At 43.0% G+C, this 86250-nt stretch carries 70 protein-coding genes and 2 pseudogenes; 37 read left to right on the top strand and 35 right to left on the bottom strand.

Annotation, left to right across the window (positions count from 1 at the left end):
* Positions 1 to 186 precede the first annotated feature (186 nt).
* The 3 genes from ACED48_RS15220 to ACED48_RS15230 all read right to left on the bottom strand — a co-directional run bounded on the left by ACED48_RS15220 (position 187) and on the right by ACED48_RS15230 (position 3168).
* Positions 187 to 663, bottom strand: coding sequence for a hypothetical protein (locus ACED48_RS15220; protein ID WP_017057151.1), 477 nt, complete (start codon positions 661 to 663; stop codon positions 187 to 189).
* Positions 664 to 850: 187 nt separating this feature from the next.
* A complete protein-coding gene (locus tag ACED48_RS15225) occupies positions 851 to 1693 on the bottom strand; it encodes a hypothetical protein (protein WP_017057150.1) in 843 nt (280 codons plus the stop codon).
* Positions 1694 to 2346: 653 nt separating this feature from the next.
* Positions 2347 to 3168 (bottom strand): hypothetical protein, encoded by an 822-nt coding sequence (locus ACED48_RS15230; protein ID WP_017057148.1) that lies wholly within the window; start codon positions 3166 to 3168, stop codon positions 2347 to 2349.
* A 249-nt stretch (positions 3169 to 3417) separates the two neighbouring features.
* Here ACED48_RS15230 and ACED48_RS15235 point away from each other — a divergent pair, with 249 nt between their 5' ends.
* The 3 genes and pseudogenes from ACED48_RS15235 (at position 3418) to ACED48_RS15245 (ending at position 5492) form a co-directional block, all read left to right on the top strand.
* On the top strand, positions 3418 to 4392 hold the full coding sequence (locus ACED48_RS15235) for an integron integrase (RefSeq protein ID WP_017057147.1): 975 nt from the start codon (positions 3418 to 3420) through the stop codon (positions 4390 to 4392).
* 408 nt (positions 4393 to 4800) lie between these two features.
* Positions 4801 to 5141: pseudogene (locus ACED48_RS15240) on the top strand (nuclease); the annotation flags it as partial.
* A gap of 159 nt (positions 5142 to 5300) precedes the next feature.
* Positions 5301 to 5492, top strand: a complete 192-nt coding sequence (locus ACED48_RS15245; protein ID WP_017057145.1) for a hypothetical protein — start codon at positions 5301 to 5303, stop codon at positions 5490 to 5492.
* Positions 5493 to 5697: 205 nt separating this feature from the next.
* Here the strand turns inward: ACED48_RS15245 and ACED48_RS15250 are convergent, their stop codons facing one another.
* The 3 genes from ACED48_RS15250 to ACED48_RS15260 are packed head-to-tail and all read right to left on the bottom strand — an operon-like array spanning position 5698 to position 7218.
* Positions 5698 to 6168: a hypothetical protein gene (locus tag ACED48_RS15250; protein WP_017057144.1), complete on the bottom strand. Its 471-nt coding sequence runs from the start codon at positions 6166 to 6168 to the stop codon at positions 5698 to 5700.
* Entirely contained in the window at positions 6159 to 6608 is a 450-nt protein-coding gene (locus ACED48_RS15255; RefSeq protein WP_017057143.1) for a hypothetical protein, read from the bottom strand. The genes ACED48_RS15250 and ACED48_RS15255 overlap by 10 nt, the downstream gene beginning before the upstream one ends.
* On the bottom strand, positions 6601 to 7218 hold the full coding sequence (locus tag ACED48_RS15260; RefSeq protein ID WP_017057142.1) for a winged helix-turn-helix domain-containing protein: 618 nt from the start codon (positions 7216 to 7218) through the stop codon (positions 6601 to 6603). The genes ACED48_RS15255 and ACED48_RS15260 overlap by 8 nt, the downstream gene beginning before the upstream one ends.
* A 254-nt stretch (positions 7219 to 7472) precedes the next feature.
* Here ACED48_RS15260 and ACED48_RS15265 point away from each other — a divergent pair, with 254 nt between their 5' ends.
* Genes ACED48_RS15265 through ACED48_RS15300 form a run of 8 tightly spaced genes read left to right on the top strand, consistent with a single transcriptional unit; the run spans position 7473 to position 14825 of the window.
* Positions 7473 to 7988 carry a hypothetical protein gene (locus tag ACED48_RS15265; protein ID WP_017057141.1) on the top strand — a complete coding sequence of 172 codons (516 nt, stop codon included), beginning with the start codon at positions 7473 to 7475 and terminating at the stop codon, positions 7986 to 7988.
* Positions 7989 to 8005: 17 nt separating this feature from the next.
* Entirely contained in the window at positions 8006 to 8524 is a 519-nt protein-coding gene (locus ACED48_RS15270) for a hypothetical protein (protein WP_017057140.1), read from the top strand.
* Positions 8521 to 11304: a TcfC E-set like domain-containing protein gene (locus tag ACED48_RS15275; protein ID WP_017057139.1), complete on the top strand. Its 2784-nt coding sequence runs from the start codon at positions 8521 to 8523 to the stop codon at positions 11302 to 11304. The genes ACED48_RS15270 and ACED48_RS15275 overlap by 4 nt, the downstream gene beginning before the upstream one ends.
* Before the next feature lie 2 nt (positions 11305 to 11306).
* Entirely contained in the window at positions 11307 to 12011 is a 705-nt protein-coding gene (locus ACED48_RS15280; RefSeq protein ID WP_017057138.1) for a hypothetical protein, read from the top strand.
* On the top strand, positions 12011 to 13051 hold the full coding sequence (locus ACED48_RS15285; RefSeq protein WP_017057137.1) for a hypothetical protein: 1041 nt from the start codon (positions 12011 to 12013) through the stop codon (positions 13049 to 13051). Before ACED48_RS15280 ends, ACED48_RS15285 begins: the two co-directional genes overlap by 1 nt.
* Positions 13051 to 13854 carry an outer membrane beta-barrel protein gene (locus ACED48_RS15290; protein WP_017057136.1) on the top strand — a complete coding sequence of 268 codons (804 nt, stop codon included), beginning with the start codon at positions 13051 to 13053 and terminating at the stop codon, positions 13852 to 13854. Before ACED48_RS15285 ends, ACED48_RS15290 begins: the two co-directional genes overlap by 1 nt.
* Positions 13855 to 13857: 3 nt before the next feature.
* Positions 13858 to 14388, top strand: coding sequence for a helix-turn-helix domain-containing protein (locus ACED48_RS15295; protein ID WP_017057135.1), 531 nt, complete (start codon positions 13858 to 13860; stop codon positions 14386 to 14388).
* Positions 14389 to 14399: 11 nt separating this feature from the next.
* Positions 14400 to 14825 (top strand): hypothetical protein, encoded by a 426-nt coding sequence (locus ACED48_RS15300; protein ID WP_017057134.1) that lies wholly within the window; start codon positions 14400 to 14402, stop codon positions 14823 to 14825.
* Between the two features lie 554 nt (positions 14826 to 15379).
* Here the strand turns inward: ACED48_RS15300 and ACED48_RS15305 are convergent.
* Genes ACED48_RS15305 through ACED48_RS15315 form a run of 3 tightly spaced genes read right to left on the bottom strand, consistent with a single transcriptional unit; the run spans position 15380 to position 30306 of the window.
* Positions 15380 to 16312, bottom strand: a complete 933-nt coding sequence (locus tag ACED48_RS15305; RefSeq protein ID WP_017057132.1) for an OmpA family protein — start codon at positions 16310 to 16312, stop codon at positions 15380 to 15382.
* 56 nt (positions 16313 to 16368) lie between these two features.
* Positions 16369 to 19884: a hypothetical protein gene (locus ACED48_RS15310; protein ID WP_017057131.1), complete on the bottom strand. Its 3516-nt coding sequence runs from the start codon at positions 19882 to 19884 to the stop codon at positions 16369 to 16371.
* A gap of 27 nt (positions 19885 to 19911) precedes the next feature.
* Positions 19912 to 30306: a DUF11 domain-containing protein gene (locus tag ACED48_RS15315; RefSeq protein WP_029627088.1), complete on the bottom strand. Its 10395-nt coding sequence runs from the start codon at positions 30304 to 30306 to the stop codon at positions 19912 to 19914.
* 309 nt (positions 30307 to 30615) lie between these two features.
* Here ACED48_RS15315 and ACED48_RS15320 point away from each other — a divergent pair, with 309 nt between their 5' ends.
* Positions 30616 to 32475: a helix-turn-helix transcriptional regulator gene (locus ACED48_RS15320; protein WP_017057129.1), complete on the top strand. Its 1860-nt coding sequence runs from the start codon at positions 30616 to 30618 to the stop codon at positions 32473 to 32475.
* Between the two features lie 329 nt (positions 32476 to 32804).
* Here the strand turns inward: ACED48_RS15320 and ACED48_RS15325 are convergent, their stop codons facing one another.
* The 3 genes from ACED48_RS15325 to ACED48_RS15335 form a co-directional block, all read right to left on the bottom strand.
* On the bottom strand, positions 32805 to 35396 hold the full coding sequence (locus tag ACED48_RS15325) for an Ig-like domain-containing protein (RefSeq protein ID WP_017057128.1): 2592 nt from the start codon (positions 35394 to 35396) through the stop codon (positions 32805 to 32807).
* Between the two features lie 8 nt (positions 35397 to 35404).
* Positions 35405 to 36973, bottom strand: coding sequence for a hypothetical protein (locus ACED48_RS15330; RefSeq protein ID WP_017057127.1), 1569 nt, complete (start codon positions 36971 to 36973; stop codon positions 35405 to 35407).
* A 123-nt stretch (positions 36974 to 37096) separates the two neighbouring features.
* Complete coding sequence (locus ACED48_RS15335; RefSeq protein WP_139151182.1) at positions 37097 to 37798, bottom strand: hypothetical protein; 702 nt, start codon at positions 37796 to 37798, stop codon at positions 37097 to 37099.
* Positions 37799 to 38020: 222 nt separating this feature from the next.
* On the opposite strand from ACED48_RS15335, the gene ACED48_RS15340 reads away from it, so the two are divergent.
* On the top strand, positions 38021 to 38644 hold the full coding sequence (locus ACED48_RS15340) for an HD-GYP domain-containing protein (protein WP_017057125.1): 624 nt from the start codon (positions 38021 to 38023) through the stop codon (positions 38642 to 38644).
* A 35-nt stretch (positions 38645 to 38679) separates the two neighbouring features.
* Positions 38680 to 38910 (top strand): annotated as a pseudogene (locus tag ACED48_RS15345) (isochorismatase); the annotation flags it as partial.
* Between the two features lie 207 nt (positions 38911 to 39117).
* Here the strand turns inward: ACED48_RS15345 and proX are convergent.
* From proX to ACED48_RS15365, 4 genes are all read right to left on the bottom strand, one after another.
* Positions 39118 to 40125, bottom strand: coding sequence for a glycine betaine/L-proline ABC transporter substrate-binding protein ProX (proX, locus tag ACED48_RS15350; protein WP_017057124.1), 1008 nt, complete (start codon positions 40123 to 40125; stop codon positions 39118 to 39120).
* On the bottom strand, positions 40118 to 41221 hold the full coding sequence (gene proW / locus ACED48_RS15355; RefSeq protein ID WP_017057123.1) for a glycine betaine/L-proline ABC transporter permease ProW: 1104 nt from the start codon (positions 41219 to 41221) through the stop codon (positions 40118 to 40120). Before proW ends, proX begins: the two co-directional genes overlap by 8 nt.
* A 3-nt stretch (positions 41222 to 41224) precedes the next feature.
* Entirely contained in the window at positions 41225 to 42412 is a 1188-nt protein-coding gene (gene proV, locus ACED48_RS15360) for a glycine betaine/L-proline ABC transporter ATP-binding protein ProV (RefSeq protein WP_017057122.1), read from the bottom strand.
* Between the two features lie 484 nt (positions 42413 to 42896).
* Positions 42897 to 43109: a TIGR02450 family Trp-rich protein gene (locus ACED48_RS15365; protein ID WP_017057121.1), complete on the bottom strand. Its 213-nt coding sequence runs from the start codon at positions 43107 to 43109 to the stop codon at positions 42897 to 42899.
* A gap of 173 nt (positions 43110 to 43282) precedes the next feature.
* On the opposite strand from ACED48_RS15365, the gene ACED48_RS15370 reads away from it, so the two are divergent.
* On the top strand, positions 43283 to 43561 hold the full coding sequence (locus tag ACED48_RS15370) for a nitrogenase-stabilizing/protective protein NifW (RefSeq protein WP_017057120.1): 279 nt from the start codon (positions 43283 to 43285) through the stop codon (positions 43559 to 43561).
* Positions 43562 to 43695: 134 nt separating this feature from the next.
* Entirely contained in the window at positions 43696 to 44820 is a 1125-nt protein-coding gene (locus tag ACED48_RS15375; protein ID WP_017057119.1) for a M14-type cytosolic carboxypeptidase, read from the top strand.
* A gap of 158 nt (positions 44821 to 44978) precedes the next feature.
* On the opposite strand, the gene ACED48_RS15380 is transcribed toward ACED48_RS15375, so the two are convergent.
* Positions 44979 to 45335 (bottom strand): hypothetical protein, encoded by a 357-nt coding sequence (locus ACED48_RS15380; RefSeq protein WP_017057118.1) that lies wholly within the window; start codon positions 45333 to 45335, stop codon positions 44979 to 44981.
* A 313-nt stretch (positions 45336 to 45648) separates the two neighbouring features.
* Between ACED48_RS15380 and ACED48_RS15385 the strand changes: the two genes are divergently transcribed.
* The 3 genes from ACED48_RS15385 to ACED48_RS15395 all read left to right on the top strand — a co-directional run bounded on the left by ACED48_RS15385 (position 45649) and on the right by ACED48_RS15395 (position 47771).
* Entirely contained in the window at positions 45649 to 46887 is a 1239-nt protein-coding gene (locus tag ACED48_RS15385) for a DEAD/DEAH box helicase (RefSeq protein WP_017057117.1), read from the top strand.
* A gap of 232 nt (positions 46888 to 47119) precedes the next feature.
* Positions 47120 to 47341, top strand: coding sequence for a hypothetical protein (locus tag ACED48_RS15390; RefSeq protein WP_017057116.1), 222 nt, complete (start codon positions 47120 to 47122; stop codon positions 47339 to 47341).
* 127 nt (positions 47342 to 47468) lie between these two features.
* Positions 47469 to 47771, top strand: coding sequence for a thiamine-binding protein (locus ACED48_RS15395; protein WP_017057115.1), 303 nt, complete (start codon positions 47469 to 47471; stop codon positions 47769 to 47771).
* 57 nt (positions 47772 to 47828) lie between these two features.
* Here the strand turns inward: ACED48_RS15395 and ACED48_RS15400 are convergent, their stop codons facing one another.
* Together ACED48_RS15400 and ACED48_RS15405 are read right to left on the bottom strand one after the other, a co-directional pair.
* Positions 47829 to 47996, bottom strand: a complete 168-nt coding sequence (locus ACED48_RS15400; RefSeq protein WP_017057114.1) for a hypothetical protein — start codon at positions 47994 to 47996, stop codon at positions 47829 to 47831.
* A 109-nt stretch (positions 47997 to 48105) separates the two neighbouring features.
* Positions 48106 to 48369, bottom strand: coding sequence for a DUF1289 domain-containing protein (locus tag ACED48_RS15405; protein WP_017057113.1), 264 nt, complete (start codon positions 48367 to 48369; stop codon positions 48106 to 48108).
* A 187-nt stretch (positions 48370 to 48556) separates the two neighbouring features.
* Between ACED48_RS15405 and ACED48_RS15410 the strand changes: the two genes are divergently transcribed.
* From ACED48_RS15410 to ACED48_RS15430, 5 genes are all read left to right on the top strand, one after another.
* The gene (locus tag ACED48_RS15410; RefSeq protein ID WP_017057112.1) at positions 48557 to 49003 is read left to right on the top strand and encodes an META domain-containing protein; all 447 of its coding nucleotides are present in this window, start codon (positions 48557 to 48559) and stop codon (positions 49001 to 49003) included.
* Positions 49004 to 49431: 428 nt separating this feature from the next.
* A complete protein-coding gene (locus ACED48_RS15415; RefSeq protein ID WP_017057111.1) occupies positions 49432 to 50598 on the top strand; it encodes an ABC transporter substrate-binding protein in 1167 nt (388 codons plus the stop codon).
* Positions 50599 to 50603: 5 nt separating this feature from the next.
* The gene (locus tag ACED48_RS15420) at positions 50604 to 52304 is read left to right on the top strand and encodes an ABC transporter permease (RefSeq protein WP_017057110.1); all 1701 of its coding nucleotides are present in this window, start codon (positions 50604 to 50606) and stop codon (positions 52302 to 52304) included.
* Positions 52270 to 52920 (top strand): ATP-binding cassette domain-containing protein, encoded by a 651-nt coding sequence (locus ACED48_RS15425; protein ID WP_017057109.1) that lies wholly within the window; start codon positions 52270 to 52272, stop codon positions 52918 to 52920. Before ACED48_RS15420 ends, ACED48_RS15425 begins: the two co-directional genes overlap by 35 nt.
* Complete coding sequence (locus ACED48_RS15430; RefSeq protein WP_017057108.1) at positions 52910 to 53530, top strand: CDP-alcohol phosphatidyltransferase family protein; 621 nt, start codon at positions 52910 to 52912, stop codon at positions 53528 to 53530. Before ACED48_RS15425 ends, ACED48_RS15430 begins: the two co-directional genes overlap by 11 nt.
* Positions 53531 to 53617: 87 nt before the next feature.
* Here the strand turns inward: ACED48_RS15430 and ACED48_RS15435 are convergent, their stop codons facing one another.
* The 3 genes from ACED48_RS15435 to ACED48_RS15445 form a co-directional block, all read right to left on the bottom strand.
* The gene (locus ACED48_RS15435; RefSeq protein WP_017057107.1) at positions 53618 to 54571 is read right to left on the bottom strand and encodes a class I SAM-dependent methyltransferase; all 954 of its coding nucleotides are present in this window, start codon (positions 54569 to 54571) and stop codon (positions 53618 to 53620) included.
* 8 nt (positions 54572 to 54579) lie between these two features.
* Positions 54580 to 55278: a TIGR01621 family pseudouridine synthase gene (locus ACED48_RS15440; RefSeq protein ID WP_017057106.1), complete on the bottom strand. Its 699-nt coding sequence runs from the start codon at positions 55276 to 55278 to the stop codon at positions 54580 to 54582.
* Between the two features lie 274 nt (positions 55279 to 55552).
* The gene (locus tag ACED48_RS15445) at positions 55553 to 56986 is read right to left on the bottom strand and encodes a sodium-dependent transporter (protein ID WP_077680592.1); all 1434 of its coding nucleotides are present in this window, start codon (positions 56984 to 56986) and stop codon (positions 55553 to 55555) included.
* 367 nt (positions 56987 to 57353) lie between these two features.
* On the opposite strand from ACED48_RS15445, the gene cls reads away from it, so the two are divergent.
* The gene (cls, locus tag ACED48_RS15450; RefSeq protein ID WP_017057104.1) at positions 57354 to 58808 is read left to right on the top strand and encodes a cardiolipin synthase; all 1455 of its coding nucleotides are present in this window, start codon (positions 57354 to 57356) and stop codon (positions 58806 to 58808) included.
* 175 nt (positions 58809 to 58983) lie between these two features.
* Complete coding sequence (locus ACED48_RS15455; RefSeq protein ID WP_017057103.1) at positions 58984 to 60168, top strand: cystathionine beta-lyase; 1185 nt, start codon at positions 58984 to 58986, stop codon at positions 60166 to 60168.
* A gap of 106 nt (positions 60169 to 60274) precedes the next feature.
* On the opposite strand, the gene ACED48_RS15460 is transcribed toward ACED48_RS15455, so the two are convergent.
* The 7 genes from ACED48_RS15460 to pspA all read right to left on the bottom strand — a co-directional run bounded on the left by ACED48_RS15460 (position 60275) and on the right by pspA (position 67596).
* On the bottom strand, positions 60275 to 60841 hold the full coding sequence (locus ACED48_RS15460) for a DNA-3-methyladenine glycosylase I (protein ID WP_017057102.1): 567 nt from the start codon (positions 60839 to 60841) through the stop codon (positions 60275 to 60277).
* 77 nt (positions 60842 to 60918) lie between these two features.
* Entirely contained in the window at positions 60919 to 64029 is a 3111-nt protein-coding gene (locus ACED48_RS15465; RefSeq protein WP_017057101.1) for an efflux RND transporter permease subunit, read from the bottom strand.
* Positions 64022 to 65107 (bottom strand): efflux RND transporter periplasmic adaptor subunit, encoded by a 1086-nt coding sequence (locus ACED48_RS15470; protein WP_017057100.1) that lies wholly within the window; start codon positions 65105 to 65107, stop codon positions 64022 to 64024. Before ACED48_RS15470 ends, ACED48_RS15465 begins: the two co-directional genes overlap by 8 nt.
* A 1-nt stretch (position 65108) precedes the next feature.
* Positions 65109 to 66143: an efflux RND transporter periplasmic adaptor subunit gene (locus ACED48_RS15475; protein WP_017057099.1), complete on the bottom strand. Its 1035-nt coding sequence runs from the start codon at positions 66141 to 66143 to the stop codon at positions 65109 to 65111.
* 154 nt (positions 66144 to 66297) lie between these two features.
* Positions 66298 to 66684, bottom strand: coding sequence for an envelope stress response membrane protein PspC (gene pspC / locus ACED48_RS15480; protein ID WP_017057098.1), 387 nt, complete (start codon positions 66682 to 66684; stop codon positions 66298 to 66300).
* The gene (gene pspB / locus ACED48_RS15485; protein ID WP_017057097.1) at positions 66677 to 66910 is read right to left on the bottom strand and encodes an envelope stress response membrane protein PspB; all 234 of its coding nucleotides are present in this window, start codon (positions 66908 to 66910) and stop codon (positions 66677 to 66679) included. Before pspB ends, pspC begins: the two co-directional genes overlap by 8 nt.
* A gap of 14 nt (positions 66911 to 66924) precedes the next feature.
* The gene (gene pspA / locus ACED48_RS15490) at positions 66925 to 67596 is read right to left on the bottom strand and encodes a phage shock protein PspA (RefSeq protein ID WP_017057096.1); all 672 of its coding nucleotides are present in this window, start codon (positions 67594 to 67596) and stop codon (positions 66925 to 66927) included.
* A 319-nt stretch (positions 67597 to 67915) separates the two neighbouring features.
* On the opposite strand from pspA, the gene pspF reads away from it, so the two are divergent.
* The 7 genes from pspF to ACED48_RS15525 all read left to right on the top strand — a co-directional run bounded on the left by pspF (position 67916) and on the right by ACED48_RS15525 (position 75161).
* The gene (pspF, locus tag ACED48_RS15495) at positions 67916 to 68938 is read left to right on the top strand and encodes a phage shock protein operon transcriptional activator (protein ID WP_017057095.1); all 1023 of its coding nucleotides are present in this window, start codon (positions 67916 to 67918) and stop codon (positions 68936 to 68938) included.
* 102 nt (positions 68939 to 69040) lie between these two features.
* Positions 69041 to 70663 (top strand): ABC transporter substrate-binding protein SapA, encoded by a 1623-nt coding sequence (gene sapA, locus ACED48_RS15500; RefSeq protein WP_017057094.1) that lies wholly within the window; start codon positions 69041 to 69043, stop codon positions 70661 to 70663.
* Complete coding sequence (locus tag ACED48_RS15505) at positions 70663 to 71625, top strand: ABC transporter permease subunit (protein WP_017057093.1); 963 nt, start codon at positions 70663 to 70665, stop codon at positions 71623 to 71625. The genes sapA and ACED48_RS15505 overlap by 1 nt, the downstream gene beginning before the upstream one ends.
* Entirely contained in the window at positions 71612 to 72499 is an 888-nt protein-coding gene (gene sapC / locus ACED48_RS15510) for a putrescine export ABC transporter permease SapC (RefSeq protein WP_017057092.1), read from the top strand. The genes ACED48_RS15505 and sapC overlap by 14 nt, the downstream gene beginning before the upstream one ends.
* Positions 72499 to 73500: an oligopeptide/dipeptide ABC transporter ATP-binding protein gene (locus tag ACED48_RS15515; protein WP_017057091.1), complete on the top strand. Its 1002-nt coding sequence runs from the start codon at positions 72499 to 72501 to the stop codon at positions 73498 to 73500. The genes sapC and ACED48_RS15515 overlap by 1 nt, the downstream gene beginning before the upstream one ends.
* Positions 73497 to 74279 (top strand): ATP-binding cassette domain-containing protein, encoded by a 783-nt coding sequence (locus ACED48_RS15520; protein WP_017057090.1) that lies wholly within the window; start codon positions 73497 to 73499, stop codon positions 74277 to 74279. The genes ACED48_RS15515 and ACED48_RS15520 overlap by 4 nt, the downstream gene beginning before the upstream one ends.
* Positions 74280 to 74360: 81 nt before the next feature.
* The gene (locus ACED48_RS15525; RefSeq protein ID WP_017057089.1) at positions 74361 to 75161 is read left to right on the top strand and encodes a DUF2927 domain-containing protein; all 801 of its coding nucleotides are present in this window, start codon (positions 74361 to 74363) and stop codon (positions 75159 to 75161) included.
* Positions 75162 to 75259: 98 nt separating this feature from the next.
* Here the strand turns inward: ACED48_RS15525 and ACED48_RS15530 are convergent, their stop codons facing one another.
* Both ACED48_RS15530 and ACED48_RS15535 read right to left on the bottom strand, forming a co-directional pair.
* Positions 75260 to 75649 carry a DUF2750 domain-containing protein gene (locus tag ACED48_RS15530; protein ID WP_017057088.1) on the bottom strand — a complete coding sequence of 130 codons (390 nt, stop codon included), beginning with the start codon at positions 75647 to 75649 and terminating at the stop codon, positions 75260 to 75262.
* Between the two features lie 149 nt (positions 75650 to 75798).
* Complete coding sequence (locus tag ACED48_RS15535) at positions 75799 to 76704, bottom strand: manganese-dependent inorganic pyrophosphatase (RefSeq protein ID WP_017057087.1); 906 nt, start codon at positions 76702 to 76704, stop codon at positions 75799 to 75801.
* 201 nt (positions 76705 to 76905) lie between these two features.
* On the opposite strand from ACED48_RS15535, the gene ACED48_RS15540 reads away from it, so the two are divergent.
* Positions 76906 to 78120: a putative manganese transporter gene (locus tag ACED48_RS15540; protein WP_017057086.1), complete on the top strand. Its 1215-nt coding sequence runs from the start codon at positions 76906 to 76908 to the stop codon at positions 78118 to 78120.
* Positions 78121 to 78412: 292 nt separating this feature from the next.
* Here the strand turns inward: ACED48_RS15540 and torA are convergent, their stop codons facing one another.
* The 3 genes from torA to torE are packed head-to-tail and all read right to left on the bottom strand — an operon-like array spanning position 78413 to position 82313.
* Positions 78413 to 80875 carry a trimethylamine-N-oxide reductase TorA gene (gene torA, locus ACED48_RS15545; RefSeq protein WP_017057085.1) on the bottom strand — a complete coding sequence of 821 codons (2463 nt, stop codon included), beginning with the start codon at positions 80873 to 80875 and terminating at the stop codon, positions 78413 to 78415.
* Between the two features lie 24 nt (positions 80876 to 80899).
* On the bottom strand, positions 80900 to 82081 hold the full coding sequence (gene torC, locus ACED48_RS15550; RefSeq protein WP_017057084.1) for a pentaheme c-type cytochrome TorC: 1182 nt from the start codon (positions 82079 to 82081) through the stop codon (positions 80900 to 80902).
* A 49-nt stretch (positions 82082 to 82130) separates the two neighbouring features.
* Positions 82131 to 82313, bottom strand: a complete 183-nt coding sequence (gene torE, locus ACED48_RS15555; protein WP_017057083.1) for a trimethylamine N-oxide reductase system protein TorE — start codon at positions 82311 to 82313, stop codon at positions 82131 to 82133.
* A gap of 435 nt (positions 82314 to 82748) precedes the next feature.
* On the opposite strand from torE, the gene ACED48_RS15560 reads away from it, so the two are divergent.
* Entirely contained in the window at positions 82749 to 83543 is a 795-nt protein-coding gene (locus ACED48_RS15560; RefSeq protein ID WP_017057082.1) for an ABC transporter permease, read from the top strand.
* 287 nt (positions 83544 to 83830) lie between these two features.
* Here ACED48_RS15560 and ACED48_RS15565 read toward each other — a convergent pair whose 3' ends face one another.
* A complete protein-coding gene (locus tag ACED48_RS15565) occupies positions 83831 to 85138 on the bottom strand; it encodes a hypothetical protein (protein ID WP_017057081.1) in 1308 nt (435 codons plus the stop codon).
* A gap of 256 nt (positions 85139 to 85394) precedes the next feature.
* On the opposite strand from ACED48_RS15565, the gene ACED48_RS15570 reads away from it, so the two are divergent.
* Positions 85395 to 85625, top strand: coding sequence for a TIGR02647 family protein (locus ACED48_RS15570; protein ID WP_010440041.1), 231 nt, complete (start codon positions 85395 to 85397; stop codon positions 85623 to 85625).
* A 193-nt stretch (positions 85626 to 85818) separates the two neighbouring features.
* On the top strand, positions 85819 to 86250 hold a 432-nt coding region (locus ACED48_RS15575), incomplete at its 3' end, for an NAD-dependent epimerase/dehydratase family protein (protein ID WP_371726455.1).

The following is an 86250-nucleotide window of genomic DNA, read 5'->3' on the forward strand; positions in this document are numbered from 1 at the left end:
CAGGTGAATAGCTAGAACGTAGAACAAAGCTTTTAGACCACAAACGCTTTTCTGCTCCTTGCAAACTAACGCCCAATTAAGGGGTGAACAACGCTACCACCCAAACCTAAAGCATTGTGCCATAAACGCTAAATTTGAAGTAGAAGCAAAAATGCCAAGCGTTGAGAATCCCTCTTAAATTGCTTGTTATGTGCGATTTTTTAGAAAAGTATTAACCGCATCAACCATTAGTTGGGCATCTTTTAAATTGCGTGTACGTAATATATGCATAATCTGAGTTCCATCCTCTCGATAAAGCGTAACTACGTACCACTGTTTAAATTTTCTCGTCCAGTCTAATAATTTTACTTCAGCCACTTCATCATAGTAAACCCGCTCTGAAACTCTATGAGTTGTGCTGGAAGAGCTAGAAAAAACAATACCACTATCACCCACTACACTACCGACTCCACTTGTAGTAGATTTATATCCAAAATCCCAACCAAAATAATGTTCAGTAATGACAAAATAGTCTGGTTTCCACGCACGATGCTGAGTCATTATCATTCTATCAATTAGCATCGGAGCTTTCTCTATATCAATATCATTTGGCGTGTAAGCCATACGAGTTGTACCACACCCCACTAATACACTTAAAACAACCGATATAAATATAATACGCATCTATAACCCTATTAATTATTTTGAAGCTACAATTTTCATTAAAGCCAAAAGCTACACAAACAGCACATAACGCCCAATTAAGGGGTGAACAACGCCTCCGCCCAAACCTAAGGCATTGTGCCATAAACACTAAACTTGAAGTAGAAGCAAAAATGCCAAACGTTGTGAATCTCTCTTAAATTGCTTGTTATACGAATTTTTGGACACCTACAGAGTTTATTTGTGATGCATATAAAGAAGCCCCGTTATCGTCTGGAATTTCTGGAAAATCTAACCGAGGATGAGACACAAAGTCTACTGTGATCTGAGTTAGTTCGTCCCTTCCTACCTTTTTGTTTGGTAGCAATTTAGGCAGTGAAATATTGATCTCTTCTGGTACATTCCAAACAACCCAAAATGCTAAAGGGAAAAATTTCAAAACATCACCGACGACTGGATTTACACCCCATTTAAAACTACGACCAAAAGATTTTAAGACTTTAATGTCTCTAGATGGGTAGAACCAATAATAGATTTCTACATTATCTGGGAGTGGCGCATCTCCGTCCTTAAAATATTCGACTAAGTCACTGTATATTCCACTATGCGCTGTTGGCTCTGATAATGTTGAAATTGAATTCGCCGCGATAATATGACCAATAACCGAACGAGCTATTTTTTGTGGTTTAACAAAAAACGTCTTGTAACTAGGTAAGGCTAATTGATTGGATTGAATAGAATTAGATAGATCTTTTATTTCTCGGTATAGCTTGATTAACTCAGGATCGTAGCTAATACCTAAACGGTCATTGTTACATTTGTGGCAAGTAGAGCCAAATGTAAGACCTCCTTGAGAAACTACAGAGTGACGTTTATCTTTAGACCCAGTTTTACTCAAAGACTTTAGAACTACATTGCTAACATTACCGCAACCCGCAGGTGGAACATGTTCTCGAGTGAGTTTCCCATGCTCACGACATATAGCGCAGTACCCATGTTTAGGCCCTTTCGTTAAGATTCTTTCCGCTAATTTTTGTGCATGGTTCCCCATACTTACTCCCAATTCGTATAACGCTAAGCTAAGTAGTGAACAACGCAATACGAAGCCAACGCATAACACCTTAAACACTAAAATCAACGCATACTAAAAATGCCACGCGTTGCGAATCTGTCTTAAGCGCTTTGTTAGTTTGCCACCACGATGAAGCCAAAGTCTTAGCGCCAAGGTGCTGAATTAGCTATAAAACTAATGGCTTTGAACGCAAAAGTAAAACGGCAAGCTCAGAATTTAAACCCAACTAACAAAACGCACTTGGCTAAGAAGACTTTCATAGATGCCGACATCCACAAATGCAATGTTCAATGCTCACACTTAACTTTCAAAACCAAAGAAGCAGCGCGCAAGAACATTGAGAAGTGAACCTTACTAACACGAAAGAAATGAGTAACACGAAAGCCAATTAACCGAAAAACGGACTACGCGAGATGCCTATTTCGATGACAAATCTTTGGGAAATAACAGGTGTATAGCTAGAACGTAGAACAAAGCTTTTAGACTACAAACGCTTTTCTGCCCTTTGCAAACTAACGCCGCATTAAGGTGTGAACAACGCGACCACAGAACTTAACCTTACCACCGTAAACACTGAACTTAACGATGGAATGAAAAATGCCAAGCGTTGAGAATCACTCTTAAATGCTTTGTTATATGCGCTCTCGCCAAGTGGCATTAAGCATATTTTTATTAGACTCATAAATATCACTAGGTATTGGTGATGTTGTCGAGATAACATTGTGGTAGCTTGAAAATATATTTAGCAATTCCTTTTCATCTATTGTGTTTAGACGAGATATTTTGTGGTCAAGCTCAGTCATTTGTTTTGATGACGTCTTGAATTTAAACATAGTTTCAACAAACTCGTAAACAACACCAAAAGATAACACTGTAAAAATAAGTCTAATCAACGTGTAATCTTGGTCAAGTTCAATACTGGGTATTAAAACTAGTGCTAAGATTGAAATTACCGCCACCATGAATATTATCTTATTCTTTGCATCTTTATATGCAAAGTCATATAAATGCCCATTCCAAAATGCATTTTCTTGAATCATCTTTAATAGCTTTTGATTGGACTCTGTTTCATCATTAGTAAACGCTGTGCTTTCGTCCTGCTCGTTATTATCAATTCTTGTTTGAACTTTAGAATTTACACCAGTTCCTGCTGCTACTTTTAATCTAGAAATTTCATGAAAATCGATGTTATCTTGCCCAAAGGTTTTAGAAAGCATCGAAATCCTCTGAATTTCACTAGCCAGCGCACGAGTTTTCTTTATCGTCCAGTCCATGAACAATGAACCGATGTGAAAAAGCAAAGCGATTGCGCTTAACCAATAAAGTATCTCTTTTGAAAAGTATAGTGATGCACTCAAGCAAGCTAACACTATTAACATGACTCGTTTACGGTAATAATCTAAGCTTGCAGCCTTTGTATGCAAAGTTGAATAAAAATAATCAAGCTCTATCAATTTCTTCACCAATGTTAATTATTATCAATAAGCATATAACAGCTATTAGACAGAAAAATTCGGCACTTAAATACAGAATTATTCTGTCTAGCATCTTAATGATGTAAACGATACCCCGTTTTTATGAAAACTAACAGTAACTTAATCACTACAGCTCTCTACCTACATCCCAAAGTACAGATTTTTTCTATATAGCATGAATTGATGTGCCAAACTGGAGAACATGTATGTATAACCAGTTAAAGTTTAATGAAAAAATCACCATTTCTATCATATATACAAGAATATATGCTTGGGCGGCACTATGCCCTTCGTACAACGGAAGCATACATTTATTGGATTCACCAATACATTCTTTATCATGACAAAAAGCACCCAAAGCGTTTGACTTCCCGGCATGTAGAGGATTTCCTAACACATCTGGTTGTTGACAAAAAATCAGCAAAGAAAACACAAAGTCTGGCCCTCAATTCACTAGTATTTTTATACAAAGAAATCATTCAAAAACCCATAGATCTTGATATGCAGTTTCGACGTTCAGATAAGTCCAGAAAATTGCCCACGATTATGACTCCGGAAGAAATTGGAAGGTTATTCAGTCACTGCTCACCTAACTACAAATTGGCTTACCAATTAATGTATGGGTCAGGCTTACGTTTAATGGAATGCGTGCGTTTACGCATACAAGATATCGACTATGAATATAAATCCGTACGTGTATGGCAAGGGAAAGGAGGCAAAAACCGCATAGTTACAATAGCACCAGAGCTTTTCCCCGCAATCAAACATCAACAACAGATATCTACGAGTTATTATCAACAAGATGTGAATGACGAAGCTTTTTCTGGTGTATACCTTCCTGAGGCTTTAGCTAGAAAATATCCAAATGCAGAAACGAGTTTAAACTGGCAATTTCTCTTTCCTTCTAACCGTTTGTCGTCAGATTTACAAACAGGCGAGGTACGTAGACATCATATTCACCCAACAGCGCTGCAAAAGCACATTAAAGTAGCTAGCCAAAAAGCCAGCATTGAGAAAAATATCTCATGCCATACTTTAAGACACTCATTCGCTACGCACCTTCTTCAAAGCGGGGCGGATATCAGAACCGTTCAAGAACAACTTGGGCACACCGATTTGAAGACAACGCAAATCTATACTCACATCATTGATAGAGGAGCTAATGGTGTTGTTAGTCCACTATCTAGAATATTCGTAAAATAACGATAAATGGAATTCTGAAATGACTTTGTAATCACGAAACAGGGCACTTGCTCTTGGGGCTGAAGCCTCTCGTCATTCTCAAAACTCAATAACAATTTATGTTTGTGTTTTACTCTGCAGCAATGGCTGCGTATTACCTCTTATTGTTGCGTCACCATTACCAATGACAGCTTTCGTGACGCTTACAACTCCCAATATATTCAATAACTAGATACCTCACAAACACACAATTAAATAGTAGGCTGCGGACTTACTACTCTCTACTTCTTGCTTTCGAAAAGAGATATTTCACAATTTTCATCAATAACAACGTTCGCAAAAATAACATATGCATCAAAGACACACATACCCATCAATATGAACCAAACTGCATTGTGAACTGTTTTTATAAAAAAGCAGGAGTAAAGAATGATTAACAAGGATAGAGATTCAAAAATCAACAACAGTCTTCAACAGAAAGCTGGCGCAAAAGTAGAGCAAGATGTCGCGTTTTACTTACACAGGGAGCTTGGTGATGCAAATGACGCTCTAATCGGTCGAACTTCTATACCTAAAGATATATCGAAGAAGCTAATTAAAGCCGAATCTATTGGTAACAGCATTAAGAGCATCATCAAAACGCACCGCGTAGGTTCAATACTAAATCCGAATCCTACGCTTAAGCATGATGAACTGGACCGCCGGACCGCCTGGCTCACTTTCTAAACGAACAACATGTGTCTACTTCTTCTTCCGCTCCCAAAGTACATCAGCCAAAGTCAGTAAGAAAAAAAACACGTACTCCATTGCATGCTCTTGTGGTGAATAATGACACGAGTAACACCACCATCCACCTATTGAGCAATTGATTTCATAACATAAAACCTGTACGCTCACAATATGCACACGGTTACCCAATGGAGATCACAATGAACGAACTACTGACATGCGCTATGGAACAGAAACAACGAACAACTGTGACGAGTTTATTCGCAAGAAATGGATTTAAGATAGCTTCTACTGACTTTGATGATGTGACTTTCGAACGAGAGAGTGTGTTGGTCAATATTCGTTTTGATGCGTCGTCAAACGTTGAATCGATTTCGATTCTAAACAACTAACAAGAACACACAGGTCGCTAAAATGATTGAATTGCCAGCATTCGAGTCACTTTAGCGTCTTTGGCAACCGTCACTATTAAATTTCTTATAGAATTAAAATTTTTGCTATCTGAATAAAGCACAACGTTTCACAAATAATAAAAGATAAGAATGTGCATCGAAAAAAGATAAAGTGATTTTTATCTCTGTTCGACACACTTTTCAATTACTGAGTAGAGTCGATCGTTGAAGGAATTGAAGACAGAGGACCAAAATATCCTTCTGCATTTATAATAGTCTCAACCATCCCTAGCCTTGGATCCTCTTCAAGCTTTTTCAATATGTAGTTGTTTTCGGAATCTCTCGATATTTTCAGAACAATGAGCGACTGGTGAGACTTAAGAAATACACTCAGATTGTTCACATCTCCTTCAACAACCTTATTTTGCCGTACGTTAAACAAATACAGCGTATCGAACAACCCTCCGTAATAGCCCGTACTTACAACATGAGTACCATCAAGATATTTGGCTTGAAGCTTAAAACGACCATGAGAGCCTATCATTTTTACTTTGCGATCTGAGAACTCAGAAGCCAAAATAAAGTCACTGAACAAAGCATTAGCCCATGGCAAAGCAAGAGGGAGTGTCAGAATCAATACAATCACTAGCTTTTTATTTATTTGAATTAGTCCCATACTTTCAACCGCCCTTGAACAATAACACGGTCAAATTTTCTGTGATTTGTATCTTTTTGCAATCTACCAATCATGACATCACCTTTTTGCTGAACAGTAACATGAGTCATACCTCTAAAATAATTATCGAGATCAGAAGCAATAACTTTCTTGGCAAATTCAGGATCCAGGCCGGATACATAGTCTCCGGTTAAAGAGAAGAAATATAATGAATCCCCCAGTGACGCATAAATTCCCCGATGTACCCGATACACCTCGCCTTCATAACTGTGAATGGTTTTGTATAAACCAGACTTCGCATTCAGCAAAATTTCATGCTCATCGTTTTCAAATTTGGCGTAGCCAGAAAAGTATGTACCTAAAGACAAAAACCATGGCACCAAAAACAACACCACAATAAAAAGCCCAATTCGTAGAGTGAGGGATTTAAGGCTAACCACCAGCACCTCCCCCAAAACATTCAAAGCATTCGAAAGCTTCACGATAGACAAAGTAGAAAGTGATCAATCCAACAAACAATGCGATGGTGATCTCCCATACTACAGGCTTCTTACTCCAACGACGAAATACGTTAGATGTTGCAGACGGTTCTTCTGGAATAGAATTAAGAGACGTACCGGTATAGTTTTCATCAGCTTGTACAGTCGACGCTTGAGTCAATTCTTTTTCATAATCTAACTCGTTAGCCTTAGCGACATTGTCATTATTGCCGACAGACTCATCTTGAACAATCTCGATGTTCATCGCATTGATGAATACATACCCTTCTCCGGGCAAGTTGTTCACTTCAAACCCTAGATCCAAGCTGTCTAGCTTTTTTCGTAACTTCATAATGGCGACGGCCAAAGAGTTCTCACCAACGACTCTTCCTGGCCAACCTTTCTCAATCAGAACCTGCTTATCAATCACTTCTCCGTGTGACTCACCAAAAGCCAACAGCAAATTATATTCACTTCGATTCAACTCTAAGGGCTGATTTTCTTGCCCCGAGTCGCTGTTTATCAAAGTTATGGTTCTTCTTACTGTGTCTATAGAAAGTTTTTTAAACATTCTTTTCCCTGCATTCACACTACCTAATAAAAGTAGCCTAAAAATATATAAAACAATAATCATCAGACATTTACATGTAGATAATCTAAAAAATTAAACGTTATTAACTGGATGTAAAGCACTATTAACGGGCTTTTATTTCCAATTCATACGCCGTTGAAGTCAAATCAATCACCTAGAAAGTGTGCGGGAAATATCGATTCCAATACACCTTTTATTTTTATACATACATTTTTAAATAATAGGCAAGAAATATGAAACTTAATAACTTTTTCGTGATGGGCGCAACAGCATTGGCAATGACTTCTGGTTCGGTATATGCAGCCGATGAAGCGCTAGCCGATGCAATTTGGAGTGGTGTGATTGGCGGCTCGGTACCTAGCTCGAACCTTATCATTACAGGTGAGGCTGGTGGTGACATTCAACGAGGCAGTTTGTACGTAAACACTGATGGTACTTTCACTTCTTCTAAAGTGATTCTGGAAGCTCGTGACTATACACCAGCAGACCAAACTATCGGTGACCGTCAGCCATTAGCAACTTGGACTTACGTAACTTCTCAAGTACTGGTCGGCAACCAAGTAACTCAAGACGCATCCGTTGAGCTTTACAACGACCAGACACAACTAATTCAAGGCGAAATCGGCTCAGTAACTGGCGGTTATGTGCAACTGAGCGTTAGAAACTCTTCAGAAGTATCAGACGTGCCTGTAGAAGGTGAAGCTCAAGTTATCGTACAAATGGCTGCTAGCTACGTAGCAGCGCTTTAAGGAGCTTGGGGAAAACTGTGAATTACTTAACTCACACACTTCTCGCTTTGTTAACTGCAGGCGCGATGAGTCTTTATGCCAATGCAGAAACTCATACGTTCCAGTTAACGAGCGAAATCGATAAGAAGCACTTTTTCTCTTATCAAATTACAGAAGTCGCGTTTTCCCCTTCTTCTCTATCGCTAAGGGTCGATCCAAAAACCGACACTTTTCGTGATGCTACAACACAGTTATTGGTCGAGACCGATATTCCAAGTTCTGATCAGTCGACTCGGTTCCAGTTGTTCATGACCGGCAATACAGCTCAATGTTTCGATATTCATAAACAGGCACTAACAACGCCTGAAGATCTTGTTGATGTCACTGTCGCTGAACAGCCCTTAACCTCATTAACCCCTGTTCTGATGGATTTCAACACCACATCAAACGACCTAAAGAGTGGCGAATACGACGTCATATTATCCTTTGGGGCTTTACCGACAGGCTCAAACCTGTGCCAAGGCCAGTTATCTGTTTTAGCGGAGCTTACATTATGAAAAATAGCACGTTGATTACAACAGCGATCTTAAGTTCATGGACCTTGTCACATCTGGTTTCTGCGAATGGAGACACTTCAATCCCAGCTGGATTTGAAGATTTTTACTCGCAACAGGAGCGCGATGTCGAGTTAAAAAACATTGATGGTCGTTACATGACGATTCCTATGTCTGTAACTTACGATTCAGTGCAATTCAGTAATCCTGAAGATGCAACTGCAGTTGCAAAGAAACTGATGTCATCAGGACTAAATGAGCGCTCAGCAAAGCAAATAGTTGCTGGGTTTACTCGCGGTCAGTCGAATACTGTTGACTGCCAGGGCGACCTGAACTTATGCAGCCTTACTCCTAAAACGTATGACACTTTTTATGATTATCACTCAAACAAGCTCTACCTATACGTAAACAAAGAGCTGCTTGAGGAGAACAAACCGAAAGCACTCAAGAAGCATTACGCGTCGACTTACAACGCAAACCCAGGCTTGATCAACAACGCGAGCTTATACACATCAAGCGACTTTACCGACGACTTGAATGTGAACTTAAGTGACCAATTTATTTTAGGATTGCCTTATGGCTCGGTTCACGTAGATACCTACCTGAGCAACCAAGAAGATGCGTCTGAGCTTAATTACGGCTATTACAACCTTGAATACCAAAACCTGCGTTTAACAACAGGCTATCATCAAGATCGTTTGGCGCTTAACAGTACCTCTTTCTTGCTCAACAGTACTCAATACCATGATGTAAACATCAACTTGTCTTCGAGCAAAAACTTAAGCCGTACCGCTAAAAATGAAGAGCAGTCACTGTACTTCTACGCACAGACCCAAGGTGTATTAAAAATATTTCGCGATGACCAAATCATCGTGCAGCAGTCTGTACAAGAAGGTCAAGGAAGCATCAGCTACTCAGAACTCCCAGATGGCGTGTATGACGTAACTGTTGAGATATCTGCGGGTACGCAAGTGGTTTCTTCTGAATCGGTACGAATTTACAACGCCAATACAGACACATTGAATACTGGTGAATTCGATTACTCGGTTGCCGCGGGCCAATTCCAAGACAACGACACTGTTCAGAGTGACGAAGACCAACCATCAGGAGTGTCTTTAACTAATGAATTCGAAGGCGTGGCATTCCTTCAAGGTGGATTGGCATACAAATGGTCTGATACACAAACGGTGGCGATTGGCAGCACATTAACCAACAAACATGCGATGGGTCAGTTAGGTTTTAAAGGCTACCTACCCTTCGATAGCCGCTATGAAATATTCCTTTCTAACATCGACAATGAAGCTTGGTATGTATCTGGATATTGGAACCTTGGCAGCTTGGGCTTTACCTATGAGCGCCTGAATAACCCAGACCAAAACCAATTTGCTGAACACTTATATGGCACGAGTAACAAAGAACAACTCGGTATTTCCACCAGCTACACCATTGGTGACACGGTTCGTGGGTATAGCTCAGTGAATTACATCGAACAGAGCAACTTGTACAACAGTTCACTCCGTAATTGGTCGTTTTCATCAGGCTTGAGTGCGCCGTTTATTGTCGATTCAACGCTTGATCTGAATGTCACTCTTAATAATGAGCAACTGACATCAAATTGGGAAGACGGTGAGTTATCAATATCTCTGAATTGGTCGGTACCTCTGTCTTCAAAACTGACAGGAAACACAGGTGTCACGATCACAGAGAATGGTTTCAGCCAATATACCAACAGCTTAGAAACGCACGATTTGATTAAAGACCAAGATACAGACTTACGACTGACGGCTAGTAATAGCTATTACGTTAATTCAGCGAATGCAGCGGTGACCAATTTGACAGCGTACGCGGCAAAACGTGATGAATACTACCAAGCCGATGGTTTTGTCTACGCCGCGAACAACGGCGAAAAAGCGTTAAACGCTACATTACGTAGCACCCAAATTATTGGCGGTGAGAGCATGAGTTTCACTACCGCACAAAGTGATGCTTATGTGGTGGTCGATACCAAAAATAACATCCGTTTTGATACCGACGAGAAAAAGACAAAAGGCTTAGTGGTTGTACGTGCCGATGATCAGGTGATGAACAAACAGTACATCTACAACGACCGAGCGGTCATTACGCTAGACGACTACCAAGCTGCAACGATAGAGCTTGATGTAGAAAGTGTCGCTTTACACAACACTGGCGAACAATCAGTGACGGGATACACACACCCTGGCTCGGTCATTGAGTTGAACTCAAACGTGAGCCGTGTGATCAGCTTTGTTAGTAAATTCAAGGACATTTTCGGCAACGATGTACACAACATTGAATGTGAAGGCCCGGCATGTTTGAACGTATCAAGCATTACGACTGGCATTCACAAAATCGATGTTCAAGAAGGACAACAGTTCGCTCTAACCAGTAACGGCCAACAATGTTACTTGCCGTCTGTCGATGATGCGAAACAACTGAACTTTGGGACTAACTTCTGCCAACCAAACTTGAATCCAATGGAATCAATGATGCTGGTGAGTAACAACGAAGAAATTAACGTGATGTACATCGGTGAATTCGATGACATCAACACACTGAACGAACAATTGCATGCACTGACTGACAGCGGGCTGGAGTTTATTACCACTCGTCTAGGTCATACTTCTTTTGTCTACCTGACTGTAAATAAGGAACTTCAACTCAGTCATCAACAACGTCAACACTTAGAAAATGTTGCTCGCTACGCCAATTCGGAATCGCTACGAGAGCACAACTTTGTACTTAACCGACCTGAAGGTAACTGATTATGAAAAAGCTTCCTATTTTACTGACGACAGTTCTTGCAACCTCTGTTAATGCGAATGCAATGAACGTCGATACCATGTTATTGGTTGGGGACGAATACGGAAACGGCGTATTTACCCTAACCAATCGCAAAGAAATCACGGAATTTATTAATTCCAATATTACTCAACTAATTGTCGAAGACGGTAAAATCACACGCATACCTTACTCTGAAAGCAATTTTGAAGATTGGCACGTAACACTTACTCACAACAAAACAATTTTAGAACCGAATCGCCAAAAACAAATCGGTGTTCGATCTTTATGTGGCAACAAATGCGATTTCACCGAAGACCAGTACTATCTCGTGAGCTTCGAGCCCTCTCCATACGATCCAGAAGGCAAGCTTAAATCGGCAGTAACCATTAACTTTGGCTACCGTCCTTTATTCGTGATTCCGGCACAAACTCAAGATATTGATTACTCAATGTCTTTAGACAAAGGCGAACTGTACATCAACAATACGGGCAACAGCTTCGTGCGCGCCTATGTTGATCAGTGTACCGATGAAGTAACAGAAGATTGCGAAGCGACGATCATGTCACTTGCTGGCCGTGAGCGTAGCTACCCTTTGCCGGAAAACATTAATCCCTCGAACTTAAAAGTTACGGTCGTTAATCACGATGAAAGTTACCGTCAAGATGTCACTCTGAGTGAGAGTAAGTAATGAAACGACTCGTTTTATTGTCGCTATTATTCGCGGCTATGCCTAACTACGCTGCCACTCTCAATATCAATATTAAGGGGCAACAAGTGCGTTTTGAAAACGCCATCATTCTCGGTGCGGACCAATACACCCTGAGTGATTGGTCTATCGTAAATGGCCTCACCACAACGAGTCAGTTTTTGCCTAGTGCATTTGTTACAGACAAGCCAGACACCATGACATTAACCAGCAACGCAGGTCAAAGTGTGGAAGCGGCGATTGCGGTTAATGGATTGCAATACAACACAGCATCTAACCCATACACACGCGGTGATAATAAATTTGTAACGCCTACATGTAGCCAGTCTCAGTTATCGGGGAATATTGTAACGCTCGGTGACAGCGATACCCAAAACTGCAGTGCCAATTTTTCACTTGAGTATTCGCAATCAGTCACACCGTTTTATTTTTATCGCCCGACGTTCAACATAGATACAACGTCGCTATTGAACTCGCTTCAAGGTCAGGCAAAAGGTGTGTATACGGCAACAATTCCAGCTGACATCAAATATTACTATCGTTCGGCAGGAGGGGCGTTAACTTACCGTATTCTACCCGACGTTTTTACTGTGAATATCGATTACACACCTAATAGCTTAGAGAGTATTGACGTTAGCGGTGATGGTGTAATGAGCCCAGTATATGACACAACCAATCACACTGTTTCAGCTCAAACCACATTCAATATCACGGCAATTGGCCAGTTCAGTACTGGCTTGTCGATGACATTATTAACCAATGAGTTTGAACTTACTTCGGCGTCAGGCAACACATCCATCCCCTACTCTATTCAGTGCAATGAAGCGAATTGTGAAGATAAAGACTGGGTTAAGAATGGCGTCAATCAACTCGACAATAACCAGACCAGCTATGTGATTCAATCACCAAGCTCAGTGATCAATTTCGATCTCAATGTGAATTACCAAAATATTCCTTCGACAGATGTGGAGACTGGTACTTATTCAGGAAGTTTCACCGTCATGTTTGAGGAACTGTACTAATGAAAATATTGTTTAATCATACGCTAATGGCCAAAAGCTTTATTGCGGGTGCATTAGTACTGCCGAGCTTATGTTTAGCTGATGCATCACCATTTTATATTGGCATTGATGTGACCAACGCAGGGAAAACTAACTCTGAAGTGTCTGATGCTGCATTTGGTGGTCAAATTCTTTTAGGTTACGACCTAACAAAAACATGGTCAGTCGAGGCCAGTACTGGTTATTACGGGCACATCAAAACCATGAAAGAACCGGATCTCCCTTATTCAGAAGTTGAGGAACAAAGATTCAACAGCATTGATATTTCGTTACTCGGCACGATCCCACTATCTCGCCACTACAACCTTTATGCTGGTATGGGCTCACTATGGGAAAGCGATACATGGTCTCCCATCAGTCAACTTGGCGTGGAGTATGAGTTCAACGATCAACTTACTATGAAATTTGGCTATAAATTCATTTTTAGCGCTGACTCTGAAAAAGATCTACAAATTCTCACCTTGGGCGTGCGCTATCACTTCCCGGCGCAAAACGTTACTGAAGCGGAGCCATTGGTCTACGACGATATTTCAGTCTCGTCAACCTCTGAAATGGCGGTATACGAGCCCAAAGCAGAACTACAGACCTGTCAGCCAATTCGCTACATCGTAAAACAAGATGATTGGCTAATCAAAATTGCTCACAGTCATCAAATTAGTTTCAAGGGACTAGAGCAACTAAATCGCAAATTTGCTGACCTCAAAGACATCAACTTGATCTATGCCGGTGATGTTGTGTTGATTCCAAACAAACGTTGTGAATAAGCCATGCTGTTGTATCTAAACTCTAAACGAGACGCGCTAGAGCTTTATGCTGGAGAACCATTGGTTCTCCAGCATTCAGTGTCCCTCAGTAACATTGAATTTAATGTTCTCCGTGTTCTTTACGAAAATAATTTCGAGTCGTGCACTCGCCAACAGTTAAAGCAAGCGGGATGGCCAGGTCGGGAGGTTGGACCAAACTCCCTCAATGTCTGCATCATGCATCTGAGAAAAAAGCTGAATTCTCTCATTGATGATTCAGAAATAAAGGTAGTGCCTTCTCATGGATATAAGTTATATGTGCCAGATCATATTAGTTTAGTGCCCGATAAAAAGATTGATGAGATTAATCTTGCAAATCGTTCTGCCATTTTACCTGGTTCAAATACAAAGAGAACGTTGAATAAAAGGAACACAGAGAAGTTAAATGAAACTAAAGTAAAAGTTCAAAACGTTTCGATACGTTGGGGAGACGTCATTTTAAGTATTTTGATTTGGGTTTATACCTTTGCACTTTACCACTCTATTTATCACTGAATGAGATATACATGAACTTTAAACGACTCATCATCATTGTCGTGACTATGTTAGCAATACCATACCTCAATGCTACAGGTGGTCAATTTTCTATTTATGCCCATACCTATGAGAAAAATATAGAAACACACTTGCAATTCACTCATGGATTTTACTTTTCTGTACAGTTTTTGCCAAATGAAGTAGTTAGGAATGGATATGGTATCTACGGAGTGTTCAACGACACCGTTTTTATGCTGTCTTTGCATAAAAGCTACAAGTTTCTTAATAAAGATATTGACGACAGCGAAGTGTTAAAAGCCGATTCTATACAACACTTGTCCCGTATCAATATCGCTCAATTTAGTTCAGACCAACACACTATTTATATGCGGAAACGTTTAGACCATGAAAAGATCGAAAATATTCAATTTAAAGGCAAGCTGGGTTTCTGGTAAATTTTCAGTATGGCAATTCTCTTCCATCATTTGTTTTATGATTATTTTTAGCCCGTGGGTTCGTTTATTCGGTTCCGAATTTACAATGGAAAGTCAATTATCAAACCCAAAACGATCTCTTATTTTATATGTCAATAACGGGTTGTTTACCTTCGTAACGACACTTTCGGACGGGACAACGCGGAAGAGCTCAGGAATAGTAGGCTTCACCAATAATTCTTTCTATTTTCTCACCTTGGAATCGATATACCTTCATGTAGGCGAACACCTAACTCCAGACCTACGCCGCGACTTTATTAACGTAAATAATCATTTTTTTGATGCGAGGTTAAGGTATCTAACAAATAATACAGTTCAGGTCACCTACGATGAAGAGCTAAAAGTCGAGGGAGTACAGACTCAAACAGCTAAAATAAAAGGCAGTTACCCAAAGATACATTGATTGTTTCACATTGAGCTCATGCAACAAAAAGCCCCAACGTATGGGCTTTTTGCGTTTTATTGTAAAGGCAACTATTCGTTATTCTTCGGTGAACTCTACTCGCTCTCGCTGCTCACCGCCTCTTTTTCACTGCGGCAAGAGCCTGCTGTTCTGCGGTAATATCAGACTCTTTAAACACAATGAACGCGCGGCGGTTTAATGCATCGGCTTTTTCAGAGCGTTCATTAATCGCAGGCTGCAACTTACCAAATGACTTCACTTCCCAGATGAACTGCTTAGGGTCAAGTTTGGTTTTGAGGTATTCAACCACCGTTTCTGCGCGGCGCTCAGCCAGCTTTTCATTGTAAGAAAGTGAACCCGCTTGGTCGGTGTGCCCTGCCACCATAATACTACCTTGCAGGCCGCTCAACTTCGTTGTGAAGTCATCTAACTGAGTGAGATCTTCTTGCTTGAGTACTGACTTATCGAAATCGAAGTGTGGCGTCATTGCCATGTACACCTTACGTTCTGGTTTTGGTGGCTCACAGAAAGGCATCTCTTCGTACTTCTGAGCTTCTTCAAACACAATAAATGCACGGCGATTCTCCGCTCGGTCTTTATCTGTCTTACCAAGCAGAAGGGGTTGAGTCTCACCAAGGTGTTTCACTTCCCAGTCATATTGCGTTGGGTCTAGTTGCCCTTTCAAATAATCTGCGACCGATTTAGCACGGCGTTGTGAAAGACGTTCGTTGTATTCCAGAGAACCTTTGTAATCAGTATGGCCGACAATCGTGATACGCCCTTTGAGGCCTCTGATCTCTTTAACAAAGGTATCCAAGTTGATCTTGTCGAGGTCGCGTAATTGATATTTATCAAACGCAAAATGTTCTGCGATGGCGATGTGCACCTCACGCTCTGGCGCCAAACACTCGCTGATTAAAAACTTAGACACGTCTATGCCAGCAAACTTGTCTCGGTTCTCCTGACTCACGTACGTATCAGTTGCACAGCCGGACAGCAGCAAAGTACTCATCACTGCGCTAACTAGGAAAATAATTGTTTTCATCTTACTTTTAGTTCTCAACTTTCAACTCTTAACTTTCAAGCCACTTTTGGGCTAGCTTAAATCTTACCGACTAAGTTAATGAACACACCGGATGCGTCGTAATCGTCATCATTGGTTAAGTCACTATCAAACGCAGAGAAGTTATAACCAATCCCCATTTTAAAGTTCTCGCCAATGTGCTTGTTCACCGAAACTAACGCACCGTGTTCTAGCTCATCGTTGAGAGTGTCTGTTTTCCAGTGGTATTCACCCGTCACATCCCACTCTTTCATCACGCGGTAAGAAGCGCTAAGTCCATATAAGTCGATATCGCTTTTAACCAGCTCATTCGAACCAGATGCTCGTTCAAAAGCTTGCTGTTTGTCTTTATGCGCGTACTTAGTACCGACGTCCCAGTGTTGGTCGATCGAATAGATCGCTTCAACTTCAATGATCTGACTGGTTTCGTCTTGATAATCCACATCGCGATCCAGTTGATCGAAATCTGCAATATACGTGTAGCGACTCAGTAAATTGAGTCGGTCGTTGTAGATCGGGCGATAAGCTAAGCCACCGGTGGCTTCAGTAAATTGCGCCATGGTTTCGCCCGTAGTCTCGCTTTCGGTAATGGAGTAGTTGTACTTGCCAAATAGCGTGTACTCTTCCGTTAAGTGGTGCGTGTAACGGTTGGTCGTCACGATTTGTTGAAGTTCTCGCTGAGCAATGTCTGGGTCGTCTTCACTCTTATCCACTCGATATTCAAATTTGTGGCTTAGGGTGATGTCATGTAGGTCAATTGAAGCATTGAAGCTTATGGACTCACGCTCCGTGGTGATGTTCTGGTCATCTTCAATTTCACCAAGCTGATAACCAATCCCCATCTCGACATCTTCCGTCACATCGTAGCCAAAGCCGTACGAGTCGATACGGCCGTGGCCATCATTTTCATCAACAAACTGGTTCTCTTGGTAAAAATCGACACTGCTGGTGAGGTCTGCACGCTGACCAACAATCACGTTGTTTTGGCCTTCGTAGTTATCATCTACATAAGTTACGTAGGTTGAGTGGTCATCGGATACATCGTAAGTCACGGTGGCTTCAGCGACTTGGCCTCGGTCGCCATCGGTGTATTCGCCGCCAAGAGACAAGTCTTCCAACACTTGGAATTCAGCACCAATCGATGCGCTGTCGTTTTCGTCATAGTCATCCGACTGATCGACGGTCTTTTGCCCTTTGACATAAACGCTGTTCTCGCTGTCCCACATGTATTCCAAACGCACACCCGCTAAGGTCGCATCGCTGTGCTCGTCGTTTTGGTTAAGCTCTTCAGTTTGTTGCCCTGCCGCCGAAACCTTAATGTGCTCGGTGATTTTAACTTGAGTCTCAATCTCAATGGTTTCAGTATCTGTTTCTAGATTACCATCGACATCGCGCTCTTCATTGGTCGAGAAGCGAGACAGAACCGCCAAGCGATCAGTGGCTTGTAAACGAAGTTCAGCACCGTATGCCTCTTGCTCTAAATCATCGCTGCTGCTCGCGTAGCTGTATCCTGCGTCTTTGTCTCGGTACCAAAGTTTCAGGTCATTACCAACGGCACCAAAGATGGTTGGCGCAAGGTCATAAAGGCTGGTCACTGCGGTGATTTGGACACTATCACCCTCGCGGTCTTCCAACGTGTCGCTGATTGGCGTAAAGGTTAAACCACCATCGGTAGAGACGAAATTCGACTCGGTTTGCCTACCTTCACTATGCGCAAACTCAGCCTTAATGTAGGTCCCTTCAGTGGCACGTAGCGTTAAGTCCGTGCCATAAGACTCGTAATCTTGATTGTCTTTCTCTTGGGTCGCGTACGTCACGCCTACGCCAATGTAGTCGTTGATCCAACCTTTGGCACGACCACCGTAAGACATCGCGTCCAATGAGTCTGAACCTTGTGGGACGTACTCATAGTCGACAACCAGAAAGTTTTCGTAGTCGTCTCCGTTTTCAATCACGCTACCAAAGCTATCGGATAGGATGTTGTCGAGCGGCTTAGTCAGAATGATTCGACCTTGGTACGGGTCAAAGTCATAGTCGACGCCCGGCTCAAGTGGGATTTCATTCTGCACTAGGCCAGATTCATCTTTTACTTTTACATAAACCTTGTCGCTTCCTGGTACCGCTTCACCATGACGAAGGAAGTACAGAGAACCGCCTGTGCCCAAGAACTCATCGTGTGCATACAACGAATCTGCTTCTGCGGTAAAACCGACCACGTTCAGACGATCTTCACCGTATTGTGTCGTATCGCGAGTACGATAATCCGCTTTGAAGCCATAGAGGCTACGGTTGTAATCGTTGTTCTCGGTGCCTGTTAAACCCGTGTTGTAGTTACCCCACAAGTATTGAGACTTATCGTATTCCACATTGAGGTAAACCTTGCCCTTGGTATTGACCACTTTTTCGATGTTTGAGCTATCGCCATAGTTGCCGTAATACAGCTCATCGTCGTCTTCGAGGATATCGAACACATCCGAATCGTCCGAAGCGAACGGATGTTTGAACATGTCTTTGATTTCACTTTCTCGCGTATCAAAGTGAGTCGTTACACGAAGTTTGTCGCCAAATTTACCCTGACCAAAGTACGCTAAACGACCTTGGTTATAGATGTCATCTTGGTACTGGTCATCGACACTTAATGCATCGCTATTACCAGACACATTGTTCTTACCAACATAAAGATCAGCCAAGCCGGTTTGTGCGTAGTAAGTATCTGGAATACGAACGTACAGCTTGTAACGACGTTCATCACCGTTATCAAACACAACCTTGGTTGGGAAAATGTAGGAGTCTGTTGGTAGGTATTGCTCGGCGTATAAGTTGCCATCTTCGACATCAAATTCATCTTCACCGATGATGACTTTATCAACGCCCTTTAAGCCAGTACCGATGAATTTCGCTAAGCCCGCATTGGTCGGGATGTTGTGACGCATCAACTTAGCTTGGCCGTAGCTTTTATCTTTGCTCTCCTCATCGTCGTTATCGTTTCGGTCGATATCGACTTCAGAATCAGGCTTCACCAAATCCGTCACACCAACCGTGGTCACGTCCATGTTGCCATCTTTGTCCCACGCTTTTAGACGGAACATCAACTGCTCGCCGACCTCAAATTGGTAGTCAACATCGGTTTGACCATCCCAATTGATGTCAGAGTCGTTCGCCAGTTTGTCGCCATCAAGTACAGCGATTGGCTCAGACAAGCCAAAGTCACCCACTCGGTACACTTCCAACTGGTATTTTTTGATGTAGTAACCGTAGTTGGTGGTAATGGTGAAACCGACGCTGTCACGCAGTGTGCCTTGTTCGACTTCTAATTCATCGCTGACACTGACATCTAATACTGGGTCAAAGCGAGTGATGTCGCGGCTTGCCCAAATCGCACCTTGTTCTAGGTAAATACGCGAACTGTCTTGGTCTTGGTTCGGCTTAATGATTTCAATGCCAGTCGTCTCAGAACCGAGTTTTTCAAGCTTACCTGTGTCTTTCGCTACCGCCATCACAGGAATGGCCGTTAACACACACGTCGCTAAACGAGACTTACTAAATACTTTCATACAATTTCCAGATACGGTTCCAATGGCTTACTTCTGTTCACTTTGTTGGTCTTTGCGATGAACGCTAAAGTTGAACTTGGTGAGCTTGTTCGGGGTAATTCGCAACACTTTCGGGTTTTCGCTTACCACTTCCATGGAGGTGGAGAGCGAATCAGTGTCCAACTTCACTAGGAAGTTCTTACCTTTCTTATTGAGTACCCATTGGTCGGGCACGTGGTAACGACCGTACTGGTCTGTGTAAATAACGATTCCCTCAACCGTCATCAACTTAACGCCCGGAATACCATCTTCGTAAATACCTTTGTTCTCGATAACGATTTCCCACAAGTAATCCTCGCCATCGCGATATAGGTTTCTGGTTACGTTAAGATTTTCCGCGCTCAGTCCCTTTTTCTTGTCCGATTCATGTTTAAACTGAATCTGACCCTGTGCGTCGAACTCGATACGAGAGCCAGCATCGGTCGTGACGTAGAAATCAAAGCTTTGCTGCGTGCGAGTTTTAAATTGAACCACCACTTTGCTGGTTTCTGGCAGTGTTCGGTTTACGGAATGACCCCAAAGGTCACCAAGAGCCAAGCCTTGCTCAAGTGCAGTGGTTATCGCACCATCTTGAATTGCGACATCCTGACCATCACGGATGATGTGCGTCGAATCAGCGATGTAGCCTTGCGTTGCTAGGTTCGCGGTTAACTCAACATCAAAAGCCGTTGCATCGGCTTGGAATCCATCTTTGTTGTGATCTTCGAAGACTTTGCCGATGATCGATGAGGTATCAAATACCTTGTCCGGCTCTATGGTCACTTTGGCGGTGTCTTCATTAGAAACAGCCGTGCCATCAACCTTCGCTACTGCTGTATTGATGTAATCGCCAAAGGTGGCACCTACTGATACACGCAATAAGTAACGAATACACAGCTTCTCACCCGGATCAAAGTTCAACGATGTGAACATTAACTTACCCGTGTCTGATGGTTCTTGAGAGATAACCTGATCGTCTTCAGTACCAAACTCACCATCAATGCCGCTCAGCACAATTTCTGATGTGTCCACGATGTATTTCAGACCACCTGGGTAACGGTCTTCCACAGTCACGTTCTTAAAGTAAGATTCATTGTTGTTCTCAACGATGATCTCGTACTCAACCGCATCACCCACTTGTGCGGTATCTTGCAACGCAGACTTGGTTAGCTCCAGCTCCCCAGAGTTATCTGGAATCTTCTTGATGTGAGTAGTTACGCTGTCGCTGGTTTCAGTACCGTCAGATTCGGTCGCCGTAAAGGTATTGGTAATGTCGTCATCCAAGCCCTTACCTAGCGTGCCCACCACCTCAAACGCGTAAGCATTTCGTTTGTTGGATTTCAGGTTAACTGTGGTGTCTAAGTCTGTGCTCGACGGGAAAGTATGACGCTGAATTACCACGCCCGAATCATCGACTTCGACACCTTCAATTGTCCAATCGGTAAAGACTTTATTACCTGTGCTGTTTTGTAGTTCACTGATCTCATCGGTTAGACGAACATTAGCCGCGTTACCTTGACCGTTGTTGGTCACGGCTAAGTAATAAGTGACACTGTTGTCGTCTTCGGTGTATTCAGGTTTATCAGAACGTTTTTCAACAACCAGATCAGCACCTACTGGCGGTAAATCCAAAGCGGATACTTGGTCTGCCACTGCCTGCATCGAGGTTTCTGATGCCAACATGCCTTTAGATCGAGCGCGCATCGCTGGGCTACCAGTTAAGTCGAGGTAGTAACCAAGCACATCGATGTTAGTCAGCATGTCTTCATTGACCGTCAATGTGAACGTGTAATCAATCTTGCCGCCCGGCGCGATGTCGACCAAGGTGAACAGATCTTTGTCATTATCAAAGGTGCCCGGCTGCGTTTCAGCCCCTTCTGATGTTGCCGTTAGTGTCCATTTATCAAACGCATTACTAAAATCACCATCAATATGATCACCCATGGATTCAGAGAACTGGGTGTAAAGCGCTACATCTTTGGCTATACCTCGGCCTATGTTTTGCACCACTAAGTGATACTCAACTTGCTCACCTGGAACGTAATAAGGGGCGTCGGTGAAGAGCTCAGCTTGAACCACAGCCGCGACGGTGTGAACTGGAGGGCTGATAACATCGCCACCGTCTACTTGCGCAGTATTAATGATGTGTCCGGTCGCGGTATCGACTACGGTGCCTTTTGAGCGGAACACAACTGTGCCGTGCGGCGCGATATCTACGTTGTACTCTGTCGGACTAACTTGCTCGGTAGTGGTGCCTATTGTGGTTGAATCGACCACCAAAGAAGTGGAACCAGCCACAAAAGCAGGCCCCGTCGATCCGTTGTAGTATGCGACCTCAATCGACTCCATATCATCAACAACACTTAAGTCACTGATGTAGTTGTTCGAGGTGTTTTCAATGGTGATCAGGAACTCAAGCTCACCACCCGGCTCATATTCGGTTTGCACGTTGGTTTTCGTCGCAACAAACTCAGAATCTTTCGGCGTCATGACTACCGTTGAGTCTTGTGGTGTGCCGTTATAAGTGATGGTTGCCGTATTGCTGATGTCACCAATCGCCGTAGTACGAATCAACGCCTTAACATGGAAAGTCACTGTGCTCTGTGGCGCAACATCCATACTCACATTGATGTCTTCACTCAAGTCGAACGTCTTTGGAGTGACAACGGAGCGATCATCCGAGACGTCAAAGCTCACTTCCCAAAGCAGGAATGCCGACTCTTGTTTATCCGCGGTCGTGTCGACTTGAATGTCACTGATGATGTCTTGAAGTTGAACACCAGATGCAAACGCATCAGAGCTGTTAGTTACGGTGATGTCGTAGTTAATCAGCTTGGTCACTTCATACGATGGCGTATCAACCGTCTTCTTTACCGAAACCGTCGCCAACACTGGTGTACTGGTAGCACTGTCATCAAATGTTGTGCCGTCAAATGTCGCTGATGCGATGTTAGTAATATCGCCTGTAGTCAACGGATTAGTCGTCACTTGAATAGTGAAAACAATGCTGTCTTGAGGCGCAATATCGAGCGTCTCATTAAGGTCTTCACCACGGGTTGCATCCGGTACTGGGGTTTCACCCGTTGTCGATACCGCAGATATTTGGATTGAAGCAGGGTCAAAAGCTTGCTCAGTCGTACCGCCTGCAATCGTGGTTTCAACCGATTTCAATGCATCTTGAATAACAACGTCTTCTGCCCAACCTAAACCGTTATTCTTAACGGTTACCGTGTACTGAAGCGCCTCTCCCGGAAGGTACTCTGTTTTATCAACATCTTTAATGATCTCGACTTGCGCGTCTTCTGGAATGTAGGTTGCGTCGGCAGAGTGCTCACCGTCGTCGCTATCAACTTCAACGACGTTAGTGATCTCGCCTTTGGCTTTATCATTAACAGTGTTGGTCACGACAAATGAATAACTGTCACCCGGGTGAATGCTGTAAGTAGCACTATAACCCTGCGTGTTATTAACCACATCTTTGCGAGCGTTCAGGGCTGGATCGCCACTGCCATCAAGCTGTTCGTCACTAATGACCCAATTGCCTGTCAACGCTTGTTCTTGATCTGGGCTGTTAGCCACCTCTGTCATGATGGTGTCGATACGATCGGTTAGGACTTGATCGACAAGGTAACCTTCACCCGTGTTAGCCACAGTGATCTTGTATGAGATTGGTTGACCCGGTTGGTATTTGGCATCAGGTTCTGCAATTGGCGTCGTTTCTTTGGTTAGCACCAATTGACCTGACTTCGGAGTGATAAAGCCTTCTCGTAAGCGAGCAATCTTCGAATCGTCCCAACCATGTCGCAGATAAGCCGTATTGGTAAAGCGCCCAATCGCGTCATCACGCACCTTGCCTTGAACGTGAATACGAATAACTGTGTACTTATCACCGCCCCCCGTACCGGCATCGTCACGCCCTGCCATCTTGATGGATTCGGCAGGTAAATCGATGTCTGGACTGTTTTGACCAACTAGATTATCAATCTCTGAGAAGTCATTCGCGTTGAAATCTGACGGCGCCGAGTTATAAAGCACATCGTAATCAACCGTCCATTCTGTCAATGCCGTTTTCATTGAGCCATCGACGGTTTCGACTTCAAAGCCACTGATGATGTCACGAATCGAGAACAAGCCAGAATCCACATCGTCATTGGTGATGTCGATGTAGTAGTTCACTGTTCCACCCGGCACGTACTCAGGCGTATCCGTCCATTTATCAATTAGGATATTCGAGCGACCCGGATCAAGTACGATGTCGTTGGTGTTATCACCGTTCACTTGCGCCGTGTTGGTAATAGTGCCTGTCGCTGAAGTCGACACGGTGCCTTTCACGTCAAACACAATACGCTCACCAGGACGAAGATCGACGGTTGCGTTCAATGGCACGCTGCCGTTGTAGTTACCTTGCACGTCGTAAGTGCCTGCAGGTTCAACCGCAATAGCCGTTGTCCAGCTAGAGAACGCATCATCGCCATCTTCGGTTTTGATGGTGTGAATCGCATCGATAACGCTCACGTCATTTGCGATGCTATCGCCTATGTTGTCTAACGTAACTTGATACTCAACATCACCACGAGGTGCATAAGTACAGCTACTGCCATCGTTTGAAGGAACTGAACAGCCCGCCGATTCGCCATCGGTGTAAACCAAGGTTTTGAAGTAATCGATCTCAGCATCTTTAGGTGGTATCACTTGCGATGTTGCAGAATCACTTCCTGCGATCACTTGGTTCGCATCAATCGTGCCCAAAGCCTCGTCACGAACGACACCTGTTAAGTTAAAGGTCAGCACTTCTCCCGCGGCAATATCGGTTTCAATATCAAGGTTGCCGCTGGTGTTGTAGCTTGGTACATAAGTATCAGCGTTGGCATCAATACCATTGCTGACTTCATGGGTAATATCGCCAGAAACAAAAGCGGATTCCGTTTTACCGCCAATCACTTCGACTTGAATGTCTGTGATTGTGTCTTTGATCTGAATATCATTCGCCCAACCGTTTTCAGGGTTTGTGACTACAAATTCATACTCAACTTCGTCACCCGGAAGATAGGTATCACCATCATTGAACGGGTTGCCATTGATCGACACCACACGTTTTTCAACACTGGTATTATTTTCAAGCGGCATTAAATTCGCTGTTCGAGCATTGCCGTCGTAAGTCGCTTTATTTTGAATGTTACCCAATGCATCTTCACGAATTTGAGCATGAATAGTGAACGTTAGGCTTTCTTGAGGCGCGATAACAATGTCGTTATCAATATCGATGTTATTGCCCGAAACAAAGTCAATCGCGTCGGTAATAGAGCCTGTCGCCGCCGTTTTATCTAGGCGAACTTCCCAGCCAGACAAGAACGGTTGTCCTACAGGATCACCACCTGAAGTGGTCCTGTCTTCTGCAATACGAGTTTGAATTTCCGAAATCGCATCTTCTAGGCGAGAACCATATTCAATACCATCACCCGCATTCTTAATCTCCACGCGGTAATAAACCTCACTCTCACCAGAAGCTTGAGAATATTCAGTTTTTTGCGAAGAGAAGCCTGCATCATAAAACGCTTTTTTAGAGAACGTGACTTCAGGAGCCGCCATCGTTGATGGTGGCGATACCGCGATCAACTCATTGCCATGGTCTTCGTCGATGAAAGCTTTGTTGGTAAAAGAACCAACCGCTTTCGGACTGATCTTGGCTTTTATGACATAGCGGACAAACGCTGACGATGCAACTCGGCCAAAGTTGTCTGCCGAGATATCGAAGTGAGTATCAATCGGCTTATTATCATGAATCGAATTATCAACATCTGGGTTAGAAATCCCTGAGCTATCTGAATACGTTTCAATCGTCCAACTATCAAATGCAGGGCCACGCGTTCCATCAAAGTATTGAGTGTTAATTTGGTCGATGTCATCACGCAAGCTCATATCATCAACGTGGGCGCTAGCAATGTTCTCAATTAAGACTTCATATTCGACGTAGCCACCTGGCATGTAATTGGTTGCGCCAACCAACTCATTACCATCCGTGTCGTAATACGCCAGAATGTTCTTTTCAAAATCAACTTTACGAGCTTCTTGACGAATATCATGAGATATCGTGTCGCCATCAACGGTTAGAACGTTAACAACATCGCCATTGGCTTTGTCATTGATGGTTGCGACAACTTGGTACTCAAGCTTAGCGCCCATCGGAATATCGGCTTTAACATTTAGGTTACTGTTGGTTGATGTGTAAACATTGCCAGCACCTGCGCCCGCATCCACATACTCAGAATTGGTTCCGGTTGCGATCGATGTGATCGTCCAATCTGAATACGCTGGCCCTGTATTACCGTCCACTAAGCTGACCGTAATATCTTCGAGGTTATCGATGATTGGAATATCGTGAGCGTTACCTTTGCCGTCATTCTCAATCACTAAGTGATAGGTCACGGTTTGAGCTGGCTCGTACACTACTTCATCGGTCGTTTTATCAAAATCTAAATGGTAGTCATCGGGAATCACGACGGTATCTCGATAATGAATATCACCGACCGCATCCGGTCTTACTGTACCGGTTACTGTGTAAGTCACGTCTTCGCCAGCATCGATATCAATAGAAGTTACAATGTCAGTGTCGTTCGCAACATCACCGTCTTTGGTACCATCGGTTGTACCCGCGTTCGTAGGGTCGCTCTTAGCAACCGCCACCGTAAACTTGTTTGAACCTACCGAATCATCGAAAAATGGGTTACCTGAATTGCCATCTTGTAGCTCCACTGATATGTCATTAATCAGTTCGTTAACGTCAACGTTGTTTCGATAACCGTGCCCGTCTTGAGAGTTGTACTTGATGGTATACGTCAACTCATCGCCAGGGGAGTAACGATTAATATTGGTTGTACGAACAACGCCGCCACTGTTATGTACCTGATGGTTTTCAGCCACGGCACGTTTGGCATACTCACAATCGTCAGTACAACCGGTATTATCGTCATGAATCAGCACTGCTTCGTTGCGGATTATGCCGCCGTCTCTGTCAGCGACACCGTTAGATACCGCATTGTCTTTGACATGCGCCTTAATACGCACCGTGACAAAGCTTTTCGCGGGAATTGAAACTGGGAACTCCACATCTTCAGTCGTTTGAGGGCCGAAATCAGAGCCAGTATCAACAGACCAATAGTCAAACGGGTTTTGATTAAGAACATCTTCTACTTCACCATCTTTATCATTCGCTAGCGTAGTGGTGATCTCACTCAGACGATCCATAAAGATAAGATCGGTCTCATCAGTGTCGCTATTATTGCCAATAACGATGGTATAGATGATATCTGCACCCGGCGTGTAACGAACAACATCGGTAGTTTTGGCTAGTGAAACATTGATGTCATAGGTACTGTGTGAGTTATCTATTTGAGCGGAAGAGCTGTGGTCACGGTCTGTAATAGGATCGTAAACATCAACACGGTTCGATACTTGTTCTTCTTCATAGCCAGACTTAACAATGCCGCTCACCTCATAGTGAACCCACCCTCCGGGAGTAATATCAACGTCGGTATCGATATCAGTATCGTTAGCAATGTCACCGTAACGAGAACCCGGTTTATCGGTGTTGGTCGAACCTACAATTGTCCAGCTATCAAAGAAATTAAGTGCTGAAATGCTATCTTGTACCGTTGCGTCATTTGCGTAGCCGATGCCTCGGTTATAGATATAAATATCAAACGTAGCGTGCTCACCTACAACAAAGTCGGAGTTTCGAGCGGTCTTAGCTACAACAAGATTCGGTTCGCTAGGATAGGTACGTACCGTATCCGATAAGTTAGTATCTGGTCCCGTCACTGTTGCTGTATTAGTGAATGCTCCCCAAAGAATCTCACTGTCTACAGTGCGATCGAGTGTCCCAACAATGGTATAAATAATCGTCGCACCTGGCGGGATCTGAGCGGTGGCATCCAGATCATTATTATCCGAGAACGATCCAGGGTCAGTCACGGCTTTCACCCACGGAGAGTCTGCATCTTTTTCTGCACTGATCGTCCACGAAGAGAACACGGGCTTGGTTTCACCCGGCTCGTGAAGTAACTCAGCTTCTATGGTGCTGATTTCATCTTTGACATTGATGTTAGAGGCGAAACCGTTCCCTTCTGGGTTGGTAATGCTGATAGTATAAGTGACAGTATTGGTGGCGTCGGTATACGCGTTTTGTTCGTTATGACCATCAACACGCTTATCCAATACTAAGTAGTAATCTCGTGGGTATGAGCCTCTGTCGGAATAAAGCACGCTGTCTACCGTCACTTCATTACGAATTTCATCATCGGCAATGGGGTTTACGACCGCTGCAATGCTATAAACGATCCTATCGTGTGGGGCCAACTTAGCCTTCTCGTCCAAGATAAGTTTATTGCTTTGGTTACCTTCAATTTGACCAGTAAAACCGGGATCACTGTTTGTCGAAATTGAGCCGTCAGAGGCATAGGATTTCGCAGTAATAACCCAGCTCAAATACGCTTTCGCCGGTGTATCGTTAATAGACTGAGTCATGACCGAGACTAAATCATCATAAACCGGTACATCAATCGCGTAGCCGTCACCGTTATTCTCTACCGTGATGTCGTAGTTCAGGGTGCCGCCAGCTGAGTAGTAACGTGAATCCACTTCCTTTTGGACTTTTAATTTCGAGTTTGGCATTTGAACGCCAGAGCCCGATTCGCCTAAATTATCCCCTAAGCACAAACCCGCATCGGTACCATCATCAACAATCTGCCCCACACTGGTGTCTGCCACTTTTGCGGTCAGCTTATAATGAACGTAGCCCTCAGGTGCGAGGTCGACTTTCAAATTGATGTCGTTTGTAGTCCAAGTATTGTAATTAAATGAACCATAGTTCGATCCATCGCCACTTCTATCGGCGACTTCTAGCTTCCACTCGGAAAATGCTGAAGCGTTAGAGCCATCCGCTTGCTCTGTCACGATACAAGCAAATTTATCGACAACTTCGATATCGTTGGCGAAAAACTCTGTGTCCTTGTTAGAAATAACAATGTCATAGACCACTTCGTTATCACCGGCTATCCCCGGAACATAAGTAGTATCTTTGGTGTTCTTATTACGTGTAATTTGACTTGATGACGTCGTCAGAACGTCTTTCGAATCGAGAATATTAGCCAAAGCATCGCCAGAATTAGCGAGGCCATCAGCATCAACCACTCGGGCAACAACTTGGGGAATTTGACCAATAGACACAGGGCTAACGTCCACCACAACAGAATAAACAATCTGCTCACCGGGATAGATAGACACTTTGTCTTCTAGTGACTTGTTGGACTCTTTTCCAGATGCATTGAGTTCAGAAAGGCTATTAGAACCGATCGAGGTCACTTCATTGGTCCAAAAATCGTAAGGATTACCAACTGTGTCAGTTGCGTTCTTTTCGTTGCTGACATCGTTACCTAGATCGGTTTCAAGATCCGCAAGAAACTGCTGAACCGAATAATGGTAAGCAATACCGGAGTTTGCTTGATTGGCAACCGTGACCGTATAGGAAAACTCATCGTCGACTAGGTAGTTATCCGATTGGTTCAAGGTATGTGTCAGGGTGATACTAGGCTCAGTGGGTGGAGTGATAACCTCATCAACTGTGACCAAGTCATCGCGTGTTTCTGCAGTTATGTCGTCATTAACAATGTCGCCAACTAAATTGTCGGCAACAGTTGCTTGAATTTCGTAGGTCACAGACCCACCTATATCAATCGACGCATCACTTGCTGCTAAGTCCCCTGATTCGGCGAAGGTACCTGGATCGCTCTTGCTGCCTTCAATCTTGCTGACTGAGTTAACGTTGCCAGTAAAGGCTTGTTGCAAAGCCCCTTCAATATTGAGTGCCTTTATGTCTGAAAGGACATCTTGAACGTCGAGCGTCTGAATAAACGTATCACCAGTGTTAGAAACCTTAATCTTATAGGTGAGTTTGTTATTAAGTTGATAGTTCGTCTTATCGACCGAAACAACAACATCATGTTGGTACACACCACGCTGAATGGATTCTGTATTTGATTCAACAGCATCCAAAAGCCCAGTGCTCGCACTTGCGACATTATCAATCGTACCAGCTGCGTCAGCAGAAACGGTGGCGACCATGTTATAGGTCACTGACCCACCAGCCGCAATACGCACACCTGATGCATCTAAGTTTCCAAAGCGACTGTAATCACCTGGAGATGAAAGTAAGGAGGATTGCGCCTGAGTCGAGACTTGCGAGAATGCGCTGACATTATTTCCTTGATCATTTGTCGTTAAGATATTTAACAGCTCATCTTTAACGTCCAAGTCAACAATGGTTTTGTCCGACTCATTCGTTAAAATAAGCGTATAGAGCACCTGTTGATCGTTGTCGTAAGACGAACTGTTAACAGAGAGATCCATTACTAGGCCGGTAGTGCCCGCATAAGAACCGAATGGAAACAATAAAATGGATAAGAAAAAGGCAAGGCTGTATCTGAACATTAACGCGTACTTCACAGTAGATTGACAAGTCTCTAGACAAGATGCCATAGATTTGACGCCACTAATTTGGCATTACAATTTTTAAGGACATGCGCAACATACAGTTCAAACAATCCGAACAATTAACATCCGTAAAAAACAAATTACTGAAGATGTTAAATAGAGAATCTGATGTTTAAATTAAAATCGACTACATTCAGTTTATTATCAAGAGGTTAGTGTTTTAAGATGAGTGAATTCTCGCAGTTGCTACGTAACTTAAGAAAGGAATTTCAATTTACACAAACGGAATTCGCGATCTACTTAAACCACCTAGATGATGAGTTCAAGGCGGTTGATGTCGTAACGATAAACCGCTGGGAAAACAGTAAGGTAAAGCCTAGTGTTTATAAAGCACTCAAGATTTTGCAGTACCTTGGGGGAGATTTGTATAGTCTAATAAGAAGCTTTAAGTCTGACCCAAAAGACACATTGATCGAGCTGTTTTTAAGCGAATTCCATGGCTCATTTCAAAGTCGAATTTCAGCTCTATCAAGCCTGAATGAACAACAAGGCGACCGCAACTTTAAGTCACTGCCTTTAATGTCAGAGCCGTGTGACACTGGCGTTATCGACAGAATCAAACTACTTTCTAAATTCACGAAAGTCGATATTTCGCCACTGGACCAAATTGATTTATATCTCTATTGCTGTGAGAAAAAAGCACATGGTCACAAGCTCATCAATACAGATGGCGACATTGTGAGTCACAACGTAGGCTTTTTCTTTGAAGAAAATCAATTTGAGCGATTTAAAAATCAAGAATTAGACCTAAAAATGGCCTGCTCTTTAAATTCAAACAAAAGTATAAACTATTTTAATGTAAGCTCGCACTCAGAAACAAAGCATCATGTGATTGAACATATATTTTCAGAGTTGAAGTTACTTTCTCAGAGTAAAAACATAAAGAAATATTCTGTTTTAGTAAAAGATCCTAATATGATAAAATTCTTGAAAGAATTGGGATTTGAAGTGTTCAAATTTTCAACACCCTCTATCAAAAGTTCTAATATTAAATTCAAAAATAAACATTATAGTTACTGCATATTAACCATTGATAAAATAAACTACCTAACTAATCGAAATGTTATGTCATTACTCAAAGATGAATATTCTACCATAATTAAATTTCCACATTTACTGCGCGAATCGCGCAATAAATTAAACTTAACGCAGAAGGATTTTGCATCATACATTAACCATTTAGATGATGGATTCAGATCTGTGGATGCTGTAACAATAAACCGGTGGGAGAATAGCAAAGTAAAACCAAGCAATTACAGAGCCCTAAAGCTATTGGATTGCCTTGGTCTGGATTTGTATACAACGTTGAAGTCTTTTGATTCAGAAGATAGCGAAGACAGAGCATTACTTGAAGACTTCCTTCATGAAAGATTCTTTTCATTTCAAAGCCGAATATCTTCTATCACTAACGGAGATATAGATAAAGGAAACAAATTTCAGATCATGCCATTAATGACAGATCAGAATGACAAAACAATAATAGATAGAATAAAGCTAATTTCACAGTATACCAATGTTGATCCTTCTGCACTTGATACTATCGATCTGTTTCTCTATTGCAGTGAAAAAAAGGCGCATGGCAGAAAAATGGTCAATGTTAATGGCGATATTGTTAGTCATAGCCTAGGTTTTTTCTTCAACGAAGAGGTATTCGAGCAATACCAAAATAAGCATCTACATATTAAGCAAGCCTGCTCTTTAGATTCTAATCATAACTTAAACTACATTGTGGTTAGCAGTCACTCTGAGAAGCGTGAACAATCTATTGCGAACCTGATTTCCGATATGAAGCTTCTTGCAAGAAATACTAAGATTAAAAAGTATTCCATGATCATAAAGAACCCAAGTGCATTGGAACTTATGAAGAACATCGGATTTGAAATATGGAAGTTTTCAGAACCAACAGAAGAAAAGTCGAACATCACCTTCAAAAACAAAAACTACCGCTATTGCGTACTAACTATCGACAAGATTGAATTACTTAGCAATAAACATATTATTTCTTTTATTAGTAAATATGGTTAATTTTTAGTAACCACTATTAATAAAAAGCCACCGTATAAACGGTGGCTTTTAAATTTAAAAACAACTATTAGGCTTGCTTATTATCAACCTAAAGAGCCGGAGTTATTATTGATAGATAGACAACGGAACGATAAAAACTACGATATTCCATAAATATTTTAATTTAGTTCATAAGCTCACTAACTTAGTATTATTTTTTGCACTAAAACAATTTGCCAACTAAAGTGCTCTACAAAATTTTTAAGCATTTATAAATGGAATAGAAATTACTTTCAACTAACTGATAGCACTTTGTGATATTATTCAAAGTGCTATTAGACTAAATTATTTTAATTAATCGTAGATAATTCACAAATAGGTACCCCATGCTCGTTGGTCTGATTAGGTTTTAATGTAAGATAAGTATCATACATAGTACTATCATAGATTCCTGATGAAGTTACCCAAGCGGTTACTTGCTCAATCGAACCGAATGTACCGTCAATAATATAGTAATCATCTTCTACACTATTATCTAATTTTGCGCCGAACGCATTACAGAATAAACTCGAATCACTCTCCCCAACATAGGGGTTTTTGGATTGAGCCCCATAAGTGTAAACTAACTCACCGATAGAGCTGTTAACAACTTCGACTTCGTACCCGATACAAACTGTATTACCTGATCTATTTGAGATTGCCGTTTTATAGCACCAATCACCGGCAATAACACTTCCCTCAACGAAGGCACTATATAAAAACCCATTTAGGTCAAGCTCTGATGATAGAATTGACGTTCCGGGATTCTGCCCTGTAGCAACCGCTTGTTCTCCTTGATATTCGATAGATATAACAGATGAGTTTGATGTCAAAAAAGCAGCTCCGCCATCTAAAACGTTCCATGTAACACCGTTATCTACGGAATATATAATATTAATCTCTTGCTTTTCGCCAACTTGCATAACCCAACCACCAGAGATTTCAGTTAAAGGAATCACACTTATTTGAGTATAACTGTCTGTATACCCTTTAAATGAAGCTGTAATGGTAACTTCCCCCTCGGCTAAAATATGCACAGTATTTTGCACTATTTCAGCGATACTGTTATCACTTGAACTATATTCAACAAAATCATTGTTAACGAAAGACTCTTCTCCCTCTAGATTAACGCTCACCACATTTAGCTCTACTATGTGACCAGGAATTTTGGTTGTAGACTCCAAGACCGTTTTATCTGCTATACGAATGCCGGTTATCTCAGCGCTTTTGTAAACGACACTGTCAACCGAGTGTGAACTGGTATATGCGGAGATAACTTCATTGACCAACGCATTGTCGACGTATGTATCTTGTACCTCACCAGAAGTATCAGCAATTAGCTCAATTTCACTTGCTCCGTTTGAGAAAACGCCATATTGATTTTCGGAAATCATCTTAACATCTTGATAAGGGGCAATATCGCCATCAGGATCGACCACCACACCTACAACGTCAGATTTAGCACCAATTATGTCGTTGAGTGTAAGTTCTGTATTGAAGTCGTTGATCACCTCGCTATCTAAAAGCACGCACGTTACAAAAGCTGATTGAGACTCTTTCTCCAATTCATTCATAGAACCAGTAGTAGCGTGAAAGCCTCTACCAGTGCTAGCTGATAACATATCGGCACTCCAATACTCCGACCCTGCTGGCCAATTTTGAGAATGAAAAAGGTTTCCATAACTATTCAGTAACAACTCCCACTCACGTGTAATAGGCAAACGCCCATTTCTAGAGGCACAATAGTTTTGTGCTTGTTCAAGATTCATTGTGACAACTTCTGAGTACTTGGGACCTGTAAGACCGTCTTGCGCTTGGTAAGTTGTGTAAGCAGTATTTGTATAATCAGCTAACACCTTACTTGCAGGCGACGTAAAAGTAATATCAGTACCTATCGTTGGATCGTAGATCGTAATATCCTCCCAATCTTGAACCAGACTAAAATCAGGCTCTACTTCGATATAGACTTGCCCAACCGCATAGCCACCGCGTCCGTCTGTTACCGTATAAGCGACTTCATGTGGCCCCGCTTCTGGTGACTGAAACGTAAAAGTATGCTCTGTTGTTGAGGTGATTTCCGTTTCTGCGTTGTAAGCACGTACAGAATCTAAGATCACGCTGTCTTCAACGTCCGATACATAGTCAGTTAAATCGATTTCAACCGACATATCTTTGGCAAGTTTGCCTTCTCGAATATAGTCAGTTGCGACCGGGGGCGTATTTCCAGTATCAGAAACCGCTACGTCAATGTTTCCAAGCTTAGTTGAAACTCCATCACTCATTGAATACATAATTCGTGTTACGCCAATGTTTGTCGGAGTATATGTGACCGAATTATTGAACGAATCGACCTCTACAGAACCTGCCCCTAATAAGGTAACCTCTTCCGACAACACATATATCGAGGTGTCTAAATCACTTTCTAGCTCTACGGACAAATCAATAGTCACTGGCGATTCAATGTTGGTCGTTGCTGACAAATTCGGCAATGTATTGTCTTCAGCTGTTTCTGAAACAGACACTCTTGCTAAAGATGAAGCTTGCGCAATGTACTGACTTTGTTCAACGGACTCGACTGTATATTCAAATTGGCACTCACCTACTTGCTCCGACAAGATCGAAAACGTCATACCTTCTAATGAGGTTACCTTGCAAGTTGGCTGATTGTTGACTTCTTTCACTGAAGTCAAACTTAAATCAACATCAGAATCAGCTTGGACAATGACTTGAGATTGAACATCGACAAGCGCTTTTGACTGAACCACAACAGCTTCAATGGATATCTCTGATGGCATGGATGGCTGAACAGTCTGAGAACTCACATCAGAATCACCAGAACCTCCACCACAAGCTGTCAGCGCAGAAATACCTAGGGCTATCACACCTAAATTTAATACTTTCATAGTCATTCCTAATACGCAGCCATATCTAATTCAGTTATTCGATAATTCTTAGACGAATCGGCGTTTTTACCTCCGATCGACAACCAATATGGTTCAGAAAGATCAACATCACTTGTGATATCGAAATAGCCAGATGATTTCTCTGGCCTTTGGTCTGTAAGCGACGTGTAAACATAAACTCGTTGTCCCCGTTTATCGAACCAATAGAAACGATCTGAATCACGCAAGTTCATGTTTTGCGAGCTCGAAACCACCCCCCCTTCAAATAAGGATACGGGCATCGAGCCATATAAATTCACATTCAAGCCAAATGCAGATGGCTCATTTTCAGGGTAAGGCCTTGTATTGCCAGTTTTAATTATCCCATCTTGCTCCCATGTAGACTGATCAATTCCAAGCTGATGAATTAAAACTGCAAACTCACCTTTTGACGAACTACTATCGCTTTGAATACGGAACCTTATCGTGAAATTTTCTCCTAAAAAAGGCAGTTTATGTATATGGAACAGCTTGCTATTACTGACATTTGGCATCAACATAAGTCCATCAGCATCGGGGGTATATATTTCTCGATTCCAATATTCATCACTGCTCCAAAGGGACGGGTTTGTCACATCTATTGCCAAAGCATCATCCACTGGAACAAAAGGCAGTAAGTAATCTTGCGAGCTCACTCTAGTCGCAACCACTTCGTCACTAAACGAAATATCAAAATATGCTTCCTCTAACAAACCAGCATCATTAACAGTCGCTACAGTAACCGGCTCGCGATTTAAAAAGACACCACGCTCATTCATAGACTCCAATTCAACGTCCGCAAAAGGCGCTGCATTACCATCAGGGTCGCGAATTTGAACTTCATATTCATATCGGTTTGATACTCGCTCTTTCACTGAAACATCGGCAGAAAAATCCCTAACATTCGAATTACTTAAATCAACACACGTTGTGTACATACCAACGATCTTTGATTGATTGCCGATAGCCCCGTCATTCAAATGAATAGTGGCAGCGTTTGTTTCGCTGACATTTTCCGCAGTCCAATACTTCTTACTTGTTGGCCAATTGTGGTTGGTGAATGCACTGGTTTCGTTAGTAATGAGCGTTTCAAGCTCTCGCTGTAGAGGCAAACGACCACCTCGAACTTTACAGTACTGCCGAGCTTGGCTAAGTGTTTGAGTGACGACTTCTGTGTCTTCCAAACCTTGTGTGCCGTTTTCGATATATGTGCCTGTGTAAGAAGCATTAATGTAATCGGCATACACTTTGGTCATTGGAGCGAAAAAACGAATGTCTGAGCTGATAACAGGATCATGAGTGACAATATCTTCCCAATCCTGAATCAAAGAGAAATCCGGTTCGACTTCTATACGCGCTACGCCAGTCGTATAGCCCCCCATGTGATCGCTTACTGTGTATGCCACATCGTGTGGACCAGGTTGGGTAGACGAAAATTCAAACTTTGTATTGGTGACATCGGCAGGATCGTAAAGTGATGTTGTCGAGTTGAAGTCCTGTACACCAACAAGTTGTACGTCATCTAGGTCTACGTCTGATATATGCTCTTTCACATCCACGACAACACTCTCACCCACTTGCGCGAGAGCATCGTGAGCAAAATCTGTTACATCAGGTGCTGTATTATAGGTCTCTTCTGAAGTCGCAATTGACAGCGAACCTTGTTGAATCGACTCACCGTTTTAGTAGTTGTAATAGACCTCAGTTTGACCTTTGGCTGTTGGCGTAAATTCAATTCGATGTTCGCCAGAGACACGGGCTGTACCTGAACCAAGGCTAACAACACTATCTTGCAAAACAAAGTCATCACCGGGTAACGATGAACCAAGTTCATTTTCAAGATCAATAATAACCACCTGTGATTCGATGGTTGATGTGGTGATGCGTGGAAGTGTTTTCGATGCGTAGGTCTGCCCCATCGCAACACGAGCATACGAGGTTGCCATTGAAGTGCCGGTTTCAGTTGCTACTTCATACTCAAACAAACAGTCGTTAACGTCAGACGAATAGACCTTAAAGCTACTTTCACTAATACCTTGAACTTGGCAAGTGTCATCAGACAAAGCGCGAACATTTGTGACAACAAAATCTTGGTTATTCGATGTGTGAACATGCTCTGTAAGGTCAATAGTGAAGCTTTTATCTACTAATGAGTTATCTTGAATATCTTGCGCACTAATAGAGGCTGATCCTACTGGAGATACAACGATATCTTGCTCTCCGCCGGAGTTTGACTCACCACCACAACCTACTAGCAATACCGCTAAACTGACTGAAGTAAAAACATTTAGTGTCGAATTCCGTTTCAACAAATCACTGTTGAATAGATACATTAAAAGCACTCTGATTAATGAAGTAGAGCTGTATTGTGGACTTTGTCTCACTTCGACTCCATTAAATAGCTATGATTCATTATTAAAAATTAAACCATTGAAAATTAAAGCTATTAATTAAAAATTCATTCCCCTTCAAACATCTAAATTTTTCTAAACCTCGATATTAAATTTGAGAAAGATTGTTTAATAAACATTCAATCACATTAAGTTAACTCCTCCATTCATCGTCTCCATACTGCCGGACTCACTTACATTGATACGGCAAACGTTATGAACCAAACCAAAATTGACCACGTGTACACATTGGCTCTGCAGCACAAGCATTCACTGGATGCTCTCAAGTTATTACAGCCTATGCGCCATCATTCAATGGAAACCTATGAACACACATTACGAGTTTGTTTACTGTCATATTCATTTGGGCAGTACCTAAAGTTTGGTCGTGAACAGTTGGAATTGATTTTCGATTCTGCTCTTGTTCACGATTTAGGAAAACTGGGAACACCGGATGCGGTGCTTCATAAAAATGGCAAGTTAACACCGATAGAACGCCAGCTGATGAACAAGCATGTTGAAGGGACTTACATGATGAGCAAGCAAGCTCCCGAGCTAGAATTCGCTTCGATTTTGGGTTCGTTGCACCATGAACGATGGGATGGAAATGGATACCCATTACGACTGAAAGGCTCAGAAATTCCACTGATTGGGCAAGTTCTTGCAATAGCGGACACATGGGATGCAATGACCTCAACAAGGGCCTATCGAACAGGAATGCCAGCAAAAAAAGCACTTCGTATTCTATTTGATGAGAGATTACAGGGACAATTCAACCCATTTTTGATCGACAAGTTTATCTGCTTTATTGCCAGCACTTCTCGAACGGAAGACGCATAATAAGTCGCAAATAATTAAATGCAAAGAGCTAAGATTTTGAAGATCGTGAAGCTATTCAAGCATTTTGGCAAAACATCATCGACCAAAGCTTCAAAGACGTTGATTACACAGACGTAAAATGGAAAGAGCACCCAGAAGGCAGTTACATTCTTACGGTTAGTTGAACTAAGTGTTTGGTGTTGTGCATCGTGAGCACTGGAGCAATTGAAGCAGATGACTGTGCTCGCTTAGTAAGCGACGACTTCGAAGTTCAAAACGAACGCTAGGGCTATAGTTAAAAGTTGGAAGATCACAATTCAAGAATCAAAACAGAAAACAAAAAGCCAGCAATCCAAATTGGACTACTGGCTTGTAATGCTCACTCTTATCGTCTTTCACTTCATTTGAAGTGTGACTCAGTGATTCTACACAATCACTAAACACACTAGTCATTTCCAATTAAAGTGTCAGTCCGCTCTTGAACAAACATAAATCTACAGTGCTGCTTTCTTCGCTTCTTCAATCCAAGCATCGAATGTATTTTGGTTCGCTTTAATCCAACCATTTACGTGCGCTTCGATATCAGCAGAGCTGTTTTTACCCTTGCTCATCATCATGTTCTGTGCACTTACATCATTGATGTTAAGTTTGATGATTTCGAAAAGCTTAGCCGCAGATGGATTATTTTTAGCAAACTCTTTATTCGCGATAATACGCATTGAGTTCATTTGGAAGCCATAGTTCTTACCGTTAGATAACGTAGTATCAACATCAGAACGATCACCAGGAAGTGAAGAGAATGGAACTTCTAGCCAAACTACATCTTCATTTGGAACCAATACACCACTCACCCAATACGGTGTCCACGTGTAGTATAGAATTGATTCTCCCTTTTGGTAGCGCGAAATGGTATCAGCAATGATGGCTGCGTAGTTACCTTGATTATGAGTAACCGTGTCATCCAGTTTAAATGCTGAAAGTTGGTGCTCAATAACCGTCTCACAGCCCCAACCTGGGTTACAGCCCGTTAGATCAGCTTTACCATCTCCATTTGCATCAAACAGTTTCGCAATTTTTGGATCGGTTAGTTGACCAATATTCGTAATGTTATACTTCTCTGCCGTTTTCTTATCAATCAAGTAGCCCTGAGCTGCACCGCTTACATATTGACCTTCACGATAAAACTTATCATCGCCACCTGCCATTTTGTATTTATCATCATGAAGTGGAAACCAGCCTACTGATAGGAATGTGGCGTCACCTTTTGCGATCGAGGTGTAACCTACGTTGTAGTCCACTTCTTGCGTCGATTTCACGTCATAGCCAAGTTCTTCTAAAGCACGATTAACGATCAAAGTTTGGAATGTTTCTTCCGCTACAGACGATTGAACAGGTTGAACGGAGACACCTTCACCCGGTAAGCTTGCTGCCCACACATTTGTTGATACGGCTAATGTAGAAACGATGCTAACAGCGAATTTGCTCTTCCATGAATTATTCATTAGTGTTTTTCCTTGATTGTAGTTTTGATTGGTTACCGCGATTTAAAGCATTAAGTAAAATGGAAACAGGTCCCATACGGTACCAGCGTAGTTTTGTATCACCTGCATTAGCCCCTAAAACTTGAGTAATTCGATCAAGTAGGATTGCAAGAATAACAATGCCTAGGCCACCGACAGCAGCAAGCCCCATATCTAAACGACCGATACCTCTCAGTACCATTTGGCCTAAGCCGCCTACTGCGATCATTGACGCTATAACAACCATAGACAGAGACAACATAAGTGTTTGGTTTACACCTGCCATTATGGTTGGTAAGGCAAGCGGCAGTTGAATGCGATAAAGCATTTGCTTTTTATTGGCACCGAATGAATGTCCCGCTTCAATCAATTCTTCCGGTACTTGTTGGATACCCAAGATGGTCAAACGTACCACTGGTGGCAGTGCAAATATGATAGTAACCACCACACCCGGAACGTTACCGATACCAAACAACATTACGATAGGTACCAAATAAACAAAGGCCGGAGTAGTTTGCATCGCATCGAGAATTGGACGCACAAATTTAGCGGCAGTATTACTTCGGGCCAACCATATACCCATTGGTAAGCCGATCAATAAACAGAAGAATACCGATGTCATCACCAGTGAAAGAGTGGTCATCGCTTCAGACCAAGCGCCAATCAAGCCAATAAAAGTAAGGGATACTGCAGTCGCAACACCAAGCTTGAGGTTTGAAAACTGCCATGCAACCAAAAACAAAATGATCAGCATGAATGGTGCAGGTGTAGACACAAGTGCCGTTTCAAATGAACTTAAAATGAAATCGATAGGTATACGTACTGCCTGAAATAACGGTCGCCCATGTTCAACTAGCCAATTCAATCCAGATTCAACCCAATTATCAACTGGCAACACTGCTTCCACGAATGGGTTCAGTGGATCAAAAGGTGCAGTCTCTACTGTTTCGCTGCTTAGCCAATCAGCCGATGGTGATGTATCACTTGCTTGACCCCATGGGTCACTTGCAGGTTGAGCTGATGGTTCTGATTTAGTGGATTGTGACCACGGGTCATTATCTATTTGTTCTGACGACATGCTCTACCCCTTATCCAATGTTTGTAGCAGTCGTGATTTAGTTACCACGCCAAAGTAAGTACCGTTATCGTCGACAACAGGAACGGAGTAAGGAACACCGCCAACAAGGCCAAGTACGTCGTTGATTGGTAAATCCGGGTTAAGAGTTAAGCCATCATCTAATTGAGCACTAACTAATGACTTATTTTCTTTGTGCGCTTTACGAAGAGATTCAACAGAAACAATGCCGGAGTAGTGACTGCTCTTCTCAATAACGATGCCGTATTCACGGTCGTTATCCATCAATATCTGTAATGCGGAGGCTGGGCCGTCATGTTCTGACTTCTTAAATACCGCCGCAGGTTTCTTGCGAGCAATATCTTTGACGGTCAATGCACTCGCCACATTAACACCTCGGAAAAAGGCTTCAACATAGTCATTAGCAGGGCTATTTAAGATCTCATCTGGTGTACCAACTTGAACCACCTCACCATTTTGCATAATCGCAATTCGATCCCCGATTCTCATTGCCTCATCAAGATCATGAGAAATAAAAACAATCGTACGCTTGTCGTCATTTTGCAGTCGAATTAACTCGTCTTGCATTTCAGTACGAATCAAAGGGTCGAGTGCAGAAAACGCTTCGTCCATTAATAAAATGTCAGGGTCACAGGCGAGAGCACGAGCCAAACCAACGCGCTGTTTCATCCCACCAGACAATTCATCCGGATAAGATTCTGAATATGGGCCAAGGCCTACTCGTTCTAGTGCTGTAAATGCAGACTGTTTGCGTATATCGGCTTCAACACCTGCGAGCTCAAGGCCAAAAGCTGCGTTCTCGATCACCGTCATATGTGGCATCAAGGCGAAATTTTGGAAAACCATAGAGATGTTATTACGGCGAACTTCGCGGAGTCTATCTTCTGAGATGTGGGCAATATCTTTGCCTCGAAGAAGCACATTGCCCTTGGTAGGTTCAATCAAGCGGTTAAGAAGGCGTACTAGGGTTGATTTGCCAGATCCTGACAGTCCCATTATGACGAAAATTTCACCTTCTTGAATACTCAAAGAAACATCGTTAACACCGATCGTTAGCCCTGTCTCTTCGAAAACTTTGTCTTTATCCGCACCTTCATCAATCATTGAAAAAGCACGATCAGTGTCTTCACCAAACACCTTGTACAGTCCCTTAACTTCCAGTATGGGATCCATGTAATCTAATCCTTTCTTAGTTTTTTTAAGCTTAAAAACGGCTATTTAAGATTAAAAGTAGTTTATTTAAACCCGGAAAACAATTAGCACTCTAAGCAATTGCCTAGTGAGAATCAAGAGATTCTATACTGTAAAAAACCCTACTAAGACTATAATTAGTCATAAAAAAACCGACCGAACACCAACTAAAGACAATATAAAACATTGATATTTATACAAATTAAAAAACAACATAAACCTTAGGAATTTTGTGTCAATTGCTGACAGATTATTGAGTGATTTTTTAACAACTTGAGTGAACAATAGAGTCAACGAACCAATAACAAATAAAATGGTTCGTGTACAAATCATTAGGATACAAACTATTTATCAAAATTTCAGAACAAGAGATTCACTTTGTTCAATGGGTAAATCAAAGGCAGACTCAAACAAGGCCACGGCTCTCCATAAACTGCTAAAACAAGCTTGGAGTAACTGGTAGCCCCTACTTCCAACCTGCAAGCCAATGTTCCTTGTCGGTTAGATCCCTCCAGTTGATGTCTTCCTCTCGTTTCGTCATCACCGCTTCTATCGAACAACGAATGACCTCCCCTTCTTCAAATTCTACTTCTGTGACCATAAAGTGTTTTTCTTTCTTTAATGGGCTAACAGCAGTCCATTTACTGCGGAGCAGTTTCTTTGGGTTAATTCGATTCATGATTCTTTCCTACTCAGTTTATTGATGTTTTATCTATAAGCTTCAAAGAGTTAAAAAGATCATTTTAAGTTGAAAAAGACTACGACTAAAATCCAGATAAGTCATAACTAAAGTCAATAAAACAAGTCGTAGACTCGGTACACTAGCTGCCATCAGTTCAGAGACAAATCCCCATGAACCAAACAGAATTATTCCAACAAAAAATGGCGAGTTTCACCTCGATTGAACAAGCGCTTGATTACTTCGAAATTGGGTTTGATAGCAAGTTCATCGACCAAAATAGAGTCGAGCTTGTGAAACACTTTAATGGTTATCTGATCCTGTCAAAACCCGATGATTGGTTCTCTGGACGAAGAGCGCTAAAAAACGCTTATTGTAAGGTTCAACGCAGCAAGTTAGATCGCCACACACGTTCTGCCTGTCGTGGGTGTACAACTTGTCAGCGTCGATAGATAGGAGTACTGCTCAAAATAGAGAACTAAAAAGTAGATAGTTGAAATAACATCTCATTACGATTTAGTTAGTGGTTTGCTCGAAAAAAAGTGTGCTAGTCTTACGGCAACTCAACTACGAGATAAAAACTACAATGAAAATTTTCAGCAATTTCGAAAGCGGCAACATTCACGTCGTTTCAGCAGATTCACCACAAAACATTCAACTGACTATCCCAGCAGACTACCAAACTGAAATCTCTCAGTGGTTTCACTTCCGCTTAGAAAGTGAAGCTCAACAAGCTCACCACTTTGAAATCGGTCAATTGGCAACATCTGCCTACCCTGAAGGCTGGAAAGATTACGATGTGGTTGCATCGTATGACCGTGAAGAGTGGTTCCGTATCCCATCTCAGTTCGATGGCGAGACATTAAGCTTCGATATCATCCCTGAACACGATTCAATGTACTTCGCGTACTTCGCACCGTATTCATACGATCGTCACCAAGATCTTCTGCACAGTGCTCAAACGCACCCAGCTTGTAAGCTTGAAACTTTGGGCCACACGCTAGACAACAATGACATCACTTTGCTAACCATTGGTGAGCCAAGTGAAGAGAAGAAAAATATCTGGGTTATTGGTCGCCAACACCCGGGCGAGACGATGGCTGAGTGGCTGATCGAAGGTCTGCTGCAACGCCTGCTTGATGAAACAGATACAGTCGGTCGCTCTCTTCTAGACAGCGTTGTGTTCCGCGTTGTACCAAACATGAACCCAGATGGCAGCATCCGCGGTCACCTGCGTACTAACGCTATTGGCGTAAACCTGAACCGCGAATGGCAATCACCTTCTATGGAACGCAGCCCAGAGGTATTCCTTGTTCGCGAGCGTATGCTAGAAACAGGCGTTGACCTATGTCTTGACATTCACGGCGACGAAGCGATTCCATATAACTTTGTCGCGGGTAGCGAAGGCACGCCTTCATACAACGAGCGTATTGCTAAACTAGAGAATCACTTCAAGCAAGCACTACTGACGATCACACCAGAGTTCCAAGATGAATTTGGTTACGATAAAGACGAACCGGGCAAAGCGAATATGACGGTTGGCACAAACTGGATCGGTGAGCAGTTCAAGTGTTTAGCTTACACCGTCGAGATGCCATTTAAAGATCACATCAGTCACGCTGACGAACTTTACGGCTGGTCTCCAGAGCGAAGTGTCGCGTTTGGTCACGACATGCTAGCCGCGGTTTGGGCAACAGTAGACGAGTTATAAGGCGAACTAAGCTCATTAGCTTTACCTGTATCGCCTTTGGTTTATAAGAATCTGGGCTATAGATAGGAAAAAGCCCAGCACTTGTGAAAGTGCTGGGCTTTTTAACCTCTGTTTAGAATGAGCGATTTGCGCCTTAAGGAATCTAACGTCCGTGACTTTTAAGCCACTCTCAGGCTTGCAAAAAATACTGGGTATCTTTGCCTAATATGCCTTTGTTCAGACACCATATCTTTGAAGCTTGGTCCTTGTGATAACTGGACAATCACTTCATCGCCTTCTTGTCTCAGCACTGCACCACTAATATCAATAGTATTGTTATCATGCAGTCTTAAGCTGCCCGCCATAGAGAAACCTCGATAAACAGGGATGATGTTACGCATCATCAGGCGTACACCCTTTTCAGATACTTCACTGACATGAAAAAGCTCATCCTTAATTCGCATCACCGGACGTGCCTTTTGAGGGTACTTTAAGCGGTAATATTTGCGTTTCTGGGTGAATGACTCTTCACGCATTGGTGACTCCCTGTCTCTGTTTATTCGGTCAAGCAATAGACTTTATCTTCAATTGGGTTTTAAATTACACATTCACTCAATTAATAGCTAATTATTATATCGGCCTGAGAATATAATACTTTAGGTATTTGATCCGAGCACTAAGTATGAGCTCAATACTGTACAAAAATCTATACTGAACTGTTAGTTGACTATATTCCTAGAACATTTTTTACTTTGTTTTCGATATGCTTGTCATTATGGTTACAAAACTGATTCTCTAACATTTGCAGCCCTGTTAGACTCCACCTCCCTTTTGATACTTGGTTCATTTATGTCATTTGCTAGCCTAACCCTTAACGCAAAAACCGTCTCCGCGCTCCCATCTCAATTCAATAAGCCAACAGAGATACAACAAGCGGTAATTCCTACAATTATTGCGGGGAAAGACTTACTTGCATTGGCTCAAACGGGCAGCGGTAAAACATTGGCATTCGGCTTACCTTTACTGAATAACATCAACCAAGATGTACATGAACTGCAAACACTGATCATTGTTCCAACCCGTGAACTTGCATCTCAAGTGACCAAATCTTTAGAGCCGATCGCGACAACGCTCAATATCAAATTGGTAACGCTAACGGGCGGCGTGAATACTGATGATCAACAGCAACAATTGTCGACTAAACCACAATTAGCCATCGCCACACCAGGCCGTCTACTTGCTTTAATTAAAAGTGGTGAACTGGATGCAGCCCAGTGTTCATCATTGGTTCTTGATGAAGCCGATCGCCTGATCGACATGGGCTTTTGGCCAGATATTCAAGCGATTACTGCAGCACTACCGAGCAAACGTCAGTCACTGTTGTTCTCTGCGACACTTCCGCCCGAATTAGTAGATCAGGCTGAAGAGCTTCTTTCAAATCCAGTTAAAGTCACGACACACCAAGAAAACAGCGTGGTCGCGGCTATTGAAGAAACCCTGTATTTAGTGAACAAAGGCAGTAAAGCTCAAGCGCTCATCGCCCTACTCAATCAACACACATGGCCGCAAGTATTGGTATTTATTGGCGCAAAAGACAATGCCGATGCATTAACCAAACGATTGAATAAAGCCAAAATCAGAGTGAGTGCGTTACATGGAAATAAGAGCCAAGAAGAACGAGAGCAAGCTTTAGAAAGTTTCAAAAATGGCGAGACTCGTGTGCTTATCGCAACCGACGTGATGGCTCGAGGCATCCATATTGATCAGTTACCTGTCGTAATTAACTTCGAATTACCCTCTCACTCAGCAACTTACGTACACCGCGTTGGTCGCACAGCAAGAGCAGGAAGTACTGGCTGCGCGATCTCTCTGGTTAGCCACAGCGAAACAGACTACCTCAATGCAATTCGCACCCTAACCAATAAGCCGTTGGTGCTGCAACCATTAGAAGGTTTCCCGGTTACCGACAAACCTGCATCTGAAGCGACCGCTCGCAAGCGTCCACCTAAAGATAAAATGGCGAATAGAAGAACAGCCAAAAAGAAGAGCATTAAGCAATTTAAAGGCAAGCCAAGTTCTTCGAAATAAGCAAAGAAAGTCGATTAGCCCAGTTTTTACTGGGCTTTTTTATATGCAACAAAACATAAATTCACACCCAAACACCTCCCTAAAGATGCCAACTTAAATGACACTTTTGTGAATTATGATGCCAACGTATTGATTCTTGGTTGCTCAAAAAAAATACTCTTAAATCACGTTGACGCCCCTATATCTGGCAACTAGATTTTTCTATTAGTGTCTACAACAGGAGGTCATTGAAATGAAACGTGCTAGCTCTACATATCGATTACAACTGATTAAGGAAGTGGCAACCCGCCGAGATCGTCAACGTTCCAATGACCCGATGGCAAACTACATACAAACCCTAATAGATAATAAAGATGATTGTGATACTTCGGTTGAACGCAACCAGAGGTTCAGTGGCAGTCATTTTGATGAGCACATAGGTGGTTGGGTAAGTGACCACTGGGGTAACAAGTAGGACAACGAGAGTAATCCAACCAGCATAACCGCTGTAGAATTCGTCTCCGCATTAACCTATCATCTGCAACAATTCCCTATCCTAGAGTAAGCAGAAAGTGTCTGAGTTAAAAAGAGAAAAAGAAGTAATGGTTGCCTTCCAAGTGATACCTCGCGTTAAAGAAGGTAACAACTTCGAAGTGGTTGATAAAGCCATTGAAGTGGTGAAAGCTGCCGATGTACCTTTCCAAATCGGTGCGATGGAAACCACGATGAAAGGTGAACTCAACCAATTACTCGATATAATTAAACAAGCAGAACAAGCTTGCTACGATGCAGGGGCTGTAGAAGTGATCACGAACATTAAGATTCACAGTAAAACCACCGAGGCCGATGATACATTTTGCACGTACCATCGTGGTGTAACGAAAGCGAATCACATGTTTGTTTAATATCATTTTTGTTTCCGAAAACTGAGCTTTAAGAAAGACTCTGAAAAACCTGTGGTGTTACTGGAAAGGCATGTCTGAGAGGTGAGAAAGGATTTCCATTCGTTCTTCTTCTGACATCGAATGCCAATCACGCGGAGCAACTTCAGGGTCATCTTTTGCCCCGATCGGTTTTCGGTCCAGTGCTTTGACTGGCTCTTTTTTGAGTTTTACGTTCTTTTTATTCATACCGACACCACTCCTTCAGGTACAAAGGTACCTACCTTAATATTACACCCCAACCATTATGTAAAGTAATAGTTACTTCGGAGTTAAATGAAATCTTAATACTTCCTCTTTAGCCAAAAAGATCTCCTTGGGGACTTGTGTTTCCCTCTTCATCGACCTGCTTACCAACCAAGTTTTTTTGCTTCATTATTTTTCGTCTATAGCGCTGGCGACACAGCTTAATCACGTGCAATTGTTCTGACGGAGTCATCGACATCCAATTAAAGCGCTCTTCTCTTTTGCGCATACAACCATTGCAATAGCCTTTATCATCGCTTGAGCAAACCCCAACGCAAGGGCTTGGAACCTGGAAAAACTCTAACTGCTCCACCATGCCTCCTTACACATCAAAATCGAGCTTACTAATTAAAAAATAAGCGATTAATTTGTCGCCCAGCTCGTGAAATTCATACTAAACTATGACCTTATACTGACACATATAGTGTTTTGTAAACTATACTTTGAACCCATCAAGTTACACTTATTCGGTAACTTCGTTCTTTCCTTTGGAGCCTTATAATATGAAGTTTAGTTCAAAAAAATTACTAGCAGTAGCCGCTTTACCTATGATGCTAGCAGCATGCACAACAACAGGTGACAACGCGATGCAAGTAACACCAACCGATCTACAGCACCATAATTGGGAACTTGCGCAAATTGATGGCAAGGACATTGTGAAAAACGAAGACCAAGCAGCTCCTCGTCTAGAGATCGGCGAAAAGATGACGGCAAATGGCATGGCTGGTTGTAACAACTTCTTCGGTCAAGGCGAGCTGAAAGACGGTCAATTCCGTATCAAGCAAATGGGCATGACAATGAAAATGTGTCACGGTTCTGCGATGGAAATCGAACAATCGGTTTCTGCGACTCTAAGCGAGTGGAGCGACGTAACCCTAACAAACGATACGCTAGTACTGAAAAACGATGTACACACGCTAACGTACACAATTCGTGACTGGGTAAACTAATCCATCATCGAAACCAAATATTGATTGAAGGAGCCTGATGGCTCCTTTTTTATTGTCAGCCAGCCCTCACTACTTCTTCAAAATTGACGTTCATCGCCGACTTTTCGTACCAACCTCCAATAAACCTCAAAAATCTCTCATTTAGATGCAATAAATTCAACGGTTCAGCGGTCTGTTGCTAGGATGGCAAAAGCCTAGAGTCTGTCGAGTTTTCGAGGTGATTACAGATCGAACAAAACTCAACCGCGAACTCCCTGCTTGTTCTCAAGTAATTGATTGAATTTACTGTTGAATTAGAATTTATTTCAGAAACAGATAGAATAACTATTAGCGCATGTTGATCTTTCGTTAACCGCGAAAGGTCAATACGCCCTAGGGAGTTTGAAAATACAATGCTCTTGCCCGTTCACTACCAAATGGAAAAGTTTATGAACAAGATAGTAAGTACGTTAGGAATCATGGCAACCGTTGCATACAGCGCAACCATTTATGCTGATGAAGCAACATCCACCGACAGGTGGAACCAAATAGAACAGCAGGCAGAGGGAGAAACTGTCTACTTTCACGCTTGGGGCGGAAGCCAAGAGATCAATCGTTACCTACAATGGGCAGGCAAGAAATTACAAAGTGACTACGGTGTCACGTTAAAGCATGTGAAAGTAACTGATATTGCGGAAACGACCACTCGACTGCTTGCTGAAAAAGCGGCAGGAAAGAACAGTGAAGGCAGCGTCGATATCGTCTGGATCAATGGCGAGAACTTCCGTTCGATGAAAGACAACGCGCTATTGTTTGGGCCATTTACAGAATCACTTCCAAATTGGCAGTATGTCGATAAATCTCTGCCGATTGATGTCGATTTCTCAGAGCCTACGGAAGGCTTAGAAGCACCGTGGGGCGTGGGACAACTGGTGTTCATTCACGACCAAGAGACGCTGCATAATCCACCACAATCATTCTCAGAGATGTTGAGCTACGCTCAGGCTTTCCCGAACCGTTTAAGCTACCCTCGTCCACCAGAATTTCATGGCACGAGCTTCATTAAGTCTCTACTGATTGAACTAACAAACAATAACCCTGCGCTGGCTCAGCCGGTTTCAGAAGGCAACTTCCAAGAAGTGACGGCACCACTGTGGGCATACTTAGATAAATTCCATAAAGTGGCTTGGCGCGGTGGCAAGCAATTCCCAGCAGGCACATCGGAAAGCATCCAACTCCTGGATGATGGTCAGATCGATCTCGCGATTACGTTCAATCCAAACTCTGTTTATTCAGCACAAGCCAGTGGTCGCCTAGCCGAAACCACTAAGGCTTATGCTCTAGAAAGCGGCGCACTATCTAACATTCACTTCCTTGCGATTCCTTGGAATGCCAATGCAACCGCAGGTGCTCAAGTGACCATTAACTTCTTACTGAGCCCAGAAGCACAGTCTCGCAAAGGTGACCTCAATGTTTGGGGTGACCCTTCTGTATTGAGCAGTAAGTACTTAACCGGCAGCGCTAAAAATACTCAGCAATTTAAATCGATTGATGAACCGCATCCTAGTTGGCAAAACGCGCTCGAGAAAGAGTGGCTTAAGCGATACGGTAACTAACCTCCATGCTACGCGCTCTATATTTTGTTGTTATAGCTGTATGTATCATCCCAACCATTCCAGGGGTAGCGGGAGTCGTGGCTTCGTCACTGAGTTTCATCCCGCCCCTTGGTTTAGAGGAGCCGACACTCAACGGCTTTAGCCAAGTCTTTCAATGGGAAGGGGCTTGGCACTCTATTGGCTTAAGCCTAGGTTCAGCAATTGGAAGCAGCTATATCGCCTGCTTCCTGACCTTTTGTATTCTTCAAGCTTCTTGGGGAAACAAGTTTTGGAGAAAGATTGAGTTAATGCTATCGCCAATGCTTGCCATTCCGCATGTGGCTTTCGCTATCGGCTTTGCTTTTTTGTTTAGCCCAACAGGCCTTGGCGCAAGAGCGGTACATCACTTGCTCGGCGAATCGGCTACCAGCTCTGAATTGGCGTTATTGGTGAAAGACCCATACGCGTTCGGCTTAATCATTATGCTCGCACTCAAAGAAGCACCTTTCTTGTTGCTGATGAGCATTTCGATACTTCAGCAAATTGATGTAGAACGTATCACCAAGGTCAGTGCATCTCTGGGTTATAGCCGTGCTCAGATCTGGTGGAAATGTATTTTCCCGCAATGGTTTACTAAGCTTCGCTTCCCGATGCTGGCGGTACTCGCTTACAGTGTCTCGGTTGTCGATATTGCTCTGATCATTGGCCCAACCAACCCGCCGACCTTTGCCGTTTTGGTATGGCAATGGTTCAACGACCCTGATCTTAACCTACTTCCGCGAGCTGCTGCAGGTGCCATCGTTTTGTTTGGTTTAGCTTCGTTGATCATCGCCTTGGCGCGTTTAGTTGAATGGGCAATTCTGAAGTACTTTCGAACTTGGCAATATTCAGGACGAACAGGGGCTAACTTGCCGGGGAAAACCGTATTCACAGTGCTTGCTAGCCTTTCATTGCTGATCATTCCTTTAATGGTAATTTGGAGTGTTGCTCAGCGTTGGCGCTTCCCTGATTTACTGCCGAACCGCTACAGCATGCGTTTCTGGGAGTTCGAATGGGATGGCATCATGAGTACTGTGGGTCAAAGCTTATGGATTGGTCTGATTGCCGCTTCAGTCGCTCTGTTACTTGCGCTGATTGCTCACGAATACAGAATCAAATACAAGTGGCAAGTTCCGGGCTTCATTATCGCTATCCCAATGTTAATACCTCAACTATCGGTATTGTTTGGTATGCAAGTCACGACCCTCTACATCGGCAGTAGTGCCTATGAATTCTGGGTGATTTGGGCGCATGTTTTCTTTGCTTTCCCGTTTGTGTATCTGTCTTTGGACGGCCCGTGGAAAAGCTTCAATGATGGGTTGATTAAAGCCTCGCTGAGCCTAGGTAAATCGCCATTTCAGAGTTGGTATTCGATCAAACTGCCAATTTTGCTTCCTGCTATTGCCTTTGCTTGGGCGGTCGGGATCAGCGTGAGTTTGGCCCAATACCTTCCAACATTAATGCTCGGCGCGGGCCGTATTAGCACGATCACCACAGAAGCCGTTGCCCTTACCAGTGGTTTCGACCGCAGGGTGACAGCAATCTATGCCATTTGGCAGGCCCTATTGCCTCTGTTCTTTTTCTCTTTAGCGATATTAGTCAGCCGACTTCAACTTAGATATCGCCGTCTTACTTTTAAAGGTTTCCTAAGTAATGAGTCTGTACCTCAACGACCTCGCCATCCGTAAAACCGATGGAGATTCGCTGTTCTCAGCGCTAAACGTAACATTAGAATCTGGCCAAATACTGGCTTTGATGGGGCCGAGTGGCTGCGGAAAGTCGACCTTACTGGATGCGATTGCTGGTCACTTAAGTGAAGAATTTTCGTATTCTGGCACCGTTGTGTTGAACGATATTCAGCTAGACGAGATTCCATCACATCAGCGTGAAGTCGGTATTCTGTTTCAAGATGACTTGCTGTTTCCGCACCTCAAAGTATGGGAGAACTTGGCATTTTCGTTATCGAACTCTGTTAAAGGTTCCAGTCGTCAACAACAAGCAATGGCTGCGCTAAAAGACATAGAGCTAACTCACTTGGCAGAGTCTTTTCCGGATCAAATATCTGGTGGTCAACGCGCAAGAATAAGCTTAACTCGTATGTTGTTAGCCAAGCCTAAACTAGCCCTGCTTGACGAACCGTTCAGCAAACTGGACCAAGAGTTAAGAGCACAATTTCGAGATTGGGTGTTTGAACAATTGACCAAAGCGAATATCCCTACATTAATGGTCACGCACGACGAAGCCGATGTACCTCAAGGGGCAGAAGTACTGTCTTGGCCATGGAGAAGTAACCATGCTGGATAAGTACTCCATTAAGGTCATTAAGTGGCCATTAAATCAGTCTGCTAAGTTACTGAACCAATTGGGTATCACGGCCAATCAGACCACGTTATTCGGATTTCTAGTTGGGTGTTTAGCATTTCCAGCGCTAGCATTTCAGCAATACGAGTGGGCGTTAGGCTTCATTGTATTCAACAGAGTGTGTGATGGGCTTGATGGGGCCTTGGCTCGAATCCAAGGCATTAGTGATGCAGGCGGGTTCCTCGATATCAGCCTAGATTTCCTATTCTACTCGCTGATACCTTTTGGATTTGTCATTGCCAACCCAGAGCACAACGCCATTGCCGGCGCATTTTTGATCTTCTCTTTTATCGGCACAGGCAGCAGCTTTTTGGCGTTTGCGGTTATGGCAGGCAAGCGAGGCATAGAAAACCCAGTCTATAAACATAAGTCTCTGTACTACATGTCGGGGTTAACCGAGGGAACAGAAACCATCGCTTGTTTCATTGCTTTCTGTATCTGGCCTCAACACTTTGCAGTTATCGCTTACACCTTTGGTGCAGCATGTTGGCTAACCACGTTCATGCGTATCTATTTTGGTTTCCAGACGCTCAAGACTCAGCAAGAGAGTTAGCAACCTAACGACAAAAACAAGATACAAAAATGCCGCTCAGATGAGCGGCGTTTTTATATTCTAGCTAATACTTAAACCTAATTATAATTAGGCATCTGCAGAAGCGTTAATTTTAAATCTCAGAACCTTCAAGCTTGAATCAAGGTCGACATCGACAAACTCAGGCGGGTTGTCCAGACGCTCAATGAATATAACGCTTGGTGCTTCTTCTGCCATCGTCTCAATCAGGAAGTTTGGTGATACCGCTGGTGAGTTAACACACGCGATCACTTCACCATCTTCTGTTAGAAGTTCAGGCAAACGACGTAAGATCTTTTTGTAATCTTTGGTTAGAGCAAAGCTGCCTTTTTGGAACGAAGGTGGATCTATGATCACTAGCTCGTAAGGGCCGCCCTTCTTGATTTTTCCCCACGACTTAAAGATATCGTAGCCAAGGAAGTTAACCGAGCGCATATCGTGATCATTCAGACGGTGGTTATCGCGGCCTTTGTTTAGTGAGCCACGCGACATATCCACATTCATGCACTGACGAGCGCCACCAGCGATAGCCGCGACAGAGAAACCACAGGTGTATGCGAACAGGTTAAGAACGTTCTTATCCTTGGCATGATCTTGTACCCATTGACGACCATTGCGCATGTCTAGGAACAAACCGAAGTTCTGATTACGGCCAATATCTAATTGGTACTTAAGACCGTGCTCAACCACAACCGGAGAATCATTCAACTCGCCCCATAGAACCTCTGAAGGCGCGCCATCGGCATAACGGTGTTGCAGAACAATGCTTGTGCCCTGCTTTGATTGCCAGATATCTTTGTTGGTGAGTTCAACCAATCCAGCTTTGAGAGATGACAAGAATTCATCGTCTACTTCTTTAAACACGTTAACCAGTAGTTGTCCATCAACCCAGTCACATGTCAGTTGCTCTAGACCAGGCCAAAACTTACCGCGGCCGTGGAAAATACGGCGTAGTTCGTTTGGTACTTCATTAAGTTGCTGTTCAATATGACTAAAAAACAGAGGTAAAGCTGATGCTTCCATTATTTCACTCACTTAGTGTTTAGCTTTGGCCAAGTTAATGACCAAGGTTCAAGCCAGTTGTCTAAACCGTTCGACACGGTTTCCTGATGCCACTTCTCACCCAAGGAGTTTAGGCTTCTTGGATCGCAAACATATTCGTAGGCCTGTGATTGATAGGTAAATCGAATCGCGAAGGCATGCAGATAACCTCTGTCAGCCTCACTCGACGGATTATAAATAGGGTCGCCAACAATGGCTGAGCCGATCGATTTCATCGCGACACGGATCTGATGAGTTCGCCCCGTATAGGGTTTACATAAAAGCAGACGTTCACCGGGTTCAGCCGTTGCTGATAAAAACTGAGTAATCGCCGGATTCTCTTTGGATGTCAGAAGTTTCCAACTTGAGCGTCTTGATCGCTCCATATCTCCAGAAATCAAACCCTGCTTTTTCTTTGGCTTCTTAGAACCAATCGCAAGGTAATATTTCTCTACTTCACGCTTTGCAAATAGCTGTGAAAGCTCGCTCGCCGCCAACGCATTTTTTGCTAGCAGTAGAATGCCCGAGGTCATTTTATCTAGTCGATGAACGAGATACAGCTTAGGCTCATTAATTGCCTTAGCAACTTCTTGAAGCAACATGGTATCGCCATCGTCTTTGTGGACGCTGACTCCAGGATGCTTATTGATAAGTAAAAAATCAGAGTGGTTCAGAAGAATATCGAACATGTAAAGGCTAGCTCCATTGTAGAGCGTGGAGTATACCGTGTCTGAACCCAGAATCCAGCTACGAAAAAGTCCAACGAACTCAATAAACTTTCTTTCTCACGAACAATTTCACACTAAACTTACCTAAATCAAAATGCTGATCAACTAATCGTTAATGGTATTTATACTAAGTACCAAGAGGGTAACTTTAGTTATTGTTATTAACGAATAGAGTCGTAAGCATAAAAAAACGGGAGCCTCAAGCTCCCGTTTATCCATTGACTTTAGCTTGCGATTAGAATTTTTTAGAAATTACCGCAGAGCCAGCAATGATACCAATACCTAGTAGCATAATTGCCCCTTTACCGCTGTCGAAGCCAGAAGAGATACCCATAAACGCTACGATAGCGATAGCTACTGGGATGATGTACTTAACTAGCGTGTACCACAGACCGAACAATGGGAAAGAAACTTCACCGTCGTTAGTGATTTCTTTCTCTAGGTCAGCACGATTTAGTCTCCAACCAGCAAAGATACATACCAACATACCGCCAACTGCCAGGAAGATCTTGTCAGTCAATAGGTCAAAGATATCGAATGCACCAGTATCAAACAGTGTTGGACCGAAGCCACCAAGTGATAAAGAAGCAAAGATACATAGAATAGCCATCACTGAACTTGCAGTCAGTACTGCTGTTACACGCTTCATGCCTTTTTCATCAATTAGGTAAGAAACCACAACTTCAAGTAGAGATACTGAAGAAGTCAGTGCCGCAACACTCAGACCAACGAAGAACATAAGAGCAAATAGAAGACCAACTACGCCGCCCATTTCAGCAAATAGCTGAGGAACAACCACGAATACTAGACCCGGACCAGCTGCAGGTTCCATACCGAATGCGAACATTGCAGGGAACATTGCAACACCAGCTAGGATAGCAACACCTGTATCCATTGCCGTAACCATAGCCGTAGTTTGAACTAGGTTCTCTTTCTTCTTAAGGTAAGAGCCGTAAGTCAACATACAACCCATACCAAGACTTAGTGAGAAGAATGCTTGACCTAGCGCTGCTAGAATTACACCGCTGTCTACTTTAGAGAAGTCAGGGCTGAATAGGAATTCAAGACCAGCCATCGCGCCCGGAAGCATGATACCTTTAATTGATACCACGATAAGGATGATGAAAAGAATTGGCATCAATATCTTACCCGCCTTCTCAATACCACCAGAGATACCTTTAATAACGATAACAACGTTAAGCAATAGATACAGGCCCATCCACATTAATGGTTGAACTGGGTTTGAGATAAAGCCGCCGAAGCTATCACCAATGGCTTCTGGTGCTTCAAGAAGACCACCAGCAATTTTACCAATGTATGCGATTGACCAACCACCTACAACTGGGTAAAAGCCCATGATCAATAGGCCGCTAAACACACCGATTACGCCGGCGAACGTCCAACGACGGTCTGTTGTTTTAAATGCACCTACTGCTGATCTTTGCGTATGACGGCCAATCGCAAATTCAGTCAACATGACACTGAAACCGATAAAGATGACAAAAAACAGGTAGATTGCAACGAATGCACCGCCGCCGCTTTCGCCTGCTGTGTAAGGGAATTTCCAAATGTTACCTAAGCCAACAGCAGAACCTGCTGCAGCCATTACGAATCCTAACTTCGAACCCCAGGTATCGCGAGGTGTTGTGGTTGTATTACTCGTAGCCACGTGTACTCCAAACTTTTGTGTTATGTGATGTTGTGTTTTGCTTTGGGTGGCGTCTTTAAAAGATAAGGTGTATAAATAAATTTACACAACTAAAAGATTTGATTGACGCTCGTTATATAGCAAGTAAACCAGTTTAAAAATAAAATTGGAAGCGCGAACCGTACATATTTCGTTACCAGTGTAAATTTTTATGGTTAAATAGTACGCTTTCGCTCAAAACAATCGCTTTCTTCTTAAGTTAACTAAAACTTAACAACTTTAACCTATTTACAGCTTTTGCTCTATTTTGTAAATAGTTGATTCCTTAAATTCCCATATTCTTAAAATAGCATTACTATCTAACTGTCTCTTTTTTCGAGTATTCAATGTGGAAAAGTTCTACCATTTTTTAACTTTGGCTTCTGTTGCTTTGTACTGGGTTCTTGTCGCCGGTGTAACTTTACGTATCGTACTAAAACGACGTTCTCTCAGTGTTTCTCTTTCCTGGCTCATGATTATTTACATACTTCCTATTGTTGGAGTCGCTTTTTACTTCCTTTTTGGTGAGCTGAATCTTGGTAAAAAGCGAGCTGAACGTGCGCACCGAATGTTTACTCCCTTTGGTGATTGGTTCCGCCAGTTAAATAATTGCCAACTTCACCAGCCCGGTAAAGTCGGCTCCCCAATCCACAAGATTGATGAACTTTGTAACAATAGGATGGGCATTCCTGCACTCAGTGGTAACACGCTTTCACTGCAAGCTTCTCCTAATGAGAGCTTACAATCAATTATCGAAGATATAGAAAATGCACAGACCAGCATTAAGATGGTTTTCTATATTTGGCACCCTGGTGGCCTGACCGATTCTGTAGCTTCAGCTCTTATCCGAGCAGCAAAACGCGGCGTCGATGTTAAGGTTTTGCTCGATTCAGCAGGTAGCCCTCGCTTCTTCAGGAGCCACTGGCTTCTAATGATGAAAAACGCGGGCGTCCAAGTTGTGCAAGCGTTGGAAGTGAGCCCATGGCGTATTTTTTTGCGACGCTTAGATTTAAGACAACACCGCAAAATCATCGTAATTGACGAATCCATTGCTTATACCGGTTCAATGAACATGGTTGACCCTATCCATTTCAAGCAGAGCTCAGGGGTGGGTCACTGGATCGACGTAATGGTCCGTATAACGGGCCCAACCGTTAACGTGCTGTCGGCAATCCATGGTTGGGATTGGGAAGTTGAAACGGGCGAACGAATTCTTCCCGACTTACCGAAATGTCCTGTTGAAGAAATAATGACTCATCATCCAGTTCAAGTTGTTCCATCAGGCCCGGGGATGCCTGAGTATTTAATCCTGCAAGTTCTAACTATTGCCATTAATCAGGCAAATAAATCTCTATGCATCACTACACCCTACTTTGTCCCTAGCGCAGACTTATTAGAGACACTTAAAATGACAGCTCAACGTGGTGTAAACGTAGAACTGATCATTCCGCACAACAACGATTCGTTAATGGTTAAATGGGCTTCTCGCGCCTTTTATACCGAACTGCTTGAAGCGGGAGTGAAAATTTATGAATTTTATGGTGGCCTTCTCCATACGAAGTCCGTCGTGGTTGATGAAGAATTCTGTTTGATCGGCACGGTCAATATTGACATGCGTAGTCTCTGGCTCAATTTTGAAGTCACACTTGCCGTCGATGATGTGCACTTCACACGACAACTATCAGAATTACAAAAGTCTTACATAGAGTCGGCTCATCAAGTTGAGTTAGAAAGATGGGAAAAAAGAAGCCTACGTAACCGCTTCTTTGAAAGGTTGTTCTATTTGTTCAATCCACTGCTTTAATGAGCTCAAAGAGTCAGTAATAACTAACAACTAATCATTTCCTAACTACGCTCTTAACCGTTAGCCCTAAATCACGACAAAAATTAAAAAGTGTAAAAACTCCAGCCTCCCTCTTGATTTGGGGGCTGCTAGCGTGTTTTAAATAGAACATAATCATCGATAAGGAATTCACAGCATGTCCGAAAGCAAAACCACCAAGCTCATCACAGCAGGTCGTGATAAGAAGTGGACCAATGGCGTCGTAAACCCACCAGTTCAACGAGCTTCTACTGTCGTTTTCAACACAGTAGAAGAGAAACGTAAAGCGACCGTTAATCGCGCTAACAAGACTCTTTTCTACGGACGCCGCGGCACTACGACTCATTTCGCGTTTCAAGATGCAATGGTTGAAGTTGAAGGCGGTGCAGGCTGCGCTCTTTATCCTTGTGGTACAGCAGCAATCTCAAACGCAATCTTATCTTTTGTAGAAACAGGAGACCATATTCTCATGGTTGACACCTGTTACGAACCAACTCGTGATTTTTGCGAAACCATCATGAAAAAGATGGGTGTGGAAACAACTTACTATAAACCAACCATTGGCGAAGACATTAAAGATCTTATAAAGCCAAACACCAAAGTGCTTTTTACCGAGTCTCCGGGTTCGGTCACCATGGAAGTACAAGACATCCCAACACTAGCACGTATTGCTCACGAGCATGAAATCATCGTTATGCTAGACAACACTTGGGCAGCAGGCGTTAACTTCTCTCCGTTTGATTTCGGTGTTGATATCTCGATTCAAGCAGCGACCAAATACATCGTTGGCCATTCTGATGTAATGTTGGGGACCGCTGTTGCCAACGAAAAATGCTGGGAACAACTACGAGAACAGAGTTACTTGATGGGACAATGTGTCTCTCCAGATGACGCTTATCTTGGTCTTCGTGGTATTCGAACTCTTGATGTTCGACTACGCCAACACGCAGAAAGTAGCTTGAAAGTCGCAAAATGGTTAGAGACTCGTCCTGAAGTTGACCACGTTCGTCACCCGGCTCTAGAGACTTGCCCTGGCCATGAGTTCTTCAAACGAGATTTTACTGGTGGTAATGGCTTGTTCTCTTTTGTTTTAAAGAACTCAAACCCACAAGCAACGACGGCGCTGCTTGACGGCATGACCCACTTTAGCATGGGTTACTCATGGGGTGGATTTGAGAGTTTGATTCTAGCGAATGAACCAAGCAGCTTTAACAGCCTGAGAACCGTAGCAAATCCAAACTTAGAAGGAACTCTGATACGCGTTCATATCGGCTTAGAAGACGTCGATGACTTGATTGCAGATCTAGAGGGTGGCTTAGAACGTTACAGCGCTCTGGTTTAATTTCAAGAGTCATACCAATCGTATTATTCATATCAAAAAGGCAGGACTATCCTGCCTTTTCTATGTTCGATTGCCTCACAATTATTTCGTCAAAAGAAATAGCACTTTATTTATGAGGACAACCGACTAAGTGATCATTGACCATACCGGTCGCTTGCATGAACGCGTAACAGATTGTTTCCCCGACAAACTTAAAGCCTCTCTTTTTCAAAAACTTACTCATCGCTTTAGATTGCTCGGTAGAAGCGGGAACTTGAGACATCTCGGTCCATTGATTCACAATCACTTCGTTATCGACAAATTGCCATAAGGCATTTGAAAGAGAGCCGAACTCTTTCTGTAATTCAAGCGTTGCTCGCGCATTGTTGTATACCGAAGCAATCTTACCCTTATGCTTAACCACATCGAAGTTTTCAATGATATTCGCCACATTGTCTTCATTGAGTTCGGCTAGCTTGTTGAGATCATAGTTATCAAATGCGGCACGGTAGCCTTCGCGCTTTTTGAGTATCGTGATCCAACTCAGGCCAGCTTGTGCCCCCTCTAACGTAATGAATTCAAACAACACTTGGTCGTCGTAAACAGGTACGCCCCACTCAGCGTCGTGATATTCCCTTTCCAGTTCATGTTTAAGAGCCCATGCGCAGGTTCTATCCGATGTGTTCGCTGCCATTTTTGTATTCTCTTTTATCAATCGGTATATAAAAATAACGCCCCATTCAGGGGCACTATTTCAAAGGTTAATTGCCGTTAAGCCACTTTAATCTTATGGAATAGACGATACAACACAGGTACTACGATTAGCGTCAGTACAGTCGCAAAACCCAAACCAAACATAATAGTTACTGCCATTGGTTTGAAGAAGATATCTGGCAATAGCGGGATCATACCTAGAATAGTTGTGATCGCCGCCATGCATACCGGACGAACACGGCTTAATGCAGCGTCAACAACCGCTATGTACGGATCTTTACCTGACTTCATTTCAATCTCAATTTGATCCAGCAGCACAATACCGTTTTTGAGCAGCATTCCCGATAAACTCAAGAAACCTAACAGAGCCATAAAACCAAATGGTGTATTCAAGGCTAACAGGCCTGTCGTTACCCCTATTAACGCCAACGGAACCGTTAACCAAACAATTAAAGGCTCTTTCACTGAGTTAAATAAGAACACGGTAATCAAGAACATGAACAAATAGCCAAGAGGCATGGTTGTGAACAGTGACGCCTGTGCATCTGCTGACGATTCATATTCACCACCCCATTCCAATGAGTAACCCGGAGGCATCTCAATCGCTTCAATTTGTGGTTGTAATCGTTTTTGCAGAGTCGAAGCAGTTTCTTCACCCAACAAGTCATTATCGGCCATTACCGTTAGCATGCGCTTACGGTTCTTACGAATGATCAGTGGATCTTCCCATTCCAGCTCGTAGCCTAACGTGACTTGTTGCAATGGGATGTATTCATTTAATGCTGGGCTCCAGATCTTCATGCCTTCGATGTTACGAATGTCGACACGCTCACCTTCTGGTAAACGAGCCACAATCGGCATCAACGTTGTACCATCACGATACACACCAATCGACTTACCAGAGAAAGACATCGCGAGGAAATCATCAACGTCTGATTTTGTAATACCATAACGGCGTGCTTGGCTTTCATTGAACTGAGGTTTTAGCACCTTGGTTCTTTCACGCCAATCATGACGAATATTAAATGCACCTTCATCGGCATGCATTATATCCATCACTTGAGCTGCAATTGTACGTAATACCGTTGGATCAGAACCTACAATTCGTGCTTCAATTTTCGCTCCGCCACCAGGGCCCAATTCGATTTGTTTGAGTTTATAGTCAATTTCAGGAAACTGACCATTTACATGTTCACGGAAACGCAGCATCAACCCTTCAAGTACTTCGTAACTTTTCACACGAACCGTTATCTCGCCATAGGCGCTATAACTTTTCTCTGGTGAGTAAGTCAGCATGAAGCGTTGTAGACCTTTACCTGCCGTCGTCGTGATATGATCAACTTCCTCCTGTTTTGATAACCAACTTTCAAGAACTTTAAGCTTGGTGTTGGTCGCACGAATATCGCTCCCTTCCGGCATCCACACATCCACTTGGAACATTGGTGTGGTTGAAGATGGGAAGAAGGCCTGTTTCACAAAACCAAAACCATAAACACTCGCTCCCAAACCGATAATCAAAACGAGCATGGTGAGCCACGCACGCTTCATACAGAACTCAAGGAAGTTTTTATAGATAACAAAAACCATCCCGTTGTATGGGTCTTTGCCTTCGTTATCAGGATCAACCTTTTGACCTTTGAAGAACATGTCAGCAAAGAAAGGCGTAATTGAGATAGCAGTAAACCAACTCAGCATTAACGAGACAAGTAGCACCGTAAACAAGGTGCCACAGTATTCGCCAGTTGAATCTTCAGACAAGCCGATAGGAGCAAAAGCTGTGACTGCAATAACCGTTGCACCCAACAATGGCCATTTGGTTTGGGTAACGATATCGGTGGCGGCCTGCATCCGGGTTCGCCCCTTCTGCGTGCCGATCAATACTCCTTCCACCACCACAATGGCATTATCCACCAGCATCCCCAAGGCGATAACCAAAGCGCCTAATGAAATACGTTGAAGGTCGATCTTGAGGTATTGCATGAAAATGAAGGTACCGAAAACAGTCAACAGCAGTATTAAACCGATCAGAAGACCCGACCGTAGCCCCATGAAGAACAAGAGAACCACAATCACGATTGCAACCGCTTGCCCTAAACTGACTACAAAACCGCTTACCGACTTATCGACTTCTTTTGGTTGGTTATAAACCTCAGAAATGTCAATACCAACTGGCTGTTGATATTTAAGCTCTGCAAGCCGTCGATCAAAGGCTTCCCCCACCTCAACCACGTTCACGCCCTGCGCAAATGAGACACCAAGGTTGAGGGCGAGTTTACCGTTATAGCCAATGATATTACTCGGAACCTCAACATAACCACGAGTGACGTCAGCTACATCTTTTAAATAGATGAGGCCTTGAGCACCACCTTCCGTCAAAATTAAATCACCGAGTTGTTCAACATTCTGGAACTCACCCGTGGGATGAATTCGAATGTACTCATCACCAATCCTTACCGCACCCGCACTTGATACAATGTTTTGAGTCGATAAAAGATTAAATACCGTGCTCGGAGAGAGGCCCAAAGAGCTAATACGTTTCATCGATATCTCAATGAAGACTTGCTCTTGCTGTTGACCGGAAACAGAAACTTTACTGACCCCATCAACCAACTCCATCTCTCGCCTTAAATAATCAATGTAATCCAACAGCTCTTTGTAACTGTAGCCATCCCCCGTCACCGCCAGCAAAATACCGTAAACGTCACCGAAGTCATCGATGACTTGAGGATCATTAACGCCGGGTGGCAGTTCCACCTTAAGATCATTCACTTTTCGGCGAAGTTCATCCCATATTTGCGGAAGATCATCGGGACCATAGTTATTCTTCATCGTTACCGTTACCTGCGACAGGCCACGGCTTGAGATGGAGTTCACTTCATCCACATAAGTAAGCTGTTGAATCGCTTTCTCTAGCGGATAAGTCACTTCCTCTTCCAGTTGCTGAGGGGTCGCCCCAGGGTATGAAGTCACTACCATGGCATCTTTGATAGTAAAGGCAGGATCCTCTAAACGACCCAAACCAAAGAATGCAGAAACACCACCAATAAGGAAGATCAGAGACAACATCCAGCTGATGACTTTGTTACGTATAAAATAAGAAGCAACCCCTGTGATCTGATCATCACCCTGTTGATCGTCATTTTGGGGCTTGTTATTTACTTCACTCATTGTTCGTCTCCTGAGACAATACTTCCACTGTCATCCCATCTCGCAATCGCGATACGCCTGCAACAACGACATGCTGCCCCATTTCTAATCCTTTCATTATCTGCAATGTTTTCTGGTTTGCTTTTCCTAACACGACTTGTTGTTTCGAAACTGTCTTGTCGTCATTAAGAACCCACACATAAGAATTTTGACGAGTCAGTTCATCACCATCGGCATTAAAGACAGCTTCGATCGGAATAAGGACGCCGGCTTTTAAATCCAAACCGATATCTCGCCCATTAGAAGTGACATCAACGGCCATACCATCAAGAATCAAATCATCTTTTGGCATAGGTAAAGCTAGTGTGACGGTGAAAGTCCCAGTGCTTGGATCAGGTTCAGTCGTGAACTCCTTAATACTCGCCGTGTATTCATTACCACTAGGCACTCGAACCAAAGCTTCTACATTCGATAAAAGTTGTTCGCTTGGCTGGTTCACATAAATTTGGTCAGGTAGTTGGATAACCACTTCCACATTCTCAACACTGTGAATATTTACAACCTGTTGGCCAACCTGAATATTTTCATATTGATCAACACTGACTCGAGAGATAATCCCATCAACCGGGGCACGAAGCTTAGTGAACGATAACCGTAATTTAGCAAGCTCCAATTCAGAATAAGCAATCTGACGTTGCGCGGCGATTTCATCAAACTGCGACTTCGCTAATAGCCCTTTCTTCACGAGCGGGCTTGAACGTCTATATTGGCTGTTGATTACCGTGTAACGCGCCTGAGCGTTGTCTACATCCAATTGGTAATCGGTAGGATCTAACTCAGCAATGATGTCTCCGGCTTTAACCCGCTCACCTTCTTTTACATCCAGCTTATTGATTTCTCCAGCGACACGAAAGCTAAGGCGGGCTTTCTCTGCAGCATTAGCCACCGCCGGGAAATAAAGCTTATCGCTAAAATCGATGACTGAAATCTCGACGGCTTTAACCAAGGGCGTGTTATCCACTTCTACCACTTGTTTATCTTCACAAGCCGTCAGTAAGGCTAAACACGACAGGCCGGCGGCCACTTTAAGTGTTTTCATGTTATAGCCCCCTTTCCTTGACCCACTCTCGAACCTTAACACCAGGTTCAAGACCATTAACGCCAGAAGTGACAATACGGTCTCCATCGTTCAGCCCAGAGACAATATGACGTTTTTCATCAATCACGATTGCCACATTCTCAACAATACCGTCATTATTAACACGCCACACTGACACATCATCACCATCGGTTATCATGGCAGAGGGTGGTATTTTGGTTGCCGCAGCGAGAGCAGACACGAGATTTACCGTGCCAGACATGCCCGGCAAAATACCGATATCGGTTGGTCTTTCCATCACCATCGTTACTTTATATGAACTTGTTTTCGGATCCGCTTCGGTATCAACCTCTTGGAAGGTTAAAGCGTAAGGGTTTTCAGGGAACGCATCAAATACCATGGTTGCGTCGGTTTCGAACCCAGAAGAAAAGCGCGAGATAAGTTGATCGGGTAATAGGAAAACGACTTTAAGAACCTGATTGGTTTGAATATTCATGACACCTTGTTTCGCAGCGATATATTCATGGTTTTCAGCTGGAATGATGGAAATTGTTCCATCGTAAGGCGCGACTAGGGTCGTGTAACGCAGGTTAGCTTTAGCTTGATTAAGAACAGCTTTAGCGGAATTGTGATTGGCTTTCGCTTGGTCGAAATCTTGTTCTGAAACCACGCGATCTTTACGTAATTTGATCGCACGTTGATACTGTACATCAGCAAGCTTAAAGTTGGCCCTCGCTTGTTTCTCTAACAACTGATATTCATCTGGATTTAGTGTTGCAAGTGCGTCGCCTTTAGTAACCTGTTGACCCGAAGTGACGTCAATAGTCTGAAGTAACCCGGGAACACGGAATGCAAGGACTGCTTTATTACCGGCTTCTGTGGTGGCAGGAAAGCTACGTTCAAAGGCATTATTGCCGACAGAGACAGTGAAGAGTTTGGCGGGCCTAGAATCAGGCTCAGGTACCGGAGGAAGCTCCTTACCACACCCAAACAACCCAGCGATGGCTGTCAATAGGACTACGGAGGCTCTATACATTGGTAATCATCCATAATTATAAATATTTTTATAACATAGATTAATCACATGTAACTTACCAATTATCGTAAGATTTATTTAGACAAAATTATCAAAAATAATAATGGTTTAGGATCAGCAGTCCCAAACCATTATCTAATATTTTTAGGTTTTACTACATTTTCTTAAATGCGCGGTCGACTTTAAAAGTATCTGAGGTGACATAGGCTTCCATGTTGCGCACACTCGTCTCTAACTTCTGGAAATCACCTTCTAGAGTGCCCAATAAAGACTCGGCTGTTTGTCCTTTTTCCCAAGGTTTTTGCTTCAATGTATGCTCTTGCTTGGCTTTCATTTCATCGACATACTGGGACGGTTGTTTTTCAAGCATGAACGTCAAAGCTAAATACGCGAGTAAAACGAGGAAGCTGCCTCCAAGCAGTGCGGCAGAGATAACCAAGATACGAACCAACCATACTTCAAGGCCAAAGTAGTTCGCTAACCCTGCACACACACCAGACAATTTTCCGTTAATCGTATCGCGATACAGTTCTTTACTCATAGTTTCGCCTCCAGTTAGGTGACTCCGAATCCAGTATTTTTTCTAGCGTTTTCACACGGTCTTGCATAGATTCAGCTTGAGCTGAAAGCTTGTGTAAGCGCTGAAGATCCGTTTCAGAAAGACCGTTACTGGACTTCTTCTTGCTGCGGTAATGTAAGAATAACCATAGCGGTGCCACGAAGATCAAGAAGACAATCAGTGGACCTGCAATTAGAAATGTTGACATAGACAACTCCTAAATTATTTATCGCGGTTTTCAACTTGTTGCTTCAGTTTCGCTAGCTCTTGTTCAATTTCATCTTGAGCTTGTAGCTCTGCAAATTCTTGGTCTAGAGATTTTGCATTACCTGTTTTTGCGTAAACGTCTGCTTCAGCTTCTAATTCATCCACTTTACGCGAGAATTGCTCAAACTTCGCCATTGCTTCGTTGGTTTTGCTTGAATGCAGGTGTTTTTGAACATCACGACGATTGCTCGCGGCATTATTACGAATCATTAAAGCTTGCTGCTTTGCGCGAGTCTCGGCGATTTTGGTTTCTAGCTTACCAATCTCGCTGGTTAGCTTTTCAATCGTTTCATGAACCAAAGTTTGTTCGGTATGCAGACTCTTAAGGATATCTTCCAGTTTTTGCTTTTCGATCAGCGCCGCTCTAGCCAAATCTTCACGTTGTTTCGTCAGTGCTAGCGTCGCTTTATTTTGCCAATCTAAAATCTGCGTTTCGATAGCTTCAACTTTACGCGCTAGTTCCTTTTTGTCTGCAATGGCTTTTGCTGAGTTAGTCCGAACTTCAACCAACGTGTCCTCCATTTCTTGAATAATCAGGCGAATCATCTTTTCAGGATCTTCAGCCTTATCTAATAGTGCACTGATGTTTGAATTTACAATGTCTGCAAAGCGAGAAAAAATACCCATGAGGAACTCCTTAATTACAATGACGGCAAATGTGCTTTAAATCTTTGTTCGACTTCTAATTCACTTGCTCACAAATTTACGTTTATTACTAAACCTACTGCAAATAATCCAAGTAGCGTGCCAACTCTTAAACCATATATAATCAGTAACTTACAATAAAATGGTGATTAATTTGAACCATGCTATGATGAATTTAGCCAAGTATTGGTATTTTTCGCCAATCAATATAGTTACGTAACTTATGTTATCTGAATGAAGATATCTAAATAAAGAACTCTAGATAACGTCCAATAGCACTCAAATCATACAAGGACTTTCTATGCAGCAGAACCTCATAGGTGAATCACCTAGCTTTCTCTCAGTTTTAGATAAAGTTTCTCAATTAGCACCAATCGAAAGACCAGTTCTGATCATTGGAGAACGCGGTACTGGTAAAGAACTGATCGCTCAACGGCTCCATTACCTGTCCAAGCGCTGGGATCAACCGTTGATATCCCTAAACTGCTCAACACTCAGTGAAGGGTTGATTGACTCTGAACTATTTGGGCATGAATCGGGCTCTTTCACAGGCTCAAAAGGGCGTCATCAAGGACGCTTTGAAAGAGCCGAAGGTGGTACACTGTTTCTTGATGAACTAGCCACAACTCCTCTTGCTGTTCAAGAGAAACTATTACGCGTTATTGAATACGGCCAGTACGAACGCGTGGGTGGGCAAAAGGCGTTAAGTGCGAACGTAAGATTAGTATGCGCGACCAATGCAGACTTGCCAGATATGGCATTAAAAGGCGACTTCAGACCGGATCTATTAGATAGACTAGCGTTTGACGTGATTACTATCCCACCGCTTCGTGAACGTAAAGAAGACATCACATTGCTGGCCGAATATTACGCCATCAAGATGTGTCGAGAATTAGAGCTAGAGCTATTTGTCGGCTTTACCACTTCAGCCGTTGAAACGTTGCTAGATTATTCTTGGCCGGGAAATGTTAGAGAACTCAAGAACGTCATTGAACGAGCAGTCTATCAACACGGTAAAAATCCATATCCTATTGAATCTTTGGTGTTTAACCCATTTAAACCAGTATGGCAAACTGAGCAGGTTTCAACTCAAGAAATTGGCAATGAGCCATCCAGCAACCATACTTCACCTGAAGAGCCATTTCCTCTGCCACTTGACTACAAAGCGTGGCAAGAACAACAAGACATTAAGCTACTCAATCAAGCTTTAAAACAAAGTAAATTCAATCAAAAACAGGCTGCAGAATTACTTGGGCTGACCTACAACCAACTGAGAGGTATGGTAAGGAAGTACGCGATTGTCGGATCGGTTAACGACAAATAGCTGACCACACAGGATTATTATTTGGAGCAGAATAAATAAAATGTTAAATTATGCGGATCTTGAGGCTCTTCTAATGCCTCGTTTCGAAAAGTATTTCTTTTTATGAATGCACTAATAAAACTATCACTGAGCATCTGTACGCTGAGCTTTTTAGCTGGATGTGGTGAGAGTGTGGATCACGAGAAAATTCGAGAGAAAGGCTTCGTTTATTGCGGCCAAGGTAATCCTACTACCTTCAACCCACAGCTGGTTGATAGTGGAATTACATCAGAGTCGCTGAGCCCTCAAATCTTCGACACACTGCTAACCCTCGACCCTATGACTTATCGACCAAAACAGAACTTAGCAACAAGTTGGTCTGTCGATAAAACGGGTATGGAATACACTTTCACACTGCGTCCTAACGTTTCGTTCCAAACCACAGATTGGTTTACCCCGACTCGCAGTATGAACGCACAAGATGTCGTCTTCAGTTTTGAGCGTGTTATTGATAGCTCGAACCCATTCCATTATGTGGGTGGCGGTCTATACCCATGGTTTGCAGGGATCGATTTCAAAAACTTAATTGTCGATATTACGGCTGTTGATGACCTAACAGTTAAATTCCAACTTAGCCGTCCAGACAATTCATTTCTCAATAATATAGCCACCAGCTATGCGGTGATTCACTCCAAAGAATATGCCAATGAGCTACTCGCTGCTGACGAGAAAAATGAAATCGATTCTAAACCGGTTGGCACCGGTCCATTCTACTTAGATGAATACCAAATCAACGACCTTGTACGCTTGAAAAAGAACAAACAGTACTGGAAGGGTGGCGTAAAAATGGACCAAGTAGTGTTCGACACATCACAACGCGGAACTGGCACACTCGCCAAACTGCTTCGTAATGAATGTGACGTGCTGAACTCGCCAATTTCTAGCCAAATCCCAATCATTCAAGCTAACGAAGAACTGGTGATTACGGCGACACCAGCGGTCAATGTCTCTTTCATTGCGCTTAATACTGAACACCCTGCACTAAGTGACTCACGAGTTCGCAAGGCGCTCAATTTGGCCATAAATCGTCAAAATATACTCGACTCTGTGTACTATGGTACGGGGACTAAAGCCTACGCGTTGTTACCACCAACATCTTGGGCTTATCAGAAAGACACGATTCAAGTTCGCTATGACCGCAATTATGCACTCGCTCTTCTTAGAGAAGCTGGAGTAGAACCAGGATTAGAGCTTTCAATGTGGGTACCGCTAGAACCAAGAGCTTACAATCCAAGTCCAAGAAAAACCGCAGAGCTAATCCAAGCGAACTTGGCCGATATTGGAATCGACCTCAAACTTTATACCGACGACCGTTTCGATCGTACTCAACTATCATCCATAGCATCAACAGACTTACTGCTTACAGGTTGGATAGGTAACACCGGTGACCCTGATAATTTTTTGCGCCCCCTCCTCTCTTGTAGCTCTGAACGCGCAGGCCTAAACGTCTCTATGTGGTGTAATTCAGATTTCGACTTTCTTCTGGACTTGGCGTTGGAGATCAATCAACAAAGGCATCGTGTGAATTTGTATCGACAAGCCCAAAACATTCTCAACGCTGAAGTCCCAGTGATCCCTCTAGCTCACGGTGTACAATTTAGAGTTCACGATCGTTCGTTGACCGGCTTTAAACAAAGCCCGTTCAATGCTCAACCTTTTGATCAAGTCAGAAGAGAGGTGGACTGATGTTTTGGTATACATTAAGACGTATAAATCTATTCATTATTACTCTTGGAATTTTGACGTTAGTTGGTTTTTCACTACTTCGACTAGATCAAACCTCACCTTGGGCAATTCAAGAATTTTGGTCCGGTTGGCTTAGCTATATCACAGAGTTATCAACGCTTAATTTTGGTTTAAGTAAGCATGGTGTACCTATCATTGATGAGCTTGTTGTCGTATTTCCCGCGACTTTAGAACTCTGTTTTTTTGCTTTTATCTTAGCGCTGTTTATTGGTATTCCTTTTGGCACTATCGCGGGGATGAGGCAAGGTAAGTTCGTCGATACTACCATCTCATTTACGTCCATGGCGGGTTACTCAGCACCCGTGTTTTGGGTAGCACTATTGATGATTATGGTGTTTTCACTGCATTTTGAAATATTCCCAGTCGGGGGGCGATACGATCTACTTTATGAGATTGAGCACGTAACAGGTTTTGCGATGATTGATACTTTCTTTGCAGAAGGTAAGTATCGAGCCCATGCCCTGCAAAGTGTTCTTGAACACATGGCTTTACCTTGTCTTGTTTTGGCATTAGCTCCGACGACTCAAGTTATCCGACTGATGAGATCATCGGTTGCAGAAGTGATGACACAAAACTATATCCGAGCAGCACGAATTAAAGGCCTTTCGACGAGAGAAATTGTCATGCAGCACGTATTAAGGAATGCAATCCCACCGATCATTCCAAAAGTCGGTGTTCAACTGTCGAGTATGTTAACACTCGCGATCATTACAGAGTCCATTTTTAACTGGCCGGGTATTGGTCGTTGGTTGTTAGATGCCCTATCTAACCAAGATTACGTTTCTATTCAAGCAGGCGTCATCGTGGTAGCAACCCTAGTTCTGACCGCTAATATTCTTTCAGATCTACTGGGAGCGATGATCAATCCTCTGGTAAGAAAGGAATGGTATGCTAACAAATAACATCTACCAAGAAGAACAAATACCAACCCAGTTTGAGCGTTTCTGGCGAAGCTTTCGTGCGAATAACCTCTCGATGTTTGGCTTGTGGTGCTTAGCTTTGATCATTCTAGTGACAATTACTTCACCTTGGTTAGCGCCTCATGATGCTCAAGAGCAAACAGGTCATTTGTTAACCCCACCCTCTTGGGATCCTACAGGCACCGTTGAGTATTTCTTAGGTACTGATGACTTAGGGCGAGATATCCTTTCGCGTCTCATCATTGGCTCACAGTTGACGTTTGGTGCCGCTGTTATTATTACCTTCATTGCTGCTGTGATCGGTTGTTTGATTGGTGTATTCGCGGGGATGACGCGCGGCCTCCTATCAAGTACTTTGAATCACTTGCTAGATACAGTGATGTCAATCCCATCTTTGCTACTCGCCATTATTTTCGTAGCATTCCTTGGCTTTGGTGAATTTAATATATTCCTCGCACTCTGTTTGGCACTGATACCACGCTTTATTCGCTCTGTTTACATTGCGGTGCATGCAGAGGTTGAGAAAGACTATATTCTGGCTTCTCGCCTTGATGGTGCGAACAACTTTTATCTATTATGGAATTCAATCGTTCCGAATATTCTTACCGTGGTTGCGCTTGAAATAACACTCGCATTGTCGGTAGCAATCCTCGACATCACAGCGCTCGGCTTTTTAGGCTTAGGAGCACAAGCTCCAAGCACTGAATGGGGGGCTATCTTAGGTGATTCAGTTGAGCTTATTTACTTAGCACCATGGACAGTAACCCTGCCTGGTTTAGCGATTATGTTTACTGTTATTGTTATTAACCTTGTAGGTGAAGGTGTTCGCCAAGCTTTAAACGCAGGAATCGAATAATGCCGTTACTTGATATTCGACATTTGACTATCGAAATTGAAACCCCTCAAGGGCTTGTTAAAGCAGTTGACCGCATGAGCCTTACTCTTAACGAAGGGGAAATTCGTGGTCTCGTAGGAGAGTCCGGCTCAGGTAAAAGTTTGGTTGCAAAAGCGATTGTTGGCGTTTGTAAAGAGAACTGGAAGGTATCTGCCGATCGAATGCGTCTTGGTAATATTGATCTCTTGCAACTGACGCCCAAAGAACGGCGCAGGGTGATTGCACGCGATATCGCAATGATCTTTCAAGAGCCATCTTCTTGTCTCGACCCTTCGGAAAAAGTCGGTCGTCAACTTATCGAATCAATCCCTTCCCATTCATTTGAAGGAAAATGGTGGCAAAGGTTTAAGTGGCGTAAGAAACAAGCTATCACCTTAATTCATAAAGTCGGTATCAAAGATCACTCTCGCTTGATGGACAGTTATTCCTATGAGCTTACCGATGGTCAGTGTCAAAAAGTGATGATAGCCATGGCGATTGCGGCTAAACCAAAAATATTAATCGCTGATGAACCGACCAACGATTTAGACCCAATTACACAGTCTCAAATATTGCGCTTATTGAGCCGAATGAACCAGCTCAATAACACGACCATCGTGCTAATCGGCCATGATTTAACCACCATTACACAATGGGCAACTCGTATTACCGTCATGTACTGTGGCCAATCAGTCGAGTCTGCAGATACCCAGAAGTTACTAGATGCGCCTAAGCATCCCTATACGGTTGCTTTGCTTAAAGCGATGCCAGATTTCAACGATTGGATACCGCATAAAGAGAAGTTGCAATCACTACCGGGGTCTATCCCTCCACTACAGCATCTTCCTATCGGTTGCCGATTGGGCCCTCGTTGTCCCTACGCACAAAGGCAATGTGTTGAGATTCCTTACACCAAACGTATTAAAAGCCATAAGTTTAATTGTCATTTTCCTCTAAATATGGAGAAGAAAAAGAAATCATGAGTGCTTTATTAGAAGTCAATGAATTATCTAAAGACTTTACAACACGCTCCGGTCTTTTCCGTAAAAAGATTCACCAGGCAGTTAAACCTGTAAGTTTCACTCTTGAAGCTGGCCAAACCATTGGGTTTATCGGTCAAAATGGCTCTGGTAAATCAACATTGGCGCGAATGCTGGCAGGCATGGTTGAGCCAACAGGGGGCGAAATTCGTGTGAATGGTGAAAAGCTGGAGCACAAAGACTACTCAACTCGCTGTAAACTGATTCGAATGATCTTCCAAGATCCGAACACATCACTAAACCCGCGAATTCAGATTGGCCTCATTCTTGAAGGTCCGTTAAAAAGAAACACTAACATGCCGCCAGAAGCACGTATGCGCCGTGTGAGAGACACACTATTACGAGTTGGCCTCTTACCTGAACATGCTTATTTTTACCCACAAATGCTGGCTGCGGGTCAAAAGCAGAGGGTTTGTTTAGCTCGAGCCTTGATACTTCAGCCATCCATCATTGTGGCAGATGAAGCGTTGAATGGTTTAGACATGGCCATGCGCTCTCAGATCATTAACCTATTCTTAGAGCTGCAAGAAGAAATGGGGGTATCGTTTGTGTACGTATCTCAGCACATAGGTATCATTAAACACATCACCGATAAGATCATCGTCATGCACGAAGGTAGTGTGGTTGAAGCTGGTGATACACATGAAGTCTTAACCAATCCAAGCCATCAGATCACACAAAGGTTAGTGGAAAGCCACTTCTTCAAAGCACCCAATCATTAGCTTATCGCCTAAGCTCCCATCTCTACCATAATTGAGAGGTGGGAGAACAGATTCAATATTGACCTCAAAGAGGAGAAACACGTGCTGAGACGAACTTCAATTTTCGCACCACTCCTATTCTTGGTATTTCCCCTATTCACATTGCTTTCTTTCAACGTTGTCAGCACTCCGCTGACTTGGCTTGATAAAACGTTTGTCGAAAATGCATTTTACGATGTTGCGCTCCAACATGAATACTCCCAGGGTAATAAACCTCTCGCCAAATGGAAACAGCCAATCAACATATGGGTCGATCACCGAGTCGGCGATGAGGAACTGCATCAAGAGCTCACAGAGCTTCATATCCAACACTTATCTGAAGTCACCCAGCATCCGATAACAATCGTCAGTAAAGAGTCCGAAGCGAACGTTAAATGGATATACACGAGGCAGAGTCAGTGGGTATCTGAGGCGAAATCGGTGCTCAAGCTCAAATCAACTCAGCATTTAAATAGCGCCATCTGCACGGCGGGCTATCGAACCAATTCTAAAGGTGAGATTGTTTACGCTGGGGTTATTATTCCTGTTGATCAAGCAAGGTCACGGGGTAAGCTGGTCGCCTGTATCGTAGAAGAGATCACACAGGTTCTCGGCCTACCGAATGATTCAGATAAAGCCTACCCTTCTATTTTCAACGACCACACACCAGAAGACTTATTATCACCCTTAGATGTGGTGCTACTGCAACTACTGTATGAACCAGAATTGATAGCTGGAATGACAAAACCTGAAGTAAAACCGATCGTTCGAAAGATACTCAAGAGATACAGCAAAACAGGTGTGCTTCAGCAAGCTTCTAAAGCCGCACAGCAAGCGCCGTTGTATCAGTTGATTGGGTATTGACGAAAATAAGTTGGAAGCAACTTAAATTGGATAATTGAATGATAGCGCTGCCTAAGAAAGGCAACGCTGACTTACGATGTTACTGTATTACGAAAGAACTAGCGCTTAGCAGCCTGCTTTTTCAATTCGAAGTCGAACTCATCAGGGAACAAGATAACACCCTCTTCTTGTTCGTTCGGGAATACCACCACAGCAAGTTCATCCTCCTCTAAACCGTTAGTCCAACGGCTATGCCATTTATTCAACGAGATAGACTCAGGTTTACATTCAGACCAATCCCCCGTAGCCCAAGACTCAGCAAACTCTTGATTTGGCCATACTGGAACACAGTCTTCGTCTTCTGTGTTTAGCATTACACAACCGTGTTCATCGGTTAAGATCCATACTTCACGGTTCGCTACGATTTCTTTCACACAGTATTTCAGGCGTTGCTCACCCGTATACTTATTAATTTCAGCGATTTTTTTATCGTCTAGCTGTGTAGTCATCTTAATTTCCTACTTTAGTCAGTAACTTTGCTCTCAAAGCTATTCTATGCCGAGTGCTTTTAACTTCAAACATTATCGATGAAGAAGAAAATCTACTTCAAAGAAAAACGCCTGCTAAAGTAGCAGGCGTTTATTATTAAGTAACTTGATTAAACAAGCTCACCTTGCAGCCAAGGCCAGCCTTGCTTCTTACGGCTTAGTGTATTTTCCATCATCAATACGCCGTCTTTCTCGTGCTTAACCAATTTCTCAGCCCACTCACCTTTGTAAAGAAGGCGAGTTTGCGCAGTAGTGATGTCAGTTAGCATTACCGCAGCAAATGCTAGACCGTCTTTCTCACAACGCTCTTCAAGATCAGCTTCTAAAGCTTCGATCATGCCGTCTACTTGCTCAAGAGTCGCAAGTTCAACTTGACCAACAACAACATCACGACCGTTGAATGGGTAGCCTTTAAGGTCTTTTTCTACTAGCTGTGCAGCAGATAGGCCTTCGATGTTTGTCTTAGCGATTAGAAGCGCTTTGATGAATGCATCAACGTCAGTTACGCCAGCGATTTCAGCAAGCTCAGCAACAGCGTCTTTGTCTTTTTGAGTACATGTTGGAGAAGCAAAACCAACTGTGTCTGAAAGAATTGCAGACATCATTAGTTTAGCGATTTGTTGAGAGATAGCGTGGCCTTCAATCTTGAACATGTTGAAAAGTACAGTGTTTGTACAACCAACAGGCCAGATCCAAGCTTCCATTGGGTTTACTGTCATCACGTCGCCTAGACGGTGGTGATCGACAATACCTACGATCTCTGCTTCAGCAACATCATCTGGTGCTTGTGCTAGATCTGAGTAGTCTACTAGCCAGATTTTCTCACCAGCAACAGAAGTACGAAGTTCTGGCATTTCAGCACCAGCGACTTCAAGAATGTGTTGAGTTTCGCGGTTGATCTCGCCTTGGCGAATTGGTGTCGCTTCCTCGCCACGAGCTTTAAGAAGCTCAGTTGCAACTAACGCACTACAAATACTGTCACTATCAGGGTTTTTGTGACCAACAACTAAAATCATGTTTCTTCCTATTACACTAACAATTATGACTCTACCTTTAGAGCCTCTCTTTATTAGCCATACTTTACCTCATTTTTTTAGATTGGTCATGTTTCGTGGATTTAGCCAATAGTAACAATAGATAAAAAAACAACAAATGCAATTGATAATTATTATCATTCGTATATATTTATCTTAAGCCACTAATTTTGAGTAACACCTATGGATCGACTAATCTCTTTTTTGCCAAGCAGTAGCGCTGCGAAAACAACTCAGTTTTCACTGTCATTTAAGCGCCTGCTTTTGCCTATCTCACTTTCAGCTTTAGTCGCGGTTCCTGCCACGCGAGAATTGACGGTCACCACCTTGTCAGATGCTTTCTGGGCGGTGTCTTGTTATGTCGCTTTAACCTTGGCTATTTACCACTGGTTAAGCCTGTACATCAACAAAGATAACGTCTTCAATAAACTCGTCCATCAATCTCGTTCGAATCAAGTGGTGTTTGCTGCGCTAATGGGTGCATTACCTGGTTGTGGTGGTGCGATAGTCGTTACTACGCAATTTATATCCGGTAAGCTCGGGTTTGGTGCGGTTGTTGCCGTTCTTGTCTCCACCATGGGTGATGCCGCCTTCCTATTAATCGCGAGCGAACCTAAAACAGGTTTAGCCATGATGGCAATGGGCGTGATTGTCGGTACAGCGTCAGGCAGAGTCATTAACCTGTTCCATGCGGATGATTTTTTACGCCCAAAACAGGCTGAACAAAATGAAGCAGTTCTCAGTTGCTCATCTCAATCCCAAGACAAAGAAGCTGTTTCTAAAAAAGCGATCAACCTACAGGGCTACCTATGGTCTGTACTGATTATTCCTGGCGCTGCAGTGGCGCTACTTGGCTCTTTTCAAGTGGATGTGAATGAGTTGCTCGCTTTGCCCGAAATGTCGATGGAATGGGCAGGAACTATTTTGCTGATTAGCTCGATGTTTCTATGGGGACTGACTCGTGAAATTGAAGATTACAAATCAGTCGTAAGTGAAGACGAGAAGTGTGTAGGCTCTCATCCACTACAAAAAACGGCTCAAGATACTAACTTCGTTACTGCATGGGTGGTGGTTGCCTTTCTTTTCTTTGAATTTGGCTCAGTGCTAGCAAATGTGGACTTTACGACGCTATTTTCAAGTTGGGGGATCATGCTCCCCCTCGCGGGCGTATTGATGGGATTGCTACCGGGCTGTGGGCCGCAATTATTGGTCACTAGCTTGTACCTTTCCGGCGCACTGCCACTTTCGGCTCAGGTAGGTAACGCCATTTCTAACGACGGTGACGCATTATTTCCTGCGATTGCGATGGCACCTAAAGCAGCGCTTGTCGCGACGGTGTACTCCAGTGTCCCCGCTTTGATTTGTGCATACGGTTATTGGTTTATGTTTGAGATCTAACTTGAGTAGATTTAACTCCATAGGCTTCTGTAAGGTCGGTACTTTGTATCGGCCTTTTTGTTCCCGTCAGCCTAAGTCTTTCCACAGTTTTTTTCCCTTCCCTTCCTGCTTCACTGTTTCTACTACTGCTCTCAAACAGCACGTTACAGCCTGTATCAAAAATGCCCTCTATTAGCCCTGTACAATGCTTATTTAGAAACACCAACACAGACATCTAAAATACAAAAAGCCCCTGTAAGAGTACTTACAGGGGCTTAATTCAAGCTTTAATCTTGGTTCTTAGGTACAAGACTTAAGAAACTTCGATTGGACCACCGAATGAAGTTACTGGAGGCAATTTGCCTTGGAACTTCTCGAAGTTAACCAAACACGTGTTTGCTGACGTTGCTTGAGCAAGTTCAGACGTACCAATATCTTGAGTTAGTGTGTTTGGATCGCCGTATGTATCTAACGCGCCCACTTTCTCGTTGATCGGACCATACCAAGCACCTTCTTCGATACGAACAACACCAGGAGCATAGCTATCCATTAGAACAGCACCCGCTAGCAGTTGACCACGGTCGTTGAACACACGTACTACATCGCCATCTTTGATACCTTTCTTCTTAGCATCTACTGGGTTGATGTAGATTGGCTCACGGCCTTGTACTGCGTAAGTCGCACGCCACTCTTCAGACTCACACATCTGAGAGTGAAGACGCTTGTCTGGGTGACAAGATTGTAGCCAGTACGGGTGTTTGTCAGAGCCTGGACCACCGTGTGAGCGTTCAGATTTCTCGAACCACATTGGGTGTTCTTGACAGTGCTCGTAACCCATGTTGCCAACAGTACGGCTTGTGATTTCGATGAAACCAGAAGGTGTACCTAGTGCGTTGATCTCTGGATCTTCACGGAATGAAGCGTGACGAGTCCATGGCTTACCTTTACCGAAGTCTAGGAAACCTTTCTCCCAGAACTCAGCAAACTCAGGCATTTCGAAGCTGCCTTCATTTGAAGCGCGACATTCGTCGTACAGTGATTTAACCCACTGCATTTCGTCCATACCACGCGTGTAATCGTCGTAACGCCCCCAACGCTTAGTCAGGCTAGACATGATCTCGAAGTCAGTCTTAGACTGGAACAGAGGATCCACTAGCTTGTGCATCGCGATCAAACCACGACCAGAGTATGCGCCGTAACCATCAATATCGTTACGCTCCCACTGAGTACATGCTGGAAGCACGATGTCAGAGTGACGACAAGTTGCAGTCCAAGCGAAATCAACAGCCACTACAGTTTGTAGGCTCTTGAATGCTTTACGCATCTTGTTGCGATCTTGGTGGTGGTGCCACGGGTTGTTACCACTGAATACCATCATCTTGATATCTGGTAGCGTCACCGTAGAACCGTTCGCTTTGATCTTCTTACCAGGCTCTAACAAGCTATCTACCCAGCGAGCAACAGGAATTACGCGGCTGTAACCGTTGTAATCAGTGTTAGTGTGCTTAGGCGATTGACCTTGGTCGATGTTCAGCGGGAATGAACCCGGAGCAGCGAAGCCAGTTGAAGATACACCGATACCTGAGTAGTGGTGACCATAAGAAATACCACCGCCAGGTAGACCAATTTGGCCAACCATTGCTGCAATAACGGCACACATCCAGTAAGGCTGTTCACCGTGCTCTTGACGTTGAATACTCCAACCAACAAGAATTTGTGTACGACCGTTAACCAGCATCTTAGCGAAATCACGAATTGAGTCCGCGCTTGCGCCACAGATAGCGGAAGCCCATTCTGGTGTCTTCTCAACTTTATCTTTCGTTTCACCTTGAACGTACTTGATAAAGTCTTCAAAACCTAGACAGTAAGTTTCGATGAACTTCTTGTCGTATAGGCCTTCGTTGTAAAGAACGTGAGCAACACCAAGCATGAACGCCACATCAGTTTGTGGGTTGATGTACATTTGCTCGTTTTCTAGATAACGACCTGTTTTGTTTTTAACAGGGTCAACAGAAACAACGTTGATCTCTTTCTTAGCAACTTTTTCTTTCAGCTGTTCTAGGTATGCGAACGACTCGTGAGTCTCACATGTCCAACCTACTTGCAGGTTTTTCACTGGATCGTTACCCCAAAGAACAATGTTGTCACTGTTTTCTAGGATAAGTTCCCAAGATGTACCTTGTGCGTAAACTTCAGTAGAACCTAGTACGTAAGGCATGATCGTTTGACCAGCACCTGTTGAGTAGTCACCGATTTTCTTCACAGAGTAACCGTGAAGTGCCATTGCACGTTGCATGTGGTTAGTACAGCTATGGAACTGACCTGTTTGTCTCCAACCAGTTTGACCCGTGTGAAGCGCCCATGGACCGTAATCTTTCTGTACGCGCTCTAATTCGCGGTAAACAAGGTCCAGTGCCTCGTCCCAAGTCACACGAATAAAGCGGTTGTTACCACGCGTGTCTGCGCTGTACTTGTGCTTCTTCAACCAATCTAGGCGAACCATTGGGTAACGCACACGAGATGGGCTGTAGATAATACCTTTGATACCTTTCAACATCTCCGTTGGATGTTGATCGATTTCGAGAGGCTTAATTTCTTGTACTTTACCCGCATAAACACGAGCTCGGAATGCCCCCCAGTGAGAACCAGAGACTTTCCACGTACCATCAGTTTCTGCTGCTGAAGCCGACGCTGACGCCAATAAGCTTGGACCAATAACGGATGCCGCACTTGTAGTAGCGACACCTTTCAGAAAACTTCTTCTTGTAATTGCCATTGTGTTACTCCAATTGACGTCTTATTAGTGATGGCCTTCAGAAAAATCTGATGAGTGCTTCTGTAGATACTTAAGAACAAGTGCTTCTGTATCTGTATCGAAGTTAACGAATGCGATCATACCATCTAGCATGCCTACCCAACTGTTAGCACTAAAGTGAGCTTCATCAGGTTGTGAGTGACAAGTTGAGCAGTTGGTTTGATACGCTTGACCAGCAGCGTTCCAGATTGGCCCGAAATCATCAACCATAGACTCTTTCTTCATCCAAAGTGCTAGGTTAACTTCCTCCCACGGTAGGCCCGTTAGCTCATCTTCTTTCTTCTCACCAACAGTGATTACGTCACTTTGCGAGACATCTTTCGTCAAGATCGCGGTTGAGATGTTCATACCGAAGTCTTCTTGGATGACACGCCCGAAACCCTTGGCTTTACGCCAACCGTCGATTTGAATCTTGATCATGTCGCCTTTTTCATCGATCACGGCTACTTTACTAGCTGGGCTGAGCAGGCCCGCTTCAACTTCAGCCGTTTCATCCGTGTACATTGGAAGGTGACGGATTGAGATAACCTCATTACCTTCAGAATAAGACGTGCTACCCGCAACTTGCTCAAGCTCACCAACGATACCACTTGCCGATTCCATATCTAATGGAAGGTTGTGTGCAATACCTTTGTGACAATCAACACAGCTTTGATCACGCTCAGCGGCGTTCTTCATTTGGATGCGCGCTGTTGGGCGCATGTTATCGAAGTCCATCGAATCGTAGTTATGGCAGTTCTTACATTCTAGAGATTTGTTCGAAGAGAAACGATCCCATTCGTGTTTAGCCAGTTCGATACGGCGAGCTTCAAATTTTTCAGGGGTATCTAAGTCACCAAATACCTGAGCGAATACTTCTTTAGATGCTTGCATCTTACGAGCAATTTTTGCTGTCCATTCATGTGGAACGTGACAGTCAGGACACGTGGCACGTACACCAGATGTGTTTTTCCAGTGAACTGTTTCTTGCAGTTCTACGTACACATTGTCGCGCATGGTGTGACAGCTTACACAGAATTCTTCTGTGTTGGTTGCTTCTAACGCAGTATTAAAACCACCCCAAAAAATAACACCGGCGATAAAGCCACCCATGGTTAGCACACCAAGACTGATGTGTACTGCTGGGCGAGTCATTGTGCGCCATAATTTCACTAAAAATGATTTCATGTTTAGCTCTCTTAAATATTGATTTCAAAAATGTTGTTACTAGAGTGCATTACATGCCGCCATGAGCACCAGGAGGTCCGAATACAAACACTTGCAATGCCCAAACTAGGAAGCCATAACCGCCTACAAAAGCCACACTTAATATTGGAAAGAGAACCACCGCGATGAAGAGGAAAGACTTCCACTCCAACGAGCGTTTTTCGCCAGTTTTAATTTTATTAACATCACTCATACATTCTGCCTATTTTGTATCTAGTAATTTCGAGTAGCCCATTCTAAGAAGCTAAAGTTATTACGTATCTAACAACAAATCTTAAACCATACATAAAGTAGGGTTCAATCAAATACCTCCTTATTAGCCTTACTAATCAATACTTTTTTGAGCTCATCCAAACTTGTTTTTAGTTAATCAAAGTTATTAAAAAGTATTAACAAATATGAAAAATTAAGCATGTGTTAGATTTGTTAAATACCAACAATTAAGAAACAAAATTATATGAACCGTTAACAAGTTACCTACTAAGTGGTAGCTAAAAAATCCTAAAACGACCCATATTTTGTACTCTGGTTGTTAAATAATTGAGCGATTTTAATCGATAGATTTGAAGCTGAAATGCATCATTTGGCACTTTCAGATATGATGGAGATCTACTTAAAAGGAAGTATTATGCAAGACGTTATTGATATATCTTGGTGGCAGTTGTTGCTATTCAGTTTACTTCTCATACTACCCTTTGCCATCAATCAAAAGCTGAGACTCGGTCTAGGCAAAGAAGCTACTATTAGTATTACTCGGATGGTTGTGCAGCTATTTCTTGTCGGTCTCTACTTAGAGTATTTGTTCACTTTAAACAGCTTGTGGATCAATTTGTTGTGGTTACTCGTTATGATCATAGTGGGAGCGAGCTCGATTGTTGAAAAGTCGAAGCTACCTAAGAACCTACTTTTAGCACCGGTCATTGTGAGCCTTACAGTCACTTGTGTTCCTATTGTCTTGTTTATTTGCTTTTTCATCATTCAGCCGACACCTGTTTTCAACGCGCAATACCTTATCCCCATTGCAGGTATGTTACTGGGTAATAGTTTAAGTAGTAATATAGTGGCATTGCAGAATTTGTTTGGTGCTTTTGAAACGCAGAAATCAGAATATGAAGCGGCAATCGCATTAGGCGCGTCTCCAACCTATGCTGCTGCACCTTTTATGCGCAATGCGATACAGAAAGCGATGTCTCCAATCATGGCCTCTATGGCGACCACAGGCTTAGTGACACTACCTGGAATGATGACAGGCCAGATTTTGGGTGGCGCTTCGCCAATGATCGCGATTAAATATCAACTGATGATCATGCTGGCGATTTTCGTGATGATGAGCTGCTCTCTGGCACTGGCTCTTCACCTTTCATTGAAGACTACTTTAACAAAAGAAGGTCGAGTCCTTGCTCAGGTAAAGCCAGAGCAATGACCTTCCCCTAATCAAGAAACTGGTTACTCACTGAATTTGATACAGGTTATCCACAGAAATTGTGGATAACCAAAAACACCACGATCCTTTTTTGTCCATTTTAACCACTGGAAAGATCATTGTTATTGAACCTTGCTTGATTTCAAAGACATATGTCCGCATCTTGATTAGCGCTGTTGAGTCTTTAAATGATCATTAGAGAGATAAAGAAGTAAGTTTTCCACAAATAAAAAAGCGCCATTAGGCGCTTTCAACTCAATCACAACAAATACACAAAATTAGTTATGCTAAACCGAAGGTTCAACCTCTTCTTCTGATGATTGCTCTAAAGCCGCATCTTTAAGGTTAGATTCAACATTAGAAGGTACTACGTCAGCATCGCTTTCATTGGCCATTTTACCACCTAAGCTTTTCAAACTGTCCACCAACTCTTCCAAGCTTTTTATATGATCATCACTTTTGGTAATCTGCTCATCTAACAGCTCATTATGTTTGGTCGCCTCAGACAGTTGTTGTACCTGCTGCTGATTCTGACTTTCTAACTTAGCTAACTGCTCGGTCAAAGCTTCGATCTCAGATTTTAACAACGAGGTCATGTCTAAGCTCTTTAGTGCTTTAACGCTCTCTACAATCTTCTGCGATTGTTGACGCAACCCAACATCGCGGTAATCTTCATCATTCACGACTTGTGAAATGCTTAACAGCTGATTCTCAGCATTCAAAACGGATTGTTCGAACTTATCCCCTTTCACGCTCGCAAGCATTTTTACTTCATGAGCGACACTGCGCACGTGGTTCAACTCAAACTCCGCAGCGTGAACCGCGTCTTCAATAATAGACTTTTCACGTGGGCTTGCTTTCACTTGATTTTCGGCCAACACGATTCGAGAAGTCGCTTTAGCAAACGTTAGTGGAACAACGTCATCAAAGTCTTCATCCTCTAAGAACTCTAATTGGTCCTTCAAAGGTTCGATGTATTTCTTATGCGCGACTTTTATTTCTAATAAGCGAGCATTATTGAGAAATTCCACCTGCGCTTCTTGAGCGTCTTCAAGTTCATCAACGAGTACGTATTCAAATAATTCGCTGTATTCTGAATACAACTTCTTATAGCGCGATGTAAACATGGTATCTGCACCAAGAAACTTAAGGTACTCCATTTGCGCTATCGAATCGGCAAGTACTCGATCAGCTTTTATCTTTAATACTAAAATCGAGTCATAGTTTGATTTGATCAAAGCAATTTTTTCATCAAAAGCTTCGGCATACGTTAAACTCGAAAAAATCGAATAACTCTTAGTGAGCCGAGACTTATCTTTTATTAGGTCCGCATAAATGCTTTCAGCATCATCCCATGCGTCTAACAGTTCATTGTAATTCTCTGGAGCATAGAGAGACAACTGTGCATAGTCTTCAAGCTTCGCTTCCCACTCGGAGTAAACGCTTTCGACAGAATGAAAAGAACGGATCTCGACTGTTGACCCATTATTGTTATTTGTGGTTTGATTCGCTTCTGTCTGCTCTGAAGGTGTACTCTGACACCCTGCGATAGCAAATAGCATACTAACAACTAATGCTACTTTATTCGCTCTCACTGATGCATATCCTTTTTTATACAATATTCGCTCAATGCAATATATTTCTAGCCTCAATATATTACAACCACTTAGCAATAAACATCACCGATGACTCAACCGAGCAAAAATAACCCAACATCACCAAAATAAACCCACCAATCGTCGATTAATTACCCAATTTCGTGTCACTTATCAATTCTTTTTATTTACTATTGATTGAGCTGAGAATGCACACTAAGGTGAAGATAGAGAACGTTATCAATATAGGTTAATTATGAAGTACAACGCTGAACATATTGCTGATTTAAACCTCCTTCTTCAATTTGATGTAAGTAGCGCCGCTACTGGGATTAAAGTTCATCAAGAGGCTGCTCAAGAAACTCAAGACGCCGTTAAGCGTCTATTCGAAAAGAATCTTTGTACTCAACCAGACGGCGGTTACCTAACTGATGAAGGTATTGAGATGGCTGAGCGCGCAGACAAGCTTATTCGCGTACTAAACTAAAGCTCCATTGTTCCAGTAAAAACTCCACTTGCCTCGGCCGTGGAGTTTTTTCATTTTTGGGCAAAGGTTTGTTAGGCTTATACCAATCACAGTAATTGACTAAGCAACAATAGCGTACAAAATAGCCTGGTGACCCGTTAGTTACTACGGTTGATATTATTGTAAATCCATAACTTACAGTTGTGAGGAACACATGGCTTCTATATTTATAGTCGGTGCGGGATGGGTAGGTGCACCTTTATCTGAGCATCTAGAGAAACATGGTAACCGAGTGGTGGTTACGAAAACGACCCAAGCAGGAGCTGACGCGATTGGCCGTGAGCGTATTCCATGTGAAGTATTTCGGTTTGACTCATCACAGGCAGAACAAACTGTCGGTCAACTTTATTCGCTGTTACTCGAAAATAATGCCGAGATTGTGATTGGTAGCTTCCCTCCTGGCTTTAGAAAAGGTGCAGGCCAACAGTATGCCGATTACTGGAAACAGCTAACCAAAGCTTGTCAGAAGGCAAACGTTAAGAAGCTCATTATGGTTAGCTCAACAACGGTGTACCCAACCAAACCTGGGGTGTGCGACGTGAAGTCGTATGAAGCGCTGTTCACCGCTAAACGAGTGAATCATCTG

The sequence above is a fragment of the Vibrio sp. 5S239 genome, assembly GCF_041439575.1.
Taxonomy (GTDB): Bacteria; Pseudomonadota; Gammaproteobacteria; order Enterobacterales; family Vibrionaceae; genus Vibrio; species Vibrio kanaloae.

Coding starts and splice junctions, on each gene's coding strand:
- ACED48_RS15220 (WP_017057151.1), bottom strand. CDS start 663: ATGCGTATTATATTTATATCGGTTGTTTTAAGTGTATTAGTGGGGTGT.
- ACED48_RS15225 (WP_017057150.1), bottom strand. CDS start 1,693: ATGGGGAACCATGCACAAAAATTAGCGGAAAGAATCTTAACGAAAGGG.
- ACED48_RS15235 (WP_017057147.1), top strand. CDS start 3,418: ATGAAAAAATCACCATTTCTATCATATATACAAGAATATATGCTTGGG.
- ACED48_RS15245 (WP_017057145.1), top strand. CDS start 5,301: ATGAACGAACTACTGACATGCGCTATGGAACAGAAACAACGAACAACT.
- ACED48_RS15250 (WP_017057144.1), bottom strand. CDS start 6,168: ATGGGACTAATTCAAATAAATAAAAAGCTAGTGATTGTATTGATTCTG.
- ACED48_RS15260 (WP_017057142.1), bottom strand. CDS start 7,218: ATGTTTAAAAAACTTTCTATAGACACAGTAAGAAGAACCATAACTTTG.
- ACED48_RS15265 (WP_017057141.1), top strand. CDS start 7,473: ATGAAACTTAATAACTTTTTCGTGATGGGCGCAACAGCATTGGCAATG.
- ACED48_RS15275 (WP_017057139.1), top strand. CDS start 8,521: ATGAAAAATAGCACGTTGATTACAACAGCGATCTTAAGTTCATGGACC.
- ACED48_RS15280 (WP_017057138.1), top strand. CDS start 11,307: ATGAAAAAGCTTCCTATTTTACTGACGACAGTTCTTGCAACCTCTGTT.
- ACED48_RS15285 (WP_017057137.1), top strand. CDS start 12,011: ATGAAACGACTCGTTTTATTGTCGCTATTATTCGCGGCTATGCCTAAC.
- ACED48_RS15290 (WP_017057136.1), top strand. CDS start 13,051: ATGAAAATATTGTTTAATCATACGCTAATGGCCAAAAGCTTTATTGCG.
- ACED48_RS15295 (WP_017057135.1), top strand. CDS start 13,858: ATGCTGTTGTATCTAAACTCTAAACGAGACGCGCTAGAGCTTTATGCT.
- ACED48_RS15300 (WP_017057134.1), top strand. CDS start 14,400: ATGAACTTTAAACGACTCATCATCATTGTCGTGACTATGTTAGCAATA.
- ACED48_RS15305 (WP_017057132.1), bottom strand. CDS start 16,312: ATGAAAACAATTATTTTCCTAGTTAGCGCAGTGATGAGTACTTTGCTG.
- ACED48_RS15310 (WP_017057131.1), bottom strand. CDS start 19,884: ATGAAAGTATTTAGTAAGTCTCGTTTAGCGACGTGTGTGTTAACGGCC.
- ACED48_RS15315 (WP_029627088.1), bottom strand. CDS start 30,306: ATGGATCTCTCTGTTAACAGTTCGTCTTACGACAACGATCAACAGGTG.
- ACED48_RS15320 (WP_017057129.1), top strand. CDS start 30,616: ATGAGTGAATTCTCGCAGTTGCTACGTAACTTAAGAAAGGAATTTCAA.
- ACED48_RS15325 (WP_017057128.1), bottom strand. CDS start 35,396: ATGAAAGTATTAAATTTAGGTGTGATAGCCCTAGGTATTTCTGCGCTG.
- ACED48_RS15340 (WP_017057125.1), top strand. CDS start 38,021: ATGAACCAAACCAAAATTGACCACGTGTACACATTGGCTCTGCAGCAC.
- proX (WP_017057124.1), bottom strand. CDS start 40,125: ATGAATAATTCATGGAAGAGCAAATTCGCTGTTAGCATCGTTTCTACA.
- proW (WP_017057123.1), bottom strand. CDS start 41,221: ATGTCGTCAGAACAAATAGATAATGACCCGTGGTCACAATCCACTAAA.
- proV (WP_017057122.1), bottom strand. CDS start 42,412: ATGGATCCCATACTGGAAGTTAAGGGACTGTACAAGGTGTTTGGTGAA.
- ACED48_RS15365 (WP_017057121.1), bottom strand. CDS start 43,109: ATGAATCGAATTAACCCAAAGAAACTGCTCCGCAGTAAATGGACTGCT.
- ACED48_RS15370 (WP_017057120.1), top strand. CDS start 43,283: ATGAACCAAACAGAATTATTCCAACAAAAAATGGCGAGTTTCACCTCG.
- ACED48_RS15375 (WP_017057119.1), top strand. CDS start 43,696: ATGAAAATTTTCAGCAATTTCGAAAGCGGCAACATTCACGTCGTTTCA.
- ACED48_RS15380 (WP_017057118.1), bottom strand. CDS start 45,335: ATGCGTGAAGAGTCATTCACCCAGAAACGCAAATATTACCGCTTAAAG.
- ACED48_RS15385 (WP_017057117.1), top strand. CDS start 45,649: ATGTCATTTGCTAGCCTAACCCTTAACGCAAAAACCGTCTCCGCGCTC.
- ACED48_RS15390 (WP_017057116.1), top strand. CDS start 47,120: ATGAAACGTGCTAGCTCTACATATCGATTACAACTGATTAAGGAAGTG.
- ACED48_RS15395 (WP_017057115.1), top strand. CDS start 47,469: ATGGTTGCCTTCCAAGTGATACCTCGCGTTAAAGAAGGTAACAACTTC.
- ACED48_RS15400 (WP_017057114.1), bottom strand. CDS start 47,996: ATGAATAAAAAGAACGTAAAACTCAAAAAAGAGCCAGTCAAAGCACTG.
- ACED48_RS15405 (WP_017057113.1), bottom strand. CDS start 48,369: ATGGTGGAGCAGTTAGAGTTTTTCCAGGTTCCAAGCCCTTGCGTTGGG.
- ACED48_RS15410 (WP_017057112.1), top strand. CDS start 48,557: ATGAAGTTTAGTTCAAAAAAATTACTAGCAGTAGCCGCTTTACCTATG.
- ACED48_RS15415 (WP_017057111.1), top strand. CDS start 49,432: ATGAACAAGATAGTAAGTACGTTAGGAATCATGGCAACCGTTGCATAC.
- ACED48_RS15420 (WP_017057110.1), top strand. CDS start 50,604: ATGCTACGCGCTCTATATTTTGTTGTTATAGCTGTATGTATCATCCCA.
- ACED48_RS15425 (WP_017057109.1), top strand. CDS start 52,270: ATGAGTCTGTACCTCAACGACCTCGCCATCCGTAAAACCGATGGAGAT.
- ACED48_RS15430 (WP_017057108.1), top strand. CDS start 52,910: ATGCTGGATAAGTACTCCATTAAGGTCATTAAGTGGCCATTAAATCAG.
- ACED48_RS15435 (WP_017057107.1), bottom strand. CDS start 54,571: ATGGAAGCATCAGCTTTACCTCTGTTTTTTAGTCATATTGAACAGCAA.
- ACED48_RS15440 (WP_017057106.1), bottom strand. CDS start 55,278: ATGTTCGATATTCTTCTGAACCACTCTGATTTTTTACTTATCAATAAG.
- ACED48_RS15455 (WP_017057103.1), top strand. CDS start 58,984: ATGTCCGAAAGCAAAACCACCAAGCTCATCACAGCAGGTCGTGATAAG.
- ACED48_RS15460 (WP_017057102.1), bottom strand. CDS start 60,841: ATGGCAGCGAACACATCGGATAGAACCTGCGCATGGGCTCTTAAACAT.
- ACED48_RS15465 (WP_017057101.1), bottom strand. CDS start 64,029: ATGAGTGAAGTAAATAACAAGCCCCAAAATGACGATCAACAGGGTGAT.
- ACED48_RS15470 (WP_017057100.1), bottom strand. CDS start 65,107: ATGAAAACACTTAAAGTGGCCGCCGGCCTGTCGTGTTTAGCCTTACTG.
- ACED48_RS15475 (WP_017057099.1), bottom strand. CDS start 66,143: ATGTATAGAGCCTCCGTAGTCCTATTGACAGCCATCGCTGGGTTGTTT.
- pspC (WP_017057098.1), bottom strand. CDS start 66,684: ATGAGTAAAGAACTGTATCGCGATACGATTAACGGAAAATTGTCTGGT.
- pspB (WP_017057097.1), bottom strand. CDS start 66,910: ATGTCAACATTTCTAATTGCAGGTCCACTGATTGTCTTCTTGATCTTC.
- pspA (WP_017057096.1), bottom strand. CDS start 67,596: ATGGGTATTTTTTCTCGCTTTGCAGACATTGTAAATTCAAACATCAGT.
- pspF (WP_017057095.1), top strand. CDS start 67,916: ATGCAGCAGAACCTCATAGGTGAATCACCTAGCTTTCTCTCAGTTTTA.
- sapA (WP_017057094.1), top strand. CDS start 69,041: ATGAATGCACTAATAAAACTATCACTGAGCATCTGTACGCTGAGCTTT.
- ACED48_RS15505 (WP_017057093.1), top strand. CDS start 70,663: ATGTTTTGGTATACATTAAGACGTATAAATCTATTCATTATTACTCTT.
- sapC (WP_017057092.1), top strand. CDS start 71,612: ATGCTAACAAATAACATCTACCAAGAAGAACAAATACCAACCCAGTTT.
- ACED48_RS15515 (WP_017057091.1), top strand. CDS start 72,499: ATGCCGTTACTTGATATTCGACATTTGACTATCGAAATTGAAACCCCT.
- ACED48_RS15520 (WP_017057090.1), top strand. CDS start 73,497: ATGAGTGCTTTATTAGAAGTCAATGAATTATCTAAAGACTTTACAACA.
- ACED48_RS15530 (WP_017057088.1), bottom strand. CDS start 75,649: ATGACTACACAGCTAGACGATAAAAAAATCGCTGAAATTAATAAGTAT.
- ACED48_RS15535 (WP_017057087.1), bottom strand. CDS start 76,704: ATGATTTTAGTTGTTGGTCACAAAAACCCTGATAGTGACAGTATTTGT.
- ACED48_RS15540 (WP_017057086.1), top strand. CDS start 76,906: ATGGATCGACTAATCTCTTTTTTGCCAAGCAGTAGCGCTGCGAAAACA.
- torA (WP_017057085.1), bottom strand. CDS start 80,875: ATGGCAATTACAAGAAGAAGTTTTCTGAAAGGTGTCGCTACTACAAGT.
- torC (WP_017057084.1), bottom strand. CDS start 82,081: ATGAAATCATTTTTAGTGAAATTATGGCGCACAATGACTCGCCCAGCA.
- torE (WP_017057083.1), bottom strand. CDS start 82,313: ATGAGTGATGTTAATAAAATTAAAACTGGCGAAAAACGCTCGTTGGAG.
- ACED48_RS15560 (WP_017057082.1), top strand. CDS start 82,749: ATGCAAGACGTTATTGATATATCTTGGTGGCAGTTGTTGCTATTCAGT.
- ACED48_RS15570 (WP_010440041.1), top strand. CDS start 85,395: ATGAAGTACAACGCTGAACATATTGCTGATTTAAACCTCCTTCTTCAA.